The sequence below is a fragment of the Ferruginibacter lapsinanis genome (assembly GCF_020783315.1).
Classification (GTDB): domain Bacteria; phylum Bacteroidota; class Bacteroidia; order Chitinophagales; family Chitinophagaceae; genus Ferruginibacter; species Ferruginibacter lapsinanis.
In genome coordinates this window covers 2,239,213-2,354,555 of sequence record NZ_CP086063.1, presented here as the reverse complement: position 1 = coordinate 2,354,555, position 115,343 = coordinate 2,239,213, and the positions used below count along the sequence as shown (strand labels likewise).

General features: G+C 36.8%; 105 protein-coding genes, 1 tRNA gene and 1 riboswitch (2 of these 107 only partly in view). Of the genes, 55 read left to right on the top strand and 51 right to left on the bottom strand.

Annotation, left to right across the window (positions count from 1 at the left end):
• Together LK994_RS10080 and LK994_RS10075 are read left to right on the top strand one after the other, a co-directional pair.
• Positions 1-1,138: the 3' end of a sensor histidine kinase gene (locus LK994_RS10080; protein ID WP_229759957.1), read on the top strand. Its footprint begins 1,751 nt before the window's first position; only the last 1,138 of its 2,889 coding nucleotides appear in the window; the start codon falls outside the window, past its left edge; it ends in the stop codon at positions 1,136-1,138.
• Between the two features lie 6 nt (positions 1,139-1,144).
• Positions 1,145-1,897, top strand: coding sequence for a LytR/AlgR family response regulator transcription factor (locus LK994_RS10075; protein WP_229759956.1), 753 nt, complete (start codon positions 1,145-1,147; stop codon positions 1,895-1,897).
• Position 1,898: 1 nt separating this feature from the next.
• Here LK994_RS10075 and LK994_RS10070 read toward each other — a convergent pair whose 3' ends face one another.
• Together LK994_RS10070 and hemH are read right to left on the bottom strand one after the other, a co-directional pair.
• On the bottom strand, positions 1,899-2,423 hold the full coding sequence (locus LK994_RS10070; protein WP_229759955.1) for a CopD family protein: 525 nt from the start codon (positions 2,421-2,423) through the stop codon (positions 1,899-1,901).
• Between the two features lie 45 nt (positions 2,424-2,468).
• Positions 2,469-3,488 carry a ferrochelatase gene (hemH, locus tag LK994_RS10065; protein WP_229759954.1) on the bottom strand — a complete coding sequence of 340 codons (1,020 nt, stop codon included), beginning with the start codon at positions 3,486-3,488 and terminating at the stop codon, positions 2,469-2,471.
• Between the two features lie 150 nt (positions 3,489-3,638).
• Here hemH and hemA point away from each other — a divergent pair, with 150 nt between their 5' ends.
• The 9 genes from hemA to LK994_RS10020 all read left to right on the top strand — a co-directional run bounded on the left by hemA (position 3,639) and on the right by LK994_RS10020 (position 13,567).
• A complete protein-coding gene (gene hemA, locus LK994_RS10060; RefSeq protein WP_229759953.1) occupies positions 3,639-4,889 on the top strand; it encodes a glutamyl-tRNA reductase in 1,251 nt (416 codons plus the stop codon).
• A 2-nt stretch (positions 4,890-4,891) separates the two neighbouring features.
• Entirely contained in the window at positions 4,892-5,821 is a 930-nt protein-coding gene (gene hemC / locus LK994_RS10055; RefSeq protein ID WP_229759952.1) for a hydroxymethylbilane synthase, read from the top strand.
• Complete coding sequence (locus tag LK994_RS10050) at positions 5,814-6,530, top strand: uroporphyrinogen-III synthase (protein ID WP_229759951.1); 717 nt, start codon at positions 5,814-5,816, stop codon at positions 6,528-6,530. Before hemC ends, LK994_RS10050 begins: the two co-directional genes overlap by 8 nt.
• Complete coding sequence (gene hemE / locus LK994_RS10045; RefSeq protein WP_229759950.1) at positions 6,527-7,561, top strand: uroporphyrinogen decarboxylase; 1,035 nt, start codon at positions 6,527-6,529, stop codon at positions 7,559-7,561. The genes LK994_RS10050 and hemE overlap by 4 nt, the downstream gene beginning before the upstream one ends.
• 21 nt (positions 7,562-7,582) lie before the next feature.
• Positions 7,583-8,548, top strand: coding sequence for an oxygen-dependent coproporphyrinogen oxidase (gene hemF / locus LK994_RS10040; RefSeq protein ID WP_229759949.1), 966 nt, complete (start codon positions 7,583-7,585; stop codon positions 8,546-8,548).
• 53 nt (positions 8,549-8,601) lie between these two features.
• Positions 8,602-9,576: a porphobilinogen synthase gene (hemB, locus tag LK994_RS10035; RefSeq protein WP_229759948.1), complete on the top strand. Its 975-nt coding sequence runs from the start codon at positions 8,602-8,604 to the stop codon at positions 9,574-9,576.
• Between the two features lie 28 nt (positions 9,577-9,604).
• On the top strand, positions 9,605-10,888 hold the full coding sequence (gene hemL / locus LK994_RS10030; RefSeq protein ID WP_229759947.1) for a glutamate-1-semialdehyde 2,1-aminomutase: 1,284 nt from the start codon (positions 9,605-9,607) through the stop codon (positions 10,886-10,888).
• A 93-nt stretch (positions 10,889-10,981) separates the two neighbouring features.
• Positions 10,982-11,455, top strand: a complete 474-nt coding sequence (locus LK994_RS10025; protein ID WP_229759946.1) for a nucleoside deaminase — start codon at positions 10,982-10,984, stop codon at positions 11,453-11,455.
• A gap of 99 nt (positions 11,456-11,554) precedes the next feature.
• Positions 11,555-13,567, top strand: coding sequence for a T9SS type B sorting domain-containing protein (locus LK994_RS10020; RefSeq protein ID WP_229759945.1), 2,013 nt, complete (start codon positions 11,555-11,557; stop codon positions 13,565-13,567).
• A 10-nt stretch (positions 13,568-13,577) separates the two neighbouring features.
• Here LK994_RS10020 and LK994_RS10015 read toward each other — a convergent pair whose 3' ends face one another.
• From LK994_RS10015 to efp, 5 genes are all read right to left on the bottom strand, one after another.
• Complete coding sequence (locus tag LK994_RS10015) at positions 13,578-14,711, bottom strand: cysteine desulfurase family protein (protein WP_229759944.1); 1,134 nt, start codon at positions 14,709-14,711, stop codon at positions 13,578-13,580.
• Between the two features lie 66 nt (positions 14,712-14,777).
• On the bottom strand, positions 14,778-16,157 hold the full coding sequence (gene glmM / locus LK994_RS10010; protein WP_229759943.1) for a phosphoglucosamine mutase: 1,380 nt from the start codon (positions 16,155-16,157) through the stop codon (positions 14,778-14,780).
• 181 nt (positions 16,158-16,338) lie between these two features.
• Positions 16,339-17,676, bottom strand: a complete 1,338-nt coding sequence (gene accC / locus LK994_RS10005; RefSeq protein ID WP_229759942.1) for an acetyl-CoA carboxylase biotin carboxylase subunit — start codon at positions 17,674-17,676, stop codon at positions 16,339-16,341.
• A gap of 109 nt (positions 17,677-17,785) precedes the next feature.
• On the bottom strand, positions 17,786-18,256 hold the full coding sequence (gene accB, locus LK994_RS10000; protein WP_229759941.1) for an acetyl-CoA carboxylase biotin carboxyl carrier protein: 471 nt from the start codon (positions 18,254-18,256) through the stop codon (positions 17,786-17,788).
• A gap of 230 nt (positions 18,257-18,486) precedes the next feature.
• Entirely contained in the window at positions 18,487-19,056 is a 570-nt protein-coding gene (efp, locus tag LK994_RS09995) for an elongation factor P (protein ID WP_229759940.1), read from the bottom strand.
• 142 nt (positions 19,057-19,198) lie between these two features.
• On the opposite strand from efp, the gene LK994_RS09990 reads away from it, so the two are divergent.
• From LK994_RS09990 to LK994_RS09980, 3 genes are all read left to right on the top strand, one after another.
• On the top strand, positions 19,199-19,690 hold the full coding sequence (locus tag LK994_RS09990) for a TlpA family protein disulfide reductase (RefSeq protein WP_229759939.1): 492 nt from the start codon (positions 19,199-19,201) through the stop codon (positions 19,688-19,690).
• 66 nt (positions 19,691-19,756) lie between these two features.
• Positions 19,757-20,686, top strand: coding sequence for a malate dehydrogenase (mdh, locus tag LK994_RS09985; protein WP_229759938.1), 930 nt, complete (start codon positions 19,757-19,759; stop codon positions 20,684-20,686).
• Between the two features lie 70 nt (positions 20,687-20,756).
• A complete protein-coding gene (locus tag LK994_RS09980) occupies positions 20,757-21,317 on the top strand; it encodes a helix-turn-helix domain-containing protein (protein ID WP_229759937.1) in 561 nt (186 codons plus the stop codon).
• A 78-nt stretch (positions 21,318-21,395) separates the two neighbouring features.
• On the opposite strand, the gene LK994_RS09975 is transcribed toward LK994_RS09980, so the two are convergent.
• Together LK994_RS09975 and LK994_RS09970 are read right to left on the bottom strand one after the other, a co-directional pair.
• The gene (locus LK994_RS09975) at positions 21,396-22,751 is read right to left on the bottom strand and encodes a WG repeat-containing protein (RefSeq protein ID WP_229759936.1); all 1,356 of its coding nucleotides are present in this window, start codon (positions 22,749-22,751) and stop codon (positions 21,396-21,398) included.
• Positions 22,752-22,882: 131 nt separating this feature from the next.
• Complete coding sequence (locus LK994_RS09970; protein ID WP_229759935.1) at positions 22,883-23,407, bottom strand: DUF4468 domain-containing protein; 525 nt, start codon at positions 23,405-23,407, stop codon at positions 22,883-22,885.
• Positions 23,408-24,034: 627 nt separating this feature from the next.
• Positions 24,035-24,132: riboswitch (TPP riboswitch) on the top strand.
• 58 nt (positions 24,133-24,190) lie between these two features.
• Here LK994_RS09970 and LK994_RS09965 point away from each other — a divergent pair.
• The 4 genes from LK994_RS09965 to LK994_RS09950 are packed head-to-tail and all read left to right on the top strand — an operon-like array spanning position 24,191 to position 26,884.
• Entirely contained in the window at positions 24,191-24,913 is a 723-nt protein-coding gene (locus LK994_RS09965) for a class I SAM-dependent methyltransferase (protein ID WP_229759934.1), read from the top strand.
• 1 nt (position 24,914) lies between these two features.
• Entirely contained in the window at positions 24,915-25,970 is a 1,056-nt protein-coding gene (locus LK994_RS09960) for an AIR synthase family protein (RefSeq protein ID WP_229759933.1), read from the top strand.
• On the top strand, positions 25,961-26,593 hold the full coding sequence (locus LK994_RS09955; RefSeq protein ID WP_229759932.1) for a thiamine phosphate synthase: 633 nt from the start codon (positions 25,961-25,963) through the stop codon (positions 26,591-26,593). The genes LK994_RS09960 and LK994_RS09955 overlap by 10 nt, the downstream gene beginning before the upstream one ends.
• Positions 26,594-26,599: 6 nt before the next feature.
• Positions 26,600-26,884 carry a Trm112 family protein gene (locus tag LK994_RS09950; RefSeq protein WP_229759931.1) on the top strand — a complete coding sequence of 95 codons (285 nt, stop codon included), beginning with the start codon at positions 26,600-26,602 and terminating at the stop codon, positions 26,882-26,884.
• 103 nt (positions 26,885-26,987) lie between these two features.
• Here LK994_RS09950 and LK994_RS09945 read toward each other — a convergent pair whose 3' ends face one another.
• Complete coding sequence (locus LK994_RS09945; RefSeq protein ID WP_229759930.1) at positions 26,988-27,533, bottom strand: hypothetical protein; 546 nt, start codon at positions 27,531-27,533, stop codon at positions 26,988-26,990.
• A 232-nt stretch (positions 27,534-27,765) separates the two neighbouring features.
• Here LK994_RS09945 and LK994_RS09940 point away from each other — a divergent pair, with 232 nt between their 5' ends.
• Positions 27,766-28,398, top strand: coding sequence for a porin family protein (locus LK994_RS09940; RefSeq protein ID WP_229759929.1), 633 nt, complete (start codon positions 27,766-27,768; stop codon positions 28,396-28,398).
• 83 nt (positions 28,399-28,481) lie between these two features.
• Complete coding sequence (locus LK994_RS09935; RefSeq protein ID WP_229759928.1) at positions 28,482-28,919, top strand: VOC family protein; 438 nt, start codon at positions 28,482-28,484, stop codon at positions 28,917-28,919.
• A 2-nt stretch (positions 28,920-28,921) separates the two neighbouring features.
• On the opposite strand, the gene LK994_RS09930 is transcribed toward LK994_RS09935, so the two are convergent.
• Both LK994_RS09930 and LK994_RS09925 read right to left on the bottom strand, forming a co-directional pair.
• Positions 28,922-30,418, bottom strand: a complete 1,497-nt coding sequence (locus tag LK994_RS09930) for a rhomboid family intramembrane serine protease (protein WP_229759927.1) — start codon at positions 30,416-30,418, stop codon at positions 28,922-28,924.
• Positions 30,419-30,562: 144 nt separating this feature from the next.
• Positions 30,563-31,402, bottom strand: coding sequence for a mechanosensitive ion channel family protein (locus LK994_RS09925; protein ID WP_229759926.1), 840 nt, complete (start codon positions 31,400-31,402; stop codon positions 30,563-30,565).
• Between the two features lie 171 nt (positions 31,403-31,573).
• Between LK994_RS09925 and LK994_RS09920 the strand changes: the two genes are divergently transcribed.
• A complete protein-coding gene (locus tag LK994_RS09920) occupies positions 31,574-32,470 on the top strand; it encodes a DUF4349 domain-containing protein (RefSeq protein ID WP_229759925.1) in 897 nt (298 codons plus the stop codon).
• A 20-nt stretch (positions 32,471-32,490) separates the two neighbouring features.
• Here LK994_RS09920 and LK994_RS09915 read toward each other — a convergent pair whose 3' ends face one another.
• A complete protein-coding gene (locus LK994_RS09915; RefSeq protein WP_229759924.1) occupies positions 32,491-33,063 on the bottom strand; it encodes a dihydrofolate reductase family protein in 573 nt (190 codons plus the stop codon).
• A gap of 171 nt (positions 33,064-33,234) precedes the next feature.
• Here LK994_RS09915 and LK994_RS09910 point away from each other — a divergent pair, with 171 nt between their 5' ends.
• Complete coding sequence (locus LK994_RS09910; protein ID WP_229759923.1) at positions 33,235-35,289, top strand: glycoside hydrolase family 71/99-like protein; 2,055 nt, start codon at positions 33,235-33,237, stop codon at positions 35,287-35,289.
• A 19-nt stretch (positions 35,290-35,308) separates the two neighbouring features.
• Here LK994_RS09910 and LK994_RS09905 read toward each other — a convergent pair whose 3' ends face one another.
• From LK994_RS09905 to LK994_RS09890, 4 genes are all read right to left on the bottom strand, one after another.
• Complete coding sequence (locus LK994_RS09905; protein WP_229759922.1) at positions 35,309-37,435, bottom strand: endonuclease MutS2; 2,127 nt, start codon at positions 37,433-37,435, stop codon at positions 35,309-35,311.
• An 87-nt stretch (positions 37,436-37,522) separates the two neighbouring features.
• The gene (fabD, locus tag LK994_RS09900; protein ID WP_229759921.1) at positions 37,523-38,413 is read right to left on the bottom strand and encodes an ACP S-malonyltransferase; all 891 of its coding nucleotides are present in this window, start codon (positions 38,411-38,413) and stop codon (positions 37,523-37,525) included.
• 76 nt (positions 38,414-38,489) lie between these two features.
• Positions 38,490-39,086 carry a GTP cyclohydrolase I FolE gene (gene folE, locus LK994_RS09895; protein ID WP_229759920.1) on the bottom strand — a complete coding sequence of 199 codons (597 nt, stop codon included), beginning with the start codon at positions 39,084-39,086 and terminating at the stop codon, positions 38,490-38,492.
• Between the two features lie 11 nt (positions 39,087-39,097).
• Positions 39,098-39,508 carry a 6-pyruvoyl trahydropterin synthase family protein gene (locus LK994_RS09890; protein WP_229759919.1) on the bottom strand — a complete coding sequence of 137 codons (411 nt, stop codon included), beginning with the start codon at positions 39,506-39,508 and terminating at the stop codon, positions 39,098-39,100.
• 81 nt (positions 39,509-39,589) lie between these two features.
• Here LK994_RS09890 and LK994_RS09885 point away from each other — a divergent pair, with 81 nt between their 5' ends.
• Positions 39,590-40,216, top strand: a complete 627-nt coding sequence (locus LK994_RS09885; protein ID WP_229759918.1) for a phosphorylase family protein — start codon at positions 39,590-39,592, stop codon at positions 40,214-40,216.
• Between the two features lie 3 nt (positions 40,217-40,219).
• The gene (locus LK994_RS09880) at positions 40,220-41,047 is read left to right on the top strand and encodes a 1,4-dihydroxy-6-naphthoate synthase (RefSeq protein WP_229759917.1); all 828 of its coding nucleotides are present in this window, start codon (positions 40,220-40,222) and stop codon (positions 41,045-41,047) included.
• Between the two features lie 2 nt (positions 41,048-41,049).
• Here the strand turns inward: LK994_RS09880 and LK994_RS09875 are convergent, their stop codons facing one another.
• The 4 genes from LK994_RS09875 to LK994_RS09860 form a co-directional block, all read right to left on the bottom strand.
• Positions 41,050-42,354 carry a cryptochrome/photolyase family protein gene (locus LK994_RS09875; protein ID WP_229759916.1) on the bottom strand — a complete coding sequence of 435 codons (1,305 nt, stop codon included), beginning with the start codon at positions 42,352-42,354 and terminating at the stop codon, positions 41,050-41,052.
• Positions 42,355-42,374: 20 nt separating this feature from the next.
• On the bottom strand, positions 42,375-43,217 hold the full coding sequence (locus tag LK994_RS09870) for an aminotransferase class IV (protein WP_229759915.1): 843 nt from the start codon (positions 43,215-43,217) through the stop codon (positions 42,375-42,377).
• A 60-nt stretch (positions 43,218-43,277) separates the two neighbouring features.
• Positions 43,278-43,955, bottom strand: coding sequence for a response regulator transcription factor (locus LK994_RS09865; RefSeq protein WP_229759914.1), 678 nt, complete (start codon positions 43,953-43,955; stop codon positions 43,278-43,280).
• 170 nt (positions 43,956-44,125) lie between these two features.
• Complete coding sequence (locus LK994_RS09860; protein ID WP_229759913.1) at positions 44,126-44,791, bottom strand: response regulator transcription factor; 666 nt, start codon at positions 44,789-44,791, stop codon at positions 44,126-44,128.
• Between the two features lie 1,578 nt (positions 44,792-46,369).
• Here LK994_RS09860 and LK994_RS09855 point away from each other — a divergent pair.
• A complete protein-coding gene (locus LK994_RS09855) occupies positions 46,370-47,197 on the top strand; it encodes a sensor histidine kinase (protein ID WP_229759912.1) in 828 nt (275 codons plus the stop codon).
• A 76-nt stretch (positions 47,198-47,273) separates the two neighbouring features.
• On the top strand, positions 47,274-47,924 hold the full coding sequence (locus tag LK994_RS09850) for a response regulator transcription factor (protein ID WP_229759911.1): 651 nt from the start codon (positions 47,274-47,276) through the stop codon (positions 47,922-47,924).
• Positions 47,925-47,981: 57 nt separating this feature from the next.
• Here the strand turns inward: LK994_RS09850 and LK994_RS09845 are convergent, their stop codons facing one another.
• On the bottom strand, positions 47,982-48,617 hold the full coding sequence (locus LK994_RS09845; protein ID WP_229759910.1) for a deoxynucleoside kinase: 636 nt from the start codon (positions 48,615-48,617) through the stop codon (positions 47,982-47,984).
• 143 nt (positions 48,618-48,760) lie between these two features.
• Complete coding sequence (gene trpS / locus LK994_RS09840) at positions 48,761-49,765, bottom strand: tryptophan--tRNA ligase (RefSeq protein WP_229759909.1); 1,005 nt, start codon at positions 49,763-49,765, stop codon at positions 48,761-48,763.
• Positions 49,766-49,889: 124 nt separating this feature from the next.
• On the opposite strand from trpS, the gene gatC reads away from it, so the two are divergent.
• From gatC to LK994_RS09825, 3 genes are all read left to right on the top strand, one after another.
• The gene (gatC, locus tag LK994_RS09835) at positions 49,890-50,180 is read left to right on the top strand and encodes an Asp-tRNA(Asn)/Glu-tRNA(Gln) amidotransferase subunit GatC (protein WP_229759908.1); all 291 of its coding nucleotides are present in this window, start codon (positions 49,890-49,892) and stop codon (positions 50,178-50,180) included.
• Between the two features lie 80 nt (positions 50,181-50,260).
• On the top strand, positions 50,261-50,977 hold the full coding sequence (locus LK994_RS09830) for an ABC transporter ATP-binding protein (protein WP_317206733.1): 717 nt from the start codon (positions 50,261-50,263) through the stop codon (positions 50,975-50,977).
• Between the two features lie 69 nt (positions 50,978-51,046).
• On the top strand, positions 51,047-51,610 hold the full coding sequence (locus LK994_RS09825; RefSeq protein ID WP_229759907.1) for a cob(I)yrinic acid a,c-diamide adenosyltransferase: 564 nt from the start codon (positions 51,047-51,049) through the stop codon (positions 51,608-51,610).
• A 23-nt stretch (positions 51,611-51,633) separates the two neighbouring features.
• On the opposite strand, the gene LK994_RS09820 is transcribed toward LK994_RS09825, so the two are convergent.
• A complete protein-coding gene (locus LK994_RS09820; RefSeq protein WP_229759906.1) occupies positions 51,634-52,284 on the bottom strand; it encodes an ABC transporter ATP-binding protein in 651 nt (216 codons plus the stop codon).
• A gap of 149 nt (positions 52,285-52,433) precedes the next feature.
• On the opposite strand from LK994_RS09820, the gene LK994_RS09815 reads away from it, so the two are divergent.
• Complete coding sequence (locus tag LK994_RS09815) at positions 52,434-52,655, top strand: DUF2795 domain-containing protein (RefSeq protein WP_229759905.1); 222 nt, start codon at positions 52,434-52,436, stop codon at positions 52,653-52,655.
• 98 nt (positions 52,656-52,753) lie between these two features.
• On the opposite strand, the gene infC is transcribed toward LK994_RS09815, so the two are convergent.
• Together infC and thrS are read right to left on the bottom strand one after the other, a co-directional pair.
• Complete coding sequence (infC, locus tag LK994_RS09810) at positions 52,754-53,329, bottom strand: translation initiation factor IF-3 (RefSeq protein WP_229759904.1); 576 nt, start codon at positions 53,327-53,329, stop codon at positions 52,754-52,756.
• Positions 53,330-53,412: 83 nt separating this feature from the next.
• Positions 53,413-55,353 carry a threonine--tRNA ligase gene (gene thrS / locus LK994_RS09805; RefSeq protein WP_229759903.1) on the bottom strand — a complete coding sequence of 647 codons (1,941 nt, stop codon included), beginning with the start codon at positions 55,351-55,353 and terminating at the stop codon, positions 53,413-53,415.
• Between the two features lie 117 nt (positions 55,354-55,470).
• On the opposite strand from thrS, the gene LK994_RS09800 reads away from it, so the two are divergent.
• On the top strand, positions 55,471-56,526 hold the full coding sequence (locus LK994_RS09800) for a hypothetical protein (RefSeq protein WP_229759902.1): 1,056 nt from the start codon (positions 55,471-55,473) through the stop codon (positions 56,524-56,526).
• A gap of 2 nt (positions 56,527-56,528) precedes the next feature.
• Here LK994_RS09800 and LK994_RS09795 read toward each other — a convergent pair whose 3' ends face one another.
• The 4 genes from LK994_RS09795 to LK994_RS09780 are packed head-to-tail and all read right to left on the bottom strand — an operon-like array spanning position 56,529 to position 61,676.
• Positions 56,529-58,085, bottom strand: a complete 1,557-nt coding sequence (locus LK994_RS09795) for an ArnT family glycosyltransferase (RefSeq protein ID WP_229759901.1) — start codon at positions 58,083-58,085, stop codon at positions 56,529-56,531.
• Between the two features lie 52 nt (positions 58,086-58,137).
• Positions 58,138-60,495 carry a TonB-dependent receptor gene (locus LK994_RS09790; RefSeq protein WP_229759900.1) on the bottom strand — a complete coding sequence of 786 codons (2,358 nt, stop codon included), beginning with the start codon at positions 60,493-60,495 and terminating at the stop codon, positions 58,138-58,140.
• Positions 60,496-60,498: 3 nt separating this feature from the next.
• Entirely contained in the window at positions 60,499-61,047 is a 549-nt protein-coding gene (locus LK994_RS09785) for a hypothetical protein (RefSeq protein WP_229759899.1), read from the bottom strand.
• A 20-nt stretch (positions 61,048-61,067) separates the two neighbouring features.
• On the bottom strand, positions 61,068-61,676 hold the full coding sequence (locus LK994_RS09780) for a DUF3347 domain-containing protein (protein WP_229759898.1): 609 nt from the start codon (positions 61,674-61,676) through the stop codon (positions 61,068-61,070).
• A gap of 191 nt (positions 61,677-61,867) precedes the next feature.
• Here LK994_RS09780 and abc-f point away from each other — a divergent pair, with 191 nt between their 5' ends.
• The 4 genes from abc-f (at position 61,868) to LK994_RS09760 (ending at position 71,854) form a co-directional block, all read left to right on the top strand.
• Positions 61,868-63,853 carry a ribosomal protection-like ABC-F family protein gene (gene abc-f / locus LK994_RS09775; protein WP_229759897.1) on the top strand — a complete coding sequence of 662 codons (1,986 nt, stop codon included), beginning with the start codon at positions 61,868-61,870 and terminating at the stop codon, positions 63,851-63,853.
• A 94-nt stretch (positions 63,854-63,947) separates the two neighbouring features.
• Positions 63,948-64,922 (top strand): YitT family protein, encoded by a 975-nt coding sequence (locus tag LK994_RS09770; protein WP_229759896.1) that lies wholly within the window; start codon positions 63,948-63,950, stop codon positions 64,920-64,922.
• 64 nt (positions 64,923-64,986) lie between these two features.
• Positions 64,987-65,063 (top strand) — tRNA-Arg (locus tag LK994_RS09765).
• A 677-nt stretch (positions 65,064-65,740) separates the two neighbouring features.
• Positions 65,741-71,854, top strand: coding sequence for a hypothetical protein (locus LK994_RS09760; RefSeq protein ID WP_229759895.1), 6,114 nt, complete (start codon positions 65,741-65,743; stop codon positions 71,852-71,854).
• Positions 71,855-71,947: 93 nt separating this feature from the next.
• On the opposite strand, the gene LK994_RS09755 is transcribed toward LK994_RS09760, so the two are convergent.
• From LK994_RS09755 to LK994_RS09735, 5 genes are all read right to left on the bottom strand, one after another.
• Positions 71,948-72,682 (bottom strand): LytR/AlgR family response regulator transcription factor, encoded by a 735-nt coding sequence (locus tag LK994_RS09755; protein ID WP_229759894.1) that lies wholly within the window; start codon positions 72,680-72,682, stop codon positions 71,948-71,950.
• Positions 72,679-73,719 carry a sensor histidine kinase gene (locus tag LK994_RS09750; RefSeq protein WP_229759893.1) on the bottom strand — a complete coding sequence of 347 codons (1,041 nt, stop codon included), beginning with the start codon at positions 73,717-73,719 and terminating at the stop codon, positions 72,679-72,681. The genes LK994_RS09755 and LK994_RS09750 overlap by 4 nt, the downstream gene beginning before the upstream one ends.
• 5 nt (positions 73,720-73,724) lie before the next feature.
• Positions 73,725-74,084, bottom strand: a complete 360-nt coding sequence (locus LK994_RS09745) for a DUF4288 domain-containing protein (protein ID WP_229759892.1) — start codon at positions 74,082-74,084, stop codon at positions 73,725-73,727.
• A 36-nt stretch (positions 74,085-74,120) separates the two neighbouring features.
• Entirely contained in the window at positions 74,121-74,888 is a 768-nt protein-coding gene (locus tag LK994_RS09740) for a LiaF transmembrane domain-containing protein (protein ID WP_229759891.1), read from the bottom strand.
• 201 nt (positions 74,889-75,089) lie between these two features.
• Positions 75,090-76,229: a hypothetical protein gene (locus LK994_RS09735; protein WP_229759890.1), complete on the bottom strand. Its 1,140-nt coding sequence runs from the start codon at positions 76,227-76,229 to the stop codon at positions 75,090-75,092.
• A gap of 138 nt (positions 76,230-76,367) precedes the next feature.
• Between LK994_RS09735 and ung the strand changes: the two genes are divergently transcribed.
• Both ung and LK994_RS09725 read left to right on the top strand, forming a co-directional pair.
• Positions 76,368-77,069, top strand: a complete 702-nt coding sequence (ung, locus tag LK994_RS09730; protein WP_317206732.1) for a uracil-DNA glycosylase — start codon at positions 76,368-76,370, stop codon at positions 77,067-77,069.
• 14 nt (positions 77,070-77,083) lie between these two features.
• Positions 77,084-77,818 (top strand): lysophospholipid acyltransferase family protein, encoded by a 735-nt coding sequence (locus LK994_RS09725; protein ID WP_229759889.1) that lies wholly within the window; start codon positions 77,084-77,086, stop codon positions 77,816-77,818.
• Positions 77,819-77,874: 56 nt separating this feature from the next.
• Here the strand turns inward: LK994_RS09725 and LK994_RS09720 are convergent, their stop codons facing one another.
• Together LK994_RS09720 and LK994_RS09715 are read right to left on the bottom strand one after the other, a co-directional pair.
• Positions 77,875-79,125, bottom strand: coding sequence for a fasciclin domain-containing protein (locus LK994_RS09720; RefSeq protein WP_229759888.1), 1,251 nt, complete (start codon positions 79,123-79,125; stop codon positions 77,875-77,877).
• A 47-nt stretch (positions 79,126-79,172) separates the two neighbouring features.
• Complete coding sequence (locus LK994_RS09715; RefSeq protein WP_229759887.1) at positions 79,173-81,932, bottom strand: TonB-dependent receptor; 2,760 nt, start codon at positions 81,930-81,932, stop codon at positions 79,173-79,175.
• 139 nt (positions 81,933-82,071) lie between these two features.
• Between LK994_RS09715 and LK994_RS09710 the strand changes: the two genes are divergently transcribed.
• Positions 82,072-83,001: a phosphoribosylaminoimidazolesuccinocarboxamide synthase gene (locus LK994_RS09710; protein ID WP_229759886.1), complete on the top strand. Its 930-nt coding sequence runs from the start codon at positions 82,072-82,074 to the stop codon at positions 82,999-83,001.
• 21 nt (positions 83,002-83,022) lie between these two features.
• Here the strand turns inward: LK994_RS09710 and trhO are convergent, their stop codons facing one another.
• From trhO to LK994_RS09690, 4 genes are all read right to left on the bottom strand, one after another.
• Positions 83,023-84,060 carry an oxygen-dependent tRNA uridine(34) hydroxylase TrhO gene (gene trhO / locus LK994_RS09705; protein ID WP_229759885.1) on the bottom strand — a complete coding sequence of 346 codons (1,038 nt, stop codon included), beginning with the start codon at positions 84,058-84,060 and terminating at the stop codon, positions 83,023-83,025.
• Positions 84,061-84,187: 127 nt separating this feature from the next.
• The gene (locus LK994_RS09700; RefSeq protein WP_229759884.1) at positions 84,188-86,737 is read right to left on the bottom strand and encodes a DUF5686 family protein; all 2,550 of its coding nucleotides are present in this window, start codon (positions 86,735-86,737) and stop codon (positions 84,188-84,190) included.
• Positions 86,738-86,800: 63 nt separating this feature from the next.
• A complete protein-coding gene (locus LK994_RS09695; protein ID WP_229759883.1) occupies positions 86,801-87,142 on the bottom strand; it encodes a hypothetical protein in 342 nt (113 codons plus the stop codon).
• A 31-nt stretch (positions 87,143-87,173) separates the two neighbouring features.
• Positions 87,174-89,606 carry a penicillin acylase family protein gene (locus LK994_RS09690; protein WP_229759882.1) on the bottom strand — a complete coding sequence of 811 codons (2,433 nt, stop codon included), beginning with the start codon at positions 89,604-89,606 and terminating at the stop codon, positions 87,174-87,176.
• A gap of 71 nt (positions 89,607-89,677) precedes the next feature.
• On the opposite strand from LK994_RS09690, the gene miaE reads away from it, so the two are divergent.
• Entirely contained in the window at positions 89,678-90,289 is a 612-nt protein-coding gene (miaE, locus tag LK994_RS09685) for a tRNA-(ms[2]io[6]A)-hydroxylase (RefSeq protein WP_229759881.1), read from the top strand.
• 108 nt (positions 90,290-90,397) lie between these two features.
• Here the strand turns inward: miaE and LK994_RS09680 are convergent, their stop codons facing one another.
• The 3 genes from LK994_RS09680 to LK994_RS09670 all read right to left on the bottom strand — a co-directional run bounded on the left by LK994_RS09680 (position 90,398) and on the right by LK994_RS09670 (position 93,728).
• Positions 90,398-91,375 carry a GSCFA domain-containing protein gene (locus tag LK994_RS09680; protein ID WP_229759880.1) on the bottom strand — a complete coding sequence of 326 codons (978 nt, stop codon included), beginning with the start codon at positions 91,373-91,375 and terminating at the stop codon, positions 90,398-90,400.
• 118 nt (positions 91,376-91,493) lie between these two features.
• Positions 91,494-92,372: a hydroxymethylglutaryl-CoA lyase gene (locus LK994_RS09675; RefSeq protein ID WP_229759879.1), complete on the bottom strand. Its 879-nt coding sequence runs from the start codon at positions 92,370-92,372 to the stop codon at positions 91,494-91,496.
• 87 nt (positions 92,373-92,459) lie between these two features.
• Positions 92,460-93,728: a hypothetical protein gene (locus LK994_RS09670; protein ID WP_229759878.1), complete on the bottom strand. Its 1,269-nt coding sequence runs from the start codon at positions 93,726-93,728 to the stop codon at positions 92,460-92,462.
• A gap of 122 nt (positions 93,729-93,850) precedes the next feature.
• Here LK994_RS09670 and dnaG point away from each other — a divergent pair, with 122 nt between their 5' ends.
• From dnaG to LK994_RS09600, 14 genes are all read left to right on the top strand, one after another.
• Entirely contained in the window at positions 93,851-95,797 is a 1,947-nt protein-coding gene (gene dnaG, locus LK994_RS09665; RefSeq protein ID WP_229759877.1) for a DNA primase, read from the top strand.
• 114 nt (positions 95,798-95,911) lie between these two features.
• Positions 95,912-97,336 (top strand): tRNA (N6-isopentenyl adenosine(37)-C2)-methylthiotransferase MiaB, encoded by a 1,425-nt coding sequence (gene miaB / locus LK994_RS09660; protein ID WP_229759876.1) that lies wholly within the window; start codon positions 95,912-95,914, stop codon positions 97,334-97,336.
• 79 nt (positions 97,337-97,415) lie between these two features.
• On the top strand, positions 97,416-97,781 hold the full coding sequence (locus LK994_RS09655) for an endonuclease domain-containing protein (protein WP_229759875.1): 366 nt from the start codon (positions 97,416-97,418) through the stop codon (positions 97,779-97,781).
• Positions 97,782-97,823: 42 nt separating this feature from the next.
• Positions 97,824-99,062 (top strand): sigma-54 interaction domain-containing protein, encoded by a 1,239-nt coding sequence (locus LK994_RS09650; protein ID WP_229759874.1) that lies wholly within the window; start codon positions 97,824-97,826, stop codon positions 99,060-99,062.
• A complete protein-coding gene (gene lptE, locus LK994_RS09645; RefSeq protein WP_229759873.1) occupies positions 99,046-99,627 on the top strand; it encodes an LPS assembly lipoprotein LptE in 582 nt (193 codons plus the stop codon). Before LK994_RS09650 ends, lptE begins: the two co-directional genes overlap by 17 nt.
• A 38-nt stretch (positions 99,628-99,665) precedes the next feature.
• The gene (locus LK994_RS09640; protein WP_229759872.1) at positions 99,666-100,547 is read left to right on the top strand and encodes a hypothetical protein; all 882 of its coding nucleotides are present in this window, start codon (positions 99,666-99,668) and stop codon (positions 100,545-100,547) included.
• 3 nt (positions 100,548-100,550) lie between these two features.
• A complete protein-coding gene (secG, locus tag LK994_RS09635) occupies positions 100,551-100,901 on the top strand; it encodes a preprotein translocase subunit SecG (RefSeq protein ID WP_229759871.1) in 351 nt (116 codons plus the stop codon).
• A gap of 84 nt (positions 100,902-100,985) precedes the next feature.
• The gene (mltG, locus tag LK994_RS09630; RefSeq protein WP_229759870.1) at positions 100,986-102,005 is read left to right on the top strand and encodes an endolytic transglycosylase MltG; all 1,020 of its coding nucleotides are present in this window, start codon (positions 100,986-100,988) and stop codon (positions 102,003-102,005) included.
• Between the two features lie 78 nt (positions 102,006-102,083).
• Positions 102,084-103,058: a YihY/virulence factor BrkB family protein gene (locus LK994_RS09625; protein ID WP_229759869.1), complete on the top strand. Its 975-nt coding sequence runs from the start codon at positions 102,084-102,086 to the stop codon at positions 103,056-103,058.
• 80 nt (positions 103,059-103,138) lie between these two features.
• Entirely contained in the window at positions 103,139-103,537 is a 399-nt protein-coding gene (locus LK994_RS09620; RefSeq protein WP_229759868.1) for a hypothetical protein, read from the top strand.
• Between the two features lie 80 nt (positions 103,538-103,617).
• Positions 103,618-103,812, top strand: a complete 195-nt coding sequence (gene nrtS / locus LK994_RS09615) for a nitrate/nitrite transporter NrtS (protein WP_229759867.1) — start codon at positions 103,618-103,620, stop codon at positions 103,810-103,812.
• A 58-nt stretch (positions 103,813-103,870) separates the two neighbouring features.
• Positions 103,871-105,535 (top strand): right-handed parallel beta-helix repeat-containing protein, encoded by a 1,665-nt coding sequence (locus LK994_RS09610; protein WP_229759866.1) that lies wholly within the window; start codon positions 103,871-103,873, stop codon positions 105,533-105,535.
• A 261-nt stretch (positions 105,536-105,796) separates the two neighbouring features.
• A complete protein-coding gene (lpdA, locus tag LK994_RS09605) occupies positions 105,797-107,185 on the top strand; it encodes a dihydrolipoyl dehydrogenase (RefSeq protein WP_229759865.1) in 1,389 nt (462 codons plus the stop codon).
• Positions 107,186-107,687: 502 nt separating this feature from the next.
• The gene (locus LK994_RS09600) at positions 107,688-110,099 is read left to right on the top strand and encodes a sodium-translocating pyrophosphatase (protein ID WP_229759864.1); all 2,412 of its coding nucleotides are present in this window, start codon (positions 107,688-107,690) and stop codon (positions 110,097-110,099) included.
• Between the two features lie 124 nt (positions 110,100-110,223).
• On the opposite strand, the gene LK994_RS09595 is transcribed toward LK994_RS09600, so the two are convergent.
• From LK994_RS09595 to LK994_RS09580, 4 genes are all read right to left on the bottom strand, one after another.
• Entirely contained in the window at positions 110,224-110,670 is a 447-nt protein-coding gene (locus LK994_RS09595) for an SRPBCC family protein (RefSeq protein WP_229759863.1), read from the bottom strand.
• 164 nt (positions 110,671-110,834) lie between these two features.
• Positions 110,835-111,173 (bottom strand): RNA recognition motif domain-containing protein, encoded by a 339-nt coding sequence (locus tag LK994_RS09590; RefSeq protein WP_229759862.1) that lies wholly within the window; start codon positions 111,171-111,173, stop codon positions 110,835-110,837.
• A gap of 156 nt (positions 111,174-111,329) precedes the next feature.
• Positions 111,330-112,082, bottom strand: a complete 753-nt coding sequence (locus tag LK994_RS09585; protein WP_229759861.1) for a DUF4197 domain-containing protein — start codon at positions 112,080-112,082, stop codon at positions 111,330-111,332.
• A gap of 80 nt (positions 112,083-112,162) precedes the next feature.
• Positions 112,163-112,888, bottom strand: a complete 726-nt coding sequence (locus tag LK994_RS09580; RefSeq protein WP_229759860.1) for a CAP domain-containing protein — start codon at positions 112,886-112,888, stop codon at positions 112,163-112,165.
• 199 nt (positions 112,889-113,087) lie between these two features.
• Between LK994_RS09580 and LK994_RS09575 the strand changes: the two genes are divergently transcribed.
• Complete coding sequence (locus LK994_RS09575) at positions 113,088-113,501, top strand: DUF2007 domain-containing protein (protein ID WP_229759859.1); 414 nt, start codon at positions 113,088-113,090, stop codon at positions 113,499-113,501.
• 214 nt (positions 113,502-113,715) lie between these two features.
• Entirely contained in the window at positions 113,716-114,180 is a 465-nt protein-coding gene (locus LK994_RS09570) for a hypothetical protein (RefSeq protein WP_229759858.1), read from the top strand.
• A 186-nt stretch (positions 114,181-114,366) separates the two neighbouring features.
• Here the strand turns inward: LK994_RS09570 and LK994_RS09565 are convergent, their stop codons facing one another.
• The 3 genes from LK994_RS09565 to LK994_RS09555 form a co-directional block, all read right to left on the bottom strand.
• A complete protein-coding gene (locus tag LK994_RS09565; RefSeq protein ID WP_229759857.1) occupies positions 114,367-114,618 on the bottom strand; it encodes a short-chain dehydrogenase in 252 nt (83 codons plus the stop codon).
• A 62-nt stretch (positions 114,619-114,680) separates the two neighbouring features.
• The gene (locus tag LK994_RS09560) at positions 114,681-114,995 is read right to left on the bottom strand and encodes an RNA recognition motif domain-containing protein (RefSeq protein ID WP_229759856.1); all 315 of its coding nucleotides are present in this window, start codon (positions 114,993-114,995) and stop codon (positions 114,681-114,683) included.
• Positions 114,996-115,271: 276 nt separating this feature from the next.
• On the bottom strand, positions 115,272-115,343 hold the final stretch of the coding sequence (locus tag LK994_RS09555) for a PAS domain S-box protein (protein ID WP_229759855.1). It continues 2,775 nt past the right edge of the window; only the last 72 of its 2,847 coding nucleotides appear in the window; its start codon lies off the right edge, out of view; the stop codon is at positions 115,272-115,274.

Here is a 115,343-nt window from a genome sequence, read left to right as displayed (position 1 = left end):
GATAGGATCTCCGGCAGGACTCACCTATTTTAAAGAAAAGGATCTAATCAATGTTTCAATTTGCAATTTAGTATTAGAGTCTGTAATTGTTTCCGGAAAAAAATTAGATAGTAAAAATAATATCAGCCTCAAATACAATGAAAACAATATACTGTTTCAATATGCAGGCATTTCATTAAAATCCGGTGGTGAAATAACTTATAAATATAAACTGACCGGATTGAATGATAAATGGGAAACAACAACATCGAACACTATTAGCTACCCCACATTACCTCCGGGAAAATATGAATTACAATTATACGCCATCAATAAATTTAACAAGAAGAGTGATCTCTGTATCATTAAATTTTATATAGCAGCCCCCTTTTGGAAGACAGGATGGTTTATTGCAATCATAATCATATTAACACTAGGTCTATTTTGGGCCATTTTGCAATGGCGTTTTAAATTAAAGCAACAAAAGGTTGAAGAAAAAAACAAAACAATTCAACAAATAGCCGAAATGGAACAGCTGGCTTTGCAGGCTCAAATGAATCCGCATTTTATTTTCAACTGCCTTAATTCCATTCAGCAGTTTATTATGTTGAACGATAAGGAAAAAGCTAATAAATATCTTACTCAATTTGCCTCCTTGATAAGATCTACATTTGAAAATTCAATTAAGAAAAACATTCGGCTTAGTGAAGAAATACAATATCTAAATAATTATTTACAACTTGAGCAATTAAGATATGCAGACAATTTCACCTACGCTATAAACATTGACCCAAAAATCGAAAAAGATTTTATTGAGATACCTGCAATGCTTCTGCAACCTTATGTAGAAAATGCTTTGCGGCATGGGATTCATAATAAAATAGGCAATGCAGGTAAATTAGATATTATTTTTGTTCAACAACAAGACCATTTGGAATGTACAATCAGGGACAATGGTATAGGGCGGGCAATGGCAGAAAAATATAAAAGTAATCGACATATAGAATATCAGAGTAAAGGAATGAGTGTTACAGGGAAGCGCATTGAGCTATTGAATACCGGAAAAGAAAATAAGATTGAAATAATCATAACCGATCTCATAGATAATAATAACAACGGAATTGGAACTGAGGTGGTCGTAAAATTCCCTCTAAAATAAAAACTAATGAATAAAATCAAAGCAGTGGTCATTGACGATGAGCCAGGTAACATTATTACCTTGACAGAAATGTTACATAGTTATTGTCCAGACATAGATATTCTAGGAAGCGCTGAAAACATTCATAAAGGGGAGACATTAATAAAAAAAACAGAGCCTCATTTAGTTTTTTTAGATATTGAAATGCCCATGGGCAACGCCTTTGATCTCTTAGCCAAACTTACGCCGGTAACTTTTGAAGTGATCTTTATCACAGCATTTAATAATTATGCTATACAGGCTTTTAAATACTCAGCAATTGATTACTTATTAAAACCTGTAAACATTGATGAGCTAATAGTTGCCGTAGCAAAGGTTAAACGAAGACTGGAAGAAAAGCAGATCAATTTGCGTATTGAATCATTGATGGATAATTTCAAGACTGAATCACCAGCACTAAAAAAGATCGGACTGCCTTTTGCAAACGGATTAATATTTGAAGAAACAGAAAACATTATGCACTTTGAGGCTGAAGGTAGTTATACCAATGTGTATATAAAAGGTAAATGTAAAGAGTTGATCACCAAGTCGCTTAAAGAATTTGGAGAGATATTACCAACAGATATTTTTTTTAGAGTGCACCACTCTCATATTGTAAATCTGAATTACATAAAGAAATATTACAAGGGACGTGGCGGTTATATTGAATTAGAAGATGGGACAACTGTAGAAGTAAGCGCCAGAAAAAAAGATGAATTTTTAGAAAGATTTAAGTACTAATTTATTTTCGTAATTGTTTGTATATCTTGATAGCGCTCATTAGTATTACAATAAATAATACCAACCCGGCTAATCCCCAAACCAAACTCATCCCCTGTTTGACCACCGCCAGCATTACAATAGCTATTAAAAAGATAGTGGCCACTTCATTCCATACTCTTAACTGTTGAGAAGTATATTTAAATATCCCTTTCATTTGAAGGCTATATATCTTTTGAAGACTGAAATGATATGCATACAAAGCAACTACAAAGCACAGTTTAATCATCAACCATTGGGGTATTCCTCCATACAAAAAACCCATCCAGGTACCAAAAATAAGTGTAAGTATTGCTGAAGGCCAGGTGATGCCTAACCAAAGACGCTTCATCATAATTGAAAATTGTTTCTGCAACACTTCCTTCTCTACCCCCGTCTTTTCATTTGCCTCTGTATTATAAATAAATAATCTCGGTATGTAAAACATGCCGCTAAACCAGGTTATAATAAAAATAATATGCAATGCTTTGATATAGAAGTAAGTCACTTTACAATGTATTAGAATGATCAATTATTATAAATAGCATTACTACTAGCTTTCAGTTACCATTTTTTTTAAGGTATCTACCCACATCGGATTGGTATTCAGGCATGGAATCATTTTATAAGACTCCCCTCCTGCATTGATAAAAATTTCTTTTCCACGCTCTTCAATCTCTTCCAAAGTTTCCAGGCAATCACTTACAAAAGCCGGACAAAGAATCAATAATTTTTTTATCCCCTCTTTCGGCATCTCAGCCAATCGGATATCTGTAAAAGGCTCCAACCATCCTTTGCCTAATCTTGACTGAAAAGAAATACTATATTTATTTTCCGGAATATTTAGTTGTTTAGTAACTAAACTGGTAGTAGTAAAACATTGATGCCTGTAGCATGTTGCATGAGCAGGCGACGGCGTTTGACAACAGTTCTCCACTTGTAAACAGTGGCAGCCGGTAGTATCGCTTTTCTTGATATGTCTTCCCGGAACTCCATGATAGCTAAATAAAATATGATCATACTCAATATCTAAATACCTGCTCATATTTTCTGCCAATGCATTGATATAATCGGCATTATTATAAAAAGGTGGAACAAAACTTAATTTAAATGAGTACTTATTTTTATTGTATGCCTCCTTTGTATGCTCTACAGCTGTTTCATAACTACTCATTGCATAATGCGGATAAAGTGGTACTGCAACCACTTCTTCTATTCCCGGCTCCCGTTTAAGCAAATTATTAAATGCTTCTTCAGGCGTAGGGCCACCATAACGCATTGCTATTTCAACAGGCTCAGATATCTGCGCCTGCAATGCCGATTGCAATTGTTTGGTGATCACAACCAATGGAGATCCCTCTTTTGTCCATATAGTTTTATAGGCTTCGGCAGATTTTGGCGCTCTGAAAGGAACAATGATTCCTCTAACCAATAATAATCTTGATAGATAAGGAATATCAATCACTCTTCCATCCATCAAAAATTCATTTAAATACTTACGTACATCTTTTACACTGGTAGAATCTGGTGATCCCAGGTTCATCAATATTATTCCTTTCTTTACAGTAGCCATATTTATCATTGTGAATAGGCGGCAAAGTTAATGAGCACTTCAACACCGACATACATTATTACTAAAATGACAATTCAATGACAGTAAAAATTAGTATACCTAAACAGTTGGAAGTAATTTTGCATAAACCCTTTGGGGACGAAATCCATAATGCATCGTCAAAAGTTAACAGATATTAATAATTTTTTCATTGTTGGAATAAACTATAGAAAAACCGACGCCTCTCTAAGAGGTAAGTTTGCTATAAATGAAGACCAATACCTGCAATTGTTACATACAGCTCAATCATTTAATATCAAAGAATTTTTTGTATTGTCTACCTGCAACCGAACTGAAATATATGGCTTTGCAGAAAATGCTACCCAGTTATCTAATTTACTTTGTACACAAACAGAAGGCTCAATCGAACAATTCAATGAGAAGGCATATGTAAAAAAAGGGAGACCGGCATTAGAGCATCTATTTAATGTATCCGCTGGTTTGGATTCGCAGATATTAGGCGATTATGAAATTGTGGGACAACTGAAACAAGCCGTAAAATTTTCTAAAGCGCACAACTTCATTGATACTTATCTGGAGAGAATTATCAACGCAGCTTTGCAATCATCTAAAGAAATAAAAAACACTACTTCATTAAGCGACGGCACTGTATCTGTTTCTTTTGCTGCTATACAGTTTATTAAAGAAAAAATAACAGATATCCGCAATAAAAAAATATTATTATTGGGTGTTGGTAAGATTGGTGGTAATACCTGTAAAAACCTGGTGGATTATCTGAACACAACCAACATCACCTTAATAAACCGTACGGAGGAAAAAGCCAGGATATTAGCTACAGAACTAGGATTACAATATGCACCGGCAAAAGACCTGGCTAATCAAATAACACAGGCAGATATTATAGTGGTGGCAACAAATGCGGCAAAACCCATCGTACTGAAAAAACATTTAACAGGCAATACAGAGAAACTTATCATAGACCTGTCTATCCCTTATAACGTGGAAGAAGGAGCCAGTGAATTACCCGGCATCACATTATTAAATGTCGATGAGCTATCTAAAATCAAAGACGACACATTACAAAAAAGAAAAGCAGCTGTACCAAAAGCTAAAACCATAATCGCTACACATATACATGATTTTATCGACTGGCATCAAATGAGAAAGAATGTACCGGTATTAAAGGCGGTAAAAAATAAGTTGCAACAAATGCACAATTGCGGTTTATACATAGCTGCAAAAGCTCAACAAAATAACAGTTGCGATATTTCCACTGCTCCGGAACAAAAAATTCAAAAAGTAATTGATGGTATGGCTGTAAAAATGCGTAATCATGCTACTTATGGTTGTCATTATATTGAAGCAATAAATGATTTTATTGCGCCAACTGCCAGCAACTAAATATGAACAAAGTAATACGCATAGGCACAAGAGAAAGCCAGCTTGCTGTTTGGCAAGCCAACCTGATAAAGAACCTACTCAAGGAAAAAAATATTGCATCTGAACTGATCTATATCAAAAGTGAAGGTGATATTGACCTTATAACTCCGTTATACGAAATGGGTGTACAAGGCGTTTTTACCAGAAGTTTGGATGCTGCTTTATTGAATAACAGAATTGATATTGCAGTACATTCAATGAAAGATGTACCAACCCAATTACCCGAAGGTATTATTCAATCTGCTGTGCTACCAAGAGCTTCCTATAAAGATATCCTTGTTTATAAAGACGGATGGCTGAAACTAAATGCAGAAATGGAAGATGCAAGTATTCCCTTTACTATTGCAACAAGCAGCATACGCCGAAAAGCACAATGGCTGAACAGGTATCCTCATCATACAATAGAAAATCTAAGAGGTAATGTTAATACCCGATTGCAGAAAACAAACGACAGCAATTGGAATGGAGCAATATTTGCTGCAGCCGGATTAGAAAGAATTAACCTGCGTCCGAAAAACTCCATCAATCTTGAATGGATGTTGCCTGCACCGGCTCAGGGTGCTATTATGGTAGTATGCAGGAAAGATGACAAATTATGTTTTGATGCTTGCCACGATCTTAATGATAGCCACACTGCCATCTGTACTAAAATTGAAAGGGATTTCTTACGTACCTTATTAGGAGGCTGTTCAACTCCTATCAGCGCTTTGGCTATAATAGAAAATGATCAGATAATTTTTAGTGGAAATATTTGTAGTGTAGATGGAAAATATAAAGTTGAAGTAAACAAAACCTTTGCATTGACCGAAGCAGATAATGCAGGTACAACAGCTGCTACTGAAGTATTACAGAATGGTGGCCAGGCAATCGTTAATGCAATTAAAAATGTCTGATACTAAAAACATATCATTGATCAGCACTTCTGTTATCCCTGAAGAAGTGATCAGAAATGCTGCTGATAATGGTGTTATGATCACCGATACTCCATTTATTAATGTTACACTTACCCGGGATGAAAAAGCTATCGAACAAATAAAAGCGCTGGAGGACAAACATATTACCGCTATTTTTACCAGCCTGAATGCTATCACCTCTGTTACCAATCATCTTGCTACAAAACCCAATTGGCAGGTGTATTGTATGAGTGGCGTAAGTAAGCCGGCAGTAATTAATTTTTTTGGAGAAACCGCTCTCGCCGGAACCGGTTCTAATGCAAAGCAATTAGCCGAAGCTGCAATTGCGAATAAGCCTGCCGGTGAGGTAGTTTTTTTTTGTGGCAATAAACGTTTGCCGGATTTACCGGAAACATTAGCAAGTGCAGGAATCCCATTAACAGAAGTCGAAGTGTACCATACGGTTAAAACACCGCATTTACTGGAGAATAAGAACTATAATGCTATTGCATTCTTTAGTCCGAGTTCGGTTGAAAGTTTTTTTGAGAACAATACTTTACAACCGGATGTGGTTGCATTTACCGTAGGACAAACCACAGCCAATAAGATCAAACAATATTGTGATAATACTGTTATCATCAGCAATAAACCCGGAAAAGAAAATTTAGTACAAACGGTAATAGAATATTTTAATACAAGAACAATATGAGCCAGTTAAAAAATGATCTGATAATAAGAGCCCTTAAAGGAGAACCAACAGAACGTACCCCTGTATGGATGATGAGGCAAGCAGGCAGATACTTGCCTGAGTATATGGTACTAAGAAGAAAATATGGCTTCTTTGAACGTTGCCAAACTCCGGAACTGGCATGTGAAATAACACTGCAACCCGTGGATATTATTGGCGTGGATGCTGCTATTTTATTTTCAGATATTTTAGTTGTTCCTCAGGCAATGGGATTGGAAGTACAGCTGGTAGAAAGTGTGGGCCCTATCCTACCCGATCCGATCAAAAACACCAATGACCTTAACAGAGTAAGAGTACCGAATGTAGACGAAACTTTAGGGTATGTATTTGATGCGATCAAATTAATTAAACAAGGTTTAAATAACCGCGTGCCTTTGATCGGTTTTGCCGGCGCCCCATGGACATTACTTTGTTACATGGTTCAGGGAAAAGGCTCTAAAACTTTTGATGCAGCAAAAATATTTTGTTACACAGAACCTGCATTGGCTCATCAGTTATTACAAATGATCACAGATACTACAATTGAATACCTTAAAGCACAAGCAAAAGCAGGCGCTGATGTGGTACAAATCTTTGATAGCTGGGGTGGTTTATTAAGCCCTAAGGATTTTGAGGAATTTTCTTTGAAATATATCAGACAAATTGTAGCCGCTACAAAAGATATTGTACCTACCATTGTATTTGCTAAAGGAGCCTGGCACAGTTTGGATGCAATGGCGGCTACCGGCGCTCATGGACTCGGAATAGATTGGTGCATCACACCAAAACTGGCAAGACAATTTGCGGGCAATAATGTAACTCTGCAAGGTAATTTTGACCCGGCTAAATTGTTAGCACCCATTCCTCAAATAAAAAGTGAAGTAAACGAAATGCTGACTGCTTTTGGCCCCGGAAGACATATTGCTAATTTAGGTCACGGCATTTTGCCTAACGTACCTGTTGATCATGCAAAAGCTTTTGTAGATGCAGTGAAAGAATTCAGGCACACATAATAAAATGTAAATGATTTGATTATGGATTTTAAAGACCAATGGATCTCGTTTATTCATCAATTACAAAATGATATTTGTGCAGCACTGGAAAAAAGTGATGGCAAAGCAACATTTATTGAAGATGCCTGGGAAAGACCTGAAGGCGGTGGCGGCAAAACAAGAGTGATCAGCAATGGAAATGTAATTGAAAAAGGAGGTGTGAATACATCAGTCGTATTTGGTGATGTGACAGACCTGATGCGTACACAACTGAAAATAAATGGAGATAAATGGTTTGCCTGCGGACTTAGTTTAGTAATTCATCCCTCTAACCCTTTTGTGCCTACCGTACATTGCAATTACCGGATGTTTGAACTCTACGATAAAGAAAATAATGTTGTAGACAGATGGTTTGGTGGTGGTACAGATCTTACTCCATATTATTTATTAGATGAAGATGCCAGGCATTTTCATCTAACGTATAAAAATGTATGTGATACTTTCGACCCGGATTTTTATCCTGACTTCAAAAAGCAATGCGACAATTATTTTGTAAATACGCATCGCAATAACGAACGCAGAGGCATCGGCGGAATCTTTTACGACTATCAAAAAGTATCCCTGACAAAAGACCTGAATTTCTGGATAAGCTTTGCAAAAGCATGTGGATACGCCTTCATTGAATCTTATATCCCCATTATTGAAAAAAGAAAAAACACCCCATATACTGACAAGCATAAACATTGGCAAGAAATAAGAAGAGGGAGATATACAGAATTTAACCTGGTACACGATAGAGGCACAATTTTTGGGTTAAAAACCAATGGAAGAATTGAGAGTATTTTAATGAGCCTGCCTCCTACGGTAAGATTTGAATATAATTATCAACCCGAAAAAGGAAGTGAAGAAGATAAATTATTGCAGGCTTGTTTAATACCTAAAGAATGGGTAAATTCAGTCAACAATATTTCTGATGACGAATGGGCATCAAAAGTGAATACTTGCTAGATACAGATAAACTTCAGATTTAAAGCGCTGCAAAAACATAACAATCTACAACTATGTATTTACAAAGACGAAACAGAATATTAAGAACCAATGCATCGATAAGAAATCTTGTTGCTGAAACAATATTAACCCCTGCTGATTTTATTGCACCTTTATTTATTGATGAAGGCCAGCATGTTATTTTTGAAATACCCTCCATGCCCGGATATTACCGTCGATCGCTGGATGAAACAATTAAAGAGGTAAAAGAATTATGGAGCATGGGCATCAGATCTGTATTGCTATTTGTAAAAGCAGCAGATGATACAAAGGACAATACCGGCAAAGAATCCTGGAACCCCGATGGATTGATGCAACGCAGCATCAAAGCGATTAAAGATGCAGTTCCTGAAATGCTGGTAATGACTGATGTTGCACTTGACCCCTATTCTTCTTACGGACATGATGGGATCGTAGAAAATGGCGAAATTGTCAATGACCCCACAGTAGAAGCTTTGCTGAAAATGAGCCTTAGTCATGCGAAGGCAGGCGCCGATTTTGTTGCACCCAGCGACATGATGGATGGTCGTATTGGTGCTATTCGTAAGGTATTAGAAGAAAATAATTTTACCAAAACCGGCATCATGTCTTATAGTGCTAAATATGCTTCCTGTTTTTATGGCCCTTTCAGAGATGCCTTGGATTCTGCACCGGGGTTTGGTGATAAAAAAACTTATCAGATGGATTATGCCAACCGGATAGAAGCCATCAAAGAAACACTGATGGATGTAGAAGAAGGAGCTGATATTGTAATGGTAAAACCTGCCATGGCTTATCTGGATATTATCCGTGAAGTAAAAAACAGTGTAACCGTTCCTGTTAGTGCATACCATGTCAGTGGCGAATATGCTATGATAAAAGCTGCATCTAAAATGGGCTGGCTAAATGAAGAAAAAGCAATTATAGAAAGTCTTACTTCAATCAAAAGAGCAGGTGCAGATTTGATTGCAACTTATTTTGCAAAGGATGCGGTTAAACTATTAGGGTAACCATTTTTTCACTTTTCATTTTTCATTTATGGACACAACAAGAAGTAAAATATTATTCGAAAGAGCGCAGAAAAGCATTCCCGGAGGAGTTAACTCACCGGTAAGAGCATTTAAAAGCGTTGGAGGTACTCCTCTCTTTATAGAAAAAGCTTATGGAGCTTATTTATATGATGTAGATGACAATCAATATATAGATTACATTGCTTCATGGGGACCAATGATCTTAGGTCATGCATACGAGCCTGTGGTTAAAGCTATACAGGAATACGCCGAATACTCCACTTCCTATGGCGCCCCTACTACCTTAGAAATAGAAATGGCAGAGATGATCATCAGTATGGTTCCTAATGTTGATATGATCAGAATGGTGAGCAGCGGCACAGAGGCTTGCATGAGTGCTATCAGATTAGCAAGAGGTTACACAGGCAAGAATAAGATAATTAAATTTGAAGGCAATTACCATGGACATGCTGATTCATTTTTAGTAAAAGCAGGCAGCGGTTTAGCTACATTCAATATTCAAACTGTTCCCGGTATCACTGCCGGTGTTTCAAATGACACCTTGAATGCCCCCTATAATAATTTGGAGGCTGTTAAAAAATTAGTGGCAGAAAATAAAGATCAGGTCGCTGCAATAATAATAGAACCCGTTGCAGGTAATATGGGCTGTATCATACCACAACCAGGTTTTTTAGAAGGACTTAGAAAAATATGCGACGAGGAAAACATTGTTTTTATTTTTGACGAAGTAATGACCGGCTTCAGACTGGCTCCTGGCGGTGCACAGGAAAAGCTGAATATCAAAGCTGATCTAGTTACTTACGGAAAAGTGATCGGGGGTGGTATGCCGGTAGGCGCATTTGGTGGCAAAAAAGAGATCATGCAACATATTGCCCCTCTCGGAAATGTGTATCAGGCAGGAACTTTAAGTGGTAATCCGATTGCTATGATAGCAGGTTTTACCATGTTGGAAGAATTAAAGAACAATCCAGCTATATACCAATCACTGGAAGACAAAACAAAATATTTAGAAGACGGCATAAGAAATGTATTAACTAAACGCAAGGTTAATTTCCGTATCAACAGGTTTGGCAGCATGATAAGTGTTCATTTCTGCAATCATGACATTATCGATTTTGACAGCGCATCAAAAGCAGATATTCCTTTGTTTAATAAACTATTTCATTTTATGTTGGATAAAGGAATATACCTCCCTCCTTCTGCTTACGAAAGTTGGTTTTTAAATGATGCTTTAACCTATGAAGATCTGGATAAAACAATTGAAGCTTTCGACGCATTTGATGGATATTAAAAAATAAAGGCAGCCCACTCATCATTGAGCCTATCTGCCAACCCTTATTTACTCGATTTTTATTTATATTTACTAAACAAAGTAAATACGATAATGACAAGAGAAGAAAAATTCATGCAGGAAGCCATTAAATTATCACTCAATGGCGTTGTAAATAATGAAGGCGGGCCCTTTGGCTGTGTTGTTGTAAAAGGAGATGAGATAGTAGGTAGAGGTAACAACAAAGTTACCAGTAGCAATGATCCTACTGCACATGCAGAAGTTACTGCCATCAGGGATGCCTGTAAAAATCTAAACTCTTTTCAGTTGACTGATTGTGAGATTTATACTTCCTGTGAGCCCTGCCCTATGTGCCTGGGTGCTATTTATTGGGCAAGACCAAAAGTTGTTTACTTTGCCAATAATAGAAAAGATGCTGCAGATATAGGCTTTGATGACTCCATGATCTATGATGAGATGAAAGCTGAAATGCACGAAAGAAAAATACCTATTATACCTCTTGGAAGAAATGATGCATTAAAAGTTTTTGAAGAATGGGCCAACAAACCCGATAAAACGGAATATTGATATATTATTTGTCATTTTAGTAACAAATAATCTGTTTACTTTACAGCAAAACAGTAAACCAAAGCATCATAGCGTATAATTTCGCCATCTCTACAATCTATGAAGTATTATTGTATCGTACTGCTTACCATTTTAGCTACAAAATTCTGTTCTGCTCAATGTACCACTTTGGGACAAAATCCCGGAACAGCCTTCCCTGTGTGCGGTACTGCCAATTTTATTCAAAGCAGTGTGCCAGTTTGTGGTGGACGACCGATACCAGGGCCATGCAGTGCTGATCTGATTACAGACATTAACCCTTACTGGTACAAATTTACCTGTTTTAGTACCGGCACATTAGGACTTGAAATAAAGCCAAACATTACATCCGATGATTATGACTGGCAAATATTTGATATAACGGGCCGCAATCCTTCAGATGTATATAGTGATGCATCGTTATTAGTGGCATGTAATTGGTCTGGTGAAGAAGGTACTACCGGAACGTCTGCCACCGCCGAATCACTGATAGTATGTGGAAGCAGCCCTAGAAACCCTTACAGGCCGCTGTACAGTAAGATGCCGGTATTGCAGCAAGGCCATAATTATTTATTGTTGATCAGTCATTTCTCCGGAGATTCACAAAGTGGTTATACATTATCATTTAATGGAGGTACAGCAAATATTACTGATCCGGTTGAGCCACATTTAGAAAGTGCCAGAGCCCCATGTGATGGTTCTGTTATTGATATCAGACTTAACAAGGAAATGAAATGCAACAGTCTTTCTGCCAATGGAAGTGAGTTTACCATTACCCCTGCTGTTGCTTCTGTAATTTCTGCTACAGGAATCAATTGCAATAATGCATTTGATATGGATTCTGTAAGATTAGTGCTCAATGGTCCATTACCTCCTCAAGGATACACAATAACTATTTCAAATGGTTCTGACGGCAATACACTTGTTGACAATTGTGACAGAACCATTCCAGTAGGTGAAAAAATCCCTGTTACAGTATATCCATTAATACCAACTCCTATGGATAGCCTGTCGGCATTAGGCTGTGCGCCGGATGAACTGGAGTTAGTATTTAAAAAAATGATGCAGTGTAACTCCATCGCTTCTGATGGAAGTGATTTTATGATAACAGGCCCTTCTGCTGTTACAATTGCAAGTGCAAAAGGAACTTGCAATACCAATGGACTTACCAATACTATCAGCATTAAATTATCAACTCCTATACAAACTAAGGGGAATTATACTATCCGGTTAAAAACAGGTAGTGATGGCAATACGATCATTAATGAATGTGATATGCCTACACCTGCCGGAGCTACCATTCAATTTTCAGCAAAAGATACGGTATCTGCAGTGTTTACAGCTACTATAAAATTCGATTGCAAACAGGATATCATTGATTTTTCTCATGACGGAAGAAATGAAGTAAACAGTTGGCAATGGAAATTCGATAACAATATTACAAGTACTTCAAAAGATACCTCCATTGCATATAACGCATTTGGCAAAAAGAATGCAACACTGATCGTTTCAAACGGGGTTTGTTCAGATACAGCTTCAGCAGTGGTAGATCTGGATAATACATTGAAAGCTTCATTTGAGACAAGTGCTTTGGTTTGCCCCGACGACCTTGTTCCTTTTACTGATAAAAGTATTGGAAAAATAAGCAGTTGGTCATGGGATTTTGGAAATGCAAATACAAGCAGTTTACAGGTGCCCCCCAAACAACAATACCCTTATACTAACATACCAAAAGACTACACTGCAAGATTAATTGTAAAAAACAATATCAACTGCGCTGATACAGCATATCAAAAAATAAAAGTATTAGGAAATTGTTATATTGCCGTTCCAACTGCGTTTACCCCTAATGGTGATGGATTAAATGATTTTCTTTACCCTACAAATGCATACAAAGCAACCAAATTGCAATTCAACGTATTTAACCGTTTAGGCCAATTACTCTTTACAACTACCGACTGGACAAATAAATGGGATGGAACTTTTTCCGGAAAACCACAGGATCCGGGAACGTACGTATGGACGCTAGAATATACCAATATCGAAACGGGAGAAAAGAAATTTTCAAAAGGAACTACTGTATTAATAAGATAAATAGCCTTCGTTAGATCAATTCTTTTAATTTTTCAACTACCAGATCTATTTCATTTGTGGTATTATACTTACTAAAGCTAAACCGAACCGTTACTAATCCGGAATCTGGATAAATAGCCCTGATCACATGACTGCCCACATCTATACCACTGGTGCAGGCACTTCCACCACTTGCGCAGATATTATTGATATCTAAATTAAATAACAACATTTCAGATCTTTCTGATGCAGGAAAATTAACACTCAACACGGTATATAAACTCCTGCCTAAAACATCTCCGTTAAAACTAACTCCCGGGATATTTTTCTTAAGAGAATCATACATATATTGTTTCAAACTACGGATATATACACTGTCTTTCTCGTAGTTATTGGTGGCTATTTCCAGGGCTTTTGCAACCCCCACAATACCATATAGGTTTTCTGTTCCGGCTCTCATATTTCTTTCCTGAGAACCGCCATGTACCAATGGATTTATTTTTACATTTTCATTGATATACAATAAGCCTACTCCTTTAGGCCCGTGAAATTTATGTGCTGCCCCGGTTATAAAATGCACATTAGTATTACGCAGATCGAATGGAAAATGCCCAAGCGTCTGTACGGTGTCACTATGAAAAACAGCATTGTATTTTTTACAAATATCTCCTACTGCATGTATATCTAAAATATTACCAATCTCATTATTAGCATGCATTAATGTTACCAGCGTTTTTTGTCCTGATGAGGATAAAAGACTTTCCAGATCGGCCAGGTCCACATGACCATCAGGCAGCAACTTTACATAACTAATTTTAACATGATTGATATTTTTCCGATGCTCTACAGAATGCAATACAGCATGATGTTCTATCGGAGACGTAATGATATGTGTGCAGCCCAGATCTTTTATAGCCGCTGCAATGGCGGTATTACTACTTTCTGTTCCACCACTGGTAAAAAATATTTCGGATGGATGCGCATGCAAGATCTTCGCTACGCTCTTCCTGGCATTTTCTATCGCCATTCTGGATTCTCTTCCGTAGGAATATATAGAAGAAGGGTTACCGAATTTTTCCGTTAAATAAGGCATCATTACTTCCAGCACTTCCGGATCAAGAGGTGTGGTAGCAGCGTTGTCGAAATAAATTCTTTGAGAGTCCATAGTCAATTGTCCATAGTCTATATTGAACCGGGGTGCCATGGGCTATGGACCATGGACCAGTGATCATTACATTACTTCGCTAATATCTTTCATTAGTTTTTTAGCGATATTATCAGCAGTAGTTTCAAAATTACTTTCTGCATAAATACGAATGATCGGTTCGGTATTACTCGTACGTAAATGCACCCAATCATTATCAAATTCTATTTTTAATCCGTCTTCAACGTTGATTGGATTGTTTTTGTATTTTGATTTGATTTTTTCAAAAACATCCTTCACATCAATGCCATTTTCTAATCCGATCTTATTTTTACTGATAAAATAATCAGGGAAAGTATTTCTCAATTGCTTGATACTTTTTTGACTGTTGGCCAGATGTGTTAAAAAAAGAGCGATCCCAATCAAGGCATCTCTTCCGTAATGCAGATCCGGCACAATGATACCTCCGTTCCCTTCTCCACCGATCACAGCATTAACTGCTTTCATTTTATTCACTACATTCACCTCACCTACTGCACTCGGAAAATATTCGCCACCATGCTTTATTGTTACATCTTTTAATGCCCTTGTTGATGACATATTAGAGACTGTATTACCTTTTCTTTTACTCAACACATAATCTGCCACCGCCACCAAAGTATACTCTTCTCCAAACATGCTGCCATCTTCACAAACAAAACAAAGCCTGTCAACATCCGGATCAACAGCTATCCCTAAGTTTGCTTTAGTTTTCACCACCGCATTGCTCAGTTCAGATAAATGCTCAGGTAAGGGCTCTGGATTGTGAGCAAATTTTCCGGTTACTTCCGCATTCAACACTTCAATATCTTTTACACCCAATGCCTTCAACATAGCGGGCACCGCTATTGCTCCGGTACTGTTTACAGCATCAACTACTATTTTAAATTTAGCTTTCTTTATCGCAGCTACATCCACCAATTCATAATTTAATATAGCATCGATATGTTTTTGTAAAGACAATTCATCAGTTGTTGTTACGCCTAATTTATCTACCGAAACAAAACTAAAATCTTCACGTGCTGCAATATCCAATACTTTCTGCCCTTCTTCACTATTGATAAACTCCCCTTTGCTATTCAGTAGTTTTAATGCATTCCATTCTTTTGGGTTATGGCTCGCCGTTAGTATTATCCCTCCTGCTGCATTTTCAAACACAACCGCCATTTCAACGGTAGGTGTTGTACTGTAATCAACATCGAGCACATCCAGCCCCAATGCATTCAATGTACTGATCACTAAGTTTTTAACCATCAAACCACTAATGCGTCCATCTCTCCCAACAACTATTTTTTTATTATCGCTTTGTTGCGACAACAGGGTGCCGAATGCTGCAGTAAATTTAACTACATCTAAAGGAGTCAGATTATCGCCTGTTTTACCGCCGATCGTACCACGTATTCCGGATATGCTTTTTATTAATGCCATTCGCTGCTGATGATTTTTGAGGTGCAAAGGTACGAATTTGTAGCTTGTTCAGGTAGAGATAGTGGTGGATTTTACACATTAAATCTATACTGCAGGAATCAAATCCTTAACAGTGGGCATTTTGCAAATAAAAAAAGCAACTCACAAAGAGTTGCTTTCCTGATTAATTCAGTCAAAAATATTATTTCATAACAAAGCTTTCCATGAATTTAGTAGTAAAGTTCCCTGCTCTGAAATCTTCATTTTTCATTAATTGTAAATGAAAAGGAATAGTAGTTTTAATCCCTTCTATCACATACTCACTCAAAGCCCTGTACATAGTATCGATAGCCTCTTCCCTGGTTTGTGCCACGCAGATCAGTTTTCCTATCATGCTATCATAATATGGAGGAATGACATATCCTGCGTAAACATGGCTATCTACACGTACACCATGCCCTCCCGGAGTGTGCAGTACAGTTATCTTTCCCGGACTTGGTCGGAAATCATTATACGGATCTTCAGCATTGATACGGCATTCGATCGCATGCATTTGAGGATAATAATTTCTACCACTTATTTTATGACCGGCCGCAATTTTTATTTGTTCTTTGATCAGATCATAATTCACCACTTCTTCTGTAACACAATGCTCAACCTGAATACGGGTATTCATTTCCATGAAATAAAAATTACGATGTTTATCCACAAGGAACTCAATAGTACCTACCCCTTCATAATTAATAGCAGAAGCCGCTTTAATAGCCGCTTCGCCCATTTGCTCCCGCAATTCATTGGTCATAAAAGGAGAAGGAGATTCTTCAACCAATTTTTGGTGACGTCGTTGAATAGAGCAATCCCTTTCACTTAAGTGACAAACACTTCCAAACTGATCACCTGCAACCTGTATCTCAATGTGGCGTGGTTCTTCCACAAATTTTTCCATATAAATACCATCATTTTTAAATGATGCGGCTGCTTCAGTTTTAGCGTTTTCAAATGCCTTTTCAATTTCTTCTTCATTCCACACAACCCTCATACCCTTACCACCACCGCCTGCAGTAGCTTTTAATATAATTGGGTAGCCAATTTGCATAGCAGATTGTTTGGCATGTTCTACACTTTCCAATAGCCCTTCAACACCAGGTACAACGGGTACACCGGCTTTGATCATGGTTTCTTTGGCAGTCACTTTATCACCCATTGCATTGATCATCTCTGGCGTTGGACCAATAAATTTGATCCCATGCTCTGTACATATCTGAGCAAATTTCGCATTCTCTGCTAAAAAGCCATACCCTGGGTGAATTGCATCTGCATTGGTAATTTCTGCAGCTGCCATGATGTGGGGAATATTTAAGTAAGAATCTGTGCTGGCCGGCTTCCCGATACAAACTGCTTCATCAGCAAATTTTACATGTAGACTATTTCTATCTGCTGTAGAATGTACAGCAACAGTTTTAATGCCCATTTCTCTGCAGGTTCTTATTACACGTAATGCAATCTCTCCTCTGTTAGCAATCAATATTTTTTTAAACATCTTCGTTAATTTGGAAATTTGGTGATTTGGTGACTTGATGATTAAACAGTTTGACTATCGGAAAAGCATTGGTTCCGTTGTCAAATTTTCAAATTATCAAACCATCAAATTAATTCGGTTCTACAAGGAATAATGGCTGATCATACTCTACCGGACTTGCATCTTCCACCAATACTTTTACTATTTTGCCTTTCACTTCACTTTCAATTTCATTGAACAGTTTCATTGCTTCAATGATGCATACCACTTTACCAGGTTCTACTTCATCTCCAACATTTACAAAAATTGGTTTACCCGGACCTGATTGACGATAGAATGTTCCGATCATCGGACTCTTTATCGTTACCAGATTATCTGCTTTAGGTGCTTCTGCCGGCTTTGCTGCCGGAGCCGCCGCCGCTGGCGCTGCTGCGGCCGGTTGTGGTGCGTAAGCCTGTGGCTGTGCTGATGCAACTATATGCTGAACGGGATCTTTCTTTTGTTTAACTGTAATTTTAACGCCTTCTTCTTCGATTGTGATTTCTCCGATATTGGTTTTATTGATGAGCTTTACCAGCTCCTGAATTTGTTTGATATCCATGTTAAAAAATTAAATGGTTTACTTTATTTAAACGGGGCTGCTAAGATAGGGAATGATTTATCAAAAATGCAAATTTCTGAAAAATTAAAAATATAGAATTTGACCAAAAAATGTTAAAAACTGCCTTAAAACACCCTAAAAATCACAAAAAAATGGGGAAAACGGCCTAAAATGAAAGAGGCTGATTTTTGCAAATCAGCCTCTTTTATATCAAAATTCTGTCATTTGTTTTAGCTCTCTTTCACTCTTTCTACATATTCGCCTGTTTTAGCATTCACTCTGATCAATTCTCCTTCATTAACGAATAATGGTACATTTACAGTTGCTCCTGTTTCTACAGTAGCAGGCTTTAATGTACGTGTTGCAGTATCTCCTTTTGCTCCAGGTTCGCTATAAGTAACCAACAGTACAATTTTATCAGGCAACTCAACTCCCATCGGTTGTTCAGTTTCACCATTAATTAGTACAGATACTTCCTGACCATCTTTTAAGAATTTAGGTGCATCGATCATACTTTCCTGAACTGCTATTTGCTCAAAAGTTTCATTATCCATGAAATTATAGCCTGTATCATCTTTATACAGGAATTGATACGCCTTCTTTTCTACTCTAACCGGATGAATGGTTTCTCCACTGTTCCAAGTTACTTCAATGGTACGGTTGTTATCAACCCCTTTTAATTTTGCCCAAACTTTCGCTGCAGCTCTTGCAGTTTTATTCTGACCAAATTCAATTACTGAGTAAAGACTACCATCTACTTTGATGACCAATCCTGAACGCATATCTGCTGTTGTTGCCATATTAGTTGATTTATTTTATTATTGCTGTTTTGTTATTGGGTTGCAAAAGTACTAATAGTACGGCTAAAATGGAAATTTAACTGCTTAATGTTGCAGAGTATAATATCGCAGATATAAATTTAGCTTTGTAAAAATTTACCCAATGAAGAAAATATTCCTGATTATCGCTCTTTTTGCATGTAGCAAGATGTTATTTGCCCAGGCAGATACCTCACTACTTTATCTGAAATTCACCCAGATACCACCTTTTTCTTTTACAAAAGTACCCGACAGTACCAAATTTGCTAAAGCTGACCTAAAAAAAAGAAAAGCTACACTTATCATGGCTTTTAGTCCGGATTGCGAACATTGCAAGCACGAAACCAGCGAATTGATTGCTCATATCAAACGCTTTAAAAAGATACAAATAGTAATGGCATCACCTCTTGACTATAAGTATTTGTATAGTTTTTATCAAAACTATCAACTAAGCAAATATCCAAATATCACCGTTGCCAGAGACCCCTCCTGGTTTCTGGGTACCTTCTATAACATAAGGAATTTCCCGGCCTTATTTTTATACGATAAAAAAGGACAGTTTGTAAAGGCTTTCGACGGTAGCGTTCCCGTAGAAAAAATTGCTGAAGCATTGTAATCCAATTGTGTAATGAACTACCTTTGCACCGCAAATTAATTTTATCAAAAAATAAATGATTGTATTATGAAAGTTACCGTAGTAGGTGCAGGTGCCGTAGGTGCGACTTGCGCTGATAATATTGCCCGTAAAGAGCTATGCACTGAACTAGTTTTATTAGATATTAAAGAAGGTGTTGCCGAAGGTAAAGCACAAGATATGATGCAGACTGCTGCATTACTTGGTTTCGATACCAAAATTGTTGGTAGTACAAACGATTACTCAAAAACTGCTAACAGCGATGTAGTAGTAATTACTTCAGGTTTGCCACGTAAACCGGGCATGACCAGAGAAGAATTGATCGGTGTGAACGCAGGTATCGTTAAATCTGTAGCAGAAAACATTTTAAAATTCTCTCCAAATACTATTATCATCGTTATCAGTAACCCGATGGATACAATGACTTATCTGGCATTGCAATCTACAGGATTACCTAAAAATAAGATCATCGGTATGGGTGGAGCTTTGGATAGCGCTCGTTTCCGTTACCAATTGAGCCAAACATTAGGTTGCAGCCCTGCTGATCTGAATGCAGTAGTTGTTGGCGGACACGGTGATACTACCATGATTCCTTTGATAAGCAAAGCTACCTGGAACAGTGCTCCTGTTACAGATTTCTTAACTGCTGAGCAACAGGAAAAAATTGTAAAAGACACGATGGTTGGTGGCGCTACTTTGACTGCTTTAATCGGCACCTCTGCATGGTATGCTCCCGGAGCTGCAGGTGCTGCAATGGTTGAGGCTATTGTACGTGACGAGAAAAAATTATTCACTGCCTGTGTAGCTTTAGATGGCGAATATGGACAAAAAGATATTTGCTTAGGCGTTCCCGTTATTATCGGTAGAAACGGCTGGGAAAAGATCCTTGACTTTAAATTGAATGACGCTGAACAAGCTGCTTTCAACAAAAGTGCAGATGCAGTAAGAAGCATGAACGATGTGTTGAAAACATTATAAATTAAGAACCTGATAAATTAAAAGCCCTGCAAATGCAGGGCTTTTAATTTATCAGACTAAAAAATAGAATATGAAAATCTATGTAAGAAATATGGCTTGCGAAAGCTGCAAAATGGTTGTTAAAGAAGCTCTGGAAGAACTTAATATTTCGCCAATAAAAGTAGAACTAGGGGAAATAGAAACCAAAGAGCCTATTTCTGATGACAAAAAAAGGAAACTGAACAACAGGATCAAAAAAGTTGGGCTAGAATTATTAGAAAAAAAACAGGGTGTATTAATAGAGAAGGTAAGAAAGGTTATGATAGACTACGTCTACAATTCTGATGAGAAACCCAATATCAAGTTCTCTGTTTTATTAAGTGAAAAATTAGGGCATAGTTATACTTATTTAGCCAATTTCTTTTCAGAAGTTGAAGCTACTACGATAGAGCAGTATATTATTTCTTTAAAAATTGAACGAATAAAGGAATTGATCATATTCAAAGAACACTCTTTTTCTGAAATTGCAGATATGCTGCATTATAGTAGTGTTGGGCATCTGTCTACACAATTTAAAAAAGCGACAGGATTAACCCCCACACATTTTAAAGCATTAAAGGAAAAAAGAAGAATTACTATTCAAAATATTTAGGTGGTTTTGTAGGGACTATGATTTTAATTAGACAAATTTTTGTGCCGTTATTAAACAGCATTATGTCTATTACAAAAATTACTTCACCTCCTTCCCTTCCTTATCAATATAATATGTTCGATTGGTTTCATCTTTCACCCATGCCATACCCGATTCAAAATTTTGTGCATCTAAATAAATTTGAGGTATCACCAATTTGCCATTCGGATCAATATACCCGTATTTTCCATTAACTCTTACTTTAGCCAATCCTTCAACAAAACCACCTACAATGTCATATTGAATAGGTATTACCAACTTACCTGTATTGTCTATAAATCCAAATTTATTTTGCTTCATTACCCACGCCCTGTTGTAACTAAACCCGGATGAAAAATCGTCGTAGGCTGCGTAAAAAAGCTCCTTGCCTGTTGAATCGATCATCCCTTTTTTATTATCCTTCCTGAAAACTATTATCCCGTTATCATAATCATAAGGCAACATGAGATACTTTGCCGGAGTAATGATCTTTCCGGTGGCAAGGTCTACTAATCCGGATTGGTCAGAACCTTTATACATGTACATAGCCAGTGCTGAATTTGTTTTATCAATACGATATATTGTATTGAACTGAGGTTTTGTAGTAACTACACCTTTTGTATTGATAGCACCCAATAAACCTTGTTCATCTGTGAAAACCCCATAACCTTGTTGAAAAAAACTGATATTCTTATACTTCGGCTGAACAATCCACTTTAGTGTACGATCATCCATCAATCCAACTAAATTATTCTGACCAACGATCAGTAAATTATTTTGTGTAGGTGATATCAGCGAATAATCAAACGGAAGTAACTCTTTAAAATTTTTATCGATCAACCCAACCTTTCCATTTTTACCTACCACAAATTTTTTGCCATCTACCCTGTAATTATAAATAAACATCCCTTCTGGAACGGCAAATATTTTTCCTTCGGTATTATAATAAAATTTTTTGTTGAGGGTATCGGTGGCCATCGCAAACCAACCATTACTGAGGTCTCCGAAAAGTTCCTTGTAAATAACCGGAACTACCTCTTTCCCGTTTCTGTCAATGACTCCTCTTACTGTGGTTCTTACTAATTTCCCTTGCTTCAGTTTAACACTGTCAACGAATTCCTTAGTAACCGTTGCAAAGCCATGCTTAAAATTTGTAATGGAATAATAAATCGGCGGAGTAATTTCTTTACCTTTCTCATCTACCACTCCTTTCAAACTATATGTTTTGCTAATAATTGAACGCCCCTCAACAAATGAAGAAGGCTTGTACAAATATTTTGGTTCTACAATCACCTTCCCTGTTTTGTCTTTAAAACCCCAAAGACCTTTAGCATTTTTAAAGGCGATAAGATCTTGACTTTGAACTGATAGGAGTAAACCTAAAACTGTTGTAACAAACAACCCGATTTTTTTCATAAACAAAAATAATCTTCAATTATAAATGACATTGAAAATAAAGACAAAATCATTTACTAAGCATACCCGTATATGGGTATTTTTATGAAAAATCATTTCTTCGTGCTACCTGACAGAAAAATCGCAAACGGCTATCTTGCGGAGGGATTTAATAATTTATATTGCAAAGAATCTAATAAAACATCCAAATTCTTTATTAAATATATTTTTGCCAGATTCCACTGACTGTCTGTTATTTCATCAGATTGAGCCAATATAACAATTGGACATTTTTTTGCAGTAGTAACAAGTGTTGTTCCATTAATATAAATCTGTGGAATACTAAAATAAATGTAATTATTGTTTATCCAAATTGTCCATTCAAAATTATAATTCACAAATTTATCGTCATTTACACTGTCGATATTATTTACAGGCACTTTATAACCTGAATAAAAAACAGCCTTACCAGCGATCATACCGGCCTTTCTGTTTGTTACTTTGATAACATCTTCATTATTAAAAAAAGATCTGTCAAACCATAATAACACTCTATCAAACAACTGTTCTTTACCCAAAGGAATTTGATTAATTACCTTATCATACCTCATAGGCTTATCCTGACCAAATGAAAGTTCAATAATAATAAGACAACTGAATAATAAAAAGAATCTCATATATTCTTATTAAGAACATTACATAACACTACAGCCAGAAAATTAACCGCTTCACATTTTTCAAAAAAGACTTTTCAAATTTCTAAGCTTTTCTAATTGGAGAAATATTTGCTTTTGAAATTTGCTCATGCCCTTCATTATTACGGCATGTCTTTCTTTACTTTTTTTGATTACTGCGTGGATCTTATCTGTAACAGTGGAGTGAAAACCAACTACATTACTTCCTTGTAATTTTTGTTTAATTAGATGATGATACATAGAATTATTTTTTACGGATTTATAAAAAAGATTCCACAAAATATAGCACATAAACCATGCCTGAATAACTAAAGATGCAAAATACATAGATACTCTTTTATATGCCTGCAAAAACAACTTGAACACACGACAGCAGTGCCTCACAAGGCTTTTTTCCTGTCACATAGTCAGCATATTTATAGTCAATTTTTAATAAAAATCCATCCAAGTAATAGTGTAACATTGGCATCATTTTACCTTCTGAACAGTCCTTGATCAATGAATGCTAAACATCCCTCCACAACCGAACATTACAATCCAACATATACATCATTTTAGTAATGCCATAAAAAATACTCAATTTATTTTTTATCTTACTAACTTTGAAAAATTAAATGCACGGGGTGCCAGAAAACAAGTGCTGGCTGAGATAATACCCGAAACCTGATTTGGATAATGCCAACGTAGGGATGCAGTACTTCAACACTCCATTCTTTTTTGACTTTCCATTTCTCTCCGTGTATTTTTTGTAAAAAAAATAACACCATGGAAGTACAAAAAAAAGTTTTTGAATTAATCCCCAAAACACAACAAAACTGGCAAGAAAGACCAGAATGGTTCTTTAACCGTGAGCACACCGACACCTATGAGCAATGGTATGAAGGAAGATACAAACGTGCGGAGATCTGGCAAAAAAAAGTAATGGAACAGTTGGTATCAAAAGACAAGCGAATTAAAACATTACTTGAATTTGGTTGTGGCACTACTCGTTTTACAAGATGGTGGAAAGAGATAGGCATCAAAGCTACCGGCGGAGATATTTCCCCGCTTATGCTTTCACAGGCAATTCATTTATTTGATGGCGACCTCGTGATGGCAGACTCTCATCATATGCCGTTTAAAGATCATACTTTTGACGCCTTGGCTTTTATTACCACTTTTGAATACTATAAAGATCCGGTAAAAGTGATACGGGAAGCAACAAGAGTGGCAAAATATGGAGTGGCAATGGGAATGATGAACAGGAATTCTCCAAAGGTATTACGCAGGCGAGTTCAGCAACTGTTTGGGAAAAATCCATTTTATGTTACCGCTACATTTTATACCCCAAAAAAACTTACAGCAATAATTGATGAAGCCTTAAAAGGAAGAGATTACACTATTGAGTGGACTTGTACAGGATTGCCAAAATGGTTTCCTGTTCAACAATGGGGATTGCCTTATGGAGATTTTTTCGGTTTGTATATCAAGTTAAATGATGTTAAATGATATGAAAGGCAAACTGGGAAAAATAAGCAATACCGACTTTAAAAACATTGTGCAAAAAAAGTGTGGCTACAAAAGAAATGAGGTTAGTGTTGGGCCGCAATTCGGCGTAGATGTATCTGTTATAGATCTTCCCGATGGTATGGTCCTGGCAAGCACAAGCGATCCCCTCTCTCTTATTCCATCATTAGGCTTACAGGAATCTGCATGGTTGTCGGTACACCTGATGGCTAATGACATGGCTACCACAGGATTTGCACCCATGTATGGACAATTTGTGTTAAACCTTCCTGCAACTTTTTCAAAAGAAGATTTCAGTACCTACTGGAATTATATTCATAGTTTTTGTGCAGCAATTAAAGTTGCTATTACAGGTGGGCATACAGGTTTTATTGAAGGACAAAATTCCACTATTGCAGGTGGAGGCACTTTTTTCACAGTTGCTCCAAAATCGCAGGTACTTACTTCACAACAAGCTAAACCAGGCGATGCCATTTTAGTTACTAAACAATCTGCACTTACTGCTACTTCAATACTTTCCTTGAGTTTCCCTGAAACTGTTAAAAATAATCTCGGAAACGAAGTCTATCAAAAAGCCTGCGATTTATTTTATGAAACATCTTCACTCAAAGATGCTTTAACAGCAGTAGGCATCTTAAATAGACATGAAGACATAACAGCGATGCATGATGTGACTGAAGGGGGAATACTAGGAGCTATCTATGAATTAGCTTCTGCATCAGGGAATGGAGCTGTTATTTTCAAAGATACTATCCCAACCGGAGAAGTACAGAAAGCAGTATGCAACTTATTTTCTATTGATCCTCATTACTGTGTAGGTGCAGGAGCAATGATCATAACTTGTAAACAAGAAAGTGTATCCCTTGTAATTGATCGATTGAAAGCAGAAAATATCCTTTGCTCTTTTGTTGGTGAGATCAAAGAAAAAAAACATGGCATACAATTGATAGAAAACAATGAAGAAAAAGCATTGATTTACCTGGAAGACGACCCTTATTGGTCGGCTTTCGTTAACGCATGCAATAAAGGATGGAAATAAATAAAAGAAAAATACATGCAGGAATTTATTTGGTAATAGACCCTTCAATAGACGAGGCCATATTATTGAATAAACTAAAATTGATCGCAGAAGAACCGATCGCAGCTGTTCAAATTTGGGATAACTTTTTAGCAGACCAGCACATTGAAGAATTTATCAAAACAATAACAACAATATGCCATAAAAAAAATATACCTGTGTTGATCAACAATAACTGGAAATGGCTGCGATCGACCGAATTGGATGGCGTGCATTTCGACAAGCCCCCTGACAATATCGACCAAATCAGACAATCGGTCAAAAGGCATTTTATTTGTGGGATAACCTGCAATAATGATTTAAGCTTAGTGCATTGGGCAAACCAAAACCATATAGACTATATTTCTTTCTGCTCTGTTTTTCCTTCATCAACCAGCAATAGTTGCGAATTAGTGACATTTGAGAACATTGCCAAATGCAAAGAGATAACTGCAATTCCTGTTTTTTTAGCAGGAGGAATTACCTTGGAAAATATGCCAAAACTGAAAGACTTACCATTTAATGGCATTGCTGTGATCTCCGGAATTATGAATTCAGCAACACCGAAAGAAACAATAAAAAAATATACAGAACTTTTAAAATAAAATAAAATGAATATTGAAACGATAAAAAAATTATGTTGCCCTTTTGATAAAGCCGATATAGAGCTAACTATCATCTCTCAAGACATACACAAAAATGTAATGGAAGGTTTTTTCACCTGTAAAGAATGTGACCGCATATACCCTATCGTAAAAGGAATTCCTATTATGAGTCCTGATGAATACCGTGAATTTAAATTGGAACAGCCTTTAATTGAAAGCTGGAAACCTCTATTAAAAAATAAAACGTTTGAAAATTTCCGTTTGATAACTGATGAAAACTCCACAGTATAAAACAGTTGAAACTAGTACTATTGTAGCCATGCCTAATAAACCGAATGTTACTATTGATATGAGGGCTTAATAGATTTTATAAACAGTCGGCAAACGGAATCAGCTATCTTAGATATTTACCACACCAACAATCAAACTGTTCTTTATATTTTTCCTGGGCAGTCTTAATGATCTTAGTAGTATCATTTATTGATTCTAACTGAAAATTTTCTTTGAGCCAACTTTTATACAATTCGTGGTGCAAACTTTTTTCATAAGTGTTAGTGTCTTTATAAAAAAAAACTTTGTCTATATCTACAGAAATAGGAGTATCAAAAGTGAGTAGTTGCATTAAAGAAAAAATATCTTCAGCTACTACATGAACACCTCCTTCATCTCCAAAAACCACCACAGGCATTGTATTCAATTTGCGATCTGTTCCATCATCCCACAAAGAATAAACGGCTATTGGGCTGCCATCTGCAAATGGCATCAATTGATTTAGAAAACCTTCCTCTTTAGACAAATATTGTATCGGGAATCGGCCTTCTGCAAAAAGTCCAAAACCATTAGAGTATTTGTAATATTTATTTTGAAAATCCAATAAGGAGATCAGTTCCTGAGGAGGGTAATATATACCAAAATTGTGCTCAAAATCGAATAATTCCATATTGATTGGTGATAACGTATTAGTTAAATATCTATCCAACCAAATAGAAGCCGGATACCTATGCCTGTATTTTTTCTAAAGATAGTCTTAACAAATCAACATATAAGCGCTCTTTTAAATGCTATATAATACAATTTCAGCCTCTTTTCTCCACAATTTCTTATACATAAATGCCGAAAGTATTTTTTGGTACAGTTTTGGTGTAAATCTGCAGATATTTAAACCAATATTCATGAAATTCATTCTTGCAGCGGTTTTACCCGTTTTAATTTCTGTAAATAGTTTTGCTCAACGTAATAGAGTAGATGACGCCGATACCGAAAATTTTCTCCGTTTTGGTGGAAAAGTGGGCTTTAATCTGAATAAAACTCCCGGTCAATCTTTTAAAAATAGTTTTCACTATAATTACCAATTGGGTGGATTTGTTCAGGTCAATTTCAGCAGACGTTTCGGATTGCAACCTGAAGTGAATTTTGTACAGTCTACTACTACACAGACTACCGAGCTATCTGATATTTTTGATGATGCATTTCGTGATGGCACACAAATAAGAAAACCTTTCAATTATTTGGAAATACCTTTATTGGTAAATATGAATGTGGGACAAAGCAGGCATGTGAAATTACAATTTGGACCTGCATACAATATTTTACTCAACAAAACTCCTGAAGCCATAAAGAACAATACCATCACCAATTTGTATAAGGATGGTGAACTAAGTGCCATCGGTGGCTTGTGGATACAAGTGCCTTTTATTAATATTGGAGCCCGTTACAAAATGGGGTTAACTAAAGTAACTTCTTTCGACAATACACAAAGCTGGAATAACAGAGCAATAGAAGTAGCAGTCGGTTTTACATTTTAATGCTTACCTTCTATCAAAACATTATCTGATTATTTTATTTTACTGAACTATTTTATTATTTTGGCTAAATAAAATAAGTTGTCATGGCACGAGTAAGTACTTACCTGAATTTTTCTCGTAACACCGAGGAAGCATTTAATTTTTATAAATCAGTTTTTGGTGGAGAATTTGGAGGAATGGGGGTTGCCCGTTTCAAAGATATTCCACCACAAGAGGGCATGCCCCCACTAGCTGAAGCAGACAAGGGTCTTATCATGCATATTGAATTACCAATTGTTGGCGGTCACGTATTAATGGCTACAGATGCGCCGGAATCTATGGGCTTTACTGTTAATTTCGGCAACAATGTGCATATCAATCTTGAACCGGATACCAAGGCAGAAACTAAAAAATTATTTGACGCATTGTCTGTCGGCGGCAAAGTAACAATGCCATTAGCGGACATGTTCTGGGGTGCATATTATGGAAGCTGTACAGATAAGTTTGGCGTACAGTGGATGTTTAACTGTAATGAAAAATAGAACTACTGCAGCTCAGCTGTTGCTTCTTTCTGTTTCATTCTTACTTCATTTAATTCAGGGATAAATTCCTGCTGATTGCCTGTGTCTATTATTTTAAGCAGTACATCTAATTCTTTTTCTCTCAACATAACATACGCCAATAACCTATCTGCTTTGGCATGCATTGCCGGAGAAATGTTATACCCTTTTGTTTCCTCAAGGGCAGCCTCTACTCTTTTCCATGAAGGATAGCTGATACTATTAATTTTTATTTTTAGCTCCGGATCATTAAGCGTAGTATCCTGTAAAGGTGCAATCGCACTATCTTCTATCGCAGAAAATCCTATCAGTAGATCATTGAACTTTTCATTGTCATCATATTTGGCATCTGCAATATATGCCAACTCTGTTTTCCTGTCTTCCTGCGAAGTTTTATGCAATTGCAAATATTCATATGCCATTCCCAGTGTGAACAATATTATCGCAGGTAAAACCCAGTTCAGATTTTGCTCGGCCTTTTCTTTTTTTATTGCATAGGCATAAATAACGCCAATGGCCAACCCGCTGATCAACCCACCAACGTGTGCTGAATTATCAACGCCGCTTTTCATACCATACAGCAAATTATACCCAATAAAGATCCCGATACTTTGCAGCAAAGCATTTCTTACTTGCTTTGGGATAAGGTTGGTAGTGAGCAATGCTAAGAACAACCCGTACATACCAAAGATAGCACCTGATGCCCCTGCACTATTCACGCCTTTACTATGCCACCAAAGGCTAACAATACTTGCCAATACACCAGTGCACAAATAAGCGATAATATATTTTACTTTGCCAAGCATTGGTTCTAAATAAACACCAACAGTATAAAGGCAATACATATTCATCAACAAATGAATGATCCCGAAATGAATAAAAACATTTGTTAGCAAACGCCACCAATCACCGCTCAATGTTAATACGCTAAAATTGCTACCCCACCTGATGTGCACTAGTCCATTCACATCAAAAAGCCCTGCTCCATTTATTGCCATTAATGCAAACACTATAATATTGATCGCAATAATGCCATACGTGACATATAAGTTACTTCCCGATAAATTCATTGCAGCATCTAATGCTGCTGCATCAGCGGCTTCCTGTTCTGCAGTTTTCTGAGTTACTACTCTTAGCTCTTTAATAGTCTCTATATTGCGTTGCATGATCTCTTGATCAAGAGTACTTTGAACTGTTTTAAAAGCTGTAAGAAACGATTCTATATTTTTTTTATTTTTTCCACCTATATCAAAAGATTCTCCATTTACCATTTCGCTGCTGACAGTTAAAGTAATGCCATCAGTTTCAATCATGATCTCCTGTCCGAAGCTGCTCCACTTTTTGGGAGTAGACCCCAACAATTTCTCTTCCCCGGCAAACAATACTTCCCATCCGGAATTCTTAATTGCCTGATAACTGATAGCCAATGCCATTTCTTTATCAAGATCATTCAATTCAATGGTTTGTTGCTGTTTTGGCATACGATTATTTTTTTGCTAAGATGCATTGTTTTTCAAGAATGCCCAAGTTTTCTGTTTAAAACTATTTCACTTTCCATCTATTCCAAAACAAATAAACCCGGCAAAAATTGGCCGGGTTTATTTTGTTATAGTAATCAGAGGAGACTATTTATTAATATGCACTACATGTGGAACCGGACCATTGATCCCTGCTTTATCCCATGCCTTTTTCACCGCTTCCTGTCCACCAAAAAACGCCAGCCAATAATTTTCCTGCATTGCATAAGGACGAATAGCCAATGTTATCATCCCGTCACCCACTTTTAATACATTTACTTCAGGAGAAGGTGTTTTTAAAATTTCCGGAAGAGAAAGTAGTGCTTGAATAGCCACTTGCTTTGCTTTATCAATATCCTGATCTGGCGCAATTGCCATCGTTGTATCTACCCGAAGGTTTCCATGGGTAGTATAATTGATGATCGTACCGGTAGATAAAGCTCCATTAGCCAGTATGATAGTTTTGTTTTCGGGAGAAAGTAAAACTGTATTGAAGATGCCCAGCTCTTTTACTATACCTGTTTGCCCCTGTGCTTCAACAAGATCTCCCATTTTAAACGGCTTGAAAGTGAGTAACATTACTCCTCCGGCAAAATTTCCCAAAGAGCCGTTCAATGCTGCTCCTATGGCAATACCAACACCCGCAAGTAAAGCACCAAAGGCAGTAAGATTAACCCCTAACATGCCGAAAATGGTTAGTATAAGCAACACTGTTAATAATACTTTCACCAGTGATGTAAGAAAGCTTTGCAATGATGGATCGTATTGTTTTAGTGCCATCGCCTTCTTCATTACGGCTGATAGTTTATTAATTATCCAACTCCCAATTAAATAGACTAATACAGCTCCTACCAATTTGGGAGCATATTCAATCGCCATCTCTTTTATCTTATACATGAAATTGATAGCTTGGTCAGGTGTCTGAGTTATCTGCAAAACAGTAGGCATAATGTATTTATTTTTTTGAAAGATGAATGAAATGAACCAAAGGTTGCATTGAAGAAATATTTTTTTTCTATCCTCAATTGCCCGGTATCTAAAACATTGTTAAAGCGTTGCAGGAAGCATACAATGCAAGGTCACCTTTTGATGTTTGAGTAATCAATAAAAAAATTATTTATGAAACCTTCCCAAAAACTACTCGCCGCTCTCTGCTCTATCATTGTATTTTTAAGTTGTAATAACAACAAGTATAGCCCAGAAGAGAGCCCTGCAATGGCAGACAGCGCCACAACCAATTACATTTCATCTTCTGCTGCAGTTGAAAACAATAAAGACTCTACAAGGAAATTTATCCGTACAGCCGACCTGAAATTTAAGGTCAAAGATGTGATCCGCTCCACATATGACATTGAGAATATTGTTAGTCAGCAGAGCGGTTTTGTTACTTACACCAATCTTACCAGTACAATAGATAATATTACTACTGTGCTTGTCAGTGCCGACTCATCTTTAGAAACTACTGCATATACAGTAACCAACTCAATTACACTTAGAGTTCCCAATATCAGATTGGACACTACATTAAAAGAGATCGCAAAAAATATAGATTACCTGGACTATAGAATCATTAAAGCAGAAGATGTTGCACTGCAAATTTTATCAAACAATTTGGCACAAAAACGTTTCGTTAAAAATACTGAACGGTTAAGCTATGCTATTGATAACAGGGGCAAGAAATTAGCAGAAACAACCAATGCCGAAGAGCTTTTATCAAACAAAGAAGAACAATCTGATAATGCAAAAATCGCCAACCTGTCTATGGCAGATCAGATCAATTTTAGTACAGTAAATATTTCAATGTATCAACGGCAAGCAATCAAAAGAGCACTTATTGCCAATGATAAAAACATAGATGCATATGAACCGGGTTTTGGCAGAAAAATACTTGAAGCCATTAAATATGGCTGGAAAATGTTTGAGGCATTTTTTGTTTTTGTCACAAAACTTTGGTGGGTATTTTTATTGGGACTGATTGTGTATATCATGTATAAAAAAATAAACAGAAAGATTTAGCCTCTACTATTTAAAGAGCACTATTTGGATGGCACATAGCATAATAATACATTGCCGTTTTTAAACACTCGTGTATGGGTCAATGTAAAATTCACCGGCTTTTGAATGCCTTCAAATAGTGTTCTTCCATTTCCTAATGCAATGGGATTTATTATTAACTGATATTCATCAACCAATCCTTCGTCTGTCAATTGTGAAACTATAGTACCACTCCCTAAAATAACCATATCCCTACCAGACTCTTTTTTCATTTCTCTTATCTTATCTGCCATACCGGCTTTAACCAACATTGTATTATTCCACGTAGCTTTTTCCAAGGTAGTAGAAAATACCAGTTTGGGTAAATTATTCATTCCTGCGGCAACTTCAGGCATTTGTTCCATTGCAAAAGGGGTAGACCAAAAGCCAGCCATCATTTCATAGGTAATTCTTCCAAATACCAATAATGCTCCTCCAGTTGCATTACCTGCAACAAATTCTTCCCATTCTTCATCATGTTTGTGTGCCCAGCTCATATCTCCTGTACTATCGACAAAGTAACCATCCGATGTTATCTGATTGAAAACGATCAGCCTTCTTTCATTTGTAGTCATGAGTAATTATTTTTTGAGGAATCTGAAATATTTATCAAACCAAAATTAATCAGATTAATTATTATTTCGGAGTGTAAAAACGACATAAACCGGGCACATTGCGACTTATTATTTTCCTCTTATCTGTAGTAAAAAAGAAATCAGTATTTTTAGAGCCTAAGCCTTATACCAATGTTTCATAAAAAGCTGCCATTTCTATTCATCTGTCTTTGTTTACATTTTCACGTCATTTGTCAAACAGTCCCTGCTGCACAATCTGTTACTGGTAAGGTTATATGTGGTTACCAGGGATGGTTTAATGCATATGGAGATGGATCCCCTGTTGCCAGATGGGCTCATTGGTCGGCTGGCACTTATCAAAGTAATACCGGGCAACCTGCCCCGGGTGCCGTCAAGTTTGAAGCATATCCTGCTGTTGATGAATATGACGCCGGATCACTTTTTCAAACAGGGCTGGGCAATACAGCAGAAGGTAACCCCGCCAAACTTTTTTCATCATATAAAGCAGCGGTCATTGACAAGCATTTTGAATGGATGCAGCAAAATGAGATCGATGGTGTGGCATTACAAAGATTTATCGGAGAAACATTTGATGGTGTTTTTAAAGCAAACAGAGACAGCATAACAGCCAGGGTTAAACGCTCTGCAGAGGCTCACGAACGTATATTTTATTTAATGTATGATATCAGCGGACTGGATGTTACAAAATTTGACTCTATCAAAACAGATTGGCAAAACAATATGGTGGGCAAATTACACATTACCTCTTCCCCTTACTATGTTCAACAAAATAACAAACCTGTAGTATGTCTTTGGGGCTTTGGCTTTACCGACAGACCGGGCAGTGCATCTCAATGCCTTGATGTGATCAATTTTTTTAAAAATAATGGTTGCTTTGTAATTGGCGGTGTCCCTACAAACTGGAGAACCGGCACCGGGGATTCCAAAGCCGGATTCAGCTCAGTTTATACTGCATACGACATGATATCTCCCTGGAGTGTAGGCAGATTCAGCAACAATACCGGAGCAGACGACTTCAAAAACAATTATCTAAGCCCAGATCTAACTTATTGCAACGCAAACAATCTATTATATCAACCGGTAGTATTTCCAGGTTTTGCATGGTCTAATTGGAATGGAGGATTACAGAACCAGATACCAAGAAATAAAGGTGAATTTTTATGGAGACAGGTTTACAATATCAAACAGTTGGGTATAAGTAATGGATATGTTGCTATGTTTGATGAATATGATGAAGGAACTGCTATTACTAAAATGGCCGATAGTTATTATACAGTGCCATCCAACCAATATTTTTTAACAACTAGTGCTGATGGAACTTATCTGTCTAATGATTTTTATTTACGACTTACCGGCAAGGCCACCAAAATGATCAAAGGTATTGATCCGTTAAATGCATCCGTAACAACTCCATATTCAAACGGCCCAATTTGGTTCCGTACAAGTTTGGAAACAAAATATGATGCAATGCCCGGCTGGACAGACTCTCCTGACCCAGGAACAACTGTTACAAATATGGTGGGCTATACCAGTTCTATCAGTCCTGAGTGCAGCGTTGTAAGTGAAACAAATCATATTGGCACACATGCACTGAGATATTCTGCTAAAGATAATTCTGCAGACTCCTCGTATATGTATTTTCGTGTTTTCCCTGTAAACATCCCAATAAACAGCTACACAAAACTCAGTTTTTGGACCTATCCGCAAATGAATTTATCAAGATATGTTTCTGTTGATCTGGTAATGAGTGATGGCACTACATTACGTAATAGCGGTGCTACAGATACTACTGGTATTTCCATGCATCCGTCTGCAGGAAGAGGTGCTGTTAATACCTGGACACAAACCGTATCAAATATTGGTTTATGGCTAAATGGAAAGACCATTAATAGAATTTGTATCGGATACGACCATGCTCCTGAAACAGGAACCTTACGTGGATATATAGACGATATTTCAATTTACGAGGGAGACAATGCTGTATATAGATTTATCGGAAATGGCAATTGGGATGTAGCTTCGAACTGGAGTAACAATAGTATCCCCCCTGCAAATCTCTCAGGCGGCTATATTTTTATAGACCCGGTACTGAATGGAGAGTGTGTGCTGAATATCCCTCAACAACAAGTAAATAACAAGAATACGATCATTGTAAATTCAGGAAAGAAATTCAGGATCCTGGGTAACCTAATTATTAACAACTGAATTATTTCAAAACTCATTTTTATTCGCTGCTCTTTGCAGTGGCTTTTATTATTGGCTTTTCCACCAATATTACCAAGTCTTCTAAAGCAACAGTAATGGGAATAACACCAACCTGTATAACAGCTTTTTTGCCACGCAATTCTTTTACAACACCGACCTGACGATTTTTTTTCATTTTTACTTTATCTCCCACTTTCATTTCTCTCACTACTTCCTCGTATTTATCATCTCCTTTCTTTGACTGATGCTCTTTGGGCTTTCTTTCTTTTTGATTGAACAGTAAAGCATGTATCGTTTTTACCACACTTGCCTTATCGTCTGTTTTACGCCATTCTATCACCATCGCTTTCAGACGACGTTCCATATCCTTCAGGTAATTTATTTTTTCCTCGGATATTTTGTTCTGTTGCTGCAACCTCTCTATTTCCTGTTTATGCAATTCTTTTTGCAGCACCTGCTGCATTTCTTTTTTCAATTTCTCATTCTCGGCCAGCAACTTATTTAACATTGCCTTTTCTTTATCAATTTTTTGCAGATCCTGCTCCGTCCGGTTCAGCAATTTATCCAGCCTGAAATGCTCTTCATCCACTAATGTTCTAGCCTTGGCAAGTAATTTTTTATCTAACCCAATACGTTCGGCAATAGAGAAAGTATATGAACTCCCCGGCTTGCCGATCTGTAATTTATATAGTGGCAAGAGATTTTTTTCATCAAATTGCATGGCGCCATTGATAATACCTTTCACTTTATTGGCCATCACTTTTAGATTGAGGTAATGGGTGGTTACAATACCAAATGCATGTTTAAATGCCAACTCCTCCATAATCACTTCAGCAAAAGCTCCGCCTAAATTTGGATCAGAGCCGCTTCCCAATTCATCAATAAAGAAAAGTGTTTTACCATTCGCATGCTCTATAAAGTATTTCATATTCTTTAAATGAGAAGAATAAGTACTCAATTCAAATTCTATGCTTTGTGTATCGCCGATATGTATCAATAATTGTTTGAAGATACCCATCTCACTATCTGGGCTTACCGATACCAGTAAACCTGCCTGCATCATAACCTGGGTAAGACCAACCGTTTTTAATGTAACTGTTTTACCGCCAGCGTTGGGGCCACTGATCACCAGGATACTATTCTGATCATCTAATGTCAAATCAATTGGAACCGTTGGCTTATTGTTTTTAGTATTATATAATAAAAGTAAAGGATGATATGCAGTAATGAGTTTTACATGGGCTCTGTCATGCAGCATCGGATAGCTGCCTTTTATATCAATGGCAAACTTCGCTTTGGCCCGGATCAGGTCATATTCGCCTGCCATATCATAATAACTTTTCAATAATACAGCGTATATGCTTAGCTGTTGTGTAAGCACACGAAGAATCCTGTGCACTTCTTTTTGTTCTTCATACTCTAAAGAAAATATTTCATTATTAAGTTCTGTAGTTTCTTCCGGCTCTATAAAGCTTGTACGACGGCTGTCGCTTTCGCTATGCAAAACTCCTTTGACTTTACGTTTTTGCTCAGCAAATACAGCCAACACCCTTCTCCCATTCATAAAACTTTCTTCGATATCTGCTAAATATCCTTCCTTATTCAACTTCTGCACAATACGATCAAACACACGGCGCAGTTCTGTGCGTTTACGATATAATTTTTGCCTGATATCTGCCAACTCCTCACTGGCTGTATCTTTGACAACACCTACCCCATCAAGTACCTCATCAATTAACTGTATAATTACCTTTTCGTAATAATTATTTTCAATTACCCTTGCCAAACCGGGAAATGTCTCTCTCATTTCCACCGTAAACCAACGGAAAATATTTCCTGCATTAACAGTCAATTTTCTGATATGCAAAAACTGTTCGCCACTCAGCGTTGCCCCCGGTATACCCAACAATTTTAATTCCTTAGAAATATTATGTACAAAATCATTAGGAAAATATCCGCCGCTTTGCAAGAGAGTTTTATATTCATTTGCCTGCTGCAATGCTATTTCTATAAAATCCTTACGGGTATGTATGCGCAAAGACAATGCTTTTGTTTTAGCATACTCCGTAGAACAATGTGCTGCCAGCAAGTCTTTTACTTTATCAAACTCAAGCTGATGGAGGGTCGACTCCGGAAAGAATTTCATCGCAGATAATATAGGTTCGATAGTAAGCTCATAAATATTTTTTTCTTCGATACAAGCAATTTCATCAGTTCAATAAAAAAGATAAAATTAATTCACCCCATCTACAACCATCTCTTTGTTCACTTTTTGAACAAGTCCCTGCAATACTTTACCAGGCCCCACTTCTGTAAAACGTGTAGCACCGTCAGTGATCATCGCCTGTACAATCTGTGTCCATTTAACAGCTCCTGTCAACTGATCTATTAAATTTCTTTTTATTGATACAGGATCAGTAACCGCATGTGCCACAACATTCTGATATACCGGACATGAGGGAACATTGAATGTGGTTGCTTCAATTGCTGCGGCTAATTCTTCTTTTGCCGGCAACATCAGCGGTGAGTGAAATGCTCCGCCTACAGGTAATACCAATGCTCTCTTAGCACCTGCCATTTTCATTTTTTCGCAGGCAATTTCAATGCCTATAATTGAACCGCTTATTACTAATTGGCCGGGGCAATTATAATTTGCAGGAACAACTATTTCACCTGTTTCTCTTAACACTTCAGCGCAAATTTCTTCTACTTTATCATCTGCTAATGCCAATACAGCCGCCATTGTTGAAGGATTCAATTCACAAGCTTTTTGCATAGCTTTTGCCCTAATAGATACTAATCTCAAGGCATCTTCAAAATTGAGCGTATTGTTTGCCACCAATGAAGAAAATTCACCCAATGAATGTCCGGCAACCATGTCCGGTTTTACACCCGATAAAGTTTTATATGCAACTACTGAATGTAAAAAAACTGCCGGTTGTGTTACATTGGTTTGTTTCAGATCTTCATCAGAGCCGGAAAACATCGCATCTGAAATACGAAACCCCAAAATATCATTTGCCTGTTCAAACAATTCTTTCGCCAAAGGATTTGATTCATATAAATTTTTTCCCATTCCACTGAATTGTGATCCTTGACCGGGAAATACATACGCATGTGCCATAGTTAAATTTTAGAGTACAAATAAAACAAAAAAATCTCTCAAAAGAGAGATTTAAACATAATAATTCAAATTAGATCTAGTGCAATTTAGCTCCTATCAATTTCACAAATTCATTTCGGGTAGTAGGTTTCATAAACTCTCCATCAAATGCTGATGTCGTCGTTACTGAATTTTGTTTTTGCACCCCCCTCATCATCATACATAAGTGCGATGCTTCAATTACTACTGCCACCCCGTGCGGATTCAATGTTTCTTTAATTGCATTCAATATCTGAGTCGTCAATCTCTCCTGCACCTGCAACCTTCTGCTAAACACATCTACCACTCTGGCCACTTTACTCAATCCGGTGATCCAGCCATTGGGGATATACGCTACATGAGCTTTCCCATAAAACGGTAACATATGATGTTCGCACATGCTATACAGCTCGATGTCTTTTACAATGATCATCTCACTTACGTCTTCATGAAATTTCGCTGAGTTCAAAATTGCATTCGCATCCTGCTGATAGCCTTGTGTTAAAAACTGCATCGCTTTGGCCAAACGCTCAGGCGTCTTTTCCAGCCCTTCTCTCCCGGCATCTTCCCCAAGTAATTGCAGCGTTTCTCTGTAATTTTTTATCAGGCCTGAAGTAACATCTTCATCGTACTGATCAATTTTTCTATATGCCATTAAATATATTTTTATCCGTAATACTCAACGAAAATTCTCGGAGTTTCCATTAATTTAACACAATGCAGATCTACTCCTTCAGCCTTTAAAACCGGCTGCAATTGCTTCCATATATTAACTGTTAAATTTTCAGCCGTTGTAAACTGACCTTTCATAAACTCCACATCAATATTGAGGTTTTTATGATCGATCTTATCACATATATGCTCATTAATTATAACACTTAACCTTTTAGCATTAAATATGAAACCGGTATCTGGTTGCATTTCACCTTTTACGGTTACATGAATTTCATAATTATGCCCATGCCAGTTCTCATTGGCGCATTTGCCAAATGTTTCTTTATTCTTCTCCTCACTCCAGTCAGGATTCCATAGTTTGTGAGCTGCGTTAAAATGCTCAACCCTTGTTAAATAGACCATTTCTTATTTTTTTGCAAAGGTACTATATAAGAAGTAAAAGGGTAATAACAGTATTCAATAAAAAAGGTTCAAATTTGCAGTATGAAAATTCTGTTAGTGGCCGCTACAAAGCATGAAATTGACCCCACTCTGATAAATAACGTCACAGACGTATTATTTACAGGTGTAGGTGTACCGGCCACATTGTATCATTTACAAAAAAAAATACATCATTTTCATTATAACATGGTTATACAGGCCGGAATAGCCGGAGCTTTTACACATATACTACCATTGGGGGAAACGGTTTTGGTAAAGAAAGACACCTTCGGTGATCTTGCTATAGAAGAAAAAGGAAAACTAAGTCATATTTTCTCAGAAGGATTAGGAGACAAAAATGAGTTTCCTTACAACAAAGGATGGCTGGTCAATGACCATGGTTATCTTTCCTTTTCCGACCTGCAGCCAGTAAAAGCAATTACAATCAATAAAATAAGTGATAGCGAAACACAAAAGCATCAACTGATAGAAACATACCACCCCGAAATTGAAAGTATGGAAGGCGCCGCTTTGCATTATGTCTGTCTTCAGGAAAATATTCCTTTCTTACAAATACGCAGCATTAGTAATTATGTAGGAGAAAGAGATAAAACCAAATGGAAAATGAAATTTGCAATTGCTAACCTCAATGAAGAACTAGCTAAAATAATAGACCACCTAAAGGGATAACACATGAAATTAACTCTTGGCTTTTCGCCCTGCCCCAATGATACTTTTATTTTTGATGCGCTGGTAAATAACAAAATTGATACCGAAGGACTGGAATTCGATATTGTACTGGAAGACGTGCAAACCCTTAACCAATGGGCTATTGAGGACAAACTGGATATTACAAAATTAAGCTATGGTGTTTTACCTTTAGTATTAGATAAATATATTGTACTTAACAGCGGCAGTGCATTGGGCAGAGGTGTAGGTCCCTTATTAATTAAAAATGAAAGATCAACAATTAAAAATATTGAGGATAATCTAATAGCAGTACCCGGCAAAAACACTACCGCACATTTGCTTTTTTCACTGGCTTTTCCTACTGCAACAAACAAAATATTTCTTCGATATGATGAGATAGAAAATTTTGTAAAAGATAATAAAGGACTAGGTGTGATCATCCATGAAAATCGATTTACTTATGCCGACAAAGGACTAGAAAAAATAATTGACCTTGGAGATTATTGGGAAAATGAAACCAGCAATCCTATTCCCCTTGGTGGTATTGTTATCAGCAGAAATATTGATATATCAATTCAGAAAAAGGTGGATGTTCTTATTAGGAAAAGTATAGAGTATGCATTTTCTAACTATCCAACCCTTACAGATTTTATCAGAAGACATTCGCAGGAAATGAGCGAGGATGTAATGCGTAAACATATCGATCTATACGTAAATAATTATTCGATCAGTTTGGGAGAAGATGGCAAAAAAGCGATCGAAAAATTGTTATCTGTTTACCAGCAAACAAATCAGATAAAAGGTAAATACATAAACATATTCCTGAACTAGCATCATTTTTTTAGCGCCATAGCATATACTTCCAAACAACGGTTTCTTGCCAATTCATGTTCTACTATAGGTTTTGGGTAATTGAATTCCTGGAATTCCGGCACCCATTTTTTTATATAGGTCAATTGTGGGTCAAATTTTTGTGTTTGCAAATAAGGATTAAAGATTCTGAAATAGGGAGCTGCATCACAACCACTACCTGCAGCCCATTGCCAGCCTCCATTATTTGCTGCCAGATCAAAATCCAATAGCTTTTGTGCAAAGTAGGCTTCACCTAAACGCCAGTCAAGTAATAAATGCTTAGTCAAGAAAGATGCCACTACCATGCGTACACGATTATGCATAAACCCTGTTGCATTCAATTCTCTCATCCCAGCATCAACGATCGGATAGCCTGTTTGTCCATTACACCATTTCTCAAACTCTCCTTGATCTCTTCGCCATTCTATAGTATCATATTCAGGTTTAAAAGCTTTTCCCATTCCTACTTGTGGAAAATGCCACAGGATCATATGATAGAAATCTCTCCAGATCAATTCATTTAAATACGTTTCACACAGCGCTCTTCCCTTTTCTGCTACTGCCCTGATACTTACAGTGCCGAAACGCAGGTGTAATCCTAATTTCGATGTGCTGTCTATGCCAGGAAAATCTCTTTGTTCTTTATATTTTTTTACAATTTCTTCATTCAATTGTTTAGAAGGAAAAAGCTGGCCAACCTCCTTAAACCCCATTGACTGTAATAATAAAATTTCTTGCACCGGCTGTTTATAAAAATTTGAAAAATATTTTTCGGTAGGATAAGCTTTCAAATGAAAATCTTTTAAAGTCGCTTTCCACTTTTTACTATAAGGGGTAAAAACTGTATACGGCTTACCATCATCTTTCAGCACCTCATCCTTTTCAAATATAACCTGATCCTTATAGGTATGTAAAGTGGCTCCATGTGCCTGCAACAAATCAGCAATTGCCTTCTCCCTTTCCAAAGCATAGGGTTCATAATCATGGTTGGCAAAGACCTTATTGATCTTGTATTTTGATAAAAGTGCCCGGTATACTTCGAGCGGTGCACCATAATACACTTCAATTGCAGAACCAATAGCCAAAAGCTCCTGCTGCAACTCAATGATAGCAGCATGTATAAATGCTACTCTCCTATCAGTTTTATCTTCCAGTTTATCCAGAATGTTTCTATCAAATATAAAAACAGGAACAACCGGATGGCTATCTTTTAAAGCATGGTATAGTGCTGCATTATCATTTAAACGCAGATCTCTCCTGAACCAGAAAATATTAACTGTGGGCATACCGGATATAAACAATCCATTTAGTAAATAGTTGAGCTAATATCAGAATAAATTTTTTGAGTAACCGTGTTCAAAAACTCTTTGTCGCCAATACGCTGCACCCATCTGATATTATAAATACTGTTGGTCAAAAAAACTTCATCCGCATTTTGTAGTTCATCGGTAGTTATCTCTTTTTCAATCACAGCATATCCTGCTGCTGCAACATTACGTAAGAATGTTCTCCGAAAAACACCCGCCACACACCCTTCTTTCAAAGAAGGTGTAAATATTCTATTTTCTTTTATGATGAATATATTGGCAATAGTTGTCTCACACACCCTTCCAAAAGTATTTAGTACGACCGCATCATTCCATTTTTCCTTCTTGGCATGAAGTGCCGCCATTATATAAGGCAAATAATTGTTATGTTTTAAATTGCTCAGAATATCACAACTTTTTTTTACGTCAGTATAAATTCCTAATACCAACCCATTACTATTCCATTGTCCGTTGCTTTCAGGCAATGCCCAGGTTTGTATAATATAATCAGGCTGATGACTGACCGCATCAAACAAACCACCATCTCCTCTATAAACAGTCAGTCGTACTCTGGCAGCATTCAGATGATTATTCTTTTTTGCAAGCGCAATTATTGCTTCAAGTACTTTATCGGGAGTAAAATGTTTGGGGACATCAAATTGCAACACTTTCATTCCGGCCCAAAGCCTGGCTAAATGATCATCTTCAGCAATGATCTTACCATTGATGATCTTCATGGTTTCGAACAAACCATCACCATAGCGCAAGCCTCTGTTCTCTGCGCCAACTATTAAAGTTCCTTCAGAATAAAATTTTCCGTTATGGTAAAAAAAAATGCTCATTGAATTATCAATGAGCAAATGTAAAATATTATATCTTGCTAATAGAGGGTTTTTGATATTTTACATTTCTTCGCCTATCAATTTATGTTTTACAGCGTACATAATTAAGCCTGCTGTATTTTTTGCGCCTGTCTTTACTTTTAATTTATCTCTCATCGCTTCTACTGTACGAGGACTAAGATCTACAGCCTCCGCAATCTCCTTCGTACTCTTTTCATCACACATCAACTTTAAAATGGTAATTTCTTTATCGGATAATTTTACATCTTCGTGGGCCATCTTTTGTGGCATCGCTACATTTTTTTGCTTAAGATTTACAAGCAAGGCTTTATTCGTTAGCGAATTAAAATAATACTCTTGTTCAAAAACAGTTTTAATGGCTTCATAAATTATTTCACTATCACTTGTTTTGCTTAAGTAGCTATTTGCTCCTAGTTCCATCAGCCTGGTGATCATACTATGGTCATCCAGCATCGTAAGCATAATTACTTTGATATGTGGCCAGTTCTTTTTGATCTCAGGCAAAGCGGTTATACCATCCATGATAGGCATTTGAATGTCCAGCAATATTACATCTGCTTCTATATTTTTAAGCAGATTCAATAAATGCATTCCATTGTCTGCCTCGGCAATAATTTTAATATCTTTCTTAGCACTCAAAGCTGTCTTAACTCCTGCTCTGTATAACACATGGTCATCGGCGATGATTACTCTTAGTGGTTCTATATTGGTTGACATAATCGTATTCTTTACAGTTTTAAAAAGTAAAATCACTTTTACTAGTGCAAGTTCAGAAGAATTTCTGAAGAAACTAATAGCATATTTACCTGTTCTTTTTTATGGGAAATCTACTATTAAAACGGTGAAAAACGTGTAAACTCTACTTGGAGGAGTATTGTAAAACTTCCTTATTCAATAAGTTTATTACGCATTCCATACATGATCAAACCTCCGATGGTCTTTGCATTTACCTTGTTTTTCATGGTTTGTCTTATGGTTTCAATTGTACGTGGACTTAAAAAAATGATTTTAGAGATCTCTTCAGTAGTTTTATCCTGAGCCAGCAGTTGAAGGATTTTTATTTCTTTTTCATTGAAATTGATCGCTTGTGTGGTTCCATAGTGTTGACGCACACTCTTTTTCTGCAGTAGTTTCCCCATAATCGCCTTATTCACCAGTTCGTTGAAGTAGAAATCGTCATTCATACAGGTTAGGATCGCTTCATAGATCTCTTCGGGGTCTGTAGTTTTGGTGAGGTAGGCATTGGCTCCCATTTCCATCATTTTACTGATCATTTGCTGATCATCATACATGGTAAGTACAATTATCTTAAGATTTTCATATTCCTTGCGAATTAATTCGATCGCATTGATCCCGTCAATTTCCGGCATCCTGATATCCATTAATAACACATCAGGTTTTTTAATTTCAATTTTGTGCATCATATCCTTTCCGTCTTCAGCTTCCCAGAGCATTTTGAGGTCATTTTTACCGGAAAGGGCCATTTTTATTCCATCTCTGAAAATTTTGTGATCGTCGGCAATTGCAATTTTAATTAATTGTTCGGTTGACATTGAATTTATAGGTTTTGGGTTTATACTCAAAAATACGATTTTTATATTGCTCTTGGAGATAAAACTATGATTAAAAATAAGCTTATTTCTATTTGAATAAGACTTTTGTTCACATTTACCGGACCTGCAATTTTGATAAAAGAATTGCCAGGCGCCAGCATAGTAAAAACACTATCGTATTTTTACTATGCTGATGTGAAACAGTAAAATTTTGAATGCAGGCTATAGTACAATACTAATGATTCATTGTAATTTTTACCTTTGGAATACAAATGCAGATTAAAAACCTATCTATTAATAACCACAAATTATTGATAATAAATACAATATGAAGTTTATTTAATAAAGAAAGGGGCTGCTTCAGATAAACAAATTGCTCATAAAACCGGTCTTTTATCTTCTATTCAGCACCACTAACTTTAAAAAAAATGTAATTTAGCTGACCAAAAAAGCCTTCGCTTCCAATTATTTACCCTCAGAGATGTACACAAATTATTAACTTATCGTATATTTACTAAGTAAAAAACTCCAAACTGAATAGTAAAATTACTATTTTTTGTTGTATTTTTACCTCAATAATGCTAGGGCTTTTACGAGTAAAATTTCCTAAAAGTACGACTAACAGTGAATTTTACCGTATTTGTAGGGTTGAAAATTAAAATTCACCCTTTGCCCAGGTTGCCGTTTCGGGGGAAGTTTACATCTGAAACTCTTCCTAAACCAAAAAAAAACTATTAACTATGGGACACGGTCTAGCTAAAGAACTAGTTGAAGTATCTTACTTAGCAAACGACTAATTAATATTTTTTGTATTTGAGGAACTGTTGTTTATTTTTACATTAAACAACTTATTATCCTTAAACTACTTGAAAATATTACTTACGTTTCTGAGGTCAGCCCTCTTATCATTTGTATCTTACTTTATAATAAGTTGAGAGCAAAGGATATGAGGGTATTTTTTTTGTATGCAAGTGCCCTGGCGCTTTTCTTGGTTTTATGCTTAACAGCACTACTTTACATAGATTCTTTCCTCTTATATGTAACATTATTTAGGGTCTTTATATTGATAGAATACAGTGCTATTTGCCTGTTTTTTAAGCTTAACATCAAATCGAAAAAGATTGGCAGGTTGTTGCTACTATCTATAATTCCCTTCTTTTTATTTAGCATTTACGATTATATACTGCCAGCAAATAATAAGCTTTCTTTCAGTTTTTACCCGCAGGTAATAGAATGTATCATCTTTATTTTCGTTATCATATACCTGTTTTACGAAAAAATGAACATTGATTTAAGCATTCCGATTTATCAATTACCTATCTTTTGGATATCAATTGCCTTCCTTATCTATTTCTCCGGAAACTTTTTTCTTTTCTTATATTCTAAAAACTCAATACAAAATAAAGAGTTTCGTACGTTATATCATATTATATATGGAAGTGTTACGATAATAAAAAACCTCTTCCTATGTATAGGAGTGTATTTAACAAAATTCATAAAACCAATTCCTAATTTACCCGATCAGACCGTTAACCTTGACCTAGACCATTTTAACCCAACGACAAACTGAAACAAAGTATGATTTTTTTACAAGCTACAACGAATGCTCCCGGTGTGAATTATGTGATGCTTTTAGGTACTGCTGTAATGCTTTGCTTGGTGTTGGGCATAGTCTTTTTTGTTATTCTGCATCAAAGAAAGGTGATCAGGTTCAATAACCAATTAAAAAAACTAGAGGATGATAAACAACAGATATTGTTAAATGCCTCAATAAAGTTCCAGGAAGAAGAACGCAATCGTATTGCTGCAGATCTGCATGATGATGTAGGGCCATTGTTAGCTACCGCCAGATTGTACTTAAATGAGAATCTTATCAATTTAGATCCTGCATCTCAATTACAATCTATTTTCAGTGCAAAACAAATTATTGACGACGCTATTCAGCTGATCCGTAACATCAGCCATAGTATGATGCCTCCCACTCTTAAAAATTTCGGATTAGAAAGTGCAATAGGTGATCTGTTTCAGAAAATTAATGGCAGTGGTACTATTAATGCCAGCAGCCGGTTTCATGACTACAGAACCAGGTTGAAGCTTGAACAGGAGTTGTTGATCTTCAGGATAGTGCAGGAATTGATCAACAATATCATTAAACACAGTAATGCCGGCTTTATACATCTTACACAAAATGCCAATGCAACACATACCTATCTCCGACTACATCATGACGGACAAGGTATTGTACAAACTGAGTTCGACAGACTGAACCAGTACTCTACGGGACTTGGATTGAAAAATATTGCCAGCAGAATTAAAGTGCTGAATGGCCGGATATTTTTCGAAATAGACCCAAGCCATACATACTATAAAGTAACTTTGGAAATTCCTAAGGAGTCTACCTTATAATGCCGTTCATCCCTTATTTATAAATTCGTTCGGCAAAAAAAATATTTTGCATAACTTTATGTGCATCTAATAGAATATGGAAACAATAAAAGTAGCAATAGCAGACGATCACAAACTGTTCAGGAAGGGTGTAATACTTTCTATGCGTTCCTATACCAATATCCAATTTGTAATGGAAGCCGAAAATGGCAATGAGCTTTTAGAGAAAATAACCGAAGCCGATCCCGACATTGTTTTATGTGATTTAAAAATGCCTGTAAAAGACGGTATTGAAGTTACCAAAAGCCTGGCCAAAACACATCCCCACATAAGAGTACTGATACTTACTATGTATGAAGATGAACATTTCATCGGGCACTTAATGGATTGTGGTGCAGCAGGATATTTATTAAAAAATACAGACTCTGCAGAGATAAAAAAAGCTATCATGGATGTTAAACGCACGGGCTATTATCTAAGCTCGTTTGTGAACAGGGTGTTGGTAAAGAAGAATTACAGCAAACAAAAATTCAATGCTAATCTCAGTTCAGAAGTGGTGATCAGTGAAAAAGAAAAAGAGGTAATTACCCTGGTATGTATGGAATTTACAGCAACTGAGATTGCTCAGAAAATGAATATAAGTGCCAGGACAGTTGAAGCAATAAAAGACAGATTAATGGAAAGATTCGGTGTAAAAAACTCCGTAGGCTTAGTGTTTTATGCGATGAAACATCAATTGATAGATTAGCTTTTAGTTCATGGTGTGATCTGGTAGTTAACCCTAAAAAACACCATGAACTAAAAACTAGAATAAACCAAATAGTTTAGAATCTATACTGCTAATGATCTTTCCCAGATCTTCTTCATTATCTGCAAATTTATTTACATCAGCATCTACTATCAGTAATTGTCCTTCTTTATAATTATCTATCCAGTTATTGTAGTAATCATTCAATTTTTTAAGATAATCCAAGCGGATATTTTCTTCATATTCTCTACCTCTTTTTTGTATCTGCGCTACCAAGGTAGGTACAGATGCTTTCAGGTAGATCAACAGATCCGGAGGCTGCACCATCGATTTTAACGTTTCGAAAAACTTATAATAATTATCAAAATCTCTTTTGCCCATCAACCCCATATCATGAAGGTTAGGAGCAAAAATATTTGCATCCTCATAAATCGTTCTGTCTTGTATAACGGTTTCGGTACCACGATGAATGTCGAGCAATTGATTCAGGCGGCTATTTAAAAAGAATATTTGCAGATTGAAACTCCATCTGGGCATATCCTCATAAAAATCATTCAGGTAAGGATTATGGTCAACATCTTCGAACTGCGGTATCCACTTATAATGCTTGCTCAACATTTCGGTCAAGGTAGTTTTACCTGCTCCGATATTTCCTGCTACTGCAATGTGCTTTGGTTTTTTTGCTTTTGCCATACCCTATTCCACCGACAGGTGGATATTTTTTAAATTATAATTAAAGATTGCTGAACCTGTCCCCGTAAAGAGATTGAAAGTAAGCAAACTTAGTTAATGTTACGAAATATAAAAAACTCTTGGTTAACCTTTATAGACAAGAACTAAAAATAGTTCAACCCCATTACCTCTCTCACCAACAGCATGGTCGCTTTTGCACTGATACGGGCTTTTTCTGCTCCTTGCTCCATTACCAGCCGCAAGTACTTTTCGTCGTTTAAAATGGCATTCACTTTGTTTCTGATAGGAGATATAAAATTGACCATATCTTCTGCTAATTGCTTCTTCATATCGCCATAACGAATGGCACAGCTATTATAATCCTGTTCAAACTTACCGATCACTTCTTCTGAGCTAACTAATCGCATCAGATCAAAAATGTTTTCGATATAGTCAGGCTTGGGCGTATTTGGCTCTGCCGGGCCTGCATCTGTTTTGGCTTTCATCACTTTTTTTCTGATCACATCATCTTCATCCGCCAAATATAAAGTAGCATTTTGATTCTCACTTTTACTCATTTTACCAGTTCCATCCAGACTAGGCACTTTCACCAGATTACTGCCATAATTGAATGCCAAAGGCTCGGGAAATACCTTCCCATAACGATGATTAAAACGATTGACATAATTTCTAGCCATTTCCAGGTGCTGTTCCTGATCTTTCCCTACGGGCACATATTTGGCTCTGTGAAGGATAATATCAGCTGCTTGTAATACCGGATAAGTCAATAACCCTGCATTTACGTTTTCTGGATTTTGCCGCACTTTATCTTTAAACGTGGTAGTTTTTTCCAACTCTCCTTTATAAGCCAGCATATTCAAATACAGATACAATTCTGATGTTTCATAGACATGACTCTGGCAATATAATGCTACCTTGTCCGGATCAAGACCACAGGCTATATTTTCTGCCAAAACCCTGTGTACATTGGCTTTCAGTTGCTTTGTATCTGGATGTGTAGTCAACGAATGCAGATCTGCTACCATAAAGTAGCAATCAAAATCTTCCTGCATACGTACATAATTACGTATTGCACCAAAGTAGTTACCCAAATGCAAAAAACCGGTGGGGCGTATCCCACTCATTACTATTTCTTTTTTCCCACTCATAATTGCGGCGAAGATAAAAAAGAGTTATGAGTTTTAGGCGATGAGTTTTTTATGACTTATATACATAATCAACCATTTATCCTATTTGTAACTGCTTCTGCCGTTAATCCATTAATTTTGTTTTATGGAAGTAAATGACACACTGGTAGATAAAGTTGCCCGTTTAGCAAGGCTACAGTACAACAGCGCTGAAAAAGAATCCATTAAAACTGATCTGAAGCGCATGATAGAATTTGTTGAAAAACTGAATGAGCTAGACACCACTGGCGTAGCTCCTCTTTTGCACATGAGCGACAATATCAATATTCTCAGAGAGGACGAGGTTAAAGGAAGTATTGAAAGAACCGAGGGATTAAAAAATGCCCCGGTGCATGATGAACAGTTTTTTAAAGTTCCAAAAGTGATAAAAAAATAGTTTAGGAGTTTAAGGTTTAGAAGTTTAAATCATAGCTAAATTCCTAAACCCTAAACTTTCTAAATCCCTAAACCAAGAATATGAGCGGCATTATTCATTTAGAAAATATCTGTAAAAGCTACTTTTTAGGAAAGCAGGAACTGCAAGTACTGAAGGGTATCAATATGGATATTATGAAGAACGAGTATGTAGCATTGATGGGACCAAGCGGCTCCGGCAAATCGACCCTGATGAATATTTTGGGTTGTCTCGATTCTCCCACTGGTGGCAAGTATATCTTGAATGGGCATGATGTAAGTAGTATGCATGATGATGATCTGGCAGAAATAAGAAATAAAGAAATCGGTTTTGTATTTCAGCAATTCAATTTGTTACCTAGATTAACTGCTGCGGAAAATGTGGCCTTACCCCTTATCTACAGTGGTATACCAAAAAAAGAGAGACAGGAAAGAGCCATGGAAGTACTGTTAAAAGTTAAGCTGGATGACAGAGCTTTACATAAGCCTAACGAATTAAGCGGTGGACAATGTCAACGTGTTGCAATTGCCAGAGCACTTATCAATAATCCTGCAATTATCTTGGCAGATGAACCTACCGGAAATCTTGATTCTAAAACATCTTATGAAATTATGGAAATACTTGAAAAGATCCATGATGATGGCAACACCGTAGTGTTGGTAACGCATGAAGAGGATATTTCGGGGTTTGCTCACAGAGTAATAAGACTGAGAGATGGTATCATTGAAAGTGATAAAATAAACAGCCACCCTACCCTAATCGCACAACCAGTTCCTTAGTTTCATATTTTCTAAACTAATCTGCATTTTTTTTGTTGCTTTGTAAAATATCCAGTCAATTTACAAAGTATGGCACTGAAAATATATACAAAAACCGGCGACCTTGGTAAGACAAGTTTGATCGGAGGCACTAAAGTATCCAAAAGTCATTTACGTATTGAAAGCTATGGCACCATAGACGAGCTCAATTCATATATTGGATTGGTTAGTGACTATATAATTGACGAGCACACTAAAACCATATTAAAAGAGATACAGGATCGTTTATTTACCGTAGGCTCATCATTAGCATGTGATCCTGATAAAGAGCCATCGATGAAGATACCTGATCTAAAAGAAACAGATATTGTTTTATTGGAAAATGAAATTGATAAAATGAATGAAGTATTGGCTCCGATGAAATTTTTTATTCTACCAGGAGGTCATATCGCTGTCTCTACTGCACATGTTGCCCGTTGCGTATGCAGGCGTGCCGAAAGGCTTTGTGTTAATATGCAGGAGCATGAATTGTTTGTAGATCCGTTAGTAATTAAATACATCAACCGCTTAAGTGATTATCTTTTTGTGTTGGCAAGATATATCGGGCATTTACTGAATGTACCTGAAGTAGCGTGGAAACCGAGAACTGATTAGTTCATTTGAGAATTTTCAAATCATCAAATTATTTTTCCATCTTTCATATGCAAAATCCTATCACTCATTTGAGCCAACTCTTCATTGTGTGTTACAATTAAAAAAGTTTGATCGAATTGTTTTCTCAGGTCAATAAAAAGATGATGCAATTCTTTTGCATTCTTACTATCTAAATTACCCGTGGGTTCATCCGCCATAATGATGGATGGATTATTTATTAAGGCACGGGCTACTGCCACACGTTGTTGTTCGCCTCCTGAAAGTTGTTGTGGTTTATTTTCAATTCTGTCGGCCAATCCTAAAGTTGTTAACAATTCGATAGCTCTTTGCTCCACCTCTTTTTTCTTTTTTCCGGCGATCCAACCAGGGATACAAACATTTTCGAGTGCAGAAAACTCAGGTAACAAGTGGTGAAATTGAAAGACGAAACCAATATGCCTGTTCCTAAAAGCCGCCAATTTCTTACCTGAGAGATTATCAGTACGTTGATTATTGAGCATAATTTGTCCTCTGTCCGGCTTATCCAAACTACCCAAAATGTGTAGCAGTGTGCTTTTGCCGGCACCTGAAGAGCCAACAATACTCACTACCTCTCCTTTGGCAATACTAATGTCAACTCCTTGTAAAACAGGCAATTTGCCATAATTTTTAAATATTCCTGTAGCAGATAGCATCGGGCTAAAAGTAATTAATTATTCGCTAATCTATCATTTATGCAACCAATATTTCTGTTTTAGCAACATATAAAAAATAAGTTGTTCAAAAAGACTTTTGGTAGATTCTGTCAAACTTATACATTTGCAAAAAATAAACCCTATTTACAATGTTTTGGACTTTAGAATTAGCCTCTCATTTAGAAGATGCCCCTTGGCCGGCAACAAAAGATGAATTGATAGATTTTTCTATTCGTAGTGGTGCTCCCATCGAAGTAATTGAAAATCTTCAGGAGTTAGAAGACGAGGGTGAGATATACGAAGGACTGGAAGATATCTGGCCCGATTACCCTAGTCAGGAAGACTTCTTTTTTAATGAAGATGAATATTAATACTTTGTAAAGTATAGAAAAACGTCAACCTCAAATAACTTAAAAGGCTATCACAAATATGCGATAGCCTTTTTTTATTTCATTGATCTTATGATCGGTTATTTTTTCTTCTGACTTTTTGGTGCAAACATTACCTGCATTCTTTTTCCTTCCATTTTAGGTAATCCTTCCAAAGCGCCTACATCCTTTAATCTATCGGCAAATTTCAATAAAAGTAATTCTCCTCTTTCTTTGAACATGATAGCACGTCCTTTAAATTGTACGTGAGCTTTTACTTTATTACCATCTTGTAAGAATTTTTCAGCATGCTTACATTTGAATTCGAAATCGTGATCATCCGTATTCGGTGTAAAGCGAACTTCTTTAACCTCACTGGTTTTTGATTTTGCTTTTATTTCTTTCTTCTTCTTTTTTTCGTCGTACAAAAATTTATTGTAATCAATAATCTTACACACCGGAGGAACAGCACCCGGAGAAATTTCTACCAGATCTAATTCCAACTCCTTTGCCATATTTAATGCATCAGGTGTAGGATAAACTCCCGGCTCTACATTATCGCCGACTAACCGTACCTCAGGTACTCTGATCATGTGATTGGTACGATGCTCTTGTTGTTGTTCTTTTTTAAAACGGGGGTTAAAAGTGCCCCTGGGTGGTCTTGGAGGAAATGCCATTAATTAATTTTAGTTAAAAATTTAAATTTTTGCAGATGCCATCGGTTATAGTGAAAGACACTTGCAGTACAAATATACTTATTTTATTCAAATGCCCTACGGCTCTTTACTTCCTCATTTACATACGCAATAAAATCGGGAACAGATAGTACGCCTATATCGCCTTTACCCTGCCTGCGAAGAGCTACCTTATTCTCATTCATCTCTTTTTCGCCAATTACCAACATTAACGGATATTTGGCCAATTCTGTATCACGTATCTTTTTACCTATCTTTTCATTTCTATCGTCGATTTCAGCCCTGATATCCGCCGCTTTTAATTCTTTCAGTAATTCTTCACAATGTGGCAGGAATTTATCGCTGATAGGTAAAATTTTAGCCTGAACCGGTGCTAACCACAACGGAAACTTACCTGCACAGTGCTCGATCAATACAGCAATAAACCTTTCCATACTACCAAATGGAGCCCTGTGGATCATTACTGGTGTATGTTTGGCATTATCCTCGCCTATATAAGTTAATTCGAAACGAACCGGTAGGTTATAATCAACCTGAATGGTGCCTAGTTGCCATTTACGTCCGATGGCATCTCTTACCATAAAGTCAAGTTTAGGACCATAGAATGCGGCCTCTCCGTATTCTACAACCGTATTCAATCCTTTTTCAGCAGCCGCTTCAATGATCGCTTGTTCTGCAAGCTCCCAATTTTCATCGCTACCAATGTATTTACTTCTATCTTCTTTACTGCGTAAAGAAATTTGTGCTGTAAAATTGGTAAAACTTAGAGAATCCAACACATACAACACCATATCGATCACTTTTTTAAACTCATCTTTTACCTGATTGGGCATACAGAAAAGATGGGCATCGTCCTGGGTAAAACCTCTTACCCTTGTAAGACCATGCAATTCTCCATGTTGCTCATATCTGTACACAGTACCAAACTCCGCCAAACGCAAAGGCAAATCTTTATAGCTACGTGGCGATGTTTTATAAATTTCGCAGTGATGCGGACAGTTCATTGGTTTTAAAAAGAATTCCTCGCCTTCCTGTGGTGTTCTGATCGGCTGAAAACTATCCGCACCATATTTTTCATAGTGGCCACTGGTCACATACAAATTTTTATGGCCGATATGTGGTGTAATTACCGGCAGGTAACCACTTTCTGTTTGTGCTTTTTGTAAGAACTGTTGCAGTCTTTCACGAAGCATAGCACCTTTAGGTAACCACATCGGTAAACCCATCCCTACTTTTTCAGAAAAAGTAAATAACTCTAATTCTTTACCAAGTTTACGGTGATCTCTTTTTTTAGCCTCTTCCAACAACACTAAATATTCATCCAGTTCTTTTGTTGTAGGAAATGTCACCCCATAAATACGGGTAAGCATTTTATTTTTCTCATCGCCTTTCCAGTAAGCTCCGGCAATATTTGTCAACTTAATTCCTTTAATAAATCCAGTATTAGGAATATGTGGACCGCGACAGAGATCCGTAAACTGTCCTTGTGTGTACAAAGTGATGCTACCGTCTGCCAGGCCACTCAACAGATCTAATTTGTATTCATCCCCTTTATCGGAAAATAATTTAATTGCATCTGCTTTTGCAATTTCCTGACGTAAAAAAGGATTATTTTGTTTTGCTAATTCAGCCATTTTCACTTCAAGTCTACGCAGATCATCTTCAGTTATGCTATTGTCTCCTAAATCAACATCATAGTAAAACCCTGTTTCTAACGGTGGCCCTACCCAAAATTTCACTCCTTTAAAAGTGCTCTCTATAGCTTCAGCCATTAAATGCGCCGATGAATGCCAGAAAGTAGATTTGCCATCCAGGTCGTTCCAGGTAAGCAATTGTAAAGAAGCATCTTCAGTTATAGGACGAGATGCATCCCACACCTGCCCATTAATTTTTGCTGCCAACACCTTTCTGGCCAGTCCTTCGCTGATAGATTTAGCTACATCCATTGCAGATGTACCATTTTCGTATTCCCTGATAGCGCCATCAGGTAATGTAATTTTAATCATGTTTTGTAGATTCCCACTGTTTTTAAGAACTGCAAATTTAACGAAGTATTGGCTATGGAAAAATATATCTGAAATATCTTTGTAATAGTATATTTAAGTCAAAATTTTATAGATAATATGAGCAGATTTTTACCCTTTTTACTGATGTTATTTATTGCTACAAGTAGTTTCGGGCAAAATATCAATGGCCAATGGAGAGGTTTTTTCGATGATAATGGCAACATCAGCCTGTACAACGAGCAAAGCACCGAATATGTTTTAGAGTTGAATATATCTGGAGAACATATCAGTGGATATTCTTACACTTATTTCCAGGGACGCAAATATTTTGTTATCTGCAGTTTATCGGGCAGTTACGATCCTTCCACCAAAAGTATAAAAGTTACTGAAACAGCTCGTATCAAAGGCAATACCCCTCCTATGCAAGACTGTTTGCAAACACATATACTTTCTTACAAAAAAGTAAATGGAAAGGAAGAACTGGTTGGTAGTTGGAAACCTGCTCCCGGATATGATTGCGGTGTTGGCTCTACTACACTTTCCAGAAAAAAAGTTGCTACAATCGTTGCTGCTAATACTAAAAAACCTCAAAGCTCTTCTTTGTTTTCTCAGCCTAAACCGGTCGATCAAAATAAAAAAAATAACCCCAGCGCTAAACCGGAAATACCTCCTGTTGCAAAAAATAATGTTAAGCCTAAAATAACCCCTCCGGTTACTGCTCCGTCAATAGAAAAAAGCAATACGGAGATAAAAGAATCTCCTAAAAGCAATGGTTCAGCCAGCAAAGCTAAAGAAGTACCTGAAATTGCATTAACTGAAGATTTTGAAAAGCGAGACAATAACATTTTAAAAACGATAGAAATTGATAACGAAACTTTTAAAATAGAATTATATGACAATGGAGAAGTAGACGGAGATAGTGTTTCATTATTTTACAATGGCAAATTAATTCTTTTACATAAAAAGCTAAGTACAAAACCTATATCACTCAACTTATCTATAGATGACGACACCAAAATAAATGAGTTGATCATGTATGCGGATAACCTGGGAGAAATTCCGCCAAATACAGCACTAATGATCGTTACAGATGGAGACAACCGTTATGAAGTACGTATTACATCCGATCTGCAAAAAAGCGGCACTATCCGTTTTATACGAAAACCGAAATAATATTATTTGATCTCGGGTAAATTATTTTTCCAACCAGATAACCGGTACATTGTAAAATAATGGGCCGGTTTTTTGTTTCGTATTATTTCAATTACAGACACTGTATCTACATTGCTGTAATAATTTTTGTATGTTTCTTTCACATCATAACTATCAGTTGAGGGTACTACACAAAATGCATTGGTCATATCAACCCGATCTTTTCTCTTACTATTCAGCCAGGTATATTGATGAGTTTCATTGATCTCTCCCAATCCTATCATCTCAATGTCATTCGGCAAACAGAAATAATATTCCTGATGAGCTCCCCACCATTTGTTACAAACGAATGGTGTGCTTTTTGCCAGATGCCCCTTTTCAATTTCATTTTTATATACAGCAGCTATCTTTTTACCTGCTGTTGCCCATCCATAATTATCAATTGACAGATCTCCTTTTCCGAAATGCTCTTTTGTTCCTTTTGTGAAATTTCCCGGATAAAAATTCACAATAACCACTATAGCAGTTAAAACAAAAATAAAAAACCCGATACTCCATTTACTCAAAGCGGAATACGCTTTTTTCTCATTTGTTTTATTTGCTAATCTAACTGCAGCCGCAGGAATCAAAGCAACATAAGCTACTCCGCTCCAATGTGGTAATGTTTGCCGAAACAACGCAATAAAAAGAATTGTCGCCAAAAGAGAAACTCCAATGAAATTATAAATATTTACAGCGGTTTTTAGCGGAAGCTCTTCTTTTCGCCAGGTAAATAATGCAATTAAAATTAGTCCCACATTTATCGGATTATTAATAATAATCTCCCCAATTATTTCTCCGATAAAACCCATCCAATTAATGCCCGACTTTTCTATCACCACTCTCTCACTATGAAATTTATACGTAACAAAATCATACGTTATATTCCAGAAAAGTATAGGACTAATAATGGCTACAGCAATTATTGCAGCCACATATAACTGATAATAACTAAGCCATGCTCTTTTACAAATAAGAATAAATAAACCAAGTCCAACCCACAGATAGATTCCATGGATCTTACTCATTACACATAGCCCAGATGCAATGCCAAAGATTACCCAATTAAATATTTTTTTTTCATCCTTACAGATCCTCGCCAACATCCAAAGACTCAGTGTGTAAAAAACCATTTGTGGCGCATCAGGCATTATCAATAAGCCGGCTGTTATACTTGCATAAAGAGATGCATTATACAAACAGGCTGCAAACCAACCTGCTCTCTTTGAGTGAACCGTTTCAAGTGTTTTATAGATGAACCAGGTAGCAACACCTCCACTGACAATACTCGCCAGCCTGATAAAAACTTCATATTGTTGTAATAACAAATTTGCAGTAAAGAACCTGATCCATAATGCCACCATCGGCGGATGATCAAAATAATTAACCTGTAGCTGTTGCGAATAGAGCCAATAGTAAGATTCATCTGTACCTAACTCTATACTAGCTGCCGCTATAAGTTTAAATAAAGAAAGAAAGAGTATCAGTATCGCAACTCTTTTGGGATAGTAAAAACTGTCTGACTCAGCGTTATTGATCATTCAAAAAAATATTACGCTAAAGATAATGATTAAAAATATTCAGGCCGTTCTTTTAAAATTTGAAGTTCCAGGTAACCGCAGGAATAACAGGAAAGAGACTCACTTGTTTTCCCTGTACTTTTAAAGTGCCGTCATAAGGACTGCCCGTTTGATCAAAATAAATAAAATAAGGATTTTGCCTACTGTATACATTGTAAATACTAAATACCCATTCCGTTTTGAACTTTCTTTTTTCATTCTTCTTAGGAGAATTGATGGCAGCAAAATCTAACCTATGATAAGATGGCAATCTGTATTCATTGATACGACTATACTCTTGTGTAAGAATACCGTTTACAATGTAAAATCTTTGAGGTAGTGTTGCTGCATTGCCTGTACCATACACAAACGTGCCTGAAAATTTCCAACGTTTGTTCAATTCAAATAATGCTACAACGCTCAAATCATTTCTTCTGTCATATTTAGCAGGATATTTTTCTCCGAAATTTAAAGCAGCAAATTTCCTCCATGTCCAGCTCAATGAATAACCAACCCAGCCGGTAAACCTGCCTTTTGTTTTATTGACAAATAATTCTGCTCCATAGCTCCACCCTTTACCAAAAGTGAAGGATTGTTCTGTATCTTCCAGCGTATTGGGTGTATACCCTTCTTTATACTCAATCTGATTTTGCATTCGCTTATAATAAAACTCAAGCGACGTTTCGTAGGTGTTATCTTTAAAATTTTTGAATAAGCCCGCTGCATATAACCAGCTAACCTGTGGCTTTACAATGTAAGTGCTGGGCACCCACAGATCGGTTGGTAAAGTTGTTCCTGAATTACTAACTAAATGAATGTACTGCAAATTCCTGGTAACAGATCCTTTGATGGAAGTTTCGTCATTTATTGCATACCGTAAGGTTATCCTGGGCTCCAATCCTCCGTAAGTTTTTATCGGTTGTCCAGCCTTGTATACAGTACTATCTAACCGATTGCCATTGTCATCGGTAGTATAGATCTTATGCTCACCGATCTGCTGAAACCAACTGTACCGAATACCTGTATGTATATTTATTTTATCATTTATCTCCCAATCATCCTGTAAATAAACTGCTGCCTCATGAGCAAATTTTATTTGTGCATTTTGAGGATTAAACACCACAGAATCCTGCTTACCGCTTACAACAGAAGGTGTAAACCGATGGTAGGTATATATACCTCCAAATTTCACTTTATGCCCTGTAAATGGATACAGATCAAAGTCCTGCTTTAAACTCATATCCCTAATACCTGAAGCCAATTTCACATCAAAACTATTTTGTGAAGCCTTAAAAGCAAAATTATAGCTATTGTATACGGCTGTAGTATTTCCAAATAGTCGTTTATTAAATACATGATTCCAGCGCATGGTACCTGTTGCATTTCCCCAGGGAATATTCACGTTCAAACTTTGCTTACCATTAACAAAATCAAATACATCTCTACCAAAGTACCCACTTAAATACAATCTGTCTTTTTCGCTAAACCTGTAATTTATTTTAGCATTTAGGTCATAGAAATAATAACCAGAGCCATAGAATGCACTTGTTTTTTTGATTGCGGGCTTTATTAATGCATCTATATATGTTCTTCTAGCAGAAACAATGAATGAAGCCTTATTCTTTTTAATCGGCCCCTGTATAGAAATACGAGACGCTATCAATCCTATACCACCATCGATCTGAAACTTTTTATCGTTGCCTTCTTTCATTGAAATATCCAGCACACTGGATAAACGGCCCCCATATTGCGCCGGCATCCCTCCTTTTATCAGAGAAACATTTTTTATAGCATCAGAATTAAAAATTGAAAAGAATCCAAATAGATGACCGGTATTGTATACAGGTGCATCATCCAGCAATATCAGATTTTGATCCGGACCACCTCCACGTACATAAATCCCGGCGCTTCCTTCTCCGGCATTACGAACACCCGGCAACAACTGAATGGTCTTCAGTAAATCAACTTCTCCCATAAAAGCCGGCACCGCTTTTATTTGTTCAATGGGCAGATTAAACTTACCCATCTGAGCACTTTTAACGTTGGCATCTCTTTTTTTAGTGGACACTATAACCTCCGTTAATGCCTCCCTGGTAAGCATATCAAAGTTTTGCTGCTTGTCGCCATCTAATTTTATAGCAATCACTTTAGGTTGAAAACCGGCATACGTGCATACCAGGTTATAATCTCCCGACAATAGTGTGATGGAATAGAAACCATATTGATTGGTTGTAATACCTTTTGTTTTACCACTCACAGTAATAGATGCTCCGATCAATGTTTCGCCATTTTGTGCATCTTTTACATACCCGCTGATGGTATATTTATTTTGTGAGAACACTCCGCTTGTTGAAAGCATACAGACCAAATACAATACAACTATTTTTCTCATGATTTAAAACTCAATTATAGGATTCCTAAATGCTTCTAATGCTTTTAACTTTTCATTGATCGATTGCTCTTGTAATGCCTGTTGTTCTTTATTTTGTCCGTGAAAAGTAATATCGTCGTATTCTTTTTGCATAGCGTTACAAAGTTTAGTCTGATTAGAATACAACTCAATGAACTCATTTGTTTTAGGACCTATCTTTTTTTCAGTTACAATTTTTCGCATTTCCCTTGCACACAGTTCTGTAATCTTAAAATGGTATTGTTCATGTATCAAAAGATCTGGTCTTTCATAAGCCCGCCACGACTGATCCTTATTGAACCAGGCCGCTACCATCGTTTTATTTTTATCTATGATCCTATAAGCCAGAAACGAAACTGTTACGGCTCCCCATCGGGTATCTTCTGCTACCGGCCCCCTGAAATCGCTCCAGGCCAACGGCCTTTCTTCACTCCACATAATGATGCCTGTGTCCTCAACAATAGGATTGGTGACTTTACAACTTACTGACACAAGCAATAAGCCGAAAAGCAAAAAACAGGCAGATTGTTTCATTATTAAGATTTAGCAATAACTTATTGAGCCTTGATGCTATCCTCAATTTCACCGCAATGCAACATAGAGCTTTTAAACTCAGGATGATTTTTCCCCAGATATGGATTTACAATTTCTTTGGTATTACTGATCCAGTTAGCTCCTTTATCTTCACCAAAAGCCATTGGGCAATTTTGCCAATATAGTGTCTTCCCTTCGTAATGAATGGTTTTTAATAACGGATAAATATTTTCACCTACCATTCTGAAGTCTTGACGCATTTCTGTAATATCTTTTTGTTGCAACAAACTTTGTGCATTAGCAACGATATCTTTCATTTGCATTGAGCCGGCTTCAAAAACAGTAGCCGTATCAGTTTTCAATTCATCCAGCTTAACATTATCTGCTAATGCAATTAAATTTTTACAGGCGGCTTTTGCTTTTGCAGTATCTCCATTAACAAAGGCATCATGCATTTCAAAATACGCAGTAAGCATTGTATCTACGCTCTTATTAAAACCATCACTGTGCCTGCTCACTTTCAGTGGCTCCTGCTTTGGTCCTTTGTTTTTATCATTATCTCTGAATTTAAACCAATAAACAGCAAATGCTACTAGTAATACTAACAGTATCAATAATATCTTCTTCATATATATAATTTTATACAAAGCTACATTATAACAGCTAATTGATTAAATAGTTTAGTGTTGTATTGATATATGCATTCAAAACTGATGGCTTTTCACTCCCCTGTTTTCTCACTTTAGCTTTTCCAAAGCCATTTACTGTGCTTTTCACGCCAAATTGGTAGTACATTTGCACAAAATTGCAATAAGACATTATGCTTTTAGGATTACAAAATGTAACATTTGAGTTTGGAGCCCGTACAATTGTGGAAGATGCTACCTGGCATATACAACCCAATGAAAGAATCGCTTTAATAGGATATAATGGCACCGGAAAATCTACTTTACTAAAGGTATTAACCCGTCAATACTTACCTAGCAAAGGCTCTGTTGAACAAGGCAGAGAGACAACCATCGGTTTTTTACATCAGGATCTATTGAGTTTTGATACCGAAGATTCTATTTTAGAAGTGGCCATGGGCGCTTTTGAAAGAGTTAAACAATTAGAAAAAGAAATTGAGGCCATTGGTTTAGAACTCGAAAAAACAGGGGATGAAACCCTGGCCATCGAATATTCTGAAAAATTACATGAACTGGATGTTTTAGGGGGTTACAATATTCATCATAAAACAGAAGAGATCTTGCAAGGTCTTGGTTTTAGCAATGAAAGTTTGAGCAAACCTTATAAACTATTTAGCGGAGGCTGGCGTATGAGGGTGTTACTGGCTAAAATGATCCTGATGGCACCGGATGTATTGTTACTGGATGAACCTACGAATCACCTTGATCTTCCGAGTATTGAATGGTTGGAAAAATATTTATTACATTACCAGGGTGCGGTAGTTATGGTTAGCCATGACCGTTATTTCCTCGACAGAATGGTGAATAAAGTGGTGGAACTGTATCAACAAAAATTACATTTTTATACAGGCAACTATTCTTATTACGAAACAGAAAAAGCGTTACGGGTAGAAATACAACAGAAAGCATACGAAAATCAGCAGGATTATATAAGACAGAACGAACGTTTTGTTGAACGATTTAAAGCTAAGGCAAGTAAAGCTGCAGCAGCTCAAAGTATTGTAAAGCGTTTGGAGAAACTGGACAGAATAGAAAACGTAGAGATCGAACGTCCGAATATGCGTATCAATTTCTCTATTGATAAACAGCCCGGCAGAGTATTATGTACATTAAAAGGTGTAAGCAAAAGTTTTGGCGATCTTAAAATAATGGAAAATACCGGCGCTGAAATTGATCGTGGAGACAAGATCGCATTGATCGGCGCCAATGGAAAAGGTAAATCTACCTTACTGAGAGTGATTGTAGGCAGTGAAGAAATTACCGGAGAAAGGATCTGGGGACATAATGTTGAAGAATCTTTTTACGCACAGCATCAGCTGGAAGCACTAAATATTGAGAACTCCGTTTTGGATGAAATGAGAGAAAGTCGTAGTGGCAAAACTGACCTGGAATTAAGAAGTTTGTTAGGTTGTTTCTTATTTAGTGGTGATGATGTAGATAAAAAAATTAAAGTATTGAGTGGTGGAGAAAAAGCAAGGGTTGCTTTAGCAAAAACAATTGTAAGTAAGGCAAACTTTTTAATGCTGGATGAACCTACGAATCATCTCGACATACATTCTGTTGATCTGTTGATAGGCGCCTTGAATAACTATGAAGGTAGTTTGGTATTTGTGAGTCATGATAGACATTTTGTAAGTAAGATCGCTAATAAAATATGGGAAATAGAAGACCATAAGATAGTAGAATTTAAAGGTACTTATGCGGAGTGGGAAATATGGAAAGAAAAAAGAGAAGCAGCAAAGAAAGCAAATGCAGCACAGGCAACTGATAATAAGCAACAAGCGACAAGCAATAAGCAACAGGCTACAGACAATAAGCAAGTAAAAGCTGCGGAACCGGCACCTCAAAACACCAATACTTCAATTGATAAAGAATTAAAAAAAGAGTATCAAAAAAATAAAAATCGTTTTCAACAGATAGAAGAGAAATTAGCACAACTCAATAAACGTAAATTAGAGTTGGAAACTTTGATGGCTTCGCCTGATAGTTATGCTAACAAAGAAAAGTTTCAACAAACCGAAAACGAATACAAAACTATTTCTGCAGAACTGAATACATTAAACAAAGAATACGAAACTGTATTCGAAAAGGTAATGGAACTCGAAGAGAAGATCGGATAGTATTCATATACACACGATTGCATAATTAATTGATGCTGCATACTACAACAGTCTCCCCAATTTTTTGTAATTTGCTGATACCACAATTCAGTACATGAGAAATATCTGGAAGAAGATAATAATACAGACCATCCTGGATGAAAAAGATCCGGAACGGCAGTCGGATGAATATTCTTCATTTGAATTGGCGAAAGGATTCCGTGAACTTAAGATCAATATCCGCCGTTGGGTAAAGGATATTGTATTAATTGCCGTAGGTATTACTTCCGCAGCATTTGGACTGGAAGGTTTCCTGATACCTAATAGTTTTATTGATGGAGGTGTTACAGGTATTTCACTACTGGTAAATGCGGTAAGCGGCTACCCTATCTATATATTCATTCTTTTATTGAACATCCCGTTTGTATATACAGGCTACAAAATAATCAGTAAACAATTTGCCATTAAAACTGCTATCGCCATAACGGGTTTAGCGGTAGCAGTTGCTACCATTCATTTTGGTGAGGTAACGCATGATAAATTATTGGCTTCTGTGTTTGGCGGCTTTTTCTTAGGGGCCGGTATCGGACTTTCTATAAGAGGCGGTGCGGTAATTGACGGCACAGAAGTAATGGCCATTTTTTTGAGCAGAAAACTGGGTACTACAATTGGTGATATTATTATCATTATCAATATCATGATCTTTTCATTTGCTGCTTATTTCCTAAATATTGAGGCTGCATTGTATTCTTTGCTTACTTACCTGGCTGCTTCTAAAACACTTGACTTTGTAATTGAAGGTATTGAAGAGTACACAGGAGTTACCATTATTTCATCACACAATGAAGAAATAAGACAAATGATCATTAATGACCTTGGCAGAGGGGTAACTGTGTATAAAGGAAGACGCGGTTATGGCAAGAGCGGTGAAACGAATGAAACAGATATTGTATATACAGTTATCACCCGTTTGGAATTAAATAAATTAAATAACGAGATCACAAAGATAGACCCCTACGCCTTTGTAGTGATGAGCAGCGTGAAAGATACCAAGGGGGGGATGATAAAGAAGAGAAGCTTGCAGCATTAATCAATATTTTTTAGATTCTTTACTTCCCTACAAGTATTTTTCTCTATATTTGCACCCTCAAAACGGTCTGGTAGCTCAGCTGGATAGAGCATCAGCCTTCTAAGCTGAGGGTCATTGGTTCGAATCCAATCCAGATCACCAAAGAGATTTATAAACCCCGATTCTTTCGGGGTTTATAATTTACACCAATCAACAGTTTCTGCGTAATTTCTAACTGCTGCTCAGGCACTTCATTACAAACTACACTAAGATAAAGGACTCTTCTTTTTTGTCAATATCGCCAAAACTCCTCTTCCTTTAGTCAACTTTTTGACAGCACTGTAAACAATTCCCTGGTGTACCTATCTCCCACACCTGATATATATATAATCAGTTTATACAGAACACTTTGTAGATGTTTGGAAGAAATAATAAAAATATTTCTAAATCAACGAAATGTTATTAACATATTGATATACATACACTTATGTAATAAAAACAGAATTTTATCTACACTTTGTAGTATAATTTCTATACTATTTTATATTAATATATAATATTTTATTTCAGCAGTACGTTATTAAGGGCCATAAGTATTAATTCGTATTCAACTATATATTAATTACTTACGAAACAAACCATCCAATATCTTAAACATAATGAGAAACAAACTACTCTACTCCCTTATCAGTAAGCAGTTTATCCATTTTAAAAAATGTAAAACATCTGCAATATTTTCAAGAAAAATTGCATGTATTCTTTTTCTAATAGGATCTATGCTTTGCTCCGTAACTTCTTTCGGTCAAACAACGGGTGACTATCGTTCTAACGCAGTCACCATGAACTGGAATGCAACCTCAAGCTGGCAAAAATATAATGGTTCTGCATGGGTAACTGCTACAGATTATCCCGGCCAAAATGCATGTGCCTCTTGTGTTGTTAACATTCTTGGTGGCAATACTGTAACATTAAATATTTCGCCTGCCAATAGTGTAGGCTCAATTGTTATAGGCGGTGCCACCAGCGGAACATTAACATTAGGCACTTTTTCATTAAGCACATCGGGTAATTTAACTGTAAACTCAAATGGTACGCTGAATTTATCTACCGGTACTTTTAGTGTTGGAGGTACTACCTCAACAGCCGGCACGATCAGTGATGCAAGTAATACAGGTACTAATACATTTACCGGTCTTGTTACAAAAACTGCAGGCACCTGGACGTCAACCTCTGTAACAACGGCAGCCAATATGGTATTCTCAAATGGGTTTACAAATACAGCCGGTACATTTTCGGCAGGCGCAGCTACTATTGGAGATAATAAAACACTGACCGGAACTGTTAATATGAGTTTTGCCAATGGCATTACTGTTTTAGGCAACTCAGATATAACAATTGCCGGGTCTACCACAACGGGTGTTAGTTTTGGCGGCACAAGCATAAATTATTCTGTAAGAAACTTAACACTAACGGGTTTACTAACGGTGAGCACTACCGGAAATTTAACAGTAACGGGCACCACGTCTATTAGTGGTACAGGTGCTTTTACAGATAACAACAATACAGGTACTACCTCATTTTCAGGAACGATCATAAAAAATTCCACCGGGGCCTGGACATCAACTGCAGTAACTACTGCATCAAGAATGGTGTTCACTTCCGGTTTTACAAATACCAGTGGTACTTTTTCAGCTGGCGCTGCTACCATTGGTGATAACCAAACACTGACCGGCACAGTGAATATGAGCTTTGCAAACGGTATTACGATAGCAGGTAATGGTGATTTGACCGTTGCAGGTACCGCAACAACCGGTGTTACATTCGGTGGCACTTCTATCAATTATGCTGTAAGAAATTTAATCCTTACAGGAAGGCTATCGTTAACAACAACAGGTAATCTTACTGTAAGCGGCACTACTTCTATTACCGGCGCAGGATCTTTCATTGATAACAATAATGCCGGTGTTACTACTTTTACCGGTCTTGTTACACATAATTCAACAGGCTCCTGGACATCTACTGCCGTAACTACTCCTGCCAATATGGTATTTACAGCGGGCTTTACAAATACTGCCGGTACTTTTAGTGCAGGTGGTGCAAGTATAGGCAATGGTCAAACTTTATCGGGTGCCGTTGTTATGATCTTTAATAATGGCCTTTCAATTGGTGGTTTAGGAAATATCACCATTACAGGCGCAGGGGGTGTAAGATTTGCAGGCACATTAATTAATTATACGATTTCCGGAAACCTAACGTTAACGGGCACACTATTAGTTAGTACTACCGGTAACTTCACTGTTACAGGAACAACATCAATAACCGGTGGTGGTACATTTACAGATAATAACAATACGGGTATCACTACTTTTACCGGACTTGTTACACATAACTCAACAGGAGCATGGACATCAACGTCAGTAACAACCGCAGCCAATATGATCTTCAGTTCGGGTTTTACCAACACCGCAGGCGCTTTCTCTGCAGGCGCTGCAACTATAGGTGACAATAAAACATTGACCGGAACTGTGAATATGAGTTTTGCAAGAGGTATTACCGTTTTAGGAAATGCCGACTTAACTGTGGCGGGCACTGCTACAACAGGTGTCACTTTCGGAGGAACACTTATTAATTATTCTGTTAGAAACTTAACCCTCACTGGTTTATTAACTGTGAGTACCACAGGAGATCTTTCTGTAACTGGTACCACTACCATGAGTGGAGCAGGCGCATTTCTGGATAATAACGGAACCGGTATCACCACTTTCACCGGGCTGGTTAGTGTTGGAAGCAGTTCTACATTTACCGCTACCTCGGTAACAACATTAGGCAGACTGATCTTTGCAGGAGGTATTGTACAAAATAATACATCAGCACTCGCTTTTAATGTGGGGACTATCAGAACCAGCGCCACACAAACATGGACAGGTGCAGGAGACATTAAAACATCCGGTGTATTGGATGTAAATGTTGGCACATTAACAAACAATATTACCGGAACAGTTCTAGTTGGAGGTACATTGACCGGAACAACATTGGTACAAGGCACCAATGCTATATTAGCATTAGCCAGTACCACTCCATTGAGTATTACCACACTAACGTCTACCGCTACAGGAAATACAGTAGATTATCGTTCAGCTAGTGCTACTATCAGAAGTCAGACATATCATCACTTAACCCTATCAGGCAGCGGAACTAAAACTATTTCTACTACAGACATTACTGTAAACGGAAATTTAACGATCAATGCAGGTGTATTGAGCAATGCTACTAATAACAGAAATATTGTATTGGGAGGAAACTGGATCAATAATGTTGGCGTTGGCGGATTTGTCGCCGGCACAGGCACTGTTACATTCAGTGGATCTACAACACAAACACTTGGTGGCAGTGGCTCTACTACTTTTAAAAATCTTACCTTAAATAATGTAACCGGTATCAATCAAACAATCAGCTCAACTATTACAGGCGTATTAACTTTTACCTCCGGTGTTATTACAACAGGGAGCAGCACTGTAATTATCAGCAGTACCGGCAGTGTAGTTCGTACCAGCGGGCATATAAATGGAAATGAACAAAGAAATATTGCTACAGGTAGTAGTGTATCAAGAACTTTTGATATAGGTGATGCAAGCAATTATTCGCCTGTAACGATTGTATTTGCCAGTGTTTCTGTTGCAGGAAACATTACAGCAAGATCTACGAATACAGACCATCCTTCTATCCCATCATCAAATCTTAACGGAAGCCTTTCTATAAACCGCTACTGGACTTTAACCAACAGCGGAACAACATTTACAAATTATTCGGCTACATTTAATTTTATTACCGGCGATAAAGATGCATCGGCCAATACCGCTAATTTTTTAGTAGGAAATTATAATGCATCATGGACCTACCCTACAGTAGGAACTAAAACTTCTACCAGCACACAATCAACAGGTTTAACCAGTTTTGGAGATTTTGCGCTGGCTGAATTAGCTATTTGCTCTACTCCTACAGTTGTCATCAACAATCCTGCAGCTGTATGTAAACCATCTACGGTTAATTTAACTGCTTCTGCAATAACCACAGGTTCTACCAGCGGATTGATCTTTACTTATTGGAACGATGCAGCAGCCAGTTCATCACTGTCTTCTCCTTCTGCAGTAACAACAGCAGGAACCTATTATATTAAAGGAACGATTGCCGGCGGTTGTTATGACATCAAACCGGTGGTTGTGTCAATCAATAGTCCGACAGGCGTTATCAGTGGTACAACGACCATTTGCAACGGACAAACCACAACATTAAGCATAGCAGTAACAGGTGTTGGGCCATGGAGCGGAACGTTATCCAACGGAACAGCCTTTAGCGGCAGTACCAGTCCTTTATCCGTAAACGTTAGTCCAACAACCACCACCACTTATACTATCAGTACTTTATTGGATGCTAATTGTACTGCCCAGGCAGCAGATAAAACCGGCAGTGCCGTTATAACGGTTACACCATTGCCCACCACGGCAAATGCAGGACCAGATCAAAACCCCTGCGGCACAACAGCAATTTTAGCCGCCAACACGCCTTCCATTGGAACAGGAAGTTGGAGTATCATAAGTGGCAGCGGAGGTTCGTTCAGCAATGATGCCAGCCCCACGTCAACATTTACGGGAACTATAGGCACAACCTATGTTTTAAGATGGAGTATTTCTAATTCTCCATGCAATACTTCAACAGATGATGTTACTATTAATTTTGCAGGCAGTAACTGGATAGGTGCTGTTGATAACAATTGGAATAACACAGCGAATTGGTGCGGAGGCATTGTACCTTCAGGAATCATTGATCTTACTTTATCGGCAGGAGCCTCAAGCTATCCGGTTATTTCCGGAACAATAACAGTTGGCAACCTGGATATTGCACCCGGTGCTTCTCTAACGGTTGCAGCTGATGGAAACCTTACTATAACCGGCAACTATACGAATAGTGGTACATTGACAAATAATGGCAGCATTATTTTAAATGGAACAGCCACACAATATTTTCCAGGCAGCAATGCCACTATCAACGCCATGAATAATCTTGAAGTGGATAATGTTGCAGGCGTTTCAATTGACAAATCCTTTGCACTGACTGGTGTACTTACACCTACTAACGGCACCATTGACCTTACAGATAAAACTATCACTTTGTCTTCCGATTCAGCTGGTACAGCAAGTGTAGCAACTGTTGGTGGAGATCTCGATTATTCCGGCGGTGGTAAATTTATTGTAGAACGTTATTTCCCTGCAAAAAGAGCATGGCGCTTAATGACATCTCCTTTAAGTAACGCCAATACAATTTTCGAATCATGGCAGAATGGAGGTGTATACACACAAGGCAGAGGTACTATTGTAACCTCGCCGGGTGGAGGAAATGGTTTAGATGCCGGCGCAGCAGCTTCGATGAAATGGTTTAATCTTTCTACACAAGCCTTGGTTAACGTTAGCAACACCAACGTCCCAATTTCAAATAACACCGGTTCGGGAGATAATATCGGGTATTTTGTTTTTATGAGAGGAGATAGAAATCCAACAAATCTTAGCCTGGGTTATTCCAATAGCACTACATTAAGTAGTGCCGGTAAATTACAAACAGGAGATCAGACTTTTACTGCGTCCTCCGTGATGGGAAAATATGCCTTGATTGGTAACCCATATGCATCACCGATAGATTTTGATAAAGTTACCAGAACAAATGTGGTAAAAAGATTTTATGCATGGGACCCGAATATGAATACGGTAGGTGGCTATGTTATGCTGGATGATATGGATGGAGATGGTATTTTCTCTTCATCAGTTGGTGCAAGCACACAAACTAAAATAATAGAAAGTGGTCAAGCTGTATTGATACAAACAAGTTCTGACGGCCCTGCTTCAATTACTTTTACTGAAGATTGCAAATATACAGCAGCACCAAGCGCAAGACCATCCGGCTTTAGTAAACCTGCTGCTTTAAAAACGAATCTTTACCTGGTTGATGCCGCTTCAACCACACTGGCAGATGGAGTTATTGCAGACTACAATGACAACTTCAGTTCCAATGTAACATTAGAAGATGCTCCTAAAATGGGTAATACAAATGAAAATATAAGCTTCTTTAGAGCTAACAAAACTTTATCTGCTGAAAGAAGGCCTGTGCCTGGAGATTTGGATACTATGTTTTATAAATTGGCAAAAACCACACAACGCAATTATCGTTTTGAGATAAAAGCAGATAATCTGAATCAAAAAGTATCTGTGGGAATGTTGGAAGATAGCTATCTGAATACATCCACTCCTATCAACCTGAATGGTGTTACCATTGTTGATTTCAGCATCAATGGAGATGCTGCTTCTGCTAACCCCGATCGCTTCAAGCTGGTTTTTAGACAGGCAGGAATATTACCAGTTAAATTTTCGAATATTACTGTCAAAAAAAATAATATCGGTAATAAAGTAGACTGGAATGTAGAAACTGAAACGAATGTAAAACAATACGAAGTAGAAAGATCTGTGGATGGAACAAATTTCAGCAAAGTATATTCAACTGGTATTGTAAACAACAATGGTTCTTCTATGCAATACAGCTGGACAGATAACAATACAAATGCTTCAAATATTTTTTACAGGATAAAATGTATTGAAACCAGCGGAAATGCACATTACAGCCAGATAGTTTCCATCTCTGCTAAAACCAAAACTGATGCGATCAAAGCAGCGATCACTCCGGACGGACAAACTGTTAGTATACAGTTTTTAAATCAAAAAGGTGGTGTTTACAAACTAGGATTATTTAGCAGTAATGGGCAAATGGTAAAAAACAGCACATTTACTATCAGCGAAGGCTCTGCATCACAAAGTTTATCAATAGGTAATTCATTGCCAAAAGGTATTTATCTGCTTGAAGTAATTGCACCTGATAACAATAAAACCAATTTGAAATTATACAGATAGACTGTTTATTCTTTTAAACTGAAATATAAAGCCCCGGGTTTCCGGGGCTTTATATTTATATATACTAGCTAATGTATCTGTCTAGACTCTCCCTTAAATACCCAACACCTCTTTCAATTTTGCATAACCGGTTTTACTTACCGGCAATTGTTTACCATTGGATAATACTGCCACATAAGTCTCTTTTTCGTAAGGATCTAAACGGGTTATTAATTGAACATTTACGATGTAGGACCGATGTATACGAATAAAGCTATTGGGATCTAACACAGATTCGAAATAGGCCATTGTTTTATTCTTTAGAAAGTAACCTTCGGCTGTATGCACTTTTACATAATCATCTGCTGCTTCAATAAACTGAATTTGCGTCAACGGAATTATTTTAATTTTCCCGTTTTCTTTCACCACAATACGATTGTGCTTGTCTGGGGTATTGACTACGGCCTCCAATAACTGTTTGGTATTTTCAGCATTACTCTCCTTTCCTTCCTGTAACTTTTGTAAAGCTTTGTCAAAACGATCTTTACTGAATGGTTTAAGGAGATAATCAACAGCGTGTGTTTCAAATGCTTTAATAGCATACTCTTCAAATGCTGTTGTAAAGATCACTGCCGGCGGTTGATCGATCAACTCCAACATCTCAAACCCATTTATTTTAGGCATTTGAATATCTAAAAATATCAGGTCTGGCTGATGTTGCATGATCGCTTTCACTCCTTCAAACCCGTCATTGCATTCCTGCAGAACAGTAATGTCATCATGCGACTGCAGGTATTCTCTGATCACCATTCTTGCCAATGGCTCGTCATCTATTATTATTGCTTTCATTTCTTTTGCGGAATCAAAATAGTAGTAATGAATATATTATTTTCAACGTTCGTTTTCAACAGGTCATTTCTTTCAAACAATAAAAATAAACGCCGTTGAATAGAGGCCAATCCAAAACCTGTTCCTTTTGATGGCAATGCGGTTTCTTCATCAAAGGGATTTTGAATAACGATCTCCAATAAATTATTTCTTTGTTTTGCACTGATATGTATCACCACTTCTCCAATAGTGTCATACAATCCGAATTTGATCGCATTTTCAACCGCAGGTTGTAATAGCAAAGCAGGTAACTGCAATGATTCTACCCCGTCCTCTACAAATATCTCTGTTTGCAACCGATGACCGAATCTTACTTTTTCTATATCCAGGTAGAGTTCCAAATATTGGATCTCTTCGTGCAAACTATTCCATTGATGCTCCTCTCTTTTAAGTGTGCCTCTTAAAAAATCCGACAGTTGCTGTATCATATTCCTGGCTTTTTCCGGCTGGCTGCCAATTAAAGCACTAATAGAATTTAAACTATTGAATAAAAAATGAGGTTGTAACTGCTGTCTTAATTTAAATAACTCTGCATCCTTTGCCAATTGTTCTATCTCTTTTTGTTGATTACCTGATTTCAACTGATCCTGTTGTGTGTACCACAATAAGCTGATGGTGGAAATGCAACTGATCATTAAAAAACCAACGCCATAGCGCAATATGGATGATTGTTTTAATGCGAATAAATACTGCTCATCATTTTTAAAAAGAAAATATAACGCGGCACGTATCATTATCAACCATACAAAACTCAGTACAAAACTTACCGTAATGATATACCAATACTTTTCATGTTTGGGCAAATAGTAACGCATGTTACTGATAATAAGAAAACAAGATCCTCCCAATAAAACATTGCTTAGTAAACTATCAGTAATAGCCTGCAATTGGGTAACCCCTAACTGCAATAAAACAATCCACTGCACAAGACTCCACACCAACCACCAGGCACTAAATGCTACCAGGCTTGCTCTTGATGACAATAAGGACTTTGACAAAATGATTAATTTAATTTGATGGTGTTGACTGTACAGTCTTCGAACAAATGTTTGGCTTTTAACTTTGTTGTTCTGATAAATATATCCGCATCTTCTTCCTCCTTTATCTTGGAATACATTTCAACACCGTCCACTAAGGTATTTAATTTATGCATTTCCGGCACATCTATAAATTTCCAGTAAACCGGCCGATTACTGTTATTCATAAAATTATCTTCTTCTCTTTCTCCAAGTAATCTGGCTTTTTGAAATGCATGCAGATCATCCTCTGCATAGATCAGTCTTAATTGTTCATCAAATTGAGGCGTGTGTATTCCTTTATCACAAATAATCTGATAAATAATTTTTGTAAGATACCAGTTCATAAAATAGTTATTTGGTTTTGGTAAATGATCTTTCGATCAATAGCTTCTTATTTCAATACCTGCAAACACCGCACTTCCCTGCAGAACAAGCACTTTGTTCGGATCAACCTGCGACTGGTTATTTCTTTCATCATCCACTCCATGAAATACGCCTTCGATCTCATTTTTTATTGTCCAGTTTGGTGGCACTACTAATTTAATTCCTCCAAATACTTCTTCCAGCCTTAGTATTGCGTTGCCTTGTATATCAGCCTGCGAAAGATTCAATTCCACTCCACCAAAAACACATGATATCCTCCCTCCTTTAAAGGATTTAGATAAGACAGTCCTTTTTAGTCCGCTAAAAACAGATTTAATATCTAAGTGATCATCGTTTAACGGACTTGATTCTTCCCATGATGTATCCACAGCCCCCTGATGTCTTTGTCGCCATTGCTCACGGCATCTTTCTCTGTTTTCCCTCCATTTGGATTTTGGTTTAAAAATATACAACAACCCAACTGCTATCAGGATTATCGGAACAACGAATTTTTTTAAGTCAACACCAGGCACTATATTATCCCACAAAAAAATACCACCTACTGCCACCAATATCAACCAGCCAAAGCTTCTAAAATTACTTTTAAATCCTTTAAAAATGCCTATTACGATCAAAAGCATTGGCCAGGTTAATAGCCACTGAGGAAAAGCCACTCCCATTTTATCGGCCAATAACACAACACCAATACCTATGATGATAAGTCCTCCGACAAATCTGTTCTCATTTACCCTACGCATTTTATTATTATTCATATTGTCTTCCATTGTGTAAAATTTTGTTTGTTTTGAATTAATAAATCAAAGCTAATATGGTTTTGATCTCTACTAAACATCGATTAGGCGATCTGCCATAAAAACTCGGTAAGATGGGGGAAAACGTCGGTAAAAGTTTCGACCGATATAATTACTGAATAACAAAGCCCCGAATTACTCGGGGCTTTGTTATTATCAGAAATTTATATAATGTTATCTAACTAAAAAACTTCCCTTGTAACTCAATTCATTATTTAAAAGCAAAATTTTGTATGCCCCCGCCGATAACTTTTTAGGAAAATCAATAGTAATACTGTTTTCAGTACCATTGTAATTAACAGGAGAACTTAGAACCTGTTGCCCGATGTAATTAATAATATTAAGTTGGTATTTCCCTTTGGGTACAATTCCGGATCTGATCGTTAATGCAGAAGATGACTGGTTAAAGATCACCTGCAGATCATTGCCGGAAACATTCCATGTCATCCTATAAACATTAGAATAGCTAATACTATTATCTAACTCGTAAAATTTAATTCTATAAAAGCCATTGCCGGAAAGAGGATTTTTATCCATCATGGAATAATTATAAGGCAATCTCGATTTTGCAGAAGATACAGCACCTAGTGTACTAAAATCAATTCCATTAGCTGAACGTTCTATCTCGTAACGAATAATATCAACATCATTTTCGATGCTCCATTTTAATAATATACCATTGTTATTTGCCAGCCCCGAAAGACCAGAAAAATTAACCGCCAAGTTTTGAAGAATAGTAAAATCTGCAGTATAGTTATTACCCAAATTACTGTCGAACCTGAATTCTCCACATTCACTTGATGAAGATGATGAGCCCGGGATCTGATAATATAATTCCAACGTATAATCACCGGCGGATAATTGTGTAAGATCTTTAGAGTCATTTACTTTCTGCCATTTTTGATCTCTACCTATAGTACATGTTCCTCCACCACAACTATTAAAAGTTCCATCTCCATTACAATCGCAATAAAAACCAAGTCCAATGGCTGTAAAAGTTGGTGATACCGGCCGATTCCCTTTTGGATAAACAGTGTAATACAGTGTACCTCCGCATACATTGCTCCCAGGGTCTTTGAATGTTTTAATTTCCGCTCCACGTAAACTCAGTGTTCCCGTATTGGCAGTAAAACTCCCCAAATTGCCTCCAAAATCTACAGTACCAATAGAATTGATGCCATTCAATTGTGTATTATAGAATTGAGAACTGCCATTTACATTGATATACACAGCAGAAGCGAATATTCCGAACTCTGCTTTGGAAGAAAAAACAAAAAGAAAGAATGTAAAAAGAAGAAGTAAATATTTTTTCATGCTAACAAATTTTATGACATAAACAGAACACTAAGTTAGTATTTTCAACGTACTTTCAAAATTTTATTACCCACGCTACATAAGGATTTCACAGTTTTACAATTAATGTCGTTCAACAAATTTAGCTTTTGTACTTTTATGAAAATTTCTGAAAAAATGGATGTAAAAATGGAGCCCTCGTGGAAAGAGGTATTGAAAAATGAATTTACCAAGCCGTATTTTCTTGAGATCGTTACTTTTTTAAAAACTGAAAGAGCTGCCGGCAAAACCATTTATCCACCGGGGCCATTAATTTTTAATGCATTTAACCAAACGCCTTTTGATAAAGTAAGAGTTGTAATATTGGGGCAAGATCCCTACCACAATCCCGGACAGGCTCATGGTTTAAGCTTTTCTGTCCCCAATGGTATTAAACCGCCGCCCTCATTGGTAAATATCTATAAAGAAATACAGAAAGATATAGGAGTAGCTATGCCGGCAGCATACGGCAATCTTACTTCATGGGCAGAGCAAGGAGTACTACTGCTTAACGCCATTCTTACCGTACGGGCAAATGAACCGGCCAGTCATCAAAAAATTGGCTGGATGAATTTTACTGATGCCGTTATTCAAAAAATCTCTGATGAAAAAAAGGGTGTTGTCTTTTTATTATGGGGAAAATTTGCACAGGAAAAACAAATATTGATCGATGAAACCAAACATCATATTCTGAAAGCTGCTCACCCTTCTCCATTTAGTGCAGATAAAGGCTTTTTTGGTTGCAAACATTTTTCAAAAACTAATGAATTGCTTGTACAGGATGGATATGCACCAATAGACTGGAAATTATTAACTCCTTAAATTATAACTTAATAATGATCAAAAATATTTTTGCAAGAATATGGGCCCTTTGGGGGTTAATCAGTTTCGTTGTTACGTTTCTTATCATATTCATCCCATCTATGATCGCTTACTTTATTCCTGACCCTAAAGGGCAGAGTTATTTTATAGGCGTGTCCAGGGTATGGATGAGTGTGTGGCTCAGGCTAATTGGGTGCCCTGTAAAAGTAAAAGGTAAAGAGCACTTTAAAGCAGGACACAATTATGTCATCCTTTTTAATCACAATGCCTTGTTAGATGTTCCGCTATCTGCACCCTATGTACCCGGCCCCAATAAAACAATTGCCAAAGCCTCTTTTGCTAAAGTGCCAATATTTGGATTATTCTATAAAAAAGGATCAGTGCTGGTGGATAGAAATAATGATCAAAGCAGAAGAAGAAGTTTTGACGCTATGAAAAATGTTATGCTAACGGGAATGAATATGTGCATATATCCCGAAGGTACCCGTAACAGAACTAAAGAGCCATTAAAGGCATTTTTCGATGGTGGTTTTAAATTGGCAATTGATACAAAGAAAGAGATCATGCCTTGCATCATTACCGGTACAAAAGAAGCTATGCCCATTGATAAATCTTTTTATTTGCTGCCTACAAAATTATCCATGACCTTCTTACCTCCTGTTTCAAGTGAACAGACCAATACCAAAGATCTGAAAGAAAAAGTTTTTGAAATAATGAAGACTTTTTATCTCCAGAAAAGTAAACTGTAATTGTTATAAATAAAAAGGCCCCGAATTATCGGGGCCTTTTTATTTATACTATATTTTTATAACCCTTGGGGTACTAATACCTGATCGATGATATGCACCACCCCATTCACAGCATTTATATCTTTTGTTGTAGCTGTCGCAGCCGGGCCGCTGAAATTAGTAGAGCCATCAACCAACGAAACTTTACCTGTTACATTTAAAGCTGTTGCTACAAAAGGAGCAGCCCCGGTAAATGTAGATTGTAGTTTAATCCCTTCATGAGTAGGCAAAGCACTATTCAATAAGGTAGGTATATTAGTAGCTACAGCAGGCATATTACTTGCATAAGCCCTTACTCCTAAAATGTGATAAACTACTATCCCTTTTACGGTTTGTGCTGAGAGAGCACTAAAAAATGCAGGGTTGGTAAATATAGAAGTCCCCAGCGTATTTACAGTTGTTGCGGCCTGTGTTTGCGTTGCTAATCCCGGAGTGGCACCATCTCTCACAAGTTTAACATACACTACCGCCGTTAATGCCGCTTTAAAAGCAGCATCGCTAGGAGCAAATACAGTGAGATTTGCCAACCCATTACGTGTAGCTGCATCAAGTGTACTTCCTGCAGCCACTCCACTATCAGCTCTTGCTATAGCAGCTTTCAAATATGTTAAATTAGCATTGGCATCAATAATTTGTCCCAAAAGTAATGTTGGTGGTACCAAAGGTGCTGGAATGCCATGTACCACTCCGTTAGAACCTGTAAACAGATCAGGTGCAGTAATAGGTACATTGTTCACATAGTTTTGCCCCGGTCTTGCTGATGGAAAAAGATTCATTCGAATTGCACCTGAAGCATCTAGTGGTATTTTAGATGAGAAAGCTGCATTCGGAAATGCTGTTGGAAAATTTGCAGTTGGCAATTTTGATACCATGATATGATATAAAAGCACTGAGGTTAATTGAGCTCTTACTGAAGGATCTTTTATAACCGTAATAAAAGTTGCATCCGGAGCCCCTAATGGCACAAGTGGATTCAATCCGTTTATCAATGCTTTAATTGCGTTGTTATCGGGTGCAAATACAGTGTATGCCCCCGGCTGATTTAATACAGCTGCATATAAACCTGTTGCTCTTAAAGCTGTATCAAAAAATGAATAATTGCTATTGGTAGATATGTAAGATGAGATGGTAGTACCTGTTGGAGGAGTTACCACTGGTGCTGTAGGAACTGCAAAGCTTTCCAGATCTTTATTACACGAAGTCAAAATCATAGATGCCGCAACAATCGGAACTAATAAGATTTTAAAATTCATTTTTATAGATTTCATTTTAAAAAATTTAAATGATTTAATGTTTGTTTTAAGTTGTAAGTATATTAGTAAATATTATACCCAAAACTTACATAATACAATCCACCAATTTGTGAGTTACCGATCGCATTATAATAATACTGATTCAACAAATTATTAGCCCCCAATTTCAACACTGATTTTGTTGACGGGAATTTAAAGCTAACCTGTGCGTCCAACGTTTGTACAGCCGGCAAATTGCCATTAGCAAAATCTCCCTGATAGAAGAAAGCATCCTGCCATCTGTAAGCCACGTTAAAGCCCATTCGATTCTTGTAACCAAAACCTGTATTACCCAATGAAGCATTTACTTTGTATTTAGGTGCATTGAAGTATGCAACAAAATCAGCAGGCACATCTTTTAAATTATCAGAAGCTACATTCACACCAATCATGAAATTTTTAGGCAATCTATAATCAATGCTGATACCGTAACCGTATGTTTTAACTTTATCAGATGTATTAATTGGTAAAGAATATTTATATCCTGTTGTAGTATCACCAACGGTAATTGGAGCTCCCGTCTTATTTTGCACAACGATATATCTTCCCAGAAAATCTTTATACTGACCATAATAACCATATACATCTGCCAGCAATTTACCATCTAACAGCAGTCCTTTATACCCTAATTCAAAAGATGAAATTGATTCAGGCTTAAGTGTTTTCACTGTAAATGGTACTATTGAACCTTTTCTCAATGCCTCATAATCATATAGCGGATTAGTATTAAAATGATAAATATCTATAAATGCTTTGTTACCTCCGATCAATTGTAGATCAGTACCAATAGGTAAGTTTATCCATTGCATTTGGTTTGATGGGAAACGATAAGCAGTTTGATAAGACAATCTGATATTGTTATCTTTTGCCACTGTCAACACGGCTGTTGCTCTCGGTGTAAAACGACCGTCAAAATTTTGATTTTTATCGTATCTTCCTGAAACTGCCAGTTTCAGATTTTTAACCACTTGTCTGATAGCCTGAACATAAGCTCCATATTCATTGATGCCGATAGTTCCTGCAGTATCAGCAAACAAAGTTCCCTGAGAATTTAATACATATCTTTTGTAGCTGGCTCCAACCATAATGTCGGCAACTTTACTGGTAACAGAACTAAAATCATAATTACCTTCTACATTATACAGATCAGTTCTATCTAACAACAATCCTCCTTTAGGAACAGGTTTTCCTGCAACAGCATTGAATGCAGATCTAAAAGAAGCTGTTCCGGAAGTTGGTCTTCCTACATCAGCCACCCCTCTTGCATTATTATGCGCCGTCATATCAGGAACAAAAGAAAGAATATCTGACAAATACTTATTTACATACTGTATGTACCAATCTGTAGGTTGAGGATTAGGCGAACCATTAGCAGTTCTGGTAACAGATGTTTTCCAGCTTTCGTTAAACAACTGTGTTGTAACGGTAGCATTAAAAGTACCACCGGCATTTTCCTGTGTAGTGTATGCTCTTAACATCCAGTTCTTATGGTTCAATTCAAATTTATATTGCCCCATTTTGAAATCTCTGATGTTATAACGGGATGCACCAGTGTAAACAGTGTTCCCTGTTCCCCAATAAGCTGCCAAAGAAGCTTCTACTTTAGGAGTAATTTTATAATGCAATGAACCAGACAATTTAAAATTCAATGTATTAGGATTCAGCACTTCTTTTTCATAATACCCTGTACGGGAAACATTGATTGGTTTATTGATATCGTACCCCAATGCCGTTAACACTGCACCGCCGCCAGTAAATGCTTTCAGAAAAGGCATAATATCTACAGAAGTTTCATCACCAAAAACATTTACTCCATCATAGTTAGGATCTGTGCTTCTTGTGCCTGGTTTTACATTTCCAAAGTAACCGGCGGATCTGTTGTAGTTTCTGTCATCCGCACCTAACCAGTCTTTAGCCTGAATTAATTCTGTATTTATTTTAAACGCAAATTTATCTGATACTTGTTTAGCCCATCTCACACTCCAGTTATAATACGGTGATACATTTCTTTGTTTCTGATCGGTATGCATGATGCCGGTTTTAACAAGAAATGACAATCCTTGATATTTAAAAGGATTTTTACTGTTCATCAACAAGGTGCCATTCATACCTCCCGAACCATACAATGCAGATGATGCACCAGATAATAATTCGATATTATCTACATCTAATTCACTTAAGCCTATGATAGCCCCAACCGAAAAGTTCAAGCCGGGAGCCTGGTTATCCATACCATCAACCAATTGATTAAAACGAACATTACCACTAGAATTAAATCCACGGGTGGTAGGCGTTTTAAATGTTAGAGATGAAGTAGTGATATCAACACCTTTTAAAGTAGACACAACATCATAAAAATTCGAAACAGGCGAATTACGAATATTTGCAGCGCTTACCCTTTCTATCGAAACAGGCGACTCAAGTATTTTCTGAGGAACTCTTGAAGCCGACACCACAACTTCCTGACCTAATGAGTTGGATGGTTTAAAAGACACATTGATAGGCTGTTGAGAACGAACGACCACTTCCTGCATTTCAAACCCAACAGATGAGAACAACAATGTAAGTGGTAATTTTTGATTGGTTGTAAGTTTAAAATTCCCCTTGTCATCAGTAAAAGTACCATCAGTACCTCCTTTCACAGTAACAGAAACCGCAGCCACATCTTCTTTAGAACTGCTGTTCTCGACCTTTCCTATTATAATTGTGCTTTGGGCATTGGCAGATATTGTACAAACCGTTGCCAGAAATAGAGCCAGTAGATAGCTTATTTTTTTTCTCATATAGCGTCGTTTAGTAATTTAAATATACAGCAAAATAAGGATTGTTACTTTCTTTCAAAAATTTTATTTCCAACGTGTTGTTGACATTTTGTGTATGTCTAAATTGGGTGATTTAAATACTTGCAAGTACTTTAGCAAAATGTCAGTGTTTAATTTCCCCCAGCAAACCAATTTTTACAGCGGAAAAGTAAGAGATGTGTATACCATAGCCGATAAATGGTTGGTTATGATTGCCAGCAATCGTATCTCCGCTTTCGATGTAATCCTTCCTCGCCCTATTCCTTATAAAGGACAAGTACTAAATCAAATCGCTGCATATATGCTGAAAGCAACAGAAGATATTTGTCCGAATTGGCTTATAAATACTCCTACTCCTAACAGCGCCATCGGGAAAAAATGCACTCCATTAAAAGTTGAAATGGTGATAAGAGGCAACCTGGCCGGGCATGCCTGGAGAACTTACAGTAGCGGCAAAAGAGAATTGTGTGGCGTTACCTTGCACGACAATCTTCAGGAAAATGATTTTTTCCCATCACCCATAATCACTCCTACCACTAAGGCAGATGTTGGACATGATGAAGATATCAGCAGAGAAGAAATTCTTGCTAGAGGTTTGGTTAGCGAAAAAGATTATGCCATCATGGAAAAATACACATACGCTCTTTTTGAAAGAGGTAAAAAACTTGCCGGCAAACGTGGGCTCATACTGGTTGATACAAAATATGAATTTGGTAAGATCGGCGATCAGATCTTTTTAATGGATGAGATACATACTCCTGACAGTTCAAGATATTTTTATGCAGACGGTTATAGCGAACGCCAAAGCAAAGGAGAAAAACAACAACAACTCAGTAAAGAATTTGTAAGAGAATGGTTGATAGAAAATAATTTCATGGGTAAAGAAGGACAAACCGTACCCGAAATGAGTGATGAATGGATCAACATTATCTCAAAAAAATATATTGAGCTATACGAAAAAGTGATCGGTGAAAAATTTATTCCAAAAGACCTTAGCGATGTTGTTACTGAAAAAAGCATCATTAATTCTCTGAACAAACTATTAATGTAAGATCGTAAAGATCAGATCTTACTATTTTTCATTTAATCTTGGGCGGAGCCGTTGTTTACTTTTATTAAACACCATATTACCTTTGTCTATTCCTTTGCGTAATTCCTTTTGCTTTTCCAAAGGCAACTTGTATATAGTCTGACATTCTACAGTACAACACCCATCGAATGCTGTTGCACATTCATCACATTGTATGAATAATATATGGCAGCCATCATTTTTACAATTGGTATGCGTATCTGCAGGCTTACCACATTGATGGCACTTAGCAATAACATCTTCGGTTATCCGCTCTCCCAACCTGTCATCAAAAACAAAATTTTTACCAATAAATTTGCTGGGCAACCCTTTCTCCTTAGCCTGCTTTGCATAATTGATAATACCTCCTTCAAGATGAAATACATTTTTGAATCCATTATGCAGCATATACGCACTGGCCTTTTCACAACGAATACCTCCTGTGCAATACATAATAATATTTTTATCCTTCTTATCTTCCATCATACTAACAGCCATGGGTAACTGTTCTCTAAATGTATCACTTGGTATTTCTATCGCCGTTTCAAAATGCCCCACTTCAAATTCATAGTGATTACGCATATCGATCACAACCGTATCCTTATCATTCAGCAATTCATTCATCTCTGCCGCATTTACATACTTGCCTTTATTCTCCATACTAAAAGCAGGATCAGTGATCCCATCTGCCACGATCTTTTCCCTCACTTTTATTTTTAACACCCAAAAGGATTTGCCATCATCGTCAACAGCAACATTCAATCTTATCCCATTTAAGCCATCAAATGAATAAAGACAATTTTTTAATGCTTCGAAGTTACTTTCTGGCACACTTATTTGGGCATTAATGCCTTCATGGGCTACATATATCCTGCCAAATACTTTCAATTCATCCAATGACTTATACAGGTCATCTCTGAATTGTTTTGGATCATTAACAGGAAAATACTGATAAAATGAAATAGTGGTACGATGTTCGGTTTCGGCATAGAGTAATTTCTTCAACTCCGCCTGAGAAATGCGATTGTATAGTGGTGCCATAATTAATAAGTTTGATCTCGAATGAACGGGAAATCCACTGTTTAGTGGATTGGATGCTTGCAGGGCAAACCAAATTATTTCGGCAAAGGTAAATAAACTTGTTTTATTCTGTCTCTATTACGAAAAATCAAAACCCAATTGAAAGACTTTTATCACTTCCGCTATACTTCATATTGGCTCCCAAAAGCCCCCCAAGTCCAAGTCTTATACCTGAAGTACCCGTCTTCCCATTTGTATATGAAGTAACAAAATCCAGCCTGAAGATTTTCAAAATATTTTCGATCCCAGCAAATATTTCAACGTAATTATTGTTGTTGTTGACATAAAAAGCATTGCTGCCCGCTACTAAATTCCAGTTCAATTTTCTGAATAATGGAATCTTATTGGTAAGCATTCCATTAAAATGATGCTCTAAATGTGCTAAAGAATAGAAACTAGCTGTGGTGCTGTTTGCATAATATGGTGCTAACTGAAAACTATTTACATATTCACTTGCGGCCGCACTACGGTTTCCTATAAAGTGCTGGTAATCCTGAATAAACACAACATTGCTATTTAAAAAGCCACCGATACTGATCTTATATTTCATCAACCCGGCCAATTTAAAATTCTTATCATCAGCAATTGAAATTTTCCATTTATCATAATCCACATCACTACCTAAGATATCTTTTATTCCTTTTATATAGCTAAAACTAAAGGTAGGATATTTAGCCCCCAATGGTATTTTAGTATTAGGATATTGAATATATTTTTGACCTGGCTTTATACTAACGCTAACAGCTACACTAAGTGCCTGATGACGAATAAACTGCGACCCGATCTTTTCGTATGGATAATTAGGTGTCAGGTGTATCTTGTCATTTTTAAAAAAGGTAAAATCTGTTGTATTGTCTATGGGTAGCCTATCCTCATACAAGGCATTCACACTAAATTTAAAGCCATTTTCAAAACGCTTATTGAAGACTACGTTGCCAAACCAGTTTTCGTATATCTTCATATAATTTTTTCCGTATAAAAGTGTACCGATCGTATTTACAAGAGGGGTAACAGAGCTTTCTTTATTGAACTGACTTACTCTCTTACCACCGGAAAAATTCCAGGATTGTCGTTTAAGTTTTTGGTCACTATCAAAATCTCTTGTTCTTACCCCAACATCTACCCATGCATTCAGATGCGTATTATTGAATCCATATCGGATGGATGGTTTGATCAAAAGCCTGGCTCCAGACTGCTTCAGGTTTTTATCGTAGTAACCATCTACGCTCAACACTACACCTTCTACTGTATTATATTGTAGGTTCTTTATAAGAGGCTGTATATCCCATTTGTATGTATTGGTAGCACTGTAATGTGTTCTATCAATACCCGTCCAGAAAACCTGCAATGGTTTTAATGCCCCTTGCCGGCGCTTTAGAGAATCAACTGAATTTTTTGTCAGTGCACTATCCTTCCGTAATTCAAACAAGCTATCTTTTACCAGATAATCTTTTACCTCTTCTCTTTCGAGTGGTACCGGACGAACACTATCCCAATAGGTGACATTTTTTCTATTGGCTCCTGTATCGTATTTAATTACAACTGCATCGAAAAAGCCTTTTTTAAATGTAGGATCGATCACATAATCTGAGTATACACTAAGAAAATTGCCAGCTGCATTAATGCCCAGTTGATTAAAATTAAAATGCAATAACTGATTTTTTACACGCCATACATCTGTTGTTACGGGCAGATGTATCTGCGTTATTTGTAAAGTATCGATAATTTCTAATTGCGATTTTTTGCTAAGCGTCAGGTCAAAACTATGTATGCGCCAATCGCCTTCTGTAATATTAATGATACCGGAAAACAATGGTTCATAGTTTCTTCTTGGAATCACTTTTATGCTATTGATCTCTTTACCATCCTCAAAAAAGCTTCCTAAAAACTTGAATTTATAAAAACCGATCGCTCCGTCGGCAATAGGCGAGACAAAACCTCTGGGATTAAATTTTTCGCTGAACACAGATACATTATTCTGATACAAACTGATGAATGCAGGAAAGGTAAACCCAAAACTATTGCTACCACTTACCCGGCTACTGCGTACCTGCATTTTAAATTTATCCGGTTGATGTGAAGCAACGCTGGCTACAGATTCGGATAAATAAATGATTCCCTGCCCCATCGTGTCCAACATCATATCCATCTTATCCTGGTCGGGCAATTTTTTACCAAATATTTTTTTAGGAAGACTACGCAGCTTTATCATATCCTTGGTATACAGATCACAGGTAAATCCTTTTACTTGCCCGGCATACTCCTTCCGCCTTTTTATTGCCTGTCGGATGATGTCATACGCAGGATCTTCGCCTCCATTTTTTATGATAACTTCCTTTAAGGTCAATTTTTGTTCAAACAGCACAAAAAAAGCTTCCTTATCTTCTTTATCAATGGTCATGGTAACAGACTTTGCAGCATACCCTACATGCTGACAAACAATAGTGTATGTACCGGGTGTTACAGCAATTGCAAACCGGGCCCTGTTATTAGCACTTGCACCCATTGATGTGCCTTTTATAGTAATAGATGCATAGGGTAACAAGTCCCCATTTTCATTGTATACCGTACCGAAAATTTTCTGAGCAGAGGAATGAAGAGAGCATAATAAAATAACGACAGTAAAAATTTTGAGCATACTACAATTTGTGATGCAACGAAATTAGGCAGGATTTTGTTAGAAATCTGTGAAAGAAAAAAATCAGGCCTTACGTAAATAACTACCCGACAAGGCAGCCAAACCTGCAACCAATGCGCCGATGAGTGCTGTAACAAAAACCAACAGATATGGACTATCCATTTTTAAAATGAGGACAGATACTTTGTGTGCCAGTAAATGTTCATTGTTTGCACTGATAACAAATGCCAATCTTCCCCACAACAAAAACAATGCAATAAAACCAGATAAAAAAGCCTTACCCGGATTTTGAGGAATGAGTGCGGCCACCATAAATGCCACAATGGCTATACTCCACCATGGTAAATACAAACAGGCGGCAAAACTTAATAAAGCAATCAATACTATTGAGACGATGAATTTCATATAATTATTTTTACTTTTTAGGATAGGTATTTTAACTCCGGGAAAAACTTATTTTCCATTTTACACGTTTATCGTTTTCCTCACCTTTGGTCATCATCCAAAGTGGAAAATATTTTCCTGCAACCCACTGGTCAATAAAATTATCATAAAACCTACTACCCGGATTACCGCTTTGTCCTCCCGGATACACACCATATGCTTCAGTAGTAGCAGTAAGGCTAACGATCATTCTCCAACTTGGCCCATGGGTTTCTTTAGTGGCATTGATACAATGCGTTCCACCACCAATCGGCAGATCGGTTCGGTTAAAAGGATCTAATTTGGTGAGATGATTAATCCTTGTTCCTTTATATTTTGCCCATTCGAGTTTTCCTGCAGTTTCAGCTTGTTTTAATTCTTCTGATGCCTTTTTAAATGCAAGCGTAACATCATCAGCCAATGTTTCCAGTTTTTTAGTAGTAAGTCTGTCATCTAAAAACTTATAAGCACTATCTTTCAAAACACCCTCTAGCAAACTACTTTCAAAAGGATGCATAATTACTTCGGGAGATAATTTATAGTCATCATCAAACACCACTTCAGTGAATTTTTTCCATACCACTTCAAAAACTGTCGCTCCTTTTTCATTAACATCATTATTCAAATTCCAGGATTTCAAAATATCCAGGTATCTCTTTTCATCCGCATTTAATTTTTCTTCCTGAACATTTTTCAAAAATACCGGACGGGCCTCTTCTGCGAAAATATTATAATTATTTGTTTGCAACGCCATCATATCATCCACCGTAATATCAGTCATTGCGCTCAATCTTTTATTAATCAGAAGTCCTCGATACAGCGGATAATTTCTACCCAGATAATAAGGATAAGTTGAGTCTGCAGGCTTTTGGTTAGCACTGCTTACAAACCCTCTTTCCGGATTATATTGAAAAGGCACTTCATCCATCGGGATCATCCCTTGCCACATATAACTGCTGTCAGTACCCGGCATTACAAAATCTCCCTGTCCTTTCCACTTCGCCGGCCACTCTCCTTGTGCACGCAATGCAATATCACCATTCTTACAAGCAAATACGCAATTTTGCCCCGGAGTGTGCAGGTTGACAACAGCTGCGGAATAATCTGCATAATTTTTTGCATGATTCAACTCATTAAAAATCCTTAACTCATTACTCGGGTCATGTGCCTTCCAGCGAACTGCATAATATTTATCATTAGGGGCCACACCTCCGCTAAAACTCTTATCATACATTACCGGTCCGAAAATAGTATAGGCTACAGTATCCAAATAATCCGGTTTCCCTTTTATTTTAATTCTTTCTACCCTAAAATCGGTTTTCTTCCAGGCGCTGTCAAACCAATATTCTTTACGGGTATCATCTTTAAATTGTATCTCATAATAGTCTCTCACATCTCTACCTCCATTGGTAAAACCGAAAGCGCAACTATCGTTATAACCAATGATAACACTGGGAGCACCCGGAAAGGTAGCGCCGTATGCATTGAAAGTTGGTGTACTCAACTGCATTTCAAACCAAAGTGATGGAAGATTTAAACCTAAGTGAGGATCATTACACAAGATCGGTGAGCCTGTACGTGTTTTACTGCCACTTACGGCCCAGTTATTACTGCCATTTTCTTTGTCAGGTTTTTCTTCCTGCAACTCCAATGGCTTACCGGCAAAATAAATAGAATCAGCTGTAGCCGGAGCTTTCGCCTGCACTTTAGGTGCTGCATATACAGTTCCGGCAGGGATAATAGGATCTAACGAATCCTGTTTTAACGGAAATAATTTATCAAAATCTTCTTTATTGAAAAATCTTTTTGCATTGGTCATTTCAAAATCATCTTCATGTGCTGCAAGATCATAACTCATGTATTTTAAGAATAACATGGTTTTAAGGTTGGACCATTTTTCAGGGAGATAGCCAATCAGTTTATACTCAAGTGGCAATTCACTTTCTGGTAAATTTGTTATGTATGCGTTTACCCCAGCGGTATAAGCATCACATTCTGCTTTTATAACCGGATCTTTTTCTGCTTCCTTTTGAGCGATCTCTGCTGCATACCCCATACCTAACCGCCTGAACTCACGGTCATGAGCAAGTGCTTTATCTCCGATGATCTCACTAGCCCTTCCGGCAGCAGCATGGGTTTGTAACTCCATCTGCCACAAACGAAATTTGGCATGCAAATACCCTTGTACAAAATATACATCATCTTCATTTTCTGCAAAAACATGTGGCACAAGCCTATCATCCAGATACACCTGCACCTTACCTTTTAATTGAGGAAATTTCAATTCCGCATTAAAATCAGCATCAGCACTCTCTGCATTTTGCCATATCCCATGTTGCGGACTAAGTAATTTTCCCAAAGGTGCCGGCAACACTAAAGTTGAATTAAGCGTAATAACCAGTACTGTTGTGATCGTTGCGGATATTATTAATGGCAAGATTCTCATAAAAAAAATTATTGTGTAAATTAAGAAAAATGGCTGTCTTCAAACCAAATTGTATTATTTATTTTTGCAGGATGAATACAGAGAGCATTGATGTAAAAAATATACTTGGCCTACAACTACCTACCGACCCTCGTTGGGTAAACCTTGCAGAAATACAATTGGAAGAAATTTTAACTGATCACGCTTACTGCGAACAAAAAGCGGCTACAACCTGCATTACATTAATTCAGCGATATAGTGATAAAGAAAAACTGGTAAAAGAATTAAGTCCGATCGTTACGGAAGAATGGGGACATTTCAGAATGGTGCTGGCTGAATTACACAAACGAAATTTAACGCTGGGTAAACAACGTAAAGATATTTATGTGAACAACCTGATCGATTTTGTAAAAAAAGGCGGCAACCCCGAAGAACGCTTATTGGATCATTTATTAATGATGGCATTAATTGAGGCAAGAAGCTGCGAACGCTTTAAACGACTAAGCGAAGGTTTAGACGATGCATATATGAGAAGGTTTTATCGTCGCTTCATGGAAAGCGAAGCCGGACATTATACTTTGTTCATCGATCTTGCCGAAACCTATATCAAGAAAGAGACCGTAAGAAAGCGTTGGAAAGAATGGCTGGTCTATGAAAAAAAAATCATGCATGAGATGGAAGTAAGAGGAGATAGAATACATTAACCCCCTCCGCCCCCTAAAGGGTGAATCTGGAAGAGTATTTTGAATTCAAAATAGATTAGCATTAAAAGAGCCTGAGCAAACTTTCAACTATAACAAAGGAAAATCACTTTAGGCATTTGGGGAGAAATACTTTTTTTCATCATCGAAATTGATATATGAATTTTGTTTACTTAGCTGCTCCACTTTTTCTAAATTAGCTTTCAGGAATTTTTCATGCTGTTTAGAAGTGGGATTAAATGGCTTATGATTTCTGGCAGCATTGATCACATTTATTTCCTTCATCAATTGTTGTGATGATTCATCTATACAGGTTGCAATGAATTTCTCCCAAACATAATTAGTAGCTGCATAATTCGGATGCACCATATCTTCTGCATAAAATCGATAATCTCTTAGATCATCGATCACTAATTCATAAGCCGGAAAATAAAATACCTTTTCATTACTATCTACCAGTCGGTGCACTGCCTGAATAAGGGTAGATTTACTCCTGTTATTCTCTACAAATCCATCCCGTAAATGTCGCACAGGACTGATAGTAAATATTATTTTTACTCCCGGATTATTATCTATCAATTTATGAACCGTACTTTTTAAAGCAGTATATACTTCATCAATACTCAATAGTCTCTTCACAAATTTATCTGTTGGTATTTTATGACAGTTAGCCACCACTTCCGTATTTTCCAGTTCATACACAAAAGCAGAGCCGACAGTGATCAATACCCATTCTGCAGTTTTTAAAAAGCTATTGGCTGTATTTTGCGACTGATTGATCAACTCCAAACACTGTTCTTTATCCGGATGAGAAAAGCGGCTGTGATGTTCCCAGCTATTCCAACATTCATTGGCATAAAACAGATCCGTTTCTGTGTATTGCTTGTTGGCTATGTATGAGGAGATCGATTTTGTAATACTGATCGGATTAAACAAAATACCATTCGGATTTTCGAGCACTGAAAATTTCAGCTGCTTTAATTTGGCGCCGATATTCTCAGTAAAGCAAGAGCCTATCAACAATAACTCATCTTGATGGTTGATCTTAGTCGTAAATTGTTTCGGGGTAAACTCTAAATGAAAATCCATATATTGATAACACTAATTAAACGAATTGCACGAAAGTAGGGAATTATGCTAAGAGGAATTACATTTATAAAGACGTAATTCATGTATTAAATCCGTGTAATGAATTCGGAGTAATAAACTAAATAAAGATCTCGTTAGCTATTCCGCTACTTTCTTTCAACGCATCTATATTCAACCCTCTCAGTAAATCCAATTCTTTAAAATAAGGGATCATTAATTCTGTATCCATATTTCCTACTAATTCATCATTAGCCATCGGACAGCCGCCTATTCCTTTTAGAGCGCCGTCAAAGCGAATACAACCTGCGTCCAAAGCAGCATCTACTTTTGCCTTCCAGTTAACTGAAGTTGAATGTAAATGCACCCCGATCGCAGTATTTGTATATTTCGGAATAACTGCTTTCAATAGAGTATTTACCTGTGAAGGTGTGGCCACTCCTACCGTATCTGCCAGAGAGATGACCTCAATATCCATCGCCACCATCTTATCAACCCATTGCAAAACAATTTCTTCATTATACATATCACCATAAGGATTACCAAATCCCATCGAGATATAAACGACCAATTGTTTTCTGTTTTTTATACAAAGATTTTGTATCTCTTCTACCCGATTCAATGATTCTGCGATAGTGCTATTGGTATTTCTTTTCTGAAATGTTTCTGAGACTGAAAATGGGAATCCCAGGCATGTGATCTGATCATATATAACAGCATCTTCTGCCCCTCGTTCATTAGCAACTATTGCCAAAAGTTTTGAAGTTGTATTTGCCATCTGCAAATTGGCAATTACCTCTTTAGTATCTGCCATCTGCGGCATTGCCTTCGACGAAACAAAACTTCCAAAATCGATCGTATCAAAACCCACCTTCAATAAAGAATTGATATACCTGATCTTTTGATCGGTTGGAATAAAATGTTTCCAGCCCTGCATTGCATCACGTGGGCACTCCACCAAACGAATGGTTGATATATGATTAACTGAAGATTGTTCCATGATTGACTTTAATCCTTAGGGTTAAAGATAATTAATAAAAAAGCAGCATATTAAATATGCTGCTTAAATAATTTTATACTCTATCCATTATTGCATATCCGACAAAAGCTTGCCATAAGCATCTGCTTTAGCCGCATCTTTTTTTATCAGGTAAATATTTTGCAACATCCCTAAAGACTGCTTATAATTGGCTTTATCGATTGGCTTAAGCGTAGGTAAAGCCATGAAATATTTATTGGCAGTTTCGCAATATGGTATTGCTTCGTTCATCTGAGCCAGGTATTTATCATTTAATTCTTTACGCATTTTTACATCCGCAGGTTTTGCTCCTTTTATCTTTTTTGCATCATCACTGAAATCATATGCGCTATTGTAAAGGTATCTTGCCATTAATAAATTAGCATCCCCGTTAGATTTTATAGCGATTGATTTTTTAAGTGCTTCTGCCAGTTTTTGTTTGTATCCCTCTTTCTTATCAGCCGGAACACCATCGCCTGCATATATATAGTTATACAACTCTACTGCATAATTATAGACCATTGTATAATCTCCGGGATTTCTTTGTATCATTTCATCATACTTAACAAACACCTCATCCTTTGTAGTAGCCCCTTCTCCAATTGACTCCATTTCAAGGGCTGTCCAATAAGCTTCTTCAGGATACAGTTTTCTTCCCTGCGCTAACGCTGCCGAAAATTTTTCTGTATCTTTTTTATCTTTATAATGAGCAGCAATGAACTCATACATTTCCAGGTATTGCGGACCGGCCACATTCGCATCAGAAAGTATTTTGTAATAAGTCATAGAAGCATCTTCATTTTTATCAAACCTTGCAGATAATGCAGTATTCAATACCAATGCGGTATCCAATGCCGGGTATTTATATCCATTATAATCAAAGCCTTTTTGTTTTACATAATCCTCTACTAAAAGTGCTCCACTGAAATTATCGAATGCTGCTTTAAAATTTTTCTCGTTATAGGCTGTTGCTCCTGCATCATATAAACCATTATATAGATCAAAAAGAGAAGCATTTTGCTCCAAAGCCATCAGTACATTCTTTTTATCCAGTTCCTGATATTTTTTAAATGCCTCAAATGCTTCCATTTTGCAATTTGTACATAAGCTTTTTAAATTATCTCTTTTACTGATCGCATTATAAATAAAGCCTTTATAATACCAGCCATCGGGCTTTGCGGCATTCTTTGGAATAGCTAAATGTTTATCGATCGTCTCTTTAGCTTTTGCATAATCAACGTCTTTTTTTCCAAGTATCTCTCTTACATCATCGATGCTCTGGGCTTTTAATGTGTTCATAACCAGTCCCATTACGGCAAGCAAAACAATTTTCTTCATATTCATAAAATTTAGGTGTTAAAGGTATTTGATTGTGATTAATATGGATGCATTTTAGAAGAAAATTTCACAAATCCTTTATCCTCCATATCTTTGAATTTCTATCCGGGACACATTTTATTTTGATTTCACAAGCCACCATACAACAAATATTAAGCCGTATCGACATCATCGAAATAGTAGGCTCATTCATTAAACTAAAGAAAAGAGGCACCAATTATCTCGGTCTCTGTCCTTTTCATAATGAAAAAAGTCCCTCTTTTACAGTTTCCCCTGCAAAAGAGATCTACAAATGTTTTGGTTGTGGCAGAAGCGGTAACAGTATCAGTTTTTTGATGGAACATGAGAAATACAGCTATGCAGAAGCATTGCGTTGGCTGGCTCAGAAATACAATGTTGAAATAGAAGAAACTGCAGTAAGCCCAGAGCAAAAATTGGTTCAGCAAAGTGCCGATAGCTTATATATCATCAACAATTTTGCTCAAAAATTTTTTAGTGACTATTTATTCAACAGTGAGGAAGGGCAGAATATCGGTTTATCATACCTAAAAGAAAGGGGCTTCAGAGAAGATATCATTAAAAAATTTCAGATCGGTTTTAACCCGGAAGGAAGAGACGTTTTTGCCAAGGCTGCATTATCTAATCAATACAATCTTGATCTGCTGCAAAAAAGCGGATTGGTTGTAGTGAGAGATGAAAAGCCCATGGATAATTACCGTGGGAGGATCATCTTCCCCATACATAACCCAAGCGGTAAAGTATTGGGCTTTGGCGCCAGGGTATTAAAAACTACCGACAAGGCTCCAAAGTATATCAACACTCCTGAAAATGAGATCTATGTAAAAAGCAAGATCTTATACGGAAGTTATTTTGCAAGATTAGCGATAGACAAAGCAGATGAGTGTTTATTAGTGGAAGGATATACCGATGTGGTTTCATTACACCAGGCAGGCATAGAAAATGTAGTAGCCAGTGGTGGCACCTCTCTTACACCCGATCAATTGAGGTTGGTAAAAAAATACACCAATAATCTTACGATCATTTATGATGGTGATAATGCCGGTATAAAAGCGGCGCTTCGAGGCCTGGATCTTGCTTTGGAAGAAAGCCTGAATGTAAAGCTGGTATTGATACCCGATAAGGAAGACCCGGATAGTTTTGTAAATAAAGTAGGGGCTGCCGCCTTTGCTGAATTCATTGCAACCAATAAAAAAGATTTCATTCTTTTTCAGTTAGAAACTTCTTTGAAAGATGTTGGCACTGACAGTACCAAAAAATCTGCGCTGGTGAATCGTGTTGCTGAAACTATTTCCAAGATCAACAAAGCAGAAGATTTCACCAAACAACAGGATTATATAAAACAATGTGCCGAACTGCTAAAAATTGATGAAGGTGGATTACACACGTTGGTAAATAAGTTTTTAAGAGAAAAAATTACTAAAGAAGAGAACAGGTTAAACAGAGATGAACAATCTTATAACAATGACAATTCCTCTCCGCAACCTTTAGATATTGAAGATGATGCTGCTTCTTTATTGAACAGAGATGAGCAGCACGAAAGAGCCATCATCAGAAGTTTACTTGAGTTTGGTTTAAAGCAATGGAATGAAGAACAACGTGTAGCAGATTATATTTTTGCAGAGATCAAAGAAAACGACCTGGAAGAATTGATTGACAATAAAAGTCTCGTTTCAGTATTACACACTTACCAAACCTGGTATCATGAAGGCCTGGAACCTACCCCAAAAACATTTTTATACAATGAAGATCAGGTCATGAGTTCATTGGTGGTAAGCCTCATGGAATACAATCAGGAAATTAGTCCGAACTGGAAAGAAATTTTTGAAGGTAAGATCGCTACCCGTGAAGACCTTTATAAAGAAGAGGTTTTTAGTACTATCAATTATCTTAAATTAAGAAAGCTTAAGTTATTGATGGCCAATAACCAAAACGACCTGGAAAAAACCACCAATCCCGAAGAACAGATCATCCTGTTGAAAATACACCAGCACCTGAAAGAGGTAGAGATCAACCTAACCAAGCAGTTAGGAACCGTTATATTCAAATAACAGTAACTACTCTCCTAGCTATACATTCATATTTCTGGCTTTCACTCCCCTATTTTTTATGACAATCTGACACTTTGTCGGCTATATTGCTTATTTTTGCAATCCTCATAAGACATGGAAAGTTTAGAATTACACGATACAAAGACACACGACGAAACCAGGCAAGGAGAAGCTTTTGCTCCTTTTAAAGTTGATACTAATCAATATAAAAAACACTTTTATATTGAGAGCTATGGCTGTGCGATGAATTTTGCTGATAGCGAAGTAGTTGCATCAATTTTGCAAGACAATGGCTTTGGCGCTACTAAAAATGTAGAAGAAGCTGATTTGATCTTCGTTAACACCTGCTCCATCCGGGAAAAGGCAGAACAGACCGTTCGTAAACGTTTGACCGAATTCAGAAAGCTGAAAAAGACCAACCCCGGAATGCTGGTAGGTGTACTTGGTTGTATGGCAGAGCGACTAAAAGAAAAATTCATCCAGGAAGAAAAACTGGTGGATCTGGTTGTTGGTCCTGATGCTTACAGATCTTTACCCGGTCTGATCGAAGAAGCAGAGACCGGACAAAAAGCGGTAAACGTTTTACTAAGCAGAGATGAAACTTATGCAGATATATCTCCTATACGCCTCAACAGCAATGGGGTAAATGCATTTGTAAGTATCATGAGAGGTTGTAATAATATGTGCAGCTTTTGTGTGGTACCATTTACAAGAGGCAGAGAAAGAAGCCGAGATGCCAATTCGATCATACAAGAGTGTAAAGAATTATTTGCACAGGGATACAGAGAAGTAACATTGCTCGGACAAAATGTTGACAGCTATTATTGGACAGACGAACAAAATAATGAAACTGTAACTTTTGCAATGCTTCTGGAAAGAACAGCATTGATCGACCCTTTGCTAAGAGTACGTTTCTCTACTTCGCATCCTAAAGACATTACGGATGAAGTATTGTTTACAATTGCCAAATATGAAAATATTTGTAATTATATTCATCTGCCTGTTCAAAGTGGTAGCACAAGAATGTTACAATTGATGAACAGAACATATACCAGGGAATGGTATATCTCCAGAGTAAATCGTATCAAAGAAATATTACCCGATTGTGGCTTAAGTACAGATATGATCACCGGATTTTGTACAGAAACTGAAGAAGATCATCAGGAATCTTTAAGTCTGATGGAATACTGCAAATACGATCTGGCCTATATGTATTTTTACAGCGAACGTCCCGGAACATTAGCTGCACGTAGATTTAAAGATGATATACCAGAAGATGTGAAGAAAAGAAGGCTGCAGGAAATGATAGACCTTCACCGTATACAATCATTACAAAGTATGCAGAAAGATGTAGGTAAAACTTTTAAAGTGTTGATTGAAGGAACCTCTAAAAAGAATGAAGAAGAATTGATAGGAAGAACAGATCACAATAAGGTTGTTATATTCCCGAAGGGCAATCATAAGAAAGGTGAATATGTAATAATAAAAATAGACAGATGTACTGCGGGTACATTATTTGGGACCCCCTCCGCCCCCTAAAGGGGGAATTTTGGAGTTCATAAATTGAAGCATCTATTTTTAATGTACGACCTTCAAAGCCTAATGAGGAACCATAGACATGAAGAACGAATCTATGTTTTATGGAGCAGAGCCGATAATTTTTGAACTGGCGAAAAAACTTAGAAATAATGTAACGCCAACTGAAACAATTTTGTGGGGAAGATTAAAAGAAAAGTTTCCTGAGTTAAAATTCAGAAGACAACATCCAATATCAGTTTATATAGCAGATTTTTATTGTCATTCTAAAAAAGTGATCATAGAAATTGATGGTAGTATTCATAATCTGCCTGATATAAAAAATAACGACGAAATAAGACAAAAAGATTTGGAAGATTTTGGCATTAAAGTTATCAGATTTACAAATAAAGAAATCTTGAATAACCTTGAAGCCACTTTAGAAAAAATTGAAAAAAGCATTAAATAATTTTAAACCAAGTTCCCCCTTTAGGGGGCGGAGGGGGTTTTTATGGAAATACAATCAATAAAAAACAGATTCGGCATCATAGGCAATTCGCCGGCGTTGAACCATGCGCTGAATGTAGCAATACAGGTTGCCAACACAGACCTGAGTGTGTTGATCAATGGGGAAAGCGGTGTGGGTAAGGAAGTGTTTTCTCAGATCATACATTCTTTGAGTGCAAGAAAACATAATCCATTCATTGCTGTAAACTGCGGTGCTATACCGGAAGGAACTATCGATAGTGAACTATTCGGGCACGAGAAAGGTTCTTTCACCGGAGCTATGGATAGCCGTAAAGGTTATTTTGAAACGGTAAATGGTGGCACTATTTTTTTAGATGAAATTGGCGAAATGCCATTGGGTACACAGGCAAGATTATTACGTGTATTGGAAACCGGCGAATACATTCGTGTAGGTAGCAGTAAAGTACAGAAGACTGATGTGAGAGTGATTGCTGCAACCAATAAAGAGTTGATAGAATTTACACATACCGGAAAGTTCAGAGAAGATCTGTATTACCGTTTAAACACAGTTCCTATCAGGGTTCCGGCATTAAGAGATAGAAAAGAAGATATCCCTCTTTTATTCAGAAAATTTGCTGCTGATTTTTCTGATAAATACAAAGGAGCTTCTATTCAGCTAGATGATTCAGCAAGAAATATGTTGATGAATTATCCCTGGCCGGGCAATGTAAGAGAATTAAAAAACATTGCAGAACAGATATCGGTTCTATCAAAAGAGAAAAATATTTCTGCAAAAGAATTACAACAATTCTTGCCCGAAACTAATTTAAACCGTTTGCCCGTATTAGCTGGTGGCGGAAGCGGCAGTGTTAGTCAGGCAGAATTTGCTAACGAGAGAGAAATATTGTACAAACTCTTTTTCGACATGAAGAAAGATGTGAACGAATTAAAAAAAATGTTCTTTGATATTTTGCAAAACCCCGGTATGGCGCAGCATATTCCTATGTATAATGGAGAAAATATTTTACCCGATGTAAAACCTTCTGCTGCTAATAATAATTATGTACAGCAATCACAACCTGTTTTCATTAATCAGAACGGAGATGATATCCATCAACATGAGGCTATCGAAGAATCGTTGAGTATTATGGATAAAGAAAAAGAGCTTATCATCAAAGCATTGAAAAAACATAAGGGCAAAAGAAAAGATGCGTCTTCGGATCTGGGTATAAGCGAAAGAACATTATATAGAAAACTGAAAGAGTATGATATTGAAGAATAGGCAACAAGCATTGAACAACGGACAATGGGCAAGAAGATATAGCCAGCCGGTAATCGGAAATTTTTGCCGGCTGATTATTGGTATATTGCTTATCGGTTTATTCAATTTTTCTACCTGCAAATATGGTTTCAAAGACACTGCTCCTATTCCACCCGAAGTAAAAACTTTTAGGGTAAATTACCTGGAGAATAAAGCCAGGTATGTGAATGCACAATTAAGTCCCCAGCTAACAGAAAAATTAAAACAAAAAATTTTAGGGAATACCCGCTTAAGACAAACCAATGATGATAATGCAGATTATGATATCAGCGGATTTGTTTCAGATTACAGTGTAACAACGAGTGGTATATCCGGCAATGACGCCAGCACCAACCGTATATCAGTAGCTTTTCATGTAATTTTTAAAAATGCATTGGATGAGAAAAAAAGTTTTGAGTCTGATGTAAATAATACTTTTGATTTCCCTGCAACGCAAAGTCTTGCACAGGCAGAGTCGGCATTAATGAATGATATGACAAAAAATATCGTTGATGCTGTATTTAATAAAATATTTTCTAACTGGTAATCTTATATCATTAATTTAGAGGTTTGAGACCTTAAAAAATGCCGCTAACACTAAATATGCTCCAATCATTACTCAATAGAAATACATCTGCGGCAGATGCAAAAGAATTGCTTTTGCAAACAGCAGAAGAGCACCCCTATTTTACAGCAGCGCATTTTTTTCTATTACAAAATAGCAATCCTACTCATCCTGATTATGAAAAGCTGGTTGCAAAAACGACGATTCTTTTTAATAACCCATTCTGGCTGAATTTACAATTGAAGGAATTTACTAATCAGCCGAACACTTCGACCAAATCAATTGCACCTCACACCGAAGAAGTAATTGAGCAAATCGTTGAACCAGTTCTACCAGAAGAAACAGTGATTGAAGAACAAGTACTTGAGATAGTTGAAGAAGAGAAACAAATTGAGCCTACCGAAGCCCAAACAGTCGATAGCATTATTGATTCAATTCCTGTGGAGGATATTACCACTGAAGAAAAAATTATTGAGGAAGAAATTGCACCCATTAAGATAGATTTGAAACTTTCTGACATCAACCCAACTGAAGACACTATCTCATTTGAGCCCCTGCATACAACCGATTATTTTGCAAGCCAGGGTATTAAATTGAGTGAAGAAGTAGCTCCGACCGACAAACTGGGAAAACAACTTAAAAGTTTCACTGAATGGCTAAAAGTGATGAAAAAGGTGCATACTGAAGATGCCATAGAACCCAACCCCGGCAATGATACCGCTATACAAACTCTTGCCGAAAAGTCTAATACAGAAGATGCAATAGTAACTGAGGCAATGGCAGAAGTTCTGTTACAACAAGGCAAAACCGGAAAAGCAAGGGAGGTATATCAAAAATTAAGTTTGCTCAATCCCTCTAAAAGTGCTTACTTTGCAGCCAAAATAGAACAACTCAAAGGATAATATATGTTAATTTTATTTGCAATTTTAGTGATCTTGGCCTCAATCATTTTAGGTCTTATCGTATTGGTACAAAACCCTAAAGGCGGTGGTTTATCAGGCTCTTTTGGTGGTGTAGGCAACCAATTAATGGGTGTAAAACAAACAACAGATGTACTTGAAAAAGGCACCTGGATATTTGCAGGTGTGGTAGGTATTTTATGCTTATTGTCTCCGATCTTTATCCCTAAAAATGGTTCGGCATCATCACAAAATGATGAATTGATTAAAAACGCACCTGCTTCGGCTCCAAATAAAGCACAAAACACTGTGCCTTTGCCTGCAGCAACACAAACTGATTCGCCAAAAGCACCATAAGTGTTTTAGCAAAAATTTATTTGCCTCGTCAGTTAATGACGAGGTTTTTTATTATACATTAGCAAACATATAAGCTACTGCTTCATGAAAAAGATTCTATCCATTTTATTTATCATCATTGTTATTGCCGCAGGATATGCAGCATGGATCTTTTTGGGCAGCAACACCAATTTTGATGAACCCAAAAAAAGTGTTTACATAAAGACCGGCAGTACTTTCAATGACGTAATGGAAGAACTCACAAAAGAAAGAGCTATTAAAAACCCCGGTGCATTTCAATGGCTTTCAGAAAAACTGGATTATTCCGAAAATATCAAGGCAGGCAAATATACTATTACAAAAGGGCAGAGCATTTATTCAACAATAAGAATACTTAAATCTGGCAGACAAACACCTGTAAGTCTGATTATAAATAAATTACGAACTAAAGAAGATCTGGCTCAGAAAATTGCCGCCAATTTTGAATGTGATTCTGCAGAGGTTGCCGCATTTTTATACAATGCAGATTCTTTGGCAAAATATAAATTGGACACCAATACAGTGATGACAGCTATCATTCCAAACACATATGATATCTTTTGGAATACTGCTGCGCCAAAAATCTTCAGAAAGCTTTTTTATGAGCAGGAAAAATTCTGGAATAATACTCGTAAGGAAAAAGCCAGTGCTTTAAACCTTACTACCACACAGGTATATACGCTGGCCAGTATTGTTGAAGAAGAAACCAATGCAGAAGCAGATAAGGGAAAGATAGCAAGTGTATACCTTAACCGAATGGAAACAGGCATGAAATTAGGTGCCGACCCTACCGTTAAATATGCAATGAGAGATTTTGGGTTAAAAAGAATTTTCAACAAACATCTCTCCTACCCATCGCCATATAATACCTATCAACATTCAGGACTGCCTCCAGGGCCCATTTGCACCCCTTCTATTAAAACGATTGATGCTGTTTTAAATGCACCATCTACTTCGTACTTATATTTTGTGGCTCAGCCCAATTTAACAGGCCTATCAAACTTCGCCACCAATTATGAAGAGCATATGAAATATGCAAAAGAATATCAGGCATGGATTGAGGAATATTTAAAATCAAAGAAATAACCAGCGATCAGCTTGCTTTAACACAAACGCTATATGTTAAATCGTTACATTTACTTATATATTTATTGATCAGTTGATTTGAAAAAAATAGAACGCATCATATTAACCAAAACTCCAATTGCCTTTGTTTTACGTAAAAGCAAAAAATGGCACTTACCGGGATTTGAAGGAGTACCCTTATACGACGTTGCCTATTTTTTTTACAAACAAATCAAAACAGTTGGTTTAACAGAAAGAGCATCTGCTATCGCCTACAACTTTATCATGGCCATACCGCCATCATTTTTGTTTCTGTTTACATTGATTCCCAACCTTCCATTTGTTTCTAAACGAAGCATTAAAGAGCAATTACATGGCCTGATAATAGATATAGTGCCTGCCAAAGTACACAACGCCAATTTGATAAAGTTTGTCGATTCATTTATTGACGGCTCAAAGATCGGGTTACTTTCTTTTGGGTTGATCGCCGCATTATTTTTTGCATCCAATGGCATGATGGGTATAATGCGCTCTTTCAATAAGAACTATATCGGCTTTGCTAAAAGAAAAGGATTACATAATCGCTGGATAGCTATCCGGTTGACTGCCTTACAATTTTTATTGGTACTAGGCTGTTTATTGATGCTTATATCACAAGGTGTTGTATTAAAATGGCTGGGTATCAAAAGTGCTGTAGTAAGAGAAACTATCTTCTATGCAAGATGGCTGTTGATCGTAACTTTGATTTTTTATTCCATTGCATTTATTTACAAGTTTGCACCAGCAGTTCAAAAAAGATGGAACCTGGTTTCGCCGGGTGCAATACTAGCCACTTCATTAAGTATTTTGGCTTCATTAGGTTTTTCTGCCTTTGTCAATAATTTTGGCAGATACAATGCCTTGTACGGATCCATCGGTACTATCATTATGCTAATGGCACTTATCTATATTAACTCATTGGTACTATTGATCGGGTTTGAATTAAATGTAAGCATCAAATCTTTGAAGTCTATCGCAGAACAAAGAGAAATAGCCGAGAATGCAGCAAAAGCTGCGCCGGTATCAGATATATAACACCCCCCTTCCTTCATAGGTTGCATTTTTAAGTATTTTATCCTATCTTGTTGTAAACCATCTAAGTAAAAATAAATGCTATGCAAAAATTGCTCAGTTGTCTGTTACTACTTTCTTTTACGTCAACCATTTTCGGGCAGGAAAAGCCTATTACAACTTCAACAGATTATTTAAAGAAAAGTAAGAATCAACGAACTGCTGCCAGGGTATTACTCTACTCGGGCTTATCAGTTTTTCTAATTGCAGGAAGCAATTCAATGAATAATCTTTTAGAAGAAACACCCGGATCTGATGCATTGGCAGTTACAGGTTTAGCTGCCGCAATTGGCAGCATCCCCCTTTTTATTGCTGCTAAACGAAATAGAAATAAAGCAGCAAAAGCAACAGTCTTTTTAAAACCCGAAAACAATACATTACTATCGCATAATAATATAAGCCTTCGCAAATACCCTGCTTTAGCTATCAGTATAAATTTATAACTTTACCGGGTTTAATACCAAAATGGTAGAGTACGATTGCTGTCATACGATATATATAAACGAAATAAAGAATATTTTGTATGACAAAAAAGAATATTACCAGAGCACTTATGGTTGCAATTATTGTTGGCAGTTTGCTCAACTTGATCAACAGCTATGATGTCCTATGGAATAAAAATTTTACTCCCAGAAATACGTTAAGGATCGTCTTAACTTATATTACTCCGTTTTGTGTATCATTGTATTCATCTATTAAAGCATCAAAGACTGTTTAAAATTTTGCAGCCCTTATCCGATTTGTCACTAATAAAAAAAATAACGTTTTCGATACTATTGCTTTTTTGGGCAAACCTGTTGTATGCTCAAACCAATTATTATATTGCTGTCAATGGCAATGATAATAACAATGGGTCATCAGCCACCCCATGGAAAACCATACAGTATGGAGTTACACATGCTGGTTTCAATGACACACTAAATATTTCATCCGGCACATTCAATGAAAAGATAAATATCACCCGATCAAATATCTATATAAGAAATCGTAGTGGCAATACGCCTTTGGTAAGTGGCGCAGGCATTACATTCCAGGAAGCCATATTCAGAATTAGCGATCAATCTAATATTACGCTTGATGGATTGGAAATTGCCAATAGCATTCAACTCGATGCTCAAGGTATTTTGGTAGATGGTAATGCTCAAAATATTGCTATTAAAAATTGCAGCATCCACGACATTCATTTTTCTTCCAACCCCGGCGCTACCGTAAGTTCCAGCAAAAATGCTCAAGGTATAATTGTATACGGTACGAATGCTTCCACCGCAATCAGTAATTTAAAGATATTGAACAACACCTTATACAATTGCCGATTGGGCTATAGCGAAGGATTAGCTGTAAATGGAAATGTAGATGGATTTGAAATAATAGGTAATAGTGTACACGATATTACCAATATTGGTATTGATGCAATAGGCCACGAGGGCACCTGCCCTACTGCTGCTAACGATCAAGCCCGTAACGGATTGATAAAAAATAATACTACCTATAATTGCTTATCTGCCTATGCTACTTCCGGAGGTCTGTATGTAGACGGCGGAAAGAATATTGTGATTGAAAATAACATCTCTTACCAAAACGGGTATGGGATAGAAATAGGTTGTGAAAATGTTGGCAAAACAACAGACAATATCATTGTAAGAAATAATATATTTTACGGAAATGAAATATGTGCCATTGCATTAGGAGGGTACGCCTATCCCGGAGGATCAGGTAAAGTAATTAACTGCACCATAAGAAACAACACTTGTTTCAAAAACGATTATTCAGATAATGGCACCGGGGAATTGTATCTTACTTACAGCGAAAATTCAATTATCCAAAACAATATATTTTATTTATCGGCTCAAAATATTTTGACCTATGCCGAACTAGGACAGCCTTCATTGAATTTTAATTATAATTTAATTTATAGTGAAAACAGCCCTGCAAATATGGAAGCAGATTGGAATGGCAAACCCTACACCAGTTTTGCTGCTTTCAAAACAGGAACTTCTTCCAATGCAAATTCTATTATAGGCAATCCGCAATTTTTTATTGATCCGCTTTCTTCTCCGGATGCCCCACCCAATTTTCATCTTACTTTTTCATCAGCAGCGATCAATGCAGGGAACCCATCTTTTGTACCCGCAGTTACCGAAAGAGATATAGATAACGAATTACGGAAATCCAGCATTGTAGATTGTGGAGCTGATGAATATTACAGTTCTCCATTAGTCATATATACATTTATTGGGAATGGGAATTGGAATGTAGCTGCAAACTGGATAAACAATACGATCCCACCAACTACCTTATCAGGAAATGAATTGATCATTATAGATCCAATAGCTAATGGAGAATGTATTTTAAACGTGGAGCAGCATGTCGAAAACAACTCCCAATTAATTATAAATTCCGGTAAAAAGATCAAGGTTAGTAATATGATCATTAATAATTAGATGATCAGCATTACAAAATTTCAGGACAAGCAAAATACCTTCTTTACAAATTATAGTGCCAAAATCAAGGGGTAAAGACTAAGAATTTAAAATCCGAAGCATAGCATCCGGAATTGCCAGGAATACATATTATGAGACAGAAAAGCTTACGTAATCGTTCCCAATCATTTACCCAAAAGTAAATAGCATCCCCCCTTTGCACTTTACCCCGTTTGAAGTACCTTTGCCCTCTCAAAATCATAAATCTTAAATAATAGAAAAATGGCATACGACGTAATTGTGTTAGGCAGCGGTCCCGGTGGTTATCCGGCTGCAATCAGAGCAAGTCAATTAGGTAAAAAAGTAGCAATTGTTGAAAAGGAAAACCTTGGAGGCATTTGTTTGAACTGGGGTTGTATCCCAACAAAAGCACTTTTGAAAAGTGCCCAGGTGTATGAGTATGCAAAACATTCGAAAGATTATGGGATCAATATTGCTAATCCAACTGCCGATTTTGGTGGTGTTATAGGCCGTAGCCGTGGTGTGGCAGATAAAATGAGCAAAGGAATTCAGTTTTTAATGAAAAAGAACAAGATCGATGTGATCATGGGCTTTGGCAAACTGATCGCTCCGGGTAAATTAGAAATTACCGCAGCTGATGGAACTAAAAAAGTTGAAGAAGCAAAAAATATCATCATTGCTACAGGTGGCAGAGCAAGGGCTTTACCTACTATGCCGATCGATGGTAAAAAAATAATCGCTTACCGTGAAGCCATGAGTTTACCAACACAACCAAAAAGTATGATCGTTTGCGGAAGCGGTGCTATAGGAAGTGAGTTTGCGTATTTCTACAATAGTTTAGGTACACAGGTAACAATGGTGGAATTTATGCCACGTTTAGTTCCTGTTGAAGATGAAGATATCAGCAAAGAATTAGAAAAACAATTCAAAAAGCAAGGCATGACCATCATGACCAACAGCGAAGTATTAAGCGTTGATACAAGTGGTGCAGGCGTAAAAGCAAAAGTAAAAACACCAACAGGTGAAGTAATATTAGAAGCTGAAGTGTTATTAAGTGCTGTAGGCGTTGTTGCTAATATCGAAAACATTGGATTAGAAGGCTTAGGCATTAAGACTGATAAAGGAAAGATCATTGTAGATAAAAATCAACAAACTAACGTACCTGGTATATACGCAATTGGCGATTGTACACCTGGACAAGCGTTAGCACACGTTGCTTCTAAAGAAGGGATCAATGCTGCAGAACATTTAAGTGGCCATCATCCGGAACCATTGGATTATAACAATATCCCAGGCTGTACTTATTGCACACCGGAAATTGCAAGTGTTGGTTATACAGAAAAAGCTGCTAAAGATGCAGGCTACGAAGTAAAAGTGGGCAAATTCCCATTCATAGCAAGTGGCAAAGCTGTCGCAGGTGGCGCTACCGATGGTTTTGTAAAAGTTATTTACGATGCAAAGTATGGCGAATTCTTAGGTTGTCATATGATCGGCACAAACGTTACAGAAATTATTGCTGAAGCAGTTGTTGCCCGTAAATTAGAAACCACTGCACACGAAATATTAAATGCAGTTCACCCTCACCCTACTATGAGTGAAGGTCTGAAAGAAGCTACTGCTGCTGCTTACGGCGAAGCAATTGATATTTAACTTATATATTTTAGTTATAACAAAATCCCATCTTAATCGATGGGATTTTTTATTATGTACTATCAACAGTTATTAATCCAAAATTAATTTTGACAGAATTTTCACCACAACTCCAAAACCACGCTAGTTAATTTATCCCCCAACCAATGCATTGACATATTTGGTAACTGCCAGACTAAACATACTCATGTATGCAAACGTCAGACAATGATAAAAAAAAAAACGAACTGTATTAAAACTACAAGCTATAAAGTCATTGACACCTCCTTCTATCTCAAAAGCAATTTCTCTATTTTATAACTCTCCCGTTCTAAAAAAAAATCGGGAACGATACCGGCAACGTAGTCGTGATTACAAACTGTTTGTTTACTGACGAGGATCAGTAAACGCAAAATTGAGCTTTCTAAATTTGCATATTATTTTCTTCCAGCAACGCATATGAAATTAACTAACCTTATCATACCCCTTCCCTCATTTTTGCAAATTTCAAAATTTACCTATTATGAAAAAATCCACCATTATTTTAATTAGTTTTCTTCTTCCTTTCTTTGCCCATGCCGGCGAAGCCGATCTACAAATCCCCAATGCAATTCATTCTAATCCGATATTGTATTGGGGATTTTTAGTTACCACTCTCGGACTCTTTTTTGGTGTATATTATTACATGAAAATTAAAAAATTACCGGCACATAAGAGTATGCTGGAAATTTCCGAGATCATTTATCAAACATGTATTACCTATTTGAAACAACAAGGCAAGCTACTTGCTGTACTATTTATCTTTATTGGTATTGTAGTAGCAGGCTATTTTGGTTTCTTAGCAAAAGATCATGCAGGTAATGCCCTCTTCGGTGTTGGCGGAGTGTTATTGATCATCACCTGGACTATCATTGGAATGTTGGGCTCTTACTCTGTTGCTGCATTCGGCATCAGAATGAATACATTAGCAAATGCCCGTATGGCTTTTGCATCCTTACAAAAAAAGCCACTCAGTTTATTAAGAATTCCTTTAAACTCTGGCATGAGCATCGGCGTTGTATTGATATGTGTAGAACTAATGATGATGCTCATCATTTTATTGTTAATGCCAGGCAAATTAGCCGGCGCTTGTTTTATCGGTTTTGCTATTGGTGAATCTTTGGGTGCATCCGTATTAAGAATTGCTGGTGGCATTTTTACAAAGATCGCAGATATCGGCTCCGACCTCATGAAAGTTGTTTTTAAGATTGGTGAGGATGACCCTCGTAATCCGGGTGTAATTGCAGATTGTACAGGTGATAATGCCGGCGATTCGGTTGGTCCAACAGCTGATGGCTTTGAAACTTACGGAGTGACTGGTGTTGCATTGATCTCATTTATTCTTTTAGCAGTAACCGGTGCCGATATACAAACAGCATTACTAATATGGATATTTGTAATGCGGATATTGATGGTCATCACTTCTGTTTTTTCATTCTGGATAAATAATTTTATCAGTAATGCTTTATACAGCAAAAAAGAAGATATCGATTTTGAACAACCATTGACCAATCTGATCTGGATCACTTCATTGTTTTCTATCATTGTTACTTTTGTTGTCAGCAAGGTTTTAATTCCCGATTTAAATGGCAACACCAATATGTGGTGGATATTATCCAGCATAATCAGCTGCGGAACAATTGGTGCGGCATTAATACCAGAGTTCACAAAAATATTCACCTCTCCAAAATCACTGCATGTAAAAGAAATTGTAAGAGCGGGCAGAGAAGGTGGTGCTTCACTAGTATTGCTATCTGGATTGGTAGCAGGCAATTTCTCTGCGTTCTGGAAAGGGTTAGTTTTCTTTGTGCTAATGTTTGCGGCATATTATATCAGTACATATGGTCTGCACGAAATAATGGTATACCCTTCCATTTTTGCATTTGGTCTTTTAGCATTTGGCATGTTGGGTATGGGGCCTGTTACCATTGCTGTTGATAGCTATGGTCCCGTTACTGATAATGCACAATCCATTTACGAATTATCATTGATTGAAGAGATACCCGACATCGATGCAGAAATTAAAAAAGATTTTGGATTTAAACCAGATTGGGAAAAAGCAAAATACTATCTCGAAGAAAATGACGAAGCTGGTAATACATTTAAAGCCACCGCAAAACCTGTATTGATCGGCACCGCAGTAGCAGGTGCAACAACAATGATCTTTTCTTTGATACTCATGATCAAAACAACATTAAATATTGAACCCGAAAAAATATTGAATCTCTTAAACCCTTATACTATCCTTGGAGTGATCATGGGAGGAGCTGTAATATATTGGTTTACCGGGGCATCTATGCAAGCGGTAACTACCGGGGCCTACAGAGCTGTTTTGTATATTAAAAAACATATCAACCTCGATCCTGATGCTCCTAAAAAAGCAGATCTGCAAATGTCAAAAGATGTTGTAAAGATCTGTACAAAATATGCACAAAAAGGCATGTTCAATATTTTCATCGCCGTTTTCTTTTTCTCATTGGCCTTTGCATTTTTATCTTCACCCGCTAGTGTAGGAGGAGTAAATGCCGTATCATTATTTGTAAGTTATCTGCTCGCTATTGCAGTGTTCGGCTTATTTCAGGCAGTATTTATGGCTAATGCCGGGGGCGCATGGGACAATGCAAAAAAAATAGTTGAAGTAGAGTTAAAAGAAAAAGGCACTCCTATACACGATGCTACTGTTGTAGGTGATACTGTAGGTGATCCATTTAAAGATACATCATCAGTAGCATTAAACCCCATCATTAAATTCACTACTCTGTTTGGTCTGCTCGCCATGGAAATATCTATTTCTCAAAACTTCAGAGCAATCGCCCCATACATCGGATTATTGTTTCTGGCTATTGCATTAGTATTTGTATGGCGTTCATTTTACAAAATGCGAATTGATGATTGATCCCTTAGCAGGCAGATAAATCTTTATACAATCCTTAGAAAATCTACCCCGGTCCAATCTTCTGATTTCAATACAGTTGAATGGGCCGGGGTTTTTACAAAAAAATTGCTCATTCCGAAAAAAATTAAATAGAACCTACAGTTCTTAGCTCAACCATATTTTTCAATCCCATCAACACCTTTCGCCAATTCTCTTCTGAGTGTACTTTTGTTTTTTCATCAGGAACATTTTCCTGTGTTACAGTAAGTGTAAGATTATCTTCTTCACCGGATATTTCATAAGTGACAACCATATAATTTTCAGGCTTGTCCTCCAATCCCGACATAGGACTCCAGTAGCTATATTTTAGCAATGCTTTATCTTTTATTTCGATAATTATTCCTTTATCCTGGTAGGCTTTGCCGTTCCATTCTCCCTTGAAAACAATCGGGCTTCCGGGTTTCCAATCTGTAATGGTTTCTGTTCCGAAAAGATATTGTTTTATCAATGCCGGTTTTGTTAGTGCTGACCACACTATAGATGCCTGAGAAATGATATTAATTTTTACCTGAGCAGTTATAGTAGTTTTCATCTTTTGTATGTTGAACAAATAAAAGAGAAAAAACAATGCCAGAAATAATAAGCGGAATTTATCCAACTCAATTGACACAAGTAAATAAAATGAGGAAGAATTGCTACACTAAAGTAACAGAATACAATTCAGTAAAATATCAAGAAGATGTAAAGAGAGTATTTTTAATATCTTCTTCTGTCATTACGAAAATCACTGCCACCCCTTGGATTATCATTGCGACGATTATTTCCGTATCCATTACCTGGAGCTGGTCGGGGTTGCTCTTCAGAGAGTTTAACAGACAGTTGCTTGCCTCCTCTTAATTTGGCGTCATTTAAGGCTTGTATAGCATCTTTGGCTTCAGCATCATTGGGCATGTCTAAAAAACCAAAGCCTCTGCTTTTCTTTGTTTCTCTATCTAAAGCTACTTTTGCACTGGCTACATCACCATACAGTTCAAACATTTCCTTTAAATCAGTATCATCAAAATCGTACGGTAGGCCGGCTACAAAAAGCTTCATGGTATAAATATTATATAGTAAAAATAGGGTTAATCTATCAAATAGGAAAGAAGAATAAATTTTTTATTAAAAAGTAAGCTTTTTTGCAAAAAATTCATCTAACACAATGCACACTAAAAGAATATGGCATAATAGCCCATTTAAGTTGACGCTCTGTTAGTTACCGAAAACTTTTTTAAGTATTCCCGTTACCTGTGCTGCTGGGTCTTTACGGATCTTTTGTTCTTGCAACCCAATGTTTAAAAATAAACCACTCAATGCCCTTTCGGTAACATAAGCAGTAAGATCGGTATTTACTTTTTTTGCAGAAAATTTATTGTACGCAGAAAATACATCTGACCAATATTTAGTTGCATCGAATTTTGCCAGTGAGCTATCAATTACAGGGCGAAATTTACTGATCAATTCAGGCGTAGTTGTCTTTTTCAGATACGAAGTAGCTGCCGTATCACTTCCTCGCAATATTGTTACTCCATCAGCAATACTCATTTGCTTAATAGAATTCCAGAAAATATTCCCCACTCCTGATGCTGCATCTTCAGCTGCTCTGTTCATGGATAAAATAGCTTTATCTACCAAACTACCCATACCCAGATTACGCAAAGTCTTCTCAGCTTTCACAGCTTCTGCAGGCATTAATATCTTAACAGCAGCATCTGCAAAATAACCATTTGTCTTACCTAATTTCTTACTGCTACTATCTGTACCTACTCTCAATGCTTCTTTCAAACCGCTGACTATATCTTCATTGCTTAATCCATTCCCAAGCGTAGAAGAAATATTTTTATTCAATTCAACCTTGCCGGTAGAGTCTTTCTTAACGATCTTATTTACTAAATTACCGAACTGTGCATTCGATTGCAAGAAGAATAAACAGGTTGCAAAAAAACTGAAGAATATTTTTTTCATTTAATAATTATTATTTGCTGATAAAAGACAAAATTACCGATCAATAATTTAAGTACAGGTTAAATAAATGTTGTAAATATTTACCGGCTTACTCCGAATTCCTGTATCCACCACCAGGTACCTTTGTATTTTTCAACCCTGCATCCTGCATGTGTCCATTGAGGATCAAGTAAATTATACCGATGCCCATATCCTGGAATACCTGAATCAATCAATAGTTGTAATACAATATCTCTTGGAGTAGTATTTGCGTATCCATAACGACCGGCAATATTTTCGTTACCAAAATTCATTGAAGGAGAAAAAAGTTTTATCCTGTCCCAGGGTTTTGATCCGTCACTACCAGTATGCAGCAAAGTCCATTCATGGTTATTCTGATCAGCAGCATGCTTTTTTGCCGCATTATAAATTCCTTTATCCGGCTTTAAAATAGAAAGAGGTTTTAATTTCTTAAGATCATTGATCAGTGTCGTGATGGCTCTCAGTTCCTCTTCATTGGTATAATGCCAGGTTGTATCAATCGTTTTTGTTTCTTTACCATTGATTGTTGTACTACTATATGTTAAACTATAATTTGGCTCACCCTTGCCATTAATTTTCAAGTTCGTTTGCGCTTCTTTTAGTAAAGGAGTAAGATATTGAAGATAAGAAACAGGCTCATGCCTTACCCTATTGATCTCGTAAATCATTTCTCTCTCGGCCTCCGTCATATACATCGCATTCTTTGCTGTATTTAAAGAATCAATCATTTGTGATTTTGCTATAACTGAAAGAAATAGAAAAAGGACAACAATATATATTTTCATGTGAATAATATTTTTAGACAAAGGGCATGAAATACTTTTGAAAAGACCACTAAATCTTTCTTCCTTGAAGATAGAAGATGAAAAGTGAAAGAAATGCCAAAATGATGCAGGTATATATCAGTAAATGACGACTACATATTATGCAACAGTAATAGCGACATCAAATATTTCTCTATCTTACAATACAATTATAAAACTTATGGACTTAGTTACGGTAAAAACATTCGACAACTATTTTTTAGCAAATATCAGTTTAACTAAATTAGAGGATGCCGGTTTTGAATGTTATTTAAAAGATGAATTTACAGTAACAATAGACCCTATACTGACGAATGCGATCGGCGGAATTAAGCTGGTAGTTAAAGAAACGGACAAAGAAGAAGTACTGAAATTATTACAGCAGTTTGATCAAGAATACCTGCAATCGGTAAAATGTCCGCAATGTGGCAAAAGCGAATTTACACAAATAACCAAACCCGGCGTTACTAACTATCTTACCGCTATCCTAACATGGATGTTTTCCAGTTATGCAGTAGCTGCTACAAGTGTTTATCACTGCGGCAATTGTGGTTACGAAAGCGAACGATTGCCCGAAGCCCCAGGCACAGAATAGATAATTATCCGCAATGATATGGACCAATATCCGATTCGATAATTGAGGAAAAATTTCCTCTCCATGTACTACCAAATATTATTTTGTGTAAAATATTACACAAAACCCAGCCCATAAAACCTTATCACTCAATTGTATTCTTACATATTCTTATACCAGGTGGTGCAGTATAAAATTGGCACTATTTTTTCCCTTATATCAAAAACTTACATTTATGAAAAGAATCATCATTTTGGCTATTGTGTTAATAACATTTTCACAACAGCAGGTATCAGCTCAAAGCAGAGGCAGTAGTTACACAACCGCATTAGGCGTAAAATTTTATCCAGGAGCAATTACAGTAAAACATTTTGTAAAAACCAATAGAGCCATTGAAGGCATTGGGTATTTCTGGGAAAGAGGTTCACGTATTACAGGCTTATACGAAATACATGGTGATATTAAAAATGCCCGAGGCTTAAAATGGTATATAGGGCCCGGAGCACATTTAGGATTTTACAAGACTAAATATTATGGCGGTGGAACTACGGTTGGTGTAGATGGTGTACTTGGATTGGATTATAAATTCAATGATGCTCCTATCAACTTGTCTCTTGATTGGCAGCCTTCTTTTGAATTTGGCGATTATGCCGGGTTCAGTGGTAATTGGGGAGGATTGGCTATTCGTTACACCTTCTAAATTTTTATAACGATCAAGATCAGCGAAAGTTTAAAAAGTAAGTAACAAAGCAACTGTGCACCAGTATTACATTGTAATACCCTGTGCATCTGTATATACAAAAATCCGGAAAAAGCTTTTCAGCCAATTCCGGATTTTCTGTTTAAACATTATTTGGCACGCCAAATAGTTTGTTTAGTTATGTCTTTACACTAATGACAAGCGGGTAAATTCTGCGCCATTAAAAATTCGTGTAAGATTGATATCATTTGATTTCCTATATTCATCGATATTCAATTGAGCAACTATCCTCCAGAAATTTTTGGTTTTTAATTCTTCGTAATCTCCTGTTTGAATAAATAACCCAACGATTGCACTACGAGTTTTAAAATTAATTTGCACGGGAGCTTTATCTACTTTTTTTTGCAAAAGAAAATTTTCAATTTGATCGTTTACCATATGTTCTAGTTTAAATAAATGAAAAAAAAAGCTCCAAAAGGAGCTCTTTATAATTTAAAAGATTACCATCTTCTGTTACCACCACCAGAATTACCGTTAGAGTTTCTGTTGTAGCCGCCACCGTTGCTGGTTCTTTCTTTTTCTTTCGCTATAGATACAGACATTGCTCTGCCTTCTACTTCTTTGTTGTTAAGACCTAAGATAGCATCGTTACCTTCTTCAGTAGAAGGCATTTCAACAAATCCAAAACCACGAGATCTTCCGGTTTCTCTGTCTGTAATTACTTTTGCAGAAGTTACTTCACCAAAAGTTGAAAAAAACGAATTAAGTTCAACATCACTGGTGTTGAAGCTTAAATTTGAAACATAAATGTTCATAAAAAAAACTAATTAAAATAAATAAATAAAATACCTGTGATGGTAGAAAAAAGCAAGCTATTAAGGAGAGTAATATTGTAGGAAGAAAAATAAAAACTATCTATATCAGGACGCTAAAGAACTAAATCACTTTGTGAAGATAGGCTATTTATCTGAAAGAGGGATAATTAGTTTCATCTACATTTCGCTCAGATGCCATCATATAATTATAAACACTAAAGAAATGCTTGATTAGATGATGATTAGCTACACAGTAATCATCTGAGTTGAACCGAATTAATTATTTATAAAAGCGATTTTCATATCACACCCATTGCCCGGAGAAGAAACTATATTAACAGTTCCGTT

Coding starts and splice junctions, on each gene's coding strand:
- LK994_RS10075 (WP_229759956.1), top strand. CDS start 1,145: ATGAATAAAATCAAAGCAGTGGTCATTGACGATGAGCCAGGTAACATT.
- hemH (WP_229759954.1), bottom strand. CDS start 3,488: ATGGCTACTGTAAAGAAAGGAATAATATTGATGAACCTGGGATCACCA.
- hemA (WP_229759953.1), top strand. CDS start 3,639: ATGCATCGTCAAAAGTTAACAGATATTAATAATTTTTTCATTGTTGGA.
- hemC (WP_229759952.1), top strand. CDS start 4,892: ATGAACAAAGTAATACGCATAGGCACAAGAGAAAGCCAGCTTGCTGTT.
- LK994_RS10050 (WP_229759951.1), top strand. CDS start 5,814: ATGTCTGATACTAAAAACATATCATTGATCAGCACTTCTGTTATCCCT.
- hemE (WP_229759950.1), top strand. CDS start 6,527: ATGAGCCAGTTAAAAAATGATCTGATAATAAGAGCCCTTAAAGGAGAA.
- hemF (WP_229759949.1), top strand. CDS start 7,583: ATGGATTTTAAAGACCAATGGATCTCGTTTATTCATCAATTACAAAAT.
- hemB (WP_229759948.1), top strand. CDS start 8,602: ATGTATTTACAAAGACGAAACAGAATATTAAGAACCAATGCATCGATA.
- hemL (WP_229759947.1), top strand. CDS start 9,605: ATGGACACAACAAGAAGTAAAATATTATTCGAAAGAGCGCAGAAAAGC.
- LK994_RS10025 (WP_229759946.1), top strand. CDS start 10,982: ATGACAAGAGAAGAAAAATTCATGCAGGAAGCCATTAAATTATCACTC.
- LK994_RS10020 (WP_229759945.1), top strand. CDS start 11,555: ATGAAGTATTATTGTATCGTACTGCTTACCATTTTAGCTACAAAATTC.
- LK994_RS10015 (WP_229759944.1), bottom strand. CDS start 14,711: ATGGACTCTCAAAGAATTTATTTCGACAACGCTGCTACCACACCTCTT.
- glmM (WP_229759943.1), bottom strand. CDS start 16,157: ATGGCATTAATAAAAAGCATATCCGGAATACGTGGTACGATCGGCGGT.
- accC (WP_229759942.1), bottom strand. CDS start 17,676: ATGTTTAAAAAAATATTGATTGCTAACAGAGGAGAGATTGCATTACGT.
- accB (WP_229759941.1), bottom strand. CDS start 18,256: ATGGATATCAAACAAATTCAGGAGCTGGTAAAGCTCATCAATAAAACC.
- efp (WP_229759940.1), bottom strand. CDS start 19,056: ATGGCAACAACAGCAGATATGCGTTCAGGATTGGTCATCAAAGTAGAT.
- LK994_RS09990 (WP_229759939.1), top strand. CDS start 19,199: ATGAAGAAAATATTCCTGATTATCGCTCTTTTTGCATGTAGCAAGATG.
- mdh (WP_229759938.1), top strand. CDS start 19,757: ATGAAAGTTACCGTAGTAGGTGCAGGTGCCGTAGGTGCGACTTGCGCT.
- LK994_RS09980 (WP_229759937.1), top strand. CDS start 20,757: ATGAAAATCTATGTAAGAAATATGGCTTGCGAAAGCTGCAAAATGGTT.
- LK994_RS09975 (WP_229759936.1), bottom strand. CDS start 22,751: ATGAAAAAAATCGGGTTGTTTGTTACAACAGTTTTAGGTTTACTCCTA.
- LK994_RS09970 (WP_229759935.1), bottom strand. CDS start 23,407: ATGAGATTCTTTTTATTATTCAGTTGTCTTATTATTATTGAACTTTCA.
- LK994_RS09965 (WP_229759934.1), top strand. CDS start 24,191: ATGGAAGTACAAAAAAAAGTTTTTGAATTAATCCCCAAAACACAACAA.
- LK994_RS09960 (WP_229759933.1), top strand. CDS start 24,915: ATGAAAGGCAAACTGGGAAAAATAAGCAATACCGACTTTAAAAACATT.
- LK994_RS09955 (WP_229759932.1), top strand. CDS start 25,961: ATGGAAATAAATAAAAGAAAAATACATGCAGGAATTTATTTGGTAATA.
- LK994_RS09950 (WP_229759931.1), top strand. CDS start 26,600: ATGAATATTGAAACGATAAAAAAATTATGTTGCCCTTTTGATAAAGCC.
- LK994_RS09945 (WP_229759930.1), bottom strand. CDS start 27,533: ATGGAATTATTCGATTTTGAGCACAATTTTGGTATATATTACCCTCCT.
- LK994_RS09940 (WP_229759929.1), top strand. CDS start 27,766: ATGAAATTCATTCTTGCAGCGGTTTTACCCGTTTTAATTTCTGTAAAT.
- LK994_RS09935 (WP_229759928.1), top strand. CDS start 28,482: ATGGCACGAGTAAGTACTTACCTGAATTTTTCTCGTAACACCGAGGAA.
- LK994_RS09930 (WP_229759927.1), bottom strand. CDS start 30,418: ATGCCAAAACAGCAACAAACCATTGAATTGAATGATCTTGATAAAGAA.
- LK994_RS09925 (WP_229759926.1), bottom strand. CDS start 31,402: ATGCCTACTGTTTTGCAGATAACTCAGACACCTGACCAAGCTATCAAT.
- LK994_RS09920 (WP_229759925.1), top strand. CDS start 31,574: ATGAAACCTTCCCAAAAACTACTCGCCGCTCTCTGCTCTATCATTGTA.
- LK994_RS09915 (WP_229759924.1), bottom strand. CDS start 33,063: ATGACTACAAATGAAAGAAGGCTGATCGTTTTCAATCAGATAACATCG.
- LK994_RS09910 (WP_229759923.1), top strand. CDS start 33,235: ATGTTTCATAAAAAGCTGCCATTTCTATTCATCTGTCTTTGTTTACAT.
- LK994_RS09905 (WP_229759922.1), bottom strand. CDS start 37,435: ATGAAATTCTTTCCGGAGTCGACCCTCCATCAGCTTGAGTTTGATAAA.
- fabD (WP_229759921.1), bottom strand. CDS start 38,413: ATGGCACATGCGTATGTATTTCCCGGTCAAGGATCACAATTCAGTGGA.
- folE (WP_229759920.1), bottom strand. CDS start 39,086: ATGGCATATAGAAAAATTGATCAGTACGATGAAGATGTTACTTCAGGC.
- LK994_RS09890 (WP_229759919.1), bottom strand. CDS start 39,508: ATGGTCTATTTAACAAGGGTTGAGCATTTTAACGCAGCTCACAAACTA.
- LK994_RS09885 (WP_229759918.1), top strand. CDS start 39,590: ATGAAAATTCTGTTAGTGGCCGCTACAAAGCATGAAATTGACCCCACT.
- LK994_RS09880 (WP_229759917.1), top strand. CDS start 40,220: ATGAAATTAACTCTTGGCTTTTCGCCCTGCCCCAATGATACTTTTATT.
- LK994_RS09875 (WP_229759916.1), bottom strand. CDS start 42,354: ATGCCCACAGTTAATATTTTCTGGTTCAGGAGAGATCTGCGTTTAAAT.
- LK994_RS09870 (WP_229759915.1), bottom strand. CDS start 43,217: ATGAGCATTTTTTTTTACCATAACGGAAAATTTTATTCTGAAGGAACT.
- LK994_RS09865 (WP_229759914.1), bottom strand. CDS start 43,955: ATGTCAACCAATATAGAACCACTAAGAGTAATCATCGCCGATGACCAT.
- LK994_RS09860 (WP_229759913.1), bottom strand. CDS start 44,791: ATGTCAACCGAACAATTAATTAAAATTGCAATTGCCGACGATCACAAA.
- LK994_RS09855 (WP_229759912.1), top strand. CDS start 46,370: ATGATTTTTTTACAAGCTACAACGAATGCTCCCGGTGTGAATTATGTG.
- LK994_RS09850 (WP_229759911.1), top strand. CDS start 47,274: ATGGAAACAATAAAAGTAGCAATAGCAGACGATCACAAACTGTTCAGG.
- LK994_RS09845 (WP_229759910.1), bottom strand. CDS start 48,617: ATGGCAAAAGCAAAAAAACCAAAGCACATTGCAGTAGCAGGAAATATC.
- trpS (WP_229759909.1), bottom strand. CDS start 49,765: ATGAGTGGGAAAAAAGAAATAGTAATGAGTGGGATACGCCCCACCGGT.
- gatC (WP_229759908.1), top strand. CDS start 49,890: ATGGAAGTAAATGACACACTGGTAGATAAAGTTGCCCGTTTAGCAAGG.
- LK994_RS09830 (WP_317206733.1), top strand. CDS start 50,261: ATGAGCGGCATTATTCATTTAGAAAATATCTGTAAAAGCTACTTTTTA.
- LK994_RS09825 (WP_229759907.1), top strand. CDS start 51,047: ATGGCACTGAAAATATATACAAAAACCGGCGACCTTGGTAAGACAAGT.
- LK994_RS09820 (WP_229759906.1), bottom strand. CDS start 52,284: ATGCTATCTGCTACAGGAATATTTAAAAATTATGGCAAATTGCCTGTT.
- LK994_RS09815 (WP_229759905.1), top strand. CDS start 52,434: ATGTTTTGGACTTTAGAATTAGCCTCTCATTTAGAAGATGCCCCTTGG.
- infC (WP_229759904.1), bottom strand. CDS start 53,329: ATGGCATTTCCTCCAAGACCACCCAGGGGCACTTTTAACCCCCGTTTT.
- thrS (WP_229759903.1), bottom strand. CDS start 55,353: ATGATTAAAATTACATTACCTGATGGCGCTATCAGGGAATACGAAAAT.
- LK994_RS09800 (WP_229759902.1), top strand. CDS start 55,471: ATGAGCAGATTTTTACCCTTTTTACTGATGTTATTTATTGCTACAAGT.
- LK994_RS09795 (WP_229759901.1), bottom strand. CDS start 58,085: ATGATCAATAACGCTGAGTCAGACAGTTTTTACTATCCCAAAAGAGTT.
- LK994_RS09790 (WP_229759900.1), bottom strand. CDS start 60,495: ATGAGAAAAATAGTTGTATTGTATTTGGTCTGTATGCTTTCAACAAGC.
- LK994_RS09785 (WP_229759899.1), bottom strand. CDS start 61,047: ATGAAACAATCTGCCTGTTTTTTGCTTTTCGGCTTATTGCTTGTGTCA.
- LK994_RS09780 (WP_229759898.1), bottom strand. CDS start 61,676: ATGAAGAAGATATTATTGATACTGTTAGTATTACTAGTAGCATTTGCT.
- abc-f (WP_229759897.1), top strand. CDS start 61,868: ATGCTTTTAGGATTACAAAATGTAACATTTGAGTTTGGAGCCCGTACA.
- LK994_RS09770 (WP_229759896.1), top strand. CDS start 63,948: ATGAGAAATATCTGGAAGAAGATAATAATACAGACCATCCTGGATGAA.
- LK994_RS09760 (WP_229759895.1), top strand. CDS start 65,741: ATGAACTGGAATGCAACCTCAAGCTGGCAAAAATATAATGGTTCTGCA.
- LK994_RS09755 (WP_229759894.1), bottom strand. CDS start 72,682: ATGAAAGCAATAATAATAGATGACGAGCCATTGGCAAGAATGGTGATC.
- LK994_RS09745 (WP_229759892.1), bottom strand. CDS start 74,084: ATGAACTGGTATCTTACAAAAATTATTTATCAGATTATTTGTGATAAA.
- LK994_RS09740 (WP_229759891.1), bottom strand. CDS start 74,888: ATGGAAGACAATATGAATAATAATAAAATGCGTAGGGTAAATGAGAAC.
- LK994_RS09735 (WP_229759890.1), bottom strand. CDS start 76,229: ATGAAAAAATATTTACTTCTTCTTTTTACATTCTTTCTTTTTGTTTTT.
- ung (WP_317206732.1), top strand. CDS start 76,368: ATGAAAATTTCTGAAAAAATGGATGTAAAAATGGAGCCCTCGTGGAAA.
- LK994_RS09725 (WP_229759889.1), top strand. CDS start 77,084: ATGATCAAAAATATTTTTGCAAGAATATGGGCCCTTTGGGGGTTAATC.
- LK994_RS09720 (WP_229759888.1), bottom strand. CDS start 79,125: ATGAAATCTATAAAAATGAATTTTAAAATCTTATTAGTTCCGATTGTT.
- LK994_RS09715 (WP_229759887.1), bottom strand. CDS start 81,932: ATGAGAAAAAAAATAAGCTATCTACTGGCTCTATTTCTGGCAACGGTT.
- LK994_RS09710 (WP_229759886.1), top strand. CDS start 82,072: ATGTCAGTGTTTAATTTCCCCCAGCAAACCAATTTTTACAGCGGAAAA.
- trhO (WP_229759885.1), bottom strand. CDS start 84,060: ATGGCACCACTATACAATCGCATTTCTCAGGCGGAGTTGAAGAAATTA.
- LK994_RS09700 (WP_229759884.1), bottom strand. CDS start 86,737: ATGCTCAAAATTTTTACTGTCGTTATTTTATTATGCTCTCTTCATTCC.
- LK994_RS09695 (WP_229759883.1), bottom strand. CDS start 87,142: ATGAAATTCATCGTCTCAATAGTATTGATTGCTTTATTAAGTTTTGCC.
- LK994_RS09690 (WP_229759882.1), bottom strand. CDS start 89,606: ATGAGAATCTTGCCATTAATAATATCCGCAACGATCACAACAGTACTG.
- miaE (WP_229759881.1), top strand. CDS start 89,678: ATGAATACAGAGAGCATTGATGTAAAAAATATACTTGGCCTACAACTA.
- LK994_RS09680 (WP_229759880.1), bottom strand. CDS start 91,375: ATGGATTTTCATTTAGAGTTTACCCCGAAACAATTTACGACTAAGATC.
- LK994_RS09675 (WP_229759879.1), bottom strand. CDS start 92,372: ATGGAACAATCTTCAGTTAATCATATATCAACCATTCGTTTGGTGGAG.
- LK994_RS09670 (WP_229759878.1), bottom strand. CDS start 93,728: ATGAAGAAAATTGTTTTGCTTGCCGTAATGGGACTGGTTATGAACACA.
- miaB (WP_229759876.1), top strand. CDS start 95,912: ATGGAAAGTTTAGAATTACACGATACAAAGACACACGACGAAACCAGG.
- LK994_RS09655 (WP_229759875.1), top strand. CDS start 97,416: ATGAAGAACGAATCTATGTTTTATGGAGCAGAGCCGATAATTTTTGAA.
- LK994_RS09650 (WP_229759874.1), top strand. CDS start 97,824: ATGGAAATACAATCAATAAAAAACAGATTCGGCATCATAGGCAATTCG.
- lptE (WP_229759873.1), top strand. CDS start 99,046: ATGATATTGAAGAATAGGCAACAAGCATTGAACAACGGACAATGGGCA.
- LK994_RS09640 (WP_229759872.1), top strand. CDS start 99,666: ATGCCGCTAACACTAAATATGCTCCAATCATTACTCAATAGAAATACA.
- secG (WP_229759871.1), top strand. CDS start 100,551: ATGTTAATTTTATTTGCAATTTTAGTGATCTTGGCCTCAATCATTTTA.
- mltG (WP_229759870.1), top strand. CDS start 100,986: ATGAAAAAGATTCTATCCATTTTATTTATCATCATTGTTATTGCCGCA.
- LK994_RS09620 (WP_229759868.1), top strand. CDS start 103,139: ATGCAAAAATTGCTCAGTTGTCTGTTACTACTTTCTTTTACGTCAACC.
- nrtS (WP_229759867.1), top strand. CDS start 103,618: ATGACAAAAAAGAATATTACCAGAGCACTTATGGTTGCAATTATTGTT.
- lpdA (WP_229759865.1), top strand. CDS start 105,797: ATGGCATACGACGTAATTGTGTTAGGCAGCGGTCCCGGTGGTTATCCG.
- LK994_RS09600 (WP_229759864.1), top strand. CDS start 107,688: ATGAAAAAATCCACCATTATTTTAATTAGTTTTCTTCTTCCTTTCTTT.
- LK994_RS09595 (WP_229759863.1), bottom strand. CDS start 110,670: ATGAAAACTACTATAACTGCTCAGGTAAAAATTAATATCATTTCTCAG.
- LK994_RS09590 (WP_229759862.1), bottom strand. CDS start 111,173: ATGAAGCTTTTTGTAGCCGGCCTACCGTACGATTTTGATGATACTGAT.
- LK994_RS09585 (WP_229759861.1), bottom strand. CDS start 112,082: ATGAAAAAAATATTCTTCAGTTTTTTTGCAACCTGTTTATTCTTCTTG.
- LK994_RS09580 (WP_229759860.1), bottom strand. CDS start 112,888: ATGAAAATATATATTGTTGTCCTTTTTCTATTTCTTTCAGTTATAGCA.
- LK994_RS09575 (WP_229759859.1), top strand. CDS start 113,088: ATGGACTTAGTTACGGTAAAAACATTCGACAACTATTTTTTAGCAAAT.
- LK994_RS09570 (WP_229759858.1), top strand. CDS start 113,716: ATGAAAAGAATCATCATTTTGGCTATTGTGTTAATAACATTTTCACAA.
- LK994_RS09565 (WP_229759857.1), bottom strand. CDS start 114,618: ATGGTAAACGATCAAATTGAAAATTTTCTTTTGCAAAAAAAAGTAGAT.
- LK994_RS09560 (WP_229759856.1), bottom strand. CDS start 114,995: ATGAACATTTATGTTTCAAATTTAAGCTTCAACACCAGTGATGTTGAA.